General features: G+C 50.3%; 92 protein-coding genes, 1 riboswitch and 1 other annotated feature (2 of these 94 cut by a window edge). Of the genes, 68 read left to right on the top strand and 24 right to left on the bottom strand.

What is annotated here, in order from left to right; translation table 11 throughout:
• The 4 genes from ACFVU8_RS25615 to ACFVU8_RS25600 all read left to right on the top strand — a co-directional run.
• Nucleotides 1-41, top strand: partial view of a manganese-dependent inorganic pyrophosphatase gene (locus ACFVU8_RS25615; RefSeq protein WP_175373866.1) — the 3' end only. Its footprint begins 892 nt before the window's first position; only the last 41 of its 933 coding nucleotides appear in the window; its start codon lies off the left edge, out of view; it ends in the stop codon at nucleotides 39-41.
• Nucleotides 42-190: 149 nt separating this feature from the next.
• Complete coding sequence (locus ACFVU8_RS25610; protein WP_379467301.1) at nucleotides 191-628, top strand: RrF2 family transcriptional regulator; 438 nt, start codon at nucleotides 191-193, stop codon at nucleotides 626-628.
• 160 nt (nucleotides 629-788) lie between these two features.
• Nucleotides 789-1,442, top strand: a complete 654-nt coding sequence (locus tag ACFVU8_RS25605; RefSeq protein ID WP_379467300.1) for a nitroreductase family protein — start codon at nucleotides 789-791, stop codon at nucleotides 1,440-1,442.
• 265 nt (nucleotides 1,443-1,707) lie between these two features.
• On the top strand, nucleotides 1,708-2,817 hold the full coding sequence (locus tag ACFVU8_RS25600) for a Glu/Leu/Phe/Val family dehydrogenase (RefSeq protein WP_387431089.1): 1,110 nt from the start codon (nucleotides 1,708-1,710) through the stop codon (nucleotides 2,815-2,817).
• 757 nt (nucleotides 2,818-3,574) lie between these two features.
• On the opposite strand, the gene ACFVU8_RS25595 is transcribed toward ACFVU8_RS25600, so the two are convergent.
• A complete protein-coding gene (locus ACFVU8_RS25595; RefSeq protein WP_387431087.1) occupies nucleotides 3,575-5,182 on the bottom strand; it encodes an S-layer homology domain-containing protein in 1,608 nt (535 codons plus the stop codon).
• A 165-nt stretch (nucleotides 5,183-5,347) separates the two neighbouring features.
• On the bottom strand, nucleotides 5,348-6,055 hold the full coding sequence (locus tag ACFVU8_RS25590) for a peptidylprolyl isomerase (RefSeq protein WP_387431196.1): 708 nt from the start codon (nucleotides 6,053-6,055) through the stop codon (nucleotides 5,348-5,350).
• A 210-nt stretch (nucleotides 6,056-6,265) separates the two neighbouring features.
• Here ACFVU8_RS25590 and ACFVU8_RS25585 point away from each other — a divergent pair, with 210 nt between their 5' ends.
• Nucleotides 6,266-7,489, top strand: coding sequence for an MFS transporter (locus ACFVU8_RS25585; RefSeq protein WP_379467297.1), 1,224 nt, complete (start codon nucleotides 6,266-6,268; stop codon nucleotides 7,487-7,489).
• A gap of 94 nt (nucleotides 7,490-7,583) precedes the next feature.
• Here ACFVU8_RS25585 and ACFVU8_RS25580 read toward each other — a convergent pair whose 3' ends face one another.
• Nucleotides 7,584-8,198 carry a hypothetical protein gene (locus ACFVU8_RS25580; RefSeq protein ID WP_387431085.1) on the bottom strand — a complete coding sequence of 205 codons (615 nt, stop codon included), beginning with the start codon at nucleotides 8,196-8,198 and terminating at the stop codon, nucleotides 7,584-7,586.
• A 260-nt stretch (nucleotides 8,199-8,458) separates the two neighbouring features.
• Between ACFVU8_RS25580 and ACFVU8_RS25575 the strand changes: the two genes are divergently transcribed.
• Complete coding sequence (locus tag ACFVU8_RS25575; protein WP_387431084.1) at nucleotides 8,459-10,354, top strand: ATP-binding protein; 1,896 nt, start codon at nucleotides 8,459-8,461, stop codon at nucleotides 10,352-10,354.
• Nucleotides 10,355-10,450: 96 nt separating this feature from the next.
• A complete protein-coding gene (locus ACFVU8_RS25570) occupies nucleotides 10,451-12,379 on the top strand; it encodes an ATP-binding protein (protein WP_387431082.1) in 1,929 nt (642 codons plus the stop codon).
• A gap of 16 nt (nucleotides 12,380-12,395) precedes the next feature.
• Here the strand turns inward: ACFVU8_RS25570 and ACFVU8_RS25565 are convergent, their stop codons facing one another.
• Together ACFVU8_RS25565 and ACFVU8_RS25560 are read right to left on the bottom strand one after the other, a co-directional pair.
• Nucleotides 12,396-12,638: an NHLP leader peptide family RiPP precursor gene (locus ACFVU8_RS25565; RefSeq protein ID WP_175374044.1), complete on the bottom strand. Its 243-nt coding sequence runs from the start codon at nucleotides 12,636-12,638 to the stop codon at nucleotides 12,396-12,398.
• 67 nt (nucleotides 12,639-12,705) lie between these two features.
• Nucleotides 12,706-13,650, bottom strand: coding sequence for a hypothetical protein (locus ACFVU8_RS25560; RefSeq protein ID WP_387431080.1), 945 nt, complete (start codon nucleotides 13,648-13,650; stop codon nucleotides 12,706-12,708).
• Between the two features lie 112 nt (nucleotides 13,651-13,762).
• On the opposite strand from ACFVU8_RS25560, the gene ACFVU8_RS25555 reads away from it, so the two are divergent.
• Complete coding sequence (locus ACFVU8_RS25555) at nucleotides 13,763-14,101, top strand: hypothetical protein (RefSeq protein WP_387431078.1); 339 nt, start codon at nucleotides 13,763-13,765, stop codon at nucleotides 14,099-14,101.
• Nucleotides 14,094-15,170 carry a Gfo/Idh/MocA family protein gene (locus ACFVU8_RS25550; RefSeq protein WP_387431076.1) on the top strand — a complete coding sequence of 359 codons (1,077 nt, stop codon included), beginning with the start codon at nucleotides 14,094-14,096 and terminating at the stop codon, nucleotides 15,168-15,170. Before ACFVU8_RS25555 ends, ACFVU8_RS25550 begins: the two co-directional genes overlap by 8 nt.
• A 368-nt stretch (nucleotides 15,171-15,538) precedes the next feature.
• Here the strand turns inward: ACFVU8_RS25550 and ACFVU8_RS25545 are convergent, their stop codons facing one another.
• Complete coding sequence (locus ACFVU8_RS25545) at nucleotides 15,539-17,467, bottom strand: beta-N-acetylhexosaminidase (RefSeq protein ID WP_387431074.1); 1,929 nt, start codon at nucleotides 17,465-17,467, stop codon at nucleotides 15,539-15,541.
• 81 nt (nucleotides 17,468-17,548) lie between these two features.
• Here ACFVU8_RS25545 and ACFVU8_RS25540 point away from each other — a divergent pair, with 81 nt between their 5' ends.
• From ACFVU8_RS25540 to ACFVU8_RS25440, 21 genes are all read left to right on the top strand, one after another.
• Nucleotides 17,549-18,406, top strand: a complete 858-nt coding sequence (locus ACFVU8_RS25540) for a helix-turn-helix domain-containing protein (protein WP_379467289.1) — start codon at nucleotides 17,549-17,551, stop codon at nucleotides 18,404-18,406.
• Between the two features lie 632 nt (nucleotides 18,407-19,038).
• Nucleotides 19,039-20,685, top strand: coding sequence for a sensor histidine kinase (locus ACFVU8_RS25535; protein ID WP_379467288.1), 1,647 nt, complete (start codon nucleotides 19,039-19,041; stop codon nucleotides 20,683-20,685).
• Between the two features lie 23 nt (nucleotides 20,686-20,708).
• Nucleotides 20,709-21,344: a response regulator gene (locus ACFVU8_RS25530; protein WP_379467287.1), complete on the top strand. Its 636-nt coding sequence runs from the start codon at nucleotides 20,709-20,711 to the stop codon at nucleotides 21,342-21,344.
• A 301-nt stretch (nucleotides 21,345-21,645) separates the two neighbouring features.
• Complete coding sequence (locus ACFVU8_RS25525; RefSeq protein WP_379467286.1) at nucleotides 21,646-22,386, top strand: YveK family protein; 741 nt, start codon at nucleotides 21,646-21,648, stop codon at nucleotides 22,384-22,386.
• Entirely contained in the window at nucleotides 22,370-23,011 is a 642-nt protein-coding gene (locus ACFVU8_RS25520) for a CpsD/CapB family tyrosine-protein kinase (protein ID WP_379467285.1), read from the top strand. Before ACFVU8_RS25525 ends, ACFVU8_RS25520 begins: the two co-directional genes overlap by 17 nt.
• 42 nt (nucleotides 23,012-23,053) lie before the next feature.
• Nucleotides 23,054-23,944 carry a UTP--glucose-1-phosphate uridylyltransferase GalU gene (gene galU, locus ACFVU8_RS25515; protein WP_066377222.1) on the top strand — a complete coding sequence of 297 codons (891 nt, stop codon included), beginning with the start codon at nucleotides 23,054-23,056 and terminating at the stop codon, nucleotides 23,942-23,944.
• A 57-nt stretch (nucleotides 23,945-24,001) separates the two neighbouring features.
• Complete coding sequence (locus ACFVU8_RS25510; protein ID WP_066377223.1) at nucleotides 24,002-24,694, top strand: sugar transferase; 693 nt, start codon at nucleotides 24,002-24,004, stop codon at nucleotides 24,692-24,694.
• A 25-nt stretch (nucleotides 24,695-24,719) separates the two neighbouring features.
• Nucleotides 24,720-25,655, top strand: coding sequence for a glycosyltransferase (locus ACFVU8_RS25505; RefSeq protein ID WP_379467284.1), 936 nt, complete (start codon nucleotides 24,720-24,722; stop codon nucleotides 25,653-25,655).
• Between the two features lie 10 nt (nucleotides 25,656-25,665).
• Complete coding sequence (locus ACFVU8_RS25500; RefSeq protein ID WP_387431071.1) at nucleotides 25,666-26,979, top strand: O-antigen ligase family protein; 1,314 nt, start codon at nucleotides 25,666-25,668, stop codon at nucleotides 26,977-26,979.
• A gap of 28 nt (nucleotides 26,980-27,007) precedes the next feature.
• A complete protein-coding gene (locus ACFVU8_RS25495; protein ID WP_387431070.1) occupies nucleotides 27,008-27,787 on the top strand; it encodes a WecB/TagA/CpsF family glycosyltransferase in 780 nt (259 codons plus the stop codon).
• Nucleotides 27,784-29,277, top strand: a complete 1,494-nt coding sequence (locus ACFVU8_RS25490; protein WP_387431067.1) for an O-antigen ligase family protein — start codon at nucleotides 27,784-27,786, stop codon at nucleotides 29,275-29,277. Before ACFVU8_RS25495 ends, ACFVU8_RS25490 begins: the two co-directional genes overlap by 4 nt.
• A complete protein-coding gene (locus ACFVU8_RS25485) occupies nucleotides 29,243-30,628 on the top strand; it encodes a lipopolysaccharide biosynthesis protein (protein ID WP_379467280.1) in 1,386 nt (461 codons plus the stop codon). The genes ACFVU8_RS25490 and ACFVU8_RS25485 overlap by 35 nt, the downstream gene beginning before the upstream one ends.
• A gap of 38 nt (nucleotides 30,629-30,666) precedes the next feature.
• Nucleotides 30,667-31,569 (top strand): glycosyltransferase family 2 protein, encoded by a 903-nt coding sequence (locus ACFVU8_RS25480; protein ID WP_379467279.1) that lies wholly within the window; start codon nucleotides 30,667-30,669, stop codon nucleotides 31,567-31,569.
• Nucleotides 31,556-32,749, top strand: a complete 1,194-nt coding sequence (locus ACFVU8_RS25475; protein ID WP_379467278.1) for a glycosyltransferase family 4 protein — start codon at nucleotides 31,556-31,558, stop codon at nucleotides 32,747-32,749. Before ACFVU8_RS25480 ends, ACFVU8_RS25475 begins: the two co-directional genes overlap by 14 nt.
• Entirely contained in the window at nucleotides 32,743-33,888 is a 1,146-nt protein-coding gene (locus ACFVU8_RS25470; protein ID WP_379467277.1) for a glycosyltransferase family 4 protein, read from the top strand. The genes ACFVU8_RS25475 and ACFVU8_RS25470 overlap by 7 nt, the downstream gene beginning before the upstream one ends.
• A gap of 111 nt (nucleotides 33,889-33,999) precedes the next feature.
• Complete coding sequence (locus ACFVU8_RS25465; protein WP_066377246.1) at nucleotides 34,000-35,100, top strand: glycosyltransferase; 1,101 nt, start codon at nucleotides 34,000-34,002, stop codon at nucleotides 35,098-35,100.
• 4 nt (nucleotides 35,101-35,104) lie between these two features.
• Nucleotides 35,105-36,445 carry a UDP-glucose dehydrogenase family protein gene (locus ACFVU8_RS25460; protein WP_387431065.1) on the top strand — a complete coding sequence of 447 codons (1,341 nt, stop codon included), beginning with the start codon at nucleotides 35,105-35,107 and terminating at the stop codon, nucleotides 36,443-36,445.
• 1,395 nt (nucleotides 36,446-37,840) lie between these two features.
• Nucleotides 37,841-39,214 (top strand): sugar phosphate nucleotidyltransferase, encoded by a 1,374-nt coding sequence (locus ACFVU8_RS25455; protein ID WP_379467274.1) that lies wholly within the window; start codon nucleotides 37,841-37,843, stop codon nucleotides 39,212-39,214.
• A gap of 167 nt (nucleotides 39,215-39,381) precedes the next feature.
• A riboswitch (cyclic di-GMP riboswitch) is annotated at nucleotides 39,382-39,462 on the top strand.
• 10 nt (nucleotides 39,463-39,472) lie between these two features.
• Nucleotides 39,473-41,080 carry a glycosyl hydrolase gene (locus tag ACFVU8_RS25450; protein ID WP_387431063.1) on the top strand — a complete coding sequence of 536 codons (1,608 nt, stop codon included), beginning with the start codon at nucleotides 39,473-39,475 and terminating at the stop codon, nucleotides 41,078-41,080.
• A 202-nt stretch (nucleotides 41,081-41,282) separates the two neighbouring features.
• Entirely contained in the window at nucleotides 41,283-42,791 is a 1,509-nt protein-coding gene (locus ACFVU8_RS25445; RefSeq protein ID WP_387431060.1) for a glycosyl hydrolase, read from the top strand.
• A gap of 183 nt (nucleotides 42,792-42,974) precedes the next feature.
• A complete protein-coding gene (locus ACFVU8_RS25440; protein ID WP_387431193.1) occupies nucleotides 42,975-45,521 on the top strand; it encodes a discoidin domain-containing protein in 2,547 nt (848 codons plus the stop codon).
• 623 nt (nucleotides 45,522-46,144) lie between these two features.
• Here ACFVU8_RS25440 and ACFVU8_RS25435 read toward each other — a convergent pair.
• Nucleotides 46,145-47,383, bottom strand: a complete 1,239-nt coding sequence (locus ACFVU8_RS25435; protein ID WP_387431058.1) for a GNAT family N-acetyltransferase — start codon at nucleotides 47,381-47,383, stop codon at nucleotides 46,145-46,147.
• 194 nt (nucleotides 47,384-47,577) lie between these two features.
• Between ACFVU8_RS25435 and ACFVU8_RS25430 the strand changes: the two genes are divergently transcribed.
• The 6 genes from ACFVU8_RS25430 to ACFVU8_RS25405 all read left to right on the top strand — a co-directional run bounded on the left by ACFVU8_RS25430 (nucleotide 47,578) and on the right by ACFVU8_RS25405 (nucleotide 57,747).
• On the top strand, nucleotides 47,578-49,050 hold the full coding sequence (locus ACFVU8_RS25430) for a potassium/proton antiporter (protein ID WP_379467408.1): 1,473 nt from the start codon (nucleotides 47,578-47,580) through the stop codon (nucleotides 49,048-49,050).
• Between the two features lie 245 nt (nucleotides 49,051-49,295).
• Nucleotides 49,296-49,751, top strand: coding sequence for a Dps family protein (locus ACFVU8_RS25425; protein ID WP_387431056.1), 456 nt, complete (start codon nucleotides 49,296-49,298; stop codon nucleotides 49,749-49,751).
• 235 nt (nucleotides 49,752-49,986) lie between these two features.
• Entirely contained in the window at nucleotides 49,987-53,076 is a 3,090-nt protein-coding gene (locus tag ACFVU8_RS25420; protein ID WP_387431054.1) for a histidine kinase, read from the top strand.
• Nucleotides 53,054-54,193, top strand: a complete 1,140-nt coding sequence (locus ACFVU8_RS25415) for a response regulator (protein WP_387431052.1) — start codon at nucleotides 53,054-53,056, stop codon at nucleotides 54,191-54,193. Before ACFVU8_RS25420 ends, ACFVU8_RS25415 begins: the two co-directional genes overlap by 23 nt.
• 130 nt (nucleotides 54,194-54,323) lie before the next feature.
• Nucleotides 54,324-56,792 (top strand): EAL domain-containing protein, encoded by a 2,469-nt coding sequence (locus ACFVU8_RS25410; RefSeq protein ID WP_387431050.1) that lies wholly within the window; start codon nucleotides 54,324-54,326, stop codon nucleotides 56,790-56,792.
• Between the two features lie 40 nt (nucleotides 56,793-56,832).
• On the top strand, nucleotides 56,833-57,747 hold the full coding sequence (locus tag ACFVU8_RS25405) for a methyl-accepting chemotaxis protein (RefSeq protein WP_387431048.1): 915 nt from the start codon (nucleotides 56,833-56,835) through the stop codon (nucleotides 57,745-57,747).
• A gap of 52 nt (nucleotides 57,748-57,799) precedes the next feature.
• Here the strand turns inward: ACFVU8_RS25405 and ACFVU8_RS25400 are convergent, their stop codons facing one another.
• A complete protein-coding gene (locus ACFVU8_RS25400; RefSeq protein WP_387431190.1) occupies nucleotides 57,800-58,456 on the bottom strand; it encodes an AIM24 family protein in 657 nt (218 codons plus the stop codon).
• 101 nt (nucleotides 58,457-58,557) lie between these two features.
• The gene (locus ACFVU8_RS25395) at nucleotides 58,558-59,025 is read right to left on the bottom strand and encodes a hypothetical protein (RefSeq protein WP_387431047.1); all 468 of its coding nucleotides are present in this window, start codon (nucleotides 59,023-59,025) and stop codon (nucleotides 58,558-58,560) included.
• 199 nt (nucleotides 59,026-59,224) lie between these two features.
• Here ACFVU8_RS25395 and ACFVU8_RS25390 point away from each other — a divergent pair, with 199 nt between their 5' ends.
• From ACFVU8_RS25390 to nikC, 8 genes are all read left to right on the top strand, one after another.
• The gene (locus tag ACFVU8_RS25390; protein ID WP_387431188.1) at nucleotides 59,225-59,908 is read left to right on the top strand and encodes a M50 family metallopeptidase; all 684 of its coding nucleotides are present in this window, start codon (nucleotides 59,225-59,227) and stop codon (nucleotides 59,906-59,908) included.
• 192 nt (nucleotides 59,909-60,100) lie between these two features.
• Nucleotides 60,101-60,793, top strand: a complete 693-nt coding sequence (locus ACFVU8_RS25385; RefSeq protein WP_387431046.1) for a hypothetical protein — start codon at nucleotides 60,101-60,103, stop codon at nucleotides 60,791-60,793.
• Nucleotides 60,794-61,012: 219 nt separating this feature from the next.
• A complete protein-coding gene (locus ACFVU8_RS25380) occupies nucleotides 61,013-61,978 on the top strand; it encodes a helix-turn-helix transcriptional regulator (RefSeq protein WP_379467263.1) in 966 nt (321 codons plus the stop codon).
• Between the two features lie 249 nt (nucleotides 61,979-62,227).
• Nucleotides 62,228-63,217 (top strand): ABC transporter ATP-binding protein, encoded by a 990-nt coding sequence (locus ACFVU8_RS25375; protein ID WP_379467262.1) that lies wholly within the window; start codon nucleotides 62,228-62,230, stop codon nucleotides 63,215-63,217.
• A complete protein-coding gene (locus ACFVU8_RS25370; protein WP_387431043.1) occupies nucleotides 63,214-64,206 on the top strand; it encodes an ABC transporter ATP-binding protein in 993 nt (330 codons plus the stop codon). The genes ACFVU8_RS25375 and ACFVU8_RS25370 overlap by 4 nt, the downstream gene beginning before the upstream one ends.
• A 104-nt stretch (nucleotides 64,207-64,310) precedes the next feature.
• Nucleotides 64,311-65,978 (top strand): ABC transporter substrate-binding protein, encoded by a 1,668-nt coding sequence (locus ACFVU8_RS25365; protein ID WP_387431041.1) that lies wholly within the window; start codon nucleotides 64,311-64,313, stop codon nucleotides 65,976-65,978.
• Nucleotides 65,979-66,047: 69 nt separating this feature from the next.
• Entirely contained in the window at nucleotides 66,048-67,052 is a 1,005-nt protein-coding gene (locus tag ACFVU8_RS25360) for an ABC transporter permease (protein ID WP_379467260.1), read from the top strand.
• Nucleotides 67,053-67,062: 10 nt separating this feature from the next.
• Nucleotides 67,063-67,959, top strand: coding sequence for a nickel transporter permease (nikC, locus tag ACFVU8_RS25355; RefSeq protein ID WP_175373911.1), 897 nt, complete (start codon nucleotides 67,063-67,065; stop codon nucleotides 67,957-67,959).
• Nucleotides 67,960-68,053: 94 nt separating this feature from the next.
• Here the strand turns inward: nikC and ACFVU8_RS25350 are convergent, their stop codons facing one another.
• The 5 genes from ACFVU8_RS25350 to ACFVU8_RS25330 all read right to left on the bottom strand — a co-directional run bounded on the left by ACFVU8_RS25350 (nucleotide 68,054) and on the right by ACFVU8_RS25330 (nucleotide 72,614).
• Nucleotides 68,054-68,821 (bottom strand): polysaccharide deacetylase family protein, encoded by a 768-nt coding sequence (locus ACFVU8_RS25350; RefSeq protein ID WP_387431040.1) that lies wholly within the window; start codon nucleotides 68,819-68,821, stop codon nucleotides 68,054-68,056.
• A gap of 99 nt (nucleotides 68,822-68,920) precedes the next feature.
• Complete coding sequence (locus ACFVU8_RS25345) at nucleotides 68,921-70,408, bottom strand: oligosaccharide flippase family protein (RefSeq protein WP_387431039.1); 1,488 nt, start codon at nucleotides 70,406-70,408, stop codon at nucleotides 68,921-68,923.
• Between the two features lie 78 nt (nucleotides 70,409-70,486).
• On the bottom strand, nucleotides 70,487-71,614 hold the full coding sequence (locus tag ACFVU8_RS25340) for an amidase domain-containing protein (RefSeq protein WP_387431037.1): 1,128 nt from the start codon (nucleotides 71,612-71,614) through the stop codon (nucleotides 70,487-70,489).
• On the bottom strand, nucleotides 71,611-72,234 hold the full coding sequence (locus tag ACFVU8_RS25335; RefSeq protein WP_387431034.1) for a class F sortase: 624 nt from the start codon (nucleotides 72,232-72,234) through the stop codon (nucleotides 71,611-71,613). The genes ACFVU8_RS25340 and ACFVU8_RS25335 overlap by 4 nt, the downstream gene beginning before the upstream one ends.
• A gap of 65 nt (nucleotides 72,235-72,299) precedes the next feature.
• Nucleotides 72,300-72,614, bottom strand: coding sequence for a hypothetical protein (locus tag ACFVU8_RS25330; RefSeq protein WP_379467255.1), 315 nt, complete (start codon nucleotides 72,612-72,614; stop codon nucleotides 72,300-72,302).
• A 212-nt stretch (nucleotides 72,615-72,826) separates the two neighbouring features.
• On the opposite strand from ACFVU8_RS25330, the gene ACFVU8_RS25325 reads away from it, so the two are divergent.
• From ACFVU8_RS25325 to ACFVU8_RS25315, 3 genes are all read left to right on the top strand, one after another.
• Nucleotides 72,827-74,236, top strand: a complete 1,410-nt coding sequence (locus ACFVU8_RS25325; protein ID WP_175373915.1) for a deoxyguanosinetriphosphate triphosphohydrolase family protein — start codon at nucleotides 72,827-72,829, stop codon at nucleotides 74,234-74,236.
• A 36-nt stretch (nucleotides 74,237-74,272) separates the two neighbouring features.
• Entirely contained in the window at nucleotides 74,273-75,247 is a 975-nt protein-coding gene (locus ACFVU8_RS25320) for an MsnO8 family LLM class oxidoreductase (RefSeq protein ID WP_387431033.1), read from the top strand.
• Nucleotides 75,248-75,370: 123 nt separating this feature from the next.
• A complete protein-coding gene (locus ACFVU8_RS25315) occupies nucleotides 75,371-77,158 on the top strand; it encodes a methyl-accepting chemotaxis protein (protein ID WP_387431031.1) in 1,788 nt (595 codons plus the stop codon).
• Nucleotides 77,159-77,233: 75 nt separating this feature from the next.
• Here ACFVU8_RS25315 and ACFVU8_RS25310 read toward each other — a convergent pair whose 3' ends face one another.
• Nucleotides 77,234-78,190 (bottom strand): D-2-hydroxyacid dehydrogenase, encoded by a 957-nt coding sequence (locus ACFVU8_RS25310; protein WP_387431029.1) that lies wholly within the window; start codon nucleotides 78,188-78,190, stop codon nucleotides 77,234-77,236.
• An 84-nt stretch (nucleotides 78,191-78,274) separates the two neighbouring features.
• On the opposite strand from ACFVU8_RS25310, the gene thpR reads away from it, so the two are divergent.
• From thpR to ACFVU8_RS25295, 3 genes are all read left to right on the top strand, one after another.
• Nucleotides 78,275-78,880 (top strand): RNA 2',3'-cyclic phosphodiesterase, encoded by a 606-nt coding sequence (thpR, locus tag ACFVU8_RS25305; RefSeq protein ID WP_387431028.1) that lies wholly within the window; start codon nucleotides 78,275-78,277, stop codon nucleotides 78,878-78,880.
• An 82-nt stretch (nucleotides 78,881-78,962) separates the two neighbouring features.
• Nucleotides 78,963-79,880 carry a cell wall hydrolase gene (locus tag ACFVU8_RS25300; RefSeq protein WP_379467250.1) on the top strand — a complete coding sequence of 306 codons (918 nt, stop codon included), beginning with the start codon at nucleotides 78,963-78,965 and terminating at the stop codon, nucleotides 79,878-79,880.
• Between the two features lie 74 nt (nucleotides 79,881-79,954).
• Entirely contained in the window at nucleotides 79,955-80,638 is a 684-nt protein-coding gene (locus ACFVU8_RS25295; RefSeq protein WP_379467249.1) for a metal-dependent hydrolase, read from the top strand.
• 122 nt (nucleotides 80,639-80,760) lie between these two features.
• Here ACFVU8_RS25295 and ACFVU8_RS25290 read toward each other — a convergent pair whose 3' ends face one another.
• Nucleotides 80,761-81,948 (bottom strand): MGDG synthase family glycosyltransferase, encoded by a 1,188-nt coding sequence (locus tag ACFVU8_RS25290; protein ID WP_379467248.1) that lies wholly within the window; start codon nucleotides 81,946-81,948, stop codon nucleotides 80,761-80,763.
• A gap of 272 nt (nucleotides 81,949-82,220) precedes the next feature.
• On the opposite strand from ACFVU8_RS25290, the gene ACFVU8_RS25285 reads away from it, so the two are divergent.
• The 5 genes from ACFVU8_RS25285 to ACFVU8_RS25265 all read left to right on the top strand — a co-directional run bounded on the left by ACFVU8_RS25285 (nucleotide 82,221) and on the right by ACFVU8_RS25265 (nucleotide 92,285).
• A complete protein-coding gene (locus ACFVU8_RS25285) occupies nucleotides 82,221-82,796 on the top strand; it encodes a TetR/AcrR family transcriptional regulator (RefSeq protein ID WP_387431026.1) in 576 nt (191 codons plus the stop codon).
• Between the two features lie 264 nt (nucleotides 82,797-83,060).
• Nucleotides 83,061-85,415 carry a YhgE/Pip family protein gene (locus tag ACFVU8_RS25280; protein ID WP_379467247.1) on the top strand — a complete coding sequence of 785 codons (2,355 nt, stop codon included), beginning with the start codon at nucleotides 83,061-83,063 and terminating at the stop codon, nucleotides 85,413-85,415.
• 374 nt (nucleotides 85,416-85,789) lie between these two features.
• On the top strand, nucleotides 85,790-90,385 hold the full coding sequence (gene gltB / locus ACFVU8_RS25275) for a glutamate synthase large subunit (RefSeq protein WP_379467246.1): 4,596 nt from the start codon (nucleotides 85,790-85,792) through the stop codon (nucleotides 90,383-90,385).
• Between the two features lie 195 nt (nucleotides 90,386-90,580).
• On the top strand, nucleotides 90,581-91,504 hold the full coding sequence (locus tag ACFVU8_RS25270; RefSeq protein ID WP_387431024.1) for an ABC transporter ATP-binding protein: 924 nt from the start codon (nucleotides 90,581-90,583) through the stop codon (nucleotides 91,502-91,504).
• Complete coding sequence (locus ACFVU8_RS25265; RefSeq protein WP_379467244.1) at nucleotides 91,497-92,285, top strand: ABC transporter permease; 789 nt, start codon at nucleotides 91,497-91,499, stop codon at nucleotides 92,283-92,285. Before ACFVU8_RS25270 ends, ACFVU8_RS25265 begins: the two co-directional genes overlap by 8 nt.
• 10 nt (nucleotides 92,286-92,295) lie before the next feature.
• On the opposite strand, the gene ACFVU8_RS25260 is transcribed toward ACFVU8_RS25265, so the two are convergent.
• Nucleotides 92,296-92,742 (bottom strand): bactofilin family protein, encoded by a 447-nt coding sequence (locus ACFVU8_RS25260; protein WP_387431021.1) that lies wholly within the window; start codon nucleotides 92,740-92,742, stop codon nucleotides 92,296-92,298.
• 39 nt (nucleotides 92,743-92,781) lie between these two features.
• The gene (locus tag ACFVU8_RS25255) at nucleotides 92,782-94,083 is read right to left on the bottom strand and encodes a M23 family metallopeptidase (RefSeq protein WP_387431019.1); all 1,302 of its coding nucleotides are present in this window, start codon (nucleotides 94,081-94,083) and stop codon (nucleotides 92,782-92,784) included.
• A gap of 199 nt (nucleotides 94,084-94,282) precedes the next feature.
• On the opposite strand from ACFVU8_RS25255, the gene cls reads away from it, so the two are divergent.
• Both cls and ACFVU8_RS25245 read left to right on the top strand, forming a co-directional pair.
• Nucleotides 94,283-95,713 carry a cardiolipin synthase gene (gene cls, locus ACFVU8_RS25250; protein ID WP_387431017.1) on the top strand — a complete coding sequence of 477 codons (1,431 nt, stop codon included), beginning with the start codon at nucleotides 94,283-94,285 and terminating at the stop codon, nucleotides 95,711-95,713.
• Between the two features lie 162 nt (nucleotides 95,714-95,875).
• A complete protein-coding gene (locus ACFVU8_RS25245; protein ID WP_379467240.1) occupies nucleotides 95,876-96,778 on the top strand; it encodes a YitT family protein in 903 nt (300 codons plus the stop codon).
• Nucleotides 96,779-96,982: 204 nt separating this feature from the next.
• Here ACFVU8_RS25245 and ACFVU8_RS25240 read toward each other — a convergent pair whose 3' ends face one another.
• The 4 genes from ACFVU8_RS25240 to ku form a co-directional block, all read right to left on the bottom strand.
• Nucleotides 96,983-99,331, bottom strand: coding sequence for an S-layer homology domain-containing protein (locus ACFVU8_RS25240; protein ID WP_387431014.1), 2,349 nt, complete (start codon nucleotides 99,329-99,331; stop codon nucleotides 96,983-96,985).
• 193 nt (nucleotides 99,332-99,524) lie between these two features.
• A complete protein-coding gene (gene ligD / locus ACFVU8_RS25235) occupies nucleotides 99,525-100,409 on the bottom strand; it encodes a non-homologous end-joining DNA ligase (protein ID WP_387431012.1) in 885 nt (294 codons plus the stop codon).
• Nucleotides 100,410-100,421: 12 nt separating this feature from the next.
• Nucleotides 100,422-101,378 (bottom strand): ATP-dependent DNA ligase, encoded by a 957-nt coding sequence (locus ACFVU8_RS25230; protein WP_387431009.1) that lies wholly within the window; start codon nucleotides 101,376-101,378, stop codon nucleotides 100,422-100,424.
• 11 nt (nucleotides 101,379-101,389) lie between these two features.
• Nucleotides 101,390-102,460, bottom strand: coding sequence for a non-homologous end joining protein Ku (ku, locus tag ACFVU8_RS25225; protein ID WP_387431007.1), 1,071 nt, complete (start codon nucleotides 102,458-102,460; stop codon nucleotides 101,390-101,392).
• Nucleotides 102,461-102,663: 203 nt separating this feature from the next.
• Here ku and ACFVU8_RS25220 point away from each other — a divergent pair, with 203 nt between their 5' ends.
• From ACFVU8_RS25220 to ACFVU8_RS25190, 7 genes are all read left to right on the top strand, one after another.
• Entirely contained in the window at nucleotides 102,664-102,852 is a 189-nt protein-coding gene (locus ACFVU8_RS25220; protein ID WP_387431005.1) for a hypothetical protein, read from the top strand.
• A 33-nt stretch (nucleotides 102,853-102,885) separates the two neighbouring features.
• Nucleotides 102,886-103,068 carry an H-type small acid-soluble spore protein gene (locus ACFVU8_RS25215; protein ID WP_066377425.1) on the top strand — a complete coding sequence of 61 codons (183 nt, stop codon included), beginning with the start codon at nucleotides 102,886-102,888 and terminating at the stop codon, nucleotides 103,066-103,068.
• 436 nt (nucleotides 103,069-103,504) lie between these two features.
• Nucleotides 103,505-104,002 carry a tRNA (adenosine(37)-N6)-threonylcarbamoyltransferase complex ATPase subunit type 1 TsaE gene (gene tsaE / locus ACFVU8_RS25210; RefSeq protein ID WP_379467233.1) on the top strand — a complete coding sequence of 166 codons (498 nt, stop codon included), beginning with the start codon at nucleotides 103,505-103,507 and terminating at the stop codon, nucleotides 104,000-104,002.
• Nucleotides 103,992-104,864, top strand: coding sequence for a tRNA (adenosine(37)-N6)-threonylcarbamoyltransferase complex dimerization subunit type 1 TsaB (gene tsaB / locus ACFVU8_RS25205; protein ID WP_387431003.1), 873 nt, complete (start codon nucleotides 103,992-103,994; stop codon nucleotides 104,862-104,864). The genes tsaE and tsaB overlap by 11 nt, the downstream gene beginning before the upstream one ends.
• The gene (rimI, locus tag ACFVU8_RS25200) at nucleotides 104,861-105,385 is read left to right on the top strand and encodes a ribosomal protein S18-alanine N-acetyltransferase (protein ID WP_066377428.1); all 525 of its coding nucleotides are present in this window, start codon (nucleotides 104,861-104,863) and stop codon (nucleotides 105,383-105,385) included. The genes tsaB and rimI overlap by 4 nt, the downstream gene beginning before the upstream one ends.
• Nucleotides 105,382-106,431, top strand: a complete 1,050-nt coding sequence (gene tsaD / locus ACFVU8_RS25195; RefSeq protein ID WP_387431002.1) for a tRNA (adenosine(37)-N6)-threonylcarbamoyltransferase complex transferase subunit TsaD — start codon at nucleotides 105,382-105,384, stop codon at nucleotides 106,429-106,431. Before rimI ends, tsaD begins: the two co-directional genes overlap by 4 nt.
• Nucleotides 106,432-106,849: 418 nt before the next feature.
• Nucleotides 106,850-107,137, top strand: a binding site (T-box leader).
• Nucleotides 107,138-107,889: 752 nt separating this feature from the next.
• Nucleotides 107,890-109,434 carry a 2-isopropylmalate synthase gene (locus ACFVU8_RS25190; RefSeq protein ID WP_379467230.1) on the top strand — a complete coding sequence of 515 codons (1,545 nt, stop codon included), beginning with the start codon at nucleotides 107,890-107,892 and terminating at the stop codon, nucleotides 109,432-109,434.
• Between the two features lie 559 nt (nucleotides 109,435-109,993).
• On the opposite strand, the gene abc-f is transcribed toward ACFVU8_RS25190, so the two are convergent.
• Complete coding sequence (abc-f, locus tag ACFVU8_RS25185; protein ID WP_387431000.1) at nucleotides 109,994-111,952, bottom strand: ribosomal protection-like ABC-F family protein; 1,959 nt, start codon at nucleotides 111,950-111,952, stop codon at nucleotides 109,994-109,996.
• A gap of 277 nt (nucleotides 111,953-112,229) precedes the next feature.
• Here abc-f and ACFVU8_RS25180 point away from each other — a divergent pair, with 277 nt between their 5' ends.
• The 4 genes from ACFVU8_RS25180 (at nucleotide 112,230) to tatC (ending at nucleotide 114,769) form a co-directional block, all read left to right on the top strand.
• On the top strand, nucleotides 112,230-112,880 hold the full coding sequence (locus tag ACFVU8_RS25180) for a 5-formyltetrahydrofolate cyclo-ligase (RefSeq protein ID WP_387430998.1): 651 nt from the start codon (nucleotides 112,230-112,232) through the stop codon (nucleotides 112,878-112,880).
• 86 nt (nucleotides 112,881-112,966) lie between these two features.
• The gene (locus tag ACFVU8_RS25175) at nucleotides 112,967-113,452 is read left to right on the top strand and encodes a MogA/MoaB family molybdenum cofactor biosynthesis protein (RefSeq protein ID WP_020429419.1); all 486 of its coding nucleotides are present in this window, start codon (nucleotides 112,967-112,969) and stop codon (nucleotides 113,450-113,452) included.
• Nucleotides 113,453-113,591: 139 nt separating this feature from the next.
• On the top strand, nucleotides 113,592-113,837 hold the full coding sequence (gene tatA / locus ACFVU8_RS25170) for a twin-arginine translocase TatA/TatE family subunit (protein ID WP_175373943.1): 246 nt from the start codon (nucleotides 113,592-113,594) through the stop codon (nucleotides 113,835-113,837).
• A gap of 161 nt (nucleotides 113,838-113,998) precedes the next feature.
• On the top strand, nucleotides 113,999-114,769 hold the full coding sequence (gene tatC, locus ACFVU8_RS25165) for a twin-arginine translocase subunit TatC (protein WP_379467227.1): 771 nt from the start codon (nucleotides 113,999-114,001) through the stop codon (nucleotides 114,767-114,769).
• On the opposite strand, the gene ACFVU8_RS25160 is transcribed toward tatC, so the two are convergent.
• Nucleotides 114,750-115,343, bottom strand: the end of a protein-coding gene (locus tag ACFVU8_RS25160) for an MDR family MFS transporter (RefSeq protein WP_387430996.1). Its footprint extends 666 nt past the window's final position; the window shows 594 of its 1,260 coding nt (coding positions 667-1,260); the start codon falls outside the window, past its right edge — the gene reads right to left on this strand; its stop codon occupies nucleotides 114,750-114,752. The genes tatC and ACFVU8_RS25160 overlap by 20 nt on opposite strands.

Genomic DNA, 115,343 nt, shown 5'->3' with positions numbered 1-115,343 from the left:
AAATCGTACCTGTGCTGACAGAGGCGATTGCCAAGCTGTAGGAAGCTTTAGCCATACAAGAACAATGTGCATGGATATAGAGCTCTGCCGTACCCTTTTGGGTAGCGGCAGAGCTTTTATTTTGCCAAAATAGTGATTGAAGCCTATACTTAGAGCATAAATAGAGATCACATCAGAAAGAGGGGCCATCATGACAAAGACGAGAAATACAGGATCTCTGCAGTACAAGTCGTTCGGATTGGCGCTACAGGCCATGGTTATTCTCGCCCGCAAAGCTACGACCTGCTCCAGTTGTGAAATGGCGGAGCTATTAGATTCGGAAGCTACCGCGTTAAGACGCATTCTAGCCAGTCTGGTCCGCGATCAATTGCTTGTGACAAGAGAAGGCCGGGACGGCGGATATATATTGAACAAGGCTCCGGAAGATATTACGCTGGCAGAGATTTACCGGGCATTAGAAGTAGGCGAATCACGCAATAAGGCTGTGAGTGAAACCATATGCGACTCTAAATTCGGCAACCGAATGAAGGAGGCATGCGATGATATTCTGGATGAAATGGACCAGAGTGTAGTGTCTGTGCTGGAGCAACATACACTTGCAGATTTGACAGCCAGAACCGTTTGTTGACAAAGTTGTTTTTTCTGAATTATACTGTGCATATAAAATTACAGTTAAATCTGATGACATAGATTCAAGCGCAGCAGGGGAAGACACAGGGATAAATTTTTTTTGCAACTAACTGTGCATTTAAACACACAGAAATAGGATAGGAAGAGGAGGCGTTATTATGACAACAGAATTAAAGGTAGAGCAGGAATTTAAGAAGGTGATTTCCGAGCGGCGCTCCGTGCGTAAATACGACCCATCCTGGAAAATTTCCAAGGAGGAAATCGAGGAGCTTCTCAATGAGGCCATTTTGGCCCCTTCATCCTCCAATCTTCAGCCATGGCGCTTCATCGTGATTAACGACCAGTCGTTGCAAGAAAAATTGCTGCCGATCGCCTATAATCAACAGCAGACTGTGGACGCATCGGCTATAATCGCTGTTTTGGGCGATACCGAGGCTTATCGCAATGTGCATACAATCTATGATAAGGCGCAGGCTGAGGGATTCATCACGCCAGAGATCAAGGAAACGATGGTCAACAACACCTGGAATAATTATTCCAGCTTCAGTCCGGAACGGCGCAGAAATATCGCCCTAATCGACGGCGGTCTGATCTCCATGCAGCTTATGCTGGCAGCAAAAGCTAAAGGCTATGACACTGTTCCTATGGGTGGCTATGATCCTGTTGCTTTCCGTGAACTGTTCCAGATTCCGGAGCGTTATGTTCCCGTAATGCTGATCGCGCTAGGTAAAGCCGCTGCTGAAGGACGGCCAACCACAAGATTGCCGCTCGAACAAGTGACATTTTGGAATGAATTCCAAGGGGAGAAATAATTCTGCTTGTGTAATCATAAATAATAGCCGACCGGTGAAAGCCGGCCGGCTTTTTTGAGTTTTTTAATTTGACTACGGCTCGGTGAAAGGCAGTCATGTTTTTTCATTCGGAAAATCCTATGATCCTGACAATACAGGGTTTGGTCCCATCACCACTATTGGGTATGATCGCCGTGTTGTATCACATTGACATTTTTCTCCGCTTATACTAGCTTTGTTAGGGTAGCTTGGAACAACTAGATCAAGAGACAGGAGACTTGAAGACATGGAATGGTTTGCAGCAATGGAACGGGATGACTACGAGGAGTTGTTATTCTGTCAAGATAGGGCATCAGGCCTGAAAGCGATAATTGCGATTCATGATACTACCCTGGGGCCAGCACTAGGGGGTACACGGATGTGGACGTATGCTTCTGAAGAGGAAGCCGTCATAGACGCCCTTCGCCTTGCCAAAGGGATGACCTACAAGAATGCCGTATCTGGATTGAATCTGGGCGGAGGTAAGACTGTAATTATCGGCGATCCGAAAAAAGATAAAAGTGAAGCCATGTTCCGCGCTTTCGGGCGATACATACAAGGATTGAACGGCCGTTACATCACGGCTGAGGATGTAGGTACAACGGAAGAAGACATGAACATCATCTATCAGGAGACGGATTATGTCACCGGTACCTCTCCAACCTTCGGTTCCTCGGGCAACCCTTCGCCTGCCACAGCATTTGGCGTTTATCAGGGAATGAAGGCAGCAGCCAAGGCGGCTTTCGGTAAGGATTCACTGGATGGCAAGACGATTGCCGTTCAAGGTGTTGGCAATGTCGCTTTCAATCTGTGCAAGCATCTGCATGAGGAAGGCGCTCAGTTGATCGTGACGGATATCAACAAGGAGGCAGTCAGACGTGCTGTTGAAGCTTACGGTGCGAAGGCGGTTGATCCTGATGAGATTATCGGTGTAGCGTGTGATATTTATGCACCGTGCGCACTGGGGGCAACTCTGAATGACGAGACCCTGCCACTGATCAAGGCCAGCGTTATTGCTGGTGCGGCGAATAATCAGTTGAAGGAAGCGCGGCATGGTGAGGCTCTGCATGAGATGGGCATTGTGTATGCACCGGATTATGTGATCAATGCTGGCGGTGTAATTAACATTGCTGATGAATTGAACGGGTATAACCGGGAACGTGCCTATCAGCAGGTTGCGAAGATCTATGATAACATCACCAAAGTGCTGGAGATTTCGCGCAACCACGGAATTCCGACTTACGCCGCAGCCGACCGGCTTGCAGAGGAGCGGATAGCGTCTCTCAAAAATACCCGCAGCACATTCCTGCAGAACGGGCATCACACCCTCAGCAGAAGAAATCTGTCGGTAAGGTAATCATGGTCTTGTAGATAATCGAATGACCGTTTTAAAGCAGAGGGGTATCTCAAAAGCCATGACATGGCTGCTGGGATACCCTTTATGTTTGGAGCGGGGATCGACGTGAGAGCTTAGAATGGATGCTGTGCGAAGGAGCGTCGTTATTCCAATTGCTAACGAATCCAGATTTTATTTATTTTCTCTGTGTCCACCACAAAATCACGGATTGCTTCGTGTTGCCGCCAAGTAACGGACCCCAGAGGCCTTATTGTCTATCTATTCAATCTTTCAGGAAGATAACGGACTCCAGAGACCCTATGGGCAGAAATCCTGTCCAAGATCCGCTACTTGGGAGGAAATAACGTCACCTGAGTCCGCTAGCTGCTTAAAAAGAAGCTTTATGCGGAAATAACGACGATAAGGTCCGTTAGCTCCTATATGGGAGCTCCCCAACCGCGAGCACTCCAATGTTAGGTCACAACCGCGAGCACTCCAATGGTAGGCCTCATCCGCGAGCACTCAATGTTAGGTCACAACCGCGAGCACTCAATGCTAGGTCACATCCGCGAGCATTCCAATGTTAGGTCTCATCCGCGAGCACTCAATGTTAGCTCCATACGATATCTTGAACCGATTGGGTCGGTTGTGTTGATGAAGTTGTTTTGTGGAGAAACTTTCAATCCAAAAATCAGGCTTTAACAGTGGTTGGAAGACCTCCCGATCCGTGGCGGCACAATCCAGTCATATCCCTAACTGTCCTCTGAATTCCACATCTTTAGAAAGCATAACCATAATATTTCTCGGCATTCCTAAGGCTCGTCCAAATATCTGGACTTTCTCCGCCAATGTACCAATAGGCGACACCAGCTAATTTTTTATTAGCAACAACGTTGTATTTTGCAATTAAAGACCGCCCGTCTTCCAACCAAATTGTGTGTTTAATAGCATTTTTCGTGTAGCTAGCAACATATTGACCCAAGGTATCATTCCACACCGGTCGCATGGAATAGGTGCTGATCCGCTGGTTCTGTTCAGGAAACGTTATATATTGTGATGAGGACACTGTTCCATTTGGCAGGAGCGTCCAGTCCCGATTATAGAATGGCATAGCTAAGATGACCTTTTTACTGGAGACGACCTTCAGAAGAGTATCTATTGCATTTGAAATATAGAGAAGCGAAGCATTAGAGCCAGGATAGAGACTGCTTTCGTAATGCTCATCGTACCCCATGATGACAACATAATCGGCTTGTTTGCCAAGCGCAGCATAATCGAATGCCGCAGTCCAATCAGTTCCAAGATCTGGTGATACATCTATAGACAGTGTAGCCCCCACGGCATGCAGCTTCACCGCCAATAATGTAATGAAATCAGTGAAAGACCGCCGATCAGCACCATCTACATTTTCAAAATCAATATTAAGCCCATCAAGGCCATATTTACTCACCATAGCTACTAATTGCGTAATGGCTGTATTTCTGGAAGTAGTGCTGGATAACAGTTGATGCGTAGCTTCTTGATCGGATCGATTGCCGGCCATTGCCCAAATCTTTTTATGGTTACCCTTTGCCCATGAAATCAGTGAGGTTTCCGTTAAATCTGATACGACGCCATCCTTCCCTACAAAATACCAACGCGGTGACAAGGTGTTCACATCGGATTTCAAGATATCACGCTCATATTCTGCGGTGGATCCATACTGCCAACCGATAACGATTTCTTCATTTGGTGCATGCTCAAGTGCAGCAGCCCAGTTTTTATTTTGCAACACCCGATACATCAGTACAGCGGCTTCCTGCCGGGTTATGGCTTCCGTAGGCCGGAAATATCCGGTTTCATCGCCTTTCATTAATCCTAGCTTACTAACGGCAGCAACAGAACCGCCAGCCCAAGCAGCGATATGATTACTATCCTTGTAGGTTGTCAGATTAGTAAAATTTCCACTCGCTTGTTTCAAGGCTCTTGCCATCCAGACAGCAGCCTCTTGTCTTGTCACGGCTTGTTTAGGAGCAAAAGTAGTCGGTGAGGTTCCAGTTGCCAAGTTCAACTGCACAGCGGTTTGAATAGAGCCGTAATACCATGCGTTTTTCGCTACATCTCTAAAGGATGTTACTGGACTGGCTACGGGATCAAGCTTTAGCAAACGTTCCAGTATCGTTATAAATTCGGCTCTAGTAATAGACTCTGTTGGTGAAAAACTCGTTAATGAGGTTCCTGTAATAATCTTTTTATTATATAAATCGATAATTTCGTCTTTAGCATAGCTGGTGCTTATATCTTCAAAAGGCGGCAGTTTATCCGCCAACATAGGCTGACTCCAGGAGCTTATTGCGTAAATGATAACGATGGCTGCAAATATGAATCTACTGAATATGCTCTTCACGAGATTCCTCCTATTGATATCAATTATAAAATTGTATCAAAGATTGAATCGTTATTCATTGATGAGATATTGGTAGATTACATGCCTCATAACTTAAGAAACCCGGCAGCGCTCACGGTAATCTCACCGCTAACGTTCTGCCGGGTTTTTGTTGATTTAATGGTGCTACTGTACTTTTTGTGGTTCCGGATACGTGACGCCAAGGGTATCGACAGTTACCTTCTTCATGACCGGTGGATGTTCTGGCCGATCAGAGCTGTCGCGGGGCAAATTCACGATGGCGTCTACTACTTCAAGACCTTCTGTGACCTTGCCGAATGCAGCGTAGCTTCCATCAAGATGTGGAGCATCAGCTGTCATGATGAAGAACTGGGAGCCTGCGGAATTGGGATCTTGCGATCTGGCCATCGACAGGACACCTTCCGTATGTAGCAGGTTGTTGTTGAACCCATTGCCGGAGAATTCGCCAGCGATGCTGTAACCCGGTCCACCCATGCCGGTGCCGTCAGGGTCGCCACCTTGAATCATAAAGCCTGGAATGACCCGGTGGAAGATGGTTCCGTCATAAAAGCCCTTTTGGATCAGGGAGATAAAATTGTTGACGGTGTTAGGAGCAACCTCAGGGTACAGCTCGGCCTTGATGATTCCGCCATCAGCCATTTCGATGGTTACTACAGGATGGCTTGCAGTGTCAGAGGGAAGCCCGCTGCCCTCGGCATTGTTCTGCGGTGTGCTGGTTTCCTGTGGTGCTGCCGTTTCCTGTGCGGTATTGCTGGATTGATTCCCCGTCTGATTGCCTGCAGCGCTACTGCTATTATTGGCTGCTGGCTTCGCACCACAACCGGACACTACAATCAGCAGCAAGGATAGCATTACCAGAAGGATGGCAGGATTCTTTCTTGTCAACTTCACCTTTTTATTCGCTCCTTTAGCTTGAAAAATCATTGTCTTAGCCTATAATAACCTCTTTGTCCCGCTGCATGCAAAAAAATGCTTGTCCCGTACTGGGGATTGGCACCTGTTGCAAAGAGGTTTACAATAGTAGGATGCTTCCAAGGAAAACGCTGAAAGGACGTGTACTTGATGAACTTTTCGTGGAAGCGGAACCTGATCGTGCTTTGGGTAGGAGTTTTCTTTTGCAGTACGGCATATTCGATCTCGATTCCGTTCCTCTCTATTTTTCTCTCCGATGAGCTTGGGGTAACGAACCATTTGGAGATCTGGTCCGGTATCAGTTTCGGCATTACATTTCTGGCCAGTGCTCTGATCGCACCGTACTGGGGTTCTTTGGCTGACAAATACGGTCGCAAGCCGATGCTGATTCGTTCAGGATTCAGCCTGGCCGCGCTGTATCTGATTAATTATTTTGTGCATGATCCATACGTTTTTCTGCTTGTGCGTATTCTCCAGGGGCTGCTGGCGGGATTCATTCCTGCGGCGATTGCCATGGTAGCGACCAATACGCCTGAAGAGCGGACTGGTTATGCCCTTAGCATTATGTCTACGGCAGGGGCAACCGGAAGTATCATTGGGCCGCTGATCGGTGGTGTGGTGAGCTATTATTCCGGGAACCGGAGCGCGTTCCTGTTCTCTGCAGTGATGGTTTTGGTCTCAGCACTGACCGCCACCTTTTTTGCCCATGAGCAGAGCATTGACCGCTCTGCCCCGAGATCCCATGTGCGGGATGATATCAGGGAAGCGGCGAGCAACCGGGTATTCATCACCCTTCTTATTTTGGGAGGAATCAGTACGTTCTCCGTGATGATTCTGGAACCGCTCATCCCGATCTATCTGCTCAGTATGGGTGTAGCTAAGAGTCATGCCTCTCTCAGCTCCGGAATTGTCTTCTCCGCAGTCGGCATTGCTACCGTGTTGATGGCGCCGCAGTGGGGGCGCATTGGTAGCCGCAAGGGCTTCGGAGTCATTTTGTTCATCGGCTTGATCGGCGGGGGGATCGGCAACATCCTGCAGTTTTTCGTCTCGGGTTATGTGGAATTTGCCCTGTTGCGCTTTGCCTATGGCTTGTTCTACGCCGGAGTCCTGCCATCCATTAACGCCATGATTGTACAGGTGACCGAGTCGTCCTTCCGTGGCCGGGCGTTCGGACTGAACCAATCTGCTTCCCAGCTTGCGACAATGGCAGGCCCGATTGTTGGCGGCCTGTTGGGTGGACTTATTCCAATCCGCTGGGTATTTGTTATTAACGGGCTGATGCTGCTGGGCGCAGCGCTGCTGGTGAAATCGCGCAGACTGGAGGCTAGGCTATCGGAGGTTCGTCATCCAGGCACTTCCGCTTCATCGCAATAATTGGCTGAAGCACCCTGGATTAGGTTGCTTACCCTATAAACGCCGCCAAGACGGTTAGTCTGGCGGCGTTTAACTTTCATGGAGATTCTGATGGTTAGTCTTCTTCTCCCTGTGAACCATTCAATACATCGATGCCCGGCATGGCATCGATTGGGGGAGAGACAGGGTCGACGGGTGTTCCCGCTTCCAGATCATCTGCATCCGGGATGTCCTCCAGCGGTTCCTCTTCGTCGTAGTCGATCTCTGCTGAAGTTTCGTTCTCATCTGCAAAATCAATAGTTGTGCCGGTCAGGCCCGCTGCGTCGGCCGCCAACACAGCGTCGGATTCAAGTAGATCATCCCGTTTTGGTGCGGGAGAGGCTAGAATCGGACGCTCCCGTCTTTCTTGTTGGTGAAGGCCCCGTTCCGGAACGTTCAGACCAATATCTGCGGCCAAATATTCATCCCCGACCAATACTGGATCTGATCCTTCATCGATAACCCCGTCAAAATCTACAGGGATGGCTCCGACAGGCCTGTGGATGGCAAGCGCTGATTCCAGCGGGACCCGGTCTTTAGGGGTAGGGTCTTCGCTGCTGCCCCGCGTGGTTATTGTTCCAACGGGACGAATAACATCTGTAGGAATCTCCTCTTCAGGCGAGGTATCGCGGCTTGAACGATATCGTTCGTAAGCGAAATCGGCTTCTGTCTTATTGAATTCATTGCCCATGCATCTCAGCTCCCTAAATATGGTGTAAAATACCAATGTATATTCTTTACCCTTCTATGCGGGTGCGAATCGTCTGACAGGTGGACAGGCCCCATCCATAATATATTCATTCCGGCCCGGCATTAACCAGATTAGGGGTGAAATCGTCTAATTTCGAGGTTATTTGCAGATAGAGGGAGGGATAGCTCGAAGGCTGTCGAAATTAAGAAGCGTACATACTATACATACAACTATCGACTTACTGAGGTGCCGAGATGAAGTTGCCACTACAAAAAACAGCGGCGGTAGTTCTTGTGCTATTACTACTGACGGCCATCGTTCCTATAGGGGTAGCCTTGGAATGGGGCGGACCATCAGGCAGAGCATTGCCCGGTTGGGAACTGAAATGGGAGAATACAACTGCACCCGATGCCATGAAAGCGGCGGCATCCAGGGGTGATGAATGGATAGAAGTAATCGAACAAACACCAATGCCAGCGGCCCCGGAGGGAGCCCATGCAGCATGGTTGCGGGTGACAGTCCCGCGGCTGACAGAGAATTCAGCACTGCTAATTGATAAAGTATTCGGAGAGGATATTAAGGCCTTCCTGAATAATAAGCTTGTGTATGATTTGCAAGGAAAGAACAGTTTCAGCGGGAATAAAATTCTGATTCCTCTAAGTGAAGAAACTTCCGGAGGGCAGCTATATTTGTGGAGTAGCGGAGGCGGCAGCAAAGGACCCGGCATTGAGGGCCGCATTCTGGTGGGGAATTATGGGAAACTGCTGGATTACTATATCAAACAGGACTTTATGGATATTGTCATTGGTACGGCGCTTATTTTTATGGCGTCCATCTTGATCGTGTGTTCCCTGTTTCTCAAGAAGGAGCCGTTCTCCAGTGCTTTATTGCTGATGCTGATTATTTTATCATGCGGAATTTTGGTCGTGGTGTACTCACCGCTCCTGCCACTTGTATTAAGAAGTCAGGGCCGGCTGACAGAGCTGCTGTTTGATCTGGCATTGTTTACGTTGCTTCCGACTTTTACTCTTTACTTTGAGCGGATATTCGACAGCAGTAAGAACAGGTTTATTGTTCCCTTTCGGAAATTCCAGATAGGCTATTCCTTATTCAGTCTGTCGCTCTGGATATTGAATGCGGCCGCATCTTATCGCTTGGACGATATATATCGGTTCATGACGGTCAGTGTTGTCGGGATCTTGATGATGATCCAGTTTGTCTTTTTACTAACCCTGGCGGCTATCTATGCCTATCGCGGCAATTCGGATGCCATTATTTTCACTGCAGGCTTTGCCGTCTTTGCGCTACTGTCGTTGACAGAGTTATCTCTATTCTTTGCCACCAATGAGAGGTATCACTTCTACTGGTGGAAATGGGGTCTGGTAGTATTCATCATCTCACTGATTGTGATCCTGGGCAGAGGGTTCGCCAGAAACCATGAGCAAGTGGTGGAATATTCACGTGAGCTCGAGATGTTCAATAACGATCTTCAGCGTTCTGAGAAAATGGAGATTATCAGCGAATTGGCTGCATCGGTGGCACATGAAGTTCGCAACCCGCTACAGGTGACTAGAGGTTTTCTACAGATTCTAGGGGAACGTTCCGGTAAGAAGGAAAAGGAATATCTGCAAATGGCGGTGGCAGAGCTGGACCGTGCCTCGCTAATTATTACGGACTTCCTCACCTTCGCAAAGCCAGGTATGGAGACGGTAGTCCAGCTTGATGTTTCCGCAGAGCTCAGACATGTGTCGGGTATTCTGCTTCCGCTGGCCCACATGCAGGGAGGGGAAATTGAGCTGAAGTTGCAGCCTTGTCTCTATGTGCTCGGCAGTTCCTCCAAATTCAAGCAGGCTTTTATCAACATCATCAAGAACAGCATCGAAGCTTTGCGCGAAGAGGGGATGATCGTCATCACCTCATGGAGATCAGGGGATCAGATTCTGATTAGTGTGAAGGACAATGGAGAAGGTATGAAGGTCAGTGAGCTGTCTCGCCTGGGCGAGCCGTACTATTCAAACAAGACCAAAGGGACGGGACTTGGGCTTATGGTAACGTTCCGTATCGTTGAGGCGATGCAGGGCACTTTGGAGTTCCAGAGCAAGAAGGGCGAGGGCACAGAGGTGATTATCAAATTTCCGGCGGTCGACCCGGAATAGATTTTATTCCGTATTTAAAGGATTGGGCGGCCGCTTGCGCGAAATAGAAGGTAAGAACATAAATGAGTCTCTCAATATTCCCCGCGAGGTGCTTGAATGCGAGTCTTTGTGAAAAGTCTTCATATAACAGCGGCACTTTGCCTTCTTCTGATGATCAGTAGCTCACTGCTGGCATCTGCGGCGAATTCCGGAACAACGTATGAGCTGACCAAGTGGCAGATGGAATGGGAAAGTCGTCCGCAAGCTCCGGTCCCGGGGACAGAAATGCCTTCGGGAATCACGGACGGGCAAGCCTGGACAACCGTGGATGGTAGTCAGGGCCGTATGGATCTGCCCCCAGGTATTTCTGCTGCCTGGAGCCGTATGATTATCCCAGAATTACATTTCACCTCTCCTTCGCTGTACATTAAGACTCTGTATGCGTTGCATGTCAAAGTGTTCGTGGATAACCGGCTAATTTTTGAAGGGGACCGCTCGTTTATCAAGGATAACTATTCTCTGCTTCTACCGCTAGGTAGCGGGGACAGCGGGAAAATGTTATATATATGGACGGAAACACTGCAGGACCGAATCGGTATCAAGGATAAAGTGGTCATTGGCGAGCACAGCGAATTGATCAACTCTTATGTCAAGAGCGGGCTGATGGATGTTATTTTGGGCAGCGCCTTTATTTTTGTAGCTTTAGTTTTGTTTGTATGTGTGTTTTATCTGAACCAGGCATATTTCTCCAGTATCGTGGCCCTGGCCATCGTTATCTTCTCCACAGGTGTGCTATCCATTACCTATTCTCCGTTTATCTATACCTTTTACAGCTATCTTGGCAATGTAAGTATCGTCATGCTGGATATAGCGCTCCTATCATTGCTCCCTTCCTTGACCTTCCTGTTCGAGAGAATCTTCGGAAGCGGCAAGTATGCGGTAATTCGGCGGTTTCGCAAGTTCCAGGTCGCCTACTCTCTATTCTGCCTAGCCTGGCTAGTGATTAACGGATTATCCGGGAATCGCTTTGTGGAGTTCTATTATTTTATTTCCACGGATATTGTGGGACTTATCCTCATCGTTCAGTTCATCCTGCTTATTGCCTGTGTCATCATTTATTCGGTCAAGGGCAATAAGGAAGCTATTATTTTTGCCATCGGCTTCGGTACAGCTGCGCTTACCGGGGTAGTGGAGCTGATTTGGTACTATGTCCGCAAGGGAGACTATGACTTAGTTTATTGGAAATGGGCGTTAGTCGTATTCATCATGTCTCTCATTGTTATTTTAGGTCGCCGCTTGATGCTGAACCACCAGATGGTAATCAAGTATTCGCGGGAGCTTGAATTGTTCAACAATGAACTGCAGCGGTCAGAGAAACTAGAGATCATCAGTGAACTGGCGGCTTCTGTGGCACATGAGGTGCGCAACCCACTTCAGGTAACAAGAGGATTTCTGCAGCTTCTTGGCGGGAAATCACATGGGGCAGAGAAGAAATATTTGAACATGGCCATCAGTGAGCTGGACCGGGCCTCTAATATCATTACGGACTTCCTGACCTTTGCCAAGCCGGAATTCGAACAGATCAGTGTACTGAATATGAACGAGGAATTTCATCATATCGAGAGTATTATGCTGCCGCTATGCCATTTGAGTAATGGGAAGATGGATCTGAATGTAAAAGGTGAGCTGTGGGTCAAGGGGAATTCCTCTAAATTCAAGCAGGCTTTTATCAATATTATCAAGAACAGCATCGAGGCCATGGGGGAGGACGGTCATATTGAGATCATGGCATACGGTGAAGGCAACAAGGTACACATTCGTATAAGAGATAACGGAGAAGGGATGGAGCCTGAGGTGCTGAACCGGCTGGGGGAGCCGTATTTCTCCAATAAGACGAAGGGGACCGGGCTTGGGCTGATGGTGACCTTCCGTATTATTGAGGCCATGCAGGGGGAAATTGTGTTCTCCAGCAAAAAAGGAGCAGGAACCGAATCCATTACGACACTGCCGCTGGCAGAACGTCCGGATGCTTCCCGCTCCTTATGAAGTTGATCTTGGTGTATTACCAGGAACCCAGTGGTTTAACGTCGGTTTTCAAGGCGCCGGAAGCCGGACTTGGAGGAATGACAAGATAGAATTCATTGGAGTCTTCCTCGACTGCCTTTAATGTAACGCTGTCGGGAATGATGATGCCCAGAGCTTCTTGGATGGCTGACTTCGGATCGCTGAGCAGTCTTTGTTTGAAACTCGGATCTTCCCATGCCTTTTGAATCACTTGATTTCTAAGAATCGCTTCTGACAAAATAATCACCCTCCCAAAATGGTTATATTTTCCTCATTAGTATAGCATAAGGCCTATTCTGATTCTATTACTATTTATGCATATCTGTCATATTTTTGGAGAGCCAGTAAGAGAGTCCTCCGCTCTGCAAAAGACGTTTTTCCTCCTCGATTGAAGCAGAAATATGCGTTAAATTTTCAGATAACAACTGATGAAAAGTATACAAATGAGGGGCGTTTAGAGCATGTTCTGAAAGTCCGTCGTTGGTGGCTCTTGCAATGTCAGCGAAGTGTTCTATTCCCCCTGTCGTAAAAATGAAGTCCCTAATCTCCCCGAGGGTAAGTTCGCTTTGCGCCTCTGGCCGATGGCTATTCGCGAGGGAGAGCAACGTGTTGTAGCTGCCCGATTTCCAATCTTCTTCCCAATCTTCGTAGTCATCCAGCATCTGCAAGGTGAGCAACACATCATCCATCATCGCCTCGGCAGAGGGCACGGCTTCTTCATGGCCGGTCAGAAGCAAGACGGCGGTGCTACTGAGCTTAAGTGGGCTTGCTTTATGGGAGATTTTCACCCGGTTATTGTTGAAGTAATCGCCTGTGTGTTCATTGCTGACACTGTCGGCCCATTCGGTAATATAGCGACTGAAGAACGACCAGAAGGGGGAATCTGAAGGGAACAGCTGCCGGTAAATCTTGAGGAATTCGACATAGAATAAATTAGCCAGTGGCAAATGTGAATGAGCGAAGGATTCGTGACTGTCCATTAGATCATCCTGAATAAAGAAGTAGAGCATGAGGAACACATTGCCCCGTGACATCTGACGGGTGACCTCAGCCGGCAGGCCGTATCCGTCCCGCAGCCAGAATGGGAGCAGATAACAGATATAGTTCTTGTGACTCCCAGCCGTAAATACGTTAAAATGGTCAAGGTAGGACATGCCCTGACCTTGCAGTGGCTCTGGAAATGCAGAGATGGTACGCCTGCTATCTTCAAACACCAAGCGAAGCTCTTCCTCATAAGCATAAAGCCAGTCCATAGGTACATCTCCTGTCATAAATTTAAATATTATGTAATAAAATGGGACGTTTGTCCTGATTATAGCGTTCTGCTGTGACGATTTCAATCTTAATTTAGGGAGACATAGGACCATGGAATGGTATACTTTCGGGCAAATGCTAATGGCCATCCGGATCGGCCAGAAAGCCGTGACGCCAGATGGACGAACTCTACGGCGTTCCTCTGCAGGATTGTTCTGGAAGGGTGGACGCCAGGAGGGTAAAATTGTAGAGATTAGGGACTATCTTTTCACCGATCTCTGGAGAATTGAGGAAGATGAAGAGAGTGGAGAAGAGGCCGGGAAGCGCGAAGCAGTGGAGCGTAAGGGAAGGGAAATGCTTGAAAATCAATACGAAGAGCTGCGCTGGGAATATCTGATTGAGCGGCGTGGTGGAGCGGACACTACAGGAAGAGGTGGAGAACATGGATAAGGTTGTATTTGGATTGGTTGGCGGCGGCTGGCGGGCCGAGTTTTTCTTGCGGATTGCGAAAGCGCTACCGGAACATTTCTCGGTTGGCGCGATGTACGTGCGGAATCCGGACAAGGCTGAAGACTTGAGCAGAGCTTGGGGCGTGACTGTATATACGGATTTGGAGCAGTTCATCGCGGCGGGAGGTTACTCCTTTGCGGTAGTTTCCCTGAGCCGGGAGGTCAGTCCGTCATTTATAGCAAAACTTGCTGCAGCACAGATTCCTGTGTTGACGGAAACACCGCCAGCCTCAGATTTGGAAGGACTGATCTCACTTTGGGAGACAGTAGGCGGGGCTGCGGCCAAAATCCAGGTTGCTGAGCAATATCTGTTCCAGCCGATGCATGCCGCCAGAATTGCACTGACCCGATCCGGCCGGCTGGGAGAGATCAGTCAAGCTCAGATCTCGGCGGCACATGGCTACCATGGGATCAGCCTGATGCGGCAGTTACTCGGTATCGATTTTCAGAATGTGACCATCAGCGGTCGGGAATTCCTGTCCCCGATTATCAACGGACCGCAACGTAGTGGCCCGCCGGCAGCCGAAGAGACGGTGGAAGCGGATCAGAAGATTGCTTTCTTCGATTTCGGGGACAAGCTGGGACTGTTCGATTTCACGGGTGAGCAATATTTCTCCTGGATCCGCAGCAACCGGATTCTTGTCCGGGGTGACCGCGGGGAGATTGTCAATCATGACGTCGCTTGGCTAGAGAGCTTTGACAATCCGGTGTACACAAACTTGCGCCGCATGGATGCCGGACATGGCGGAAACCTGGAAGGCTTCTATCTTAAAGGAATTATCGCGGACGGAGAATGGCTATACCGCAATCCCTTTATTCCGGCCCGCCTGACGGATGATGAAATCGCAATTGCGGAGAGTCTGGCCCGGATGGCCCACTATGTGCGGGGCGGCCCGTCCTTCTACAGCCTGGCCGAAGGCAGCCAGGATCATTATTTGTCCCTGCTGCTGGATCAGGCTGTCGCCACAGGCACAGCTGTGACTTCAGAGACTCAGCCTTGGGCCTTGTAAGGCTGAGTTACGATCTCACTGCCGCGCTGTGGCAGTGAGGCGGACCTGCTGCAAGCGATCTGCTGCAAGTTGAAGCAGATGGCACGGTGCAGCAGGAAGAAAGCGTATCAGCGCAGCAAGATATAGCGGTCACAAGCGCATCTGCGCAGCAATATATAGCGGTCACAAGCGTATCAGCGCAGCAAGATATGGTGGTATAAAAGCGTAGCTGCGCAGCAAGATAAGCGATACACAAGCGCAGCTGCGCAGCAAGATAGCTTTGCAGCTGCACAAGCAGGCCAGCCTCCGAACGCGGGAGGCTGGCCTGCTGTGTTGTATGTCTGTGCCGATGCATCAGGCACAGCTTGTGGCGTGCGGCACGGGCACGGTTATACGCGTGCCGGCTCCGCAAGGTCTGCGGCCAGCGCTGCGTACTGGCCGCGCAGGCGGACCAGCTTGGCGGTGCTTAGCGCCAAGCCGCCCGGCCGGTTGCGCTCCGTCCAGAGCAACCGGTACTCGTGGAGCAGCAGATCCAGATCATGGATCTGCGCGGCGAGCAGGCCGCGGTCCACTTGATCCCGGCCCGCTGCCAGTTGGAGCTTCAGTCTGCCAAGCTGCACCGCATGGCTTATGAAGTGCACCCCACTGCGCAGTTCCCGCAGCACGAGTTCTGCATCCTCGCACTGTAGAGCTAGCCCTTCGATCCGTTCAGCGATATTTCTAGCGTAGTTTTCCAGTTTGTCGAAATGTTCTGCGGTCAACTTCCCGATAATCCGTAGATTATCCAGGTCGCTGCGCAGCAGCATGGACAACTCGGAGTCGTTGCCGTGATAGGTGGCTTCTAGTGTATAGTAGTTGCCGAGATCTAGCAGCAGCTGCCCGATGTTTGAAGAATGGTCCGCAAAAAGGAATTGATTCAGATATTCTGGAACATTGACCTCCAGATTATCGTTAACACTCCAGGCAAGTGCAGCACCGTAGACAAATCCGGCATAGCTGACCGGAAGCTGCTGCCAATGTCCATGGTCGCCCCAATCTGTAATGAGGTAGCCGATGGCACCATTGGTTTTGCCGTGAACAGCAGCACTGCGTAAGTTGGCCAGCATGTTGTCAGTACGTCCGGTCAGGGAGTTCCAGGAGCTGGTTCCGGGACAGACATAGAATGGAATGCCTGCCTCGCGGAATTTCAGTGTGTCCGCTTCAAATGGATGCTCGGCACTATAGCCCCATTCCATCGCGATGATATTCTTGGGGAGCTGAGGGATTAACTCGGGATGCTGGATAATAATATCGCCCCAGAACTGCATGGTTTTACCGCGGGCTTCCACCAGTTCTTGAATCTTTTGCAGAAAGGACAGGTACAGTGAGCCCTTGCCTTGCTCCTCTGCCAGCGCCTTACTTTTGCCAAGCCCAAGCTCGTAGGTTTCGTCGCAGCCTACATTGAATTTGGAAGAGCTGAAGTAGGGCAATAGATCATCGTACATTTTCTCCAGCAGCTTAAGTACCTCAGGGTCTTCCGTATCAAAGGTGCCGGGATGCATAGGCAGTCCATCTGGATAAAATTCGCTGTAGTACATGCTTTCCGGTAGTGAGAAGCCTTCCGGGATCTCAGCCAGGTGATTGAATTCCGGCCGGGTCAGCCAACCCTCCATATGTCCGAAGCTGTTCTGATTAGGCACTAGCTCGATGTAGCGCTCCTTGCAGTAGGCATCCAGCTGAAGGATTTCTTCACCGCTGATTGGAGTTTCCAGTTCCCACACCTGAGGGAAAGACTCGTAGGCAAAAGGTGCGCCTTCTATATATAGCTGCAATTCATTGAGCTTTAGATCCGCCATTAGATCCACGATTTTGAACAGGGTGCCGAGTTTCGGAACTTTGTTCCGGCTAATATCAATCATCAGGCCCCGTGCGCCGAAGTCTGGTTCATCCCGGATCGTAAGGAATGGGAAGCTTCTTCCGGTCTGCTTCAGAATCTGCTTCAGTGTTGCTACTGCCAAGAAAGCTCCCTGCGGAGAGCTGTAAGTCACGTTGACACCAGTCACGCCGGAATGAATCTCATACGCCTGTGGAGGTAGAGCGGAATCTTGATTGAATACGAAGGCCGGTTGAACCGTTGACCGGGTACCAATGGACAAGGCTAACTCAAAGTTCAAGGTTTGCGTAATGAACTGCTGAAGTCTGCGTGCAGCCGGCAAGATCCCGGTTGGTGTAGAACTGGCAATAACAATTCGGCCGTTGGCCGGGATAACATAGGCACCTTCGGCCACGTCCAATGACTTGGGATGGGGAAGAAGCTGTAAGGAGACAAATTCAGGCATAGCATAGCCACCTCTTATTCATGTAGAATATGATCATCTTCCCTTTAACGATAACACCAGAAAACCAAGGAAGGAATGCATATGATGCCCAAGCTCATGGATTATACGATCAGCCCTTATCCGATTGTCATCATAGATCCCAAGGTGGATGCCTCCCGGTTGAAACTGAAGCCTATTCGAGTCGGGCAGGTGGGTCATTTGCCGGGAAGAACACTATTTCGATCAGAAGTTGTGTTCGAGCAGTGGGCGATTGTGTATATCGTCTCCGGCAGCGGTACTTATATGGAGAATGGCGGCAAGATGCAGCAGGTACGCGAAGGCAGCCTGTTCTTCTTTAGGCCGGGATTTACCTACAACTTTGGCCCCGCTCCGGGCGGGAGCTGGGATGAATACTATATCAACTTTAGCGGAACGCGTATTGCTGAATGGCTGGAGTCAGGTCTTATTGCTGGGGGCATCGTATTTCAGGCGGAGGGTGTCAAGGGACTGCAGGAGGTTTTCGAAGCTGTACTCGGCCAGATGGAAGGGGGCGCTCCGGAAGATGCCGACCGGGCAGCGTTGTGTCTCGAACGAATGCTTTTGGAGTGTTCATTTATAATAGAAGAAAAAAATCGGCCATCTCAGGTTGATCCCATGCCTCAGATCAGGGAGGACCTAAATTTTTGTGTCTATGGCACGATGGACTTGCACCAGATTGCCGCGAAGCACCACATCTCCATGTCCACCTTGCGCCGCCTGGTTCGCCGCAGTAGCGGGTATCCCTTGCAGGAATATATTCACCGGTTGAAGATGGCTGAAGCGAAGCATTTGCTGCTCAATACCTCACTTCAGGTGAAGGAAATTTCGGGACTGCTGCATTACAGTGATCCTTTTTATTTTTCCCGGTTGTTTAAGAAGTATATGGGCATTTCACCACTGTTATGTCGCAATAACATATGATTAAACGACATTAAATCCGCTTATTCCCCTTTACTTTGTCGTAATTTGCAGTTTCTTGTTGACTTTTTTTATAGAACAATGATACTGTTTAGTTTATATAAGTGAGTTCACTTTAGTGCTTACGTACTATTAGCGGAGATGAAGGTCATGAGGGAATTTTACTGCATCCGTTGTCACAATCTCCATAGTGTAGACACCAGAGCATCATCACTGCGCATCCTGACCACGGGGTATCATATTGTGGAGGGACAACGTTATCAGATTTGTATATGTGAATCCTCGAATTTGTATGATGCTGTTGCCAAGCAATCGGAATAACCGTCGGATACCAAGAGGTTTTCTTGGGGAATTATTGAAAATAAACTTAAAACAGCCTGTCCGAAAATCGGATAGGCTGTTTGTGATGAAGATCTGACATATATCTCACATTGAATTCGCTTTCTTTTCGATATTTGGATACAAATAGCTTATCCACCAGAAAAAAAGGGCGTTTTCGCGTTATTTATTTGTAATGTAAACGCTCACAACAATGCCGTCAACTTGTTATTGTGATTTTTCTCATGTATGATGCTTTTATCAAAGCACAAATATAGCTGGCATTTTCCACAAAACTGGGGAACAGGGTGGTGGGAATGAATATTAAATCAACTGCGGAAGACAAAATGATTGCCTTTTACCGATGCTTTTCATTGTCCCTTACGTCATTAATGTTTCTTTTTAAACCGGCGGGACCTTCCGTATTATACAAATCCCTTATCATCATTCTGTTATTTATTTTGGCTCAAGGCTTCGTTATGGGTTACCGAAGGCTTCGAAGCAGACCGCGCATCCTAATGATGGCTGTGAGCACAGAGATGGCACTGATTATTCTGCTTACTTTACTTACCGGGGGCTATGACAGCCCATTTAGGCTTTATGTACTTAATCCCGTCCTCATTGCTGCAGGATCATTGTCCTTGTACTTTGGTTGGAGCCTGCTTCTTAGTTATATCGGCATAGTTATTGCTTTTTGTTACCTTTTTCTCAATTCTGCGAATAAGTCTTTCGCCGCAGCTGTTCTTGAGAATGGGAACTTGTTTCTAGCACTAGTACTTACTCTTATCGTAATGCAGATGGTGGCCAGAATCAAACGTCAGCGGGAGGAAGCCAACGCTAGGACCAAAGAAACGCTCGAACAGATCAAATCGCTATACCATATCGTTGAAACATCCAGCCAGCATGATTTCATGAATATTGGCCAAGTGATTACGGACTATGTGGTGAAGCTTACGAAGCTGGATAAGGCGTTGTTCTGGTTCGCCAAAAAAAGCGGGGAGCCTGCACCGGAGAGCCGGCAGACCGGATGGCATCAGGAAGATGAGCTATTTCTCTTCTCCGAACTAGAGAAGCATGAACATGAGTGGCGACTACAACGCGATCCCGTATTCAAGAGTCTGCCCGGACTCGGTGATTTTCTGCTGATGCCTGTCCGTATGAGTACCCGGTTTGTAGGCATGATTGGCGTGAAGCTGGAATACGCGGAGGGTCTGGAAGGGCGAAGATGGTACATTCAGCAGTTGATGTTCCTGTCGGAGCTGAGTGCGATCATTATGGAGCGCCATGAGCTGGGTGTTATCGAGAACCGGCTGATCATCACGAATGAGCAGAATCGGATTGCCGACGAAATGCATGACAGTGTGTCGCAAAGCCTATTCGGCATCGTCTACGCAACGCATTCTCTGAAGCAAACCTGGAGGAAGCTGCCTGATTATCAGCTCGAGGAGCAGATAGACCTGATTCATGAATCAGCCACCAAGGTTGCCAAGGAGCTGCGAATTACCATCTACAGTCTCAGTTCCAAGAAAAGCGGTGGGCCTACTTGGCTGGGTATGGTTCGTTCGCACCTAAAAAGCTTATCCAGGTTGAATGATGTGGAGATTGAACTTAAAATAACGGGGGACGACTTCAGTCTTCCTTACCCTTACCATAAGGCGTTGTTCCGAATTATCTCGGAAGCTACAGGCAATGCCATCCGCCATGGGGCGGCGAGTCGAGTGGAAGTTGAACTGTCTCTGAAGCCCAAGTGGATCAGATTGTCCATTTCTGATGATGGGACCGGATTTGATGCAGCTCTGCTACACACCGAATCTGAAGAAAGCACTGGCGGACTCGGTATGAAGAATATGCAGTATCTCACCCAGTCGTTGGGCGGCGATTTTCAATTATCAAGCAGTAGGAATGCAGGTACCAAAATATTGATCCTGATACCTGTCGGCACGGCGGAACTGAAAAATGCATAAATTTTAGGCAGGAGGTCGTTTGAGTGAAAATCGTCATTGTAGATGATCACCCGTTGGTGAGAAGAGGATTGGCAGCGGTCATTTCGATGCAGCCTAATGTGCAGTTTGCAGGCGAGGCTACAAATGGCCAGGAAGCGTTGTTTGTGATTGAGGAGACGCAGCCGGATCTTGTGCTGATTGATCTGAAGCTGGCCGATGAGTCGGGACTGGATGTAATCAAGGCGGCACGTACACGCGGGATATCCAGCAAATTTATTTTATTAACTTCGTCTGCTAGTAGGGAAGACTTCCTTAAGGCGGAGGAGGTGCTCGTCGACGGGTATGTGCTTAAGGAGGCACTACCTGAGGAATTGCTGTTCGCCATCCAGTTGGTACACAAGGGGAGGAAATATTATGACCCCGGACTGATGGAGGACAAGATGCGGATGACGGGCAGCAGCCCGACCGACGAGCTGACGCCGAAGGAGAAGGAAGTGCTGATCGAGCTTGGGCAGGGGGCCTGCAACCGGGAGATTGCCTCAAGACTCTTTATCAGTGAATTTACGGTGAAGAAGCACGTCAGCCAAATCCTGGCGAAGCTGCAGGTTGCCGACCGTACACAGGCGGCGCTGTATGCCAATGCGGTTGGACTGACGAAATTCGAAATGTCATATGATTAAGGCGACCCGCCTTAGGCGGGATCGCCAGAAGAACACGGACTATTGTCCGTGTTCTTTTTTTTATGCCTACACAGCTTAGCACCTTAACCTGAACAATTTCTGAACACTACTTGATGTTATCGATATGGCACTAAAGTATACCGTACCCCCCTCTAAAGGCGTATGCCCCCTTATCCCAAAGTGAAAAGGAAAGTAAAGATATGGCCCATGTGGGGACATGATGTGATCGGTAGAATAAAAGTAAGATAACTGAAAATTTCATGGATGCTTTCAAAGCATTTTATGCGGAAGGAGGGTTACTGTGGAAAAGACGATTCTGGACTATATTCACTTGATCAAGAAAAGGCTATGGCTGATTACGGTATTTGTACTGATCTCCTGTGCTACAACCCTCTACGTCAGCAAAAACTTCGTTGTACCCGTCTACTCCGCCTCCGGACAGTTGCTTGTTAACAACATTGCAAATGTGCCCGCAGGTAGCAACCTCAACGAGTTGAACTTCAGCCTCAATCTCATCGAGAGCTACAAGGAGATCCTTAAATCTCCAACGATCTTGAAGGAGGTTGTAGCTGAGCATCCTGAGTTCGGCCTGACGCAAGAGAAGCTGAGAAAGAAGCTGGACATCAAGTCTTCGGACAAAAGCCAGGTGATTAACCTCAGTGTGGAGGATGAGAACTACACCAAAGCAGCCGGCATTGTAAATGCCGTGTCGCAGACCTTCATCCGCAGCCTGCCGTCACTGATGAAGCTGGACAATGTGACGCTTCTAACACCGGCTGATCCGGCCAACAAGCCAGTTGCAGCAAATGCAGGTATCCTGATGAATATTGTCATCAGCTTTGTCGTTTCACTCATGGCGGCGCTCGGCATTATTCTCCTGATGGAGACGTTGAACAGCACGCTCCGCTCGGAGAAGGAAGCAGAGATCGAGATTGGTCTTCCGGTCATCGCCAGCATCCCGGCCATTCGCAAGCGCGATCTGAGCAAGGGTGCAGGTCTCAATGAGAGAGTAGGGGAGGGCACCTATGCTGCCGCTAAATAGCAGTTTGATTACAGATTTTAATCCTTCTTCACATATTTCGGAATCGTTCCGTTCGCTACGTACCTATATCCGGCAGCTTGGCTTGCTGCACAAAGACGGTGGCCAAGTGCTGCTCTTTACTTCAGCAGAGAGGGGCGAAGGCAAGACAACGATTTTGTCGAATCTGGCGGTGTCCTTTGTGCAGGATGGCAAGAAAGTGGCAGTGGTCGACTGTAATCTGCGAAATCCGGGACTTCACACTGTATTCGGGGTCGACGGCGGCGAAGGGCTGGCAGCTTATCTTGACGGGCTGAAAGAAGCGGATGAGATTCCTGTTCAGGGGAAGCTCGACAATCTTACCGTGATTCCGGCAGGGCACGCCGTAGTTAGTCCGCCGGATCTACTGGGCAGTGATAAGATGGCCGCCTTGCTGAAGGCACTCAAAGACAGTCATGATCTCATCCTGGTTGATTCGCCTCCAGCCGTTGCTTACAGTGATGCCCGAATTCTGGCACCTCAGGCGGACGGAGTGATCCTTGTCGCTAAATACGGGAGAACCAAGCGTGACTCATTGCGCAAGGTGAAAGTGCTGCTGGAGCAGACCGGCTCCAAGATTCTTGGTATTACTATGAACCAGAGTAAATAACGATACATTCAGGCTATCGAAACTTTTAGGAGGTAGAGTGCGATGAAAAAGGTGAAAAAAGTAATTATCCCTGCAGCAGGTCTGGGTACGCGCTTTCTTCCTGCCACAAAGGCCATGCCTAAGGAGATGCTTCCCATTATCAACAAGCCCACGATTCAGTACATCGTGGAGGAAGCTATTGCCTCCGGCATTGAGGACATCATCATTGTTACCGGTAAAGGGAAGAGAGCCATTGAAGATCATTTTGACAACGCATTTGAACTGGAGTCCCGCCTGCTTGAAGACGGTAAGCTGGAGCTGCTAAAGGAGGTTCAGCGTTCTTCCAAGGTGGAGATTCATTACATTCGCCAGAAGGAACCGAAGGGTCTCGGTCATGCCGTTTGGTGTGCCAGACGTTTCATTGGTGATGAGCCCTTTGGCGTTATGCTTGGCGACGATATTGTCACTGGAAGAACTCCATGCTTGAAGCAACTGATTGATCAGTATGAAGAGACGCAGAATTCGGTAATCGGCGTGCAGGAAATTCCGGAAGAATTAACGAGCCGCTACGGGATTATTGAGCCTGATTTCCAGGATGGACAGCTGTATCGGGTGAACAACTTTGTAGAGAAGCCGCCGCTGGGCACAGCCCCTTCTAACCTGGCGATCATGGGTCGTTACGTATTTACACCGAAGATTTTTAAATACCTGGATCTGCAGGAAACGGGTGCGGGTGGCGAGATTCAATTGACGGATGCCATTCAGAAGCTGAACCAGAGTGAGCGAGTGTACGCGTATAACTTCGACGGTACAAGGTATGATGTTGGCGAACGGCTCGGGTATATCTTGACTACCTTGGAATTCGCGCTGCAAAACGAGGATTTGCGTTACCCCGTGATGGATGCTATGGCGGAATGGCTAAGCAAAGCCGGACAAACTACCCTGACAGGATAAGCTTAAACCCGCCGGAATGATCCGGTAAGCTAACAAAATTTGTGAACATGAGGAGAGTTGAGCATGCAAAAACTGCCGGAAGACTATGAGTACGTCCTGCCGAAACTTTACATGCTGCATGCCAAGGAGGAGGCGAAAGATTCCGATTCCTATCTGGTAATGAAACGGATGATCGATGTCTTCTGTTCTGCCCTTGGCCTTCTCGTCTTGCTGCCGCTGTTCCTGGTAGTGGCTGCTATGATCAAGCTGGAAGATCCCAAGGGGAAAGTATTCTTCCGGCAGAACCGTGTAGGCAAGCACGAAAAGCAGTTTCCGATGTACAAATTCAGATCCATGGTATCTAATGCCGAGGAGCTGAAGGAACAACTGCTGGCCTATAACGAAGTAAGCGGAGCGATGTTCAAGATCAAGAACGATCCGCGGATCACACGGACAGGAAGATTCCTGCGCAAGACGAGCATCGATGAACTGCCGCAGCTTTGGAACGTGCTGCTGGGCCATATGAGTCTGGTAGGTCCGCGTCCGCCGCTACCGGAAGAAGTAGCACAGTACACAGAATATGACAAACAGCGCCTTACCGTCACACCGGGCTGCACGGGTTACTGGCAAGTCAATGCCCGTAACAGTGTCGGTTTCGACGAGATGGTGCAGCTCGACTTGACTTATATTCATATCCGCAGCACGATGCTGGATTTGAAAATTATCTTGAAGACCGGCCTCATGCTTCTGGGGTCCAAAGACGCTTATTAATCTTGTGGAAATTAGGTGAATGCCGATGCGTGAACACGGAGTCGCTCCCAAGATTTCCATCATCATTTGCACATATAACCGGGCAGCTCTACTGATCAAGACCCTCCATTCTCTGGTACCGCTGGAGAATTTGGAGCAAGCAGAGATCATCGTGGTGGATAACCGCTCGAAGGATGATACGGCGTCCCTGGTCAGGACGTTTATCGAAGATTACAGGACAGAGATGGATATTCGCTACATTTTCGAACCTATGCAAGGATTGTCGGCTGCCCGAAATACAGGGATACTGGCCTCCAAATCCTCGCTAATTGCTTTTCTGGACGATGATGCGATACCTTGCCGGACCTGGATTACAACCATTGTATCCACCTTTGAGGAACGGCCGGAAGTGATGGCTATGGGAGGTAAAATTGCCCCGATCTTCGAGACAGGCCGGCCGGAATGGCTGATCAAGCCATTCGAGCTGCCTTACACCATTGTCGATCTTGGCAACAGGGTTAAGGAGTATCCGGGTCGTCTGCATCCCTGCGGAGCCAATATGGCGATGCGCAAGCCAGTCTTTGATATCAGCCTGTTTCCACTGGATCTGGGCCGGAAGGGGGAATCCCTTTTGTCTGGCGAAGAGACCTGGTTGTTCGGGCAAATCAAGCGTCAAGGGCATGCGATCCTGTACCATCCGGACATGGCAGTGGATCATTTTGTTCCGAAGAGCCGTCTGTCCGAGGACTGGATTCTGAAACGGTATTACAGCCAGGGCATTTCCAATGCCATGAAAAGCGAAAGCTTGAAGGACCGGGTGGTCCTGCTGGGAACAACAGCTGCGAAAGTGCTGTACATCATGGCGGATTCGGTGCTTTCCCGGAGCCGGGGAAAACGGCTTTTGAACAAGTGCAGACTGGAAAGCATCCGGGGAACCCTGCACATGATCTGGAACCGGAAGAGAGAATCCGCAGCGGGGTGAGGGGAAGGACATGACTAATTTTGGATGGAGCTTCAAAGCAGGCGCTGTTCCGTATGGGGTGCTCTATCTCATCTCCGCCCTGCTTCTGGGAACAGCGGTGATCTACCAGCCGTTGCTTGCAGCCGCTGTCGTACTACTGATTATTCTGCTGGGAATCTCGATCGCGCGTCCGGAATGGATCAGCTATTTTGTTCTGCTGACGACAGCAATCTCCGTCAACTTTCTGTATGAGGGCAGCCTCTTCGGGATAGAGATTCTATCGCTCTACAAGCTGGCTATTCTGGCCCTGCTGGTGCCGTGTATCCTGGTAAATGGTCTGCGGTTCAAGCTGAGTCAGCCCTTATGGGCCTTACTCGTGCTGGTGTTCATCACCTTCGGGTTCTCGATCTGGCTACCACAGATGACTTCATCCATCGCTGTTAAGGCGTTTATCGGTCTGTCGCTTCCCTTTGTATTTCTCCTGATCAACTGGAAAAAAGAAGTCGCTGAGCAGCAGATTCGTATCATTTGCCTGCTGCCGCTGGTCAGCTTACTGGCTGGAGCACTGCTGCAAGCTGCACATCTCCATTCTTTCTTTGATGTTGAATTCACAGGGGCGGTGCGGGTGCAGGGGGCTAACATCCCTTCGCATCTGGCGATGCTGGCTTTTCTGGGAGTCGCCATCCCGTTCATTGAGATTAAGCGCTACCCTCAGCGCGCCAAGTTCTTTTACACCCTGCTCGGTCTGAATTTCTTCATTCTGATTGGAACAGGAACACGGGGGCCGATTCTAGCCCTGGGCCTTATGGTCCTCTACTACTTCTACGATATTCTGAAGCAATATCTGAAAGGGAAGACCCTGTACCTGATTCCGCTGCTCTGCTCGTTTCTCCTGATCTTTGCCGCGGTATATATGCAGCTCGACAACCTCAAGAAGCGTTCTTTTGAACGGACGACGGAAACGGGAGTGGATCTGTCAGGGCGGACGGAGGCCTGGGCGTATTTTCTGAACAAGGCGGAGGATTCCCCTTGGGCAGGAAGAGGCCTGGGAGCAGTAACAGTGGCGAATGACGGCTCTTTATACAAAGGCTTTGTCGTTCCTCATAACGAGTACATCCGGTTTTATTTTGATAGCGGGTATATTGGCGCCAGCCTGTTGATGCTCTCCTTATTGGCTGTATTTCTTCTGGTTTACAGAGCTTTGGCACCGCCGGTCAAACCGTATTATGTGTTTTTTATTGCAGCGTTTCTGATCTATTCGTTCTCCGACAACACGCTGTCGACGGTCCAATTTATTATCCCGTTCTGTTGGTACCTGAACTGCCTGTATCGATCTTCACGGTAGGCCGATCCCCACAAAAAGAAGTGATACGATGAATCAAGTAAATATGTTCGATGTCAAATTTGATAACTATGATTTCATGGATTTGCTCGATTACATTGACAAGACAATCCGGGAACGGAGCCAATCCTACATCCTGACCTGCAATGTCGATCATGTGATCAAGCTGCGCAAGGACAAGGAATTTCAGAATGTGTACTCAGAGGCGGGTGCGGTGGTGGCAGACGGAATGCCGCTCATCTGGGCTTCGAAAATGCTCGGCAAGCCGCTCAAGCAGAAGGTATCCGGCGCGGATCTGTTCAATCGGCTGGGCAATGCCTTTGAGCAGCGGAAATACCGGCTGTTCCTGCTTGGCTCAGCTGAAGGGGTGCCGGAGAAAGCGATCCTTAACCTGAAGGCGGCATATCCCGGAATGAATATCGTCGGTTCTTACTCTCCCTCCTATGGCTTTGAGCATAACGAGGAAGAGAACGAGCGAATTGTGAGAATGTTGACTGAGAGCCGGCCGGACATTGTGTTCGTCGGGGTAGGCGCACCCAAGCAGGAAAAATGGATCTATCGCCATTACACCTCTTATCAGGCACCGATCTCAATAGGTGTGGGTGCAACCTTCGATTTCCTCTCCGGTTCGGTGAAGCGGGCCCCCGACTTTATGCAGCGAACCGGTCTTGAATGGTTCTGGCGTCTGAGTCAGGAGCCGAGGCGATTGTGGAAAAGATATCTGGTCGATGACGCGCAGTTTTTGGTCCTGCTCCTTAAGGAGTTGCGGAAGCGGGATAAAGCGAAGGGAGGCAGGGGGAGACAATCATGATGAGCCGGAATGAGAACAGCCTGACCCTGCCTTCACTGGCAACCTTAAAGACGGCAGGGAACACTTGGGCACTGGCAGCTATCTGCCTAGTGCTTCCGCTAGCCATTGGCTTTGCCAGCGCTAAGCTAAGTCCCGCCAACAGTTTACAGGGGGCGATTCTGGCGGGTGTATTATTCCCGGCCTTCCTCCTGGCACTGTTGAAGCCGCGTCTGCTGTTAGCCTACACGCTGCTGATCTGGGCCATTGCCCCGGAGCTGCGGCGGATCTCCGACTGGTCGGAGGGCGTGTACCATTCCGTATCCATGCTCAGTCTGGCACCTCTGCTGACCGGGGCGACCTTGGCTATTCCAGTGCTGCGGGAGATTCATAAGATCAAGAAGCCTTCTGCCCGCATCATTCTTCTGTTCGGAACTGCACTTATCTACGGTGCCCTGATTGGGCTGGCGAAGAACGGTATGAGCTCCGTCTATGATCTGGCTAACTATTTGGTCCCGCTGATGCTGATTCCGTACTTTGCGGTCATGCGTTTCACGGCCAAGGACATCGACCGGCTGCTTTACGACTACGCGAATATAGCTGTCCTGGTCTCGATTTACGGGATCGTGCAATATTTGGTTGTTCCGCCATGGGATGCCTTCTGGATGAACCACGCAGAGATGATCTCGATTGGTTTTCCGGTCCCGCTGGAAATTCGGGTCTTCTCCACGTTGAACTCTCCCGGTCCGGCCGCAGCTTTTCTTGTCTTCGCGCTGGTGCCGATGATTCTGGAGAAGCGCTGGCAGGGAACACTCCGCTGGGTCGGCGTTATGCTCGTTGTAGTCTGCCTGCTGACGACTTTGGTCCGCGCAGCCTGGCTGGTTCTGCTGGTCATGCTACTTGTCTACATTGCGTCTTCCCCCTCCAAGGGGAAGTGGAAGACATTGCTCCAGCTCATATTCGTCGCCGCAGTGCTTTTCTGGATTGTTCCGAAGCTGCCAGGTGCCGAAGGGCTGGTGGCGAGAATGGAGACCCTGGGCTCCGTTCAGGAAGACCACTCTTATAACGAACGCCTTGATCTGTGGCAGCGGATGGTGCCGATGGTCGCTTCCAATCCGGTAGGGCAGGGAATCGGCAGCGTCGGCCAAGGGACGAAGATTGGCAATGGTGGCGAGCTTGGGGAGTACGGCAACATGGACAACGGCTTCATTGCCTTGTTGCTGACCTTTGGTGCCTTGGGCGGACTGTTTTTCTTCTGGGCACTGGGAGCGGTGCTGAAGCAGATTGTGACCAGAGTGACCAGCAGGGATAGCCTGCAGCCGTATGCCCGGTTGTCCCTGGCGGCCTGGATGGGAGCAATCGCCTCGCTGATGTCCGATAACGGGTTCCCGGGACTCAAGGGATACCTGATCTGGATGCTGATTGGCCTTGGTCTCAGCGGCAAAGAGATTATAGAGAGCAGAAAGAAGGGAGCACCACATGCAGCAATTGAACGCAAAATCACTTCCGGCTAGCTCGATATGGTCCTCCCTCCGGCAGTTCACCAAGAGCAATGATAATAGCTCGGCTGCAGTGAAAACCATGTTCGTTAGTGTACTGATCCTGGTACTGAACATGCTGACGGGCGTACTGACCGCCCGCTATCTTGGTCCATCAGGTCGCGGTGAGCAGACAGCGATGGTGAACTGGTCGCAATTCCTGGCGTTCAGCATGAGCTTCGGCATTCCGTCGGCGCTGATCTATAACGCCAAGAAGAACCCGGAGGATGCCGGCATCCTGTACCGGATGTCGCTGCTGATCGGTCTTTGCTTCGGCGCAGCCGCTACGGTGGTTGGTGTTGTGGTGTTGCCCTACTGGCTGAAATCCTTCAGTCCGGAAGTCGTCCGTTTCGCACAGTGGTCGATGCTTCTGTGTCCACTGATTGTGATCTCACAGGTCAACAATGCCGCGTTCCAATTCAGAGGCGATTACAAGCGATTTAACTGGATGCGGTATCTGGTTCCACTGCTCACCCTGGTGATGATCGGGATTCTGATATTTACGAAAACCATCAGTCCCTTTACTACAGCAATGGCTTATCTGCTGCCGGCTGTACCGATCTACATCTATATTACAATCTCGCTGCTTCGTGCCTACAAGGTGAAGATGAGAGATGCCTACCTGAACTTCAAGCGATTGTTCACCTATGGGATGGGCTCTTATGGTAATGACCTGCTGGGGCAGTTCTCGTACTATATTGACCAAATTATCATTGCAGGTCTGCTGCGGCCTGCGGATCTCGGACTGTATGCGGTGGCGGTCAGCCTGTCGAGAATGGTTAATTTCTTCTCGACCTCGATTACGATTGTGCTGTTCCCCAAAGCATCCGAGCTGCCCAAGGATGAGGCGATCGCACTGACGTTCAGGGCCTTTCGTATCAGTACAACGTTCACCCTGTTAGGATCGTTGTTCCTGATGGTTGTAGCACCGTTCGTGATTCCTTTGTTGTACGGTAAGGATTTCAATACGGCACTGACCGTGTTCCGCTTGCTGCTGCTGGAAGTTACGATCAGCGGAGGCACACTGATCCTCGCGCAGGCGTTCATGGCGCTTGGCAAACCGAAATTCGTATCCATTCTTCAAGGCGTAGGTTTGGCACTGGTAATTCCACTGCTGTTTATCCTGGTACCGCGGTTCGGATTGTTCGGTGCCGGTGCGGCGATGCTCTCGTCGGCTGTTCTGCGGTTTGGTTTTATCATTCTGAATATTCGCTACAGCCTGAAGGTCAAGATTCCGCGGCTGCTGATTAACGCGCAGGATATCCGCTGGATGAAGACGACGATGAATTCCTACATTCGCAAGAAACCTGCGGATGCCCAAGGTTAAGGGCAAGAGAACTTAAGTAATAGAAGGAGGAACCCCTCATGGATTCAGTGACAAGCGTGCTTGGCAGTCCGGGTAGTTATCCGATCTCGGCTGTCATTATCGCTCAGGACGACGAAACTCGCATTTCCAAGGCCATTCTGTCCTGCAGACTTTTTGCCGACGAGGTTGTAGTCATCGACGGAGGCAGCAAAGACGGAACGGTAGGGCTCGCCGAGAGCTTGAATTGCCGGGTGTTCGTTAATCCATGGCCCGGATACGCGAAGCAAAGGGAATTCGGAGTGGAACGCGCCGTCCATGATTGGGTCTTTCTTATTGATACCGATGAAGTGGTCAGCGACGAACTGGCTGCCGATATTCTTGAACGCAAGCCCGGGCTGTCCGATCCCGGCGTGGCCTATTCGTTATACCGGATCGGAGATTTCCTGGGCCGATGGCTGGATCGTGGAGAGCGTCTGGTGCGGCTGTACAATCGCACCCAATATGGCATCCGCAACAGTCTGGTCCATGAAATGCCGGATGTGTCAGAGAAGGATACCGTCCGCTTGCAAGGAACCTTGTGGCATCAGGGCTTCCGCAGCATTAATGACCATGTGGCCCGGTTCAACAAGTATACCGACCTTGAGGCGCAAAGCGCCCATGACAGCGGCAAGCCGTTTCGGATCAGCCATCTACTGCTGAGACCCCCGGCGCGTTTTCTGCAGAAGTATTTTATACATGGATTGTTCAGGAAGGGGATGGCGGGTTTCGCCGTATCCGTATTTTGGGTGATGTATGAATTCATGGTTGCCTTCAAGCACTACGAGTTAAAAAGCGCAAAAAAGCTGGCGAAGCACAATGAGCTGGCACACAATCAAACACTGGCTGAGGTCCAGGCGCAAATTCAGGCCCAGACCCAGGCGGAGAAGGATAAGAAGGGGGAGAGAAGTTATGCCGTACAATGACGGATTGAACATTATGACAACAGGCCTTAGCTGGCCGTCATTACAGCCGGGTGGACTTAATACGTATTTCAAATCCATCTGTGAGCAGCTCTCCTCACGCAACCGGGTGCATGCCCTGATATGCAGTCAGGAAACGCCGCAGGTTCAGGGCCAGCTCATTATTCACAACGCCGGTGATCCCAAGGAATCCATATGGAAACGCAGAGATGCATTCCAACGTAAAGCGGCGGAGCTGATGGGAAGTGGCAGCGGAAGAGTGGATGTGCTGTACTCTCATTTTGCACCCTATGGTCTTGGTCCGGCGATTGAGGCCAAAAAACGCGGCATTCCGGTAATCATGACCTTTCACGGTCCGTGGAATGAAGAGATGAAGATCGAAGGCCGGGGCATCAAGCACCGGGTCAAAACGACGCTCGCCAAATCCATTGAACGCAAAGCCTATAAGCTCGCAGATAAATTCATCGTACTCAGCGAGACCTTCCGTGACATTCTGCATGAACTGCACGGGGTTCCGCTTCATAAGATCATCGTCATTCCCGGAGCCGCTAATGTGGATCGATTCCATCCGGCGACCAACAAGCTGGCGATCCGCCGGGCGCTGAATCTGCCGGAGGGTGCCACGACGGTGCTTACCGTGCGCAGGCTGGTGAACCGGATGGGGCTGCTGCAGCTGCTGGATGCCTGGAAGCAGGTCTCGGAGCGCTTCCCGAATGCGATTCTGCTAATCGGCGGCAAGGGACCGCTGCGCGGAGAGCTGGAGGAGAAAATAGCCGACTATGGACTGAACAATAAGGTTCGTCTGCTTGGCTATATTCCTGACCAGGATCTGGCTGGCTATTATCAGGCTGCTGATATGTTCGTGGTGCCTTCACAGGCACTGGAGGGCTTCGGTCTGATTACAGTCGAGGCACTAGCCACTGGACTTCCGGTTATGGCGACTCCGATCGGTGGCAACCGGGAGATCCTGCAGGGCTTCCGGCCAGAGCTGCTGTTCAAGAGCCCGTCCAGCGAGCATATAGCGGACGGCATTATCCACATGCTTGGCAACCGCAAGCTACTCCCGAGCCGGGAAGAATGCCGGGAACATGCCCTGGAGAAATATACTTGGGAGCATGTGGCGGATGACGTTGAATCCGTCTTCCATCAAGCGCTCGAAAAGGATGTGGCAGCAGGATGCTAAAAGTTGCTTACATCGATCATACCGCCAAGTGGAGCGGCGGGGAAGTCGCGCTGTTCAACATCCTTACGAATATTGGCGGACAAATTGAGCCGCTAGTTATTTTAGCCGAAGAGGGAACCTTGGCCGACCGATTGCGGGAAAAGGGTATCGACGTGCGGGTTATCCCGCTCGATGAGAGCATCCGTAGCCGGGGCCGCAATGCAGTGAATCTGGGTGCTCCAGCAGCTGCGTTAGGCCTGCTGACTTATGGCCGCAAGCTGGCACCGATCCTGAAGCAGGAGAAGGTGGACTGCGTGCATACCAACTCGCTGAAGTCGGCATTGTACGGAGCAATCGCTGCTAAGAAAGCGAAAATCCCGTTGATCTGGCATATCCGTGACCATATTGGTGTTCCGTATTTGAAGCCAATTGTTGCTAAAGCCATCCGGCTATTGTCACGTTTGCTCCCGAACGGCGTCATCGCGAATTCCCACTCCACGCTCAGCGCTTTGGAGCTGCCGAAGTCGAAGAAGACGCTGGTGGTCTACTCAGCCTTTGCCAAAGCCATCGGCAGCGGGATTGGAATCGGCCGCAAGGATCGTAAGGACTTTAACGTTCTGCTGGTAGGTCGGCTGGCACACTGGAAGGGCCAGCATATTGTACTGGAAGCTGCGAAGACGTTCAAACACGACGAGCGGGTGAAGTTCTGGCTGGCAGGTGATGCGTTATTCGGTGAAGCAGAATACAAGAATGAGCTGATCACGACCATCGAGCGCGAGAAGCTGTCCAATGTGAGCCTGCTAGGTCATGTGGAGGATATTCAGGGCCTCATGGCCAAAGCGGATTTATTGATTCACACCTCGGTGACCCCTGAGCCATTCGGCCAGGTGATTGTCGAAGGCATGGCAGCGGGCCTGCCGGTTATTGCCTCCAATGAAGGCGGTCCGGTGGAGATCGTAGTTCCAGGTCAGACTGGGTTGTTGATTCAGCCCGGAGATCCGGTTGTTCTGGCCGAGGCCATTACCTGGATGCTGAATCATCCGGAAGAAAGACGCGTGATGGCGGAACACGGCATGAAGCGTGTGAAGGAGCATTTTGTGATCGAGAACACGGTGAAGGATATTGTAGATTACTACAAAGGTCTAGTCGCAGGCACCTGACACCCCTGATCAATCTTCGGCTTTGACCGGAGCGAACCCATGAAGCTGACAATTTGACGATGAAATGACTTTCTGATCATGATGCTCCATAAAACTTTGAGGATGATTCACATGAAAATTGCGATAGCGCACGATTACCTGATTCAGATGGGGGGAGCGGAACGCGTGGTGGAGGTGTTCCACCAGATGTATCCGCAAGCTCCGATATACACCACGGTTTTTAATGGAAGCCGTCTGACCGATAACCTCAAAGATGCCGACATCCGAGCTTCCTGGCTGCAGAAAATCCCGGGCGTGAAAAGCAATTTCAAAAATGTGCTGCCGCTGTATCCGATGGCTGTCCGCGATCTGGATTTCAGCGAATTCGATATCGTTGTAAGCTCCAGCAGTGCTTTTATGAAAAGCATTGAGGTGCCAAAAGCGACATTCCACCTGTGCTACTGCCACACGCCTATGCGGTTCGCCTGGGATTACGATACTTACATGGAGCGGGAGTCCAATTCCAATCTGTTCAAAAAGCTGCTGAAGGTGTACATGGAACAGCTTAAGAGCTGGGATCAGCGGACCTCCAAAAATGTAAACCAGTTCGTCGCCAATTCCTCTGTCGTGAAGACGCGGATTCAGAACTATTATCACCGCGATGCGGATGTGATTTTTCCACCGATTAATACGTCCCGCTTCTCAAGCTCGGACTCTATCGGAGATTATTACCTGATCGTCTCCCGGCTGGTCTCCTACAAGCGGATTGATCTGGCGGTGGAAGCCTTCAACCGGAACGGACTGAAGCTGTATATCGTTGGCGACGGGCCGGACCGCAAGCGTCTGGAAGGCATGGCGAAGGACAATGTGTCCTTCCTGGGCCGGCTGGCCGATGACGAGGTTACCGGGCTGATGTCACAGTGCCGCGCGTTTGTTTTTCCAGGGGAAGAAGATTTCGGAATCACGCCGCTGGAAGCGAATGCTGCAGGACGTCCGGTTATCGCCTATCAGGCAGGGGGCGCGCTGGACACAATTGTCCCTTATGTCAACGGTGTGTTCTTCCGCCATCAAGAGGTTGAGGATCTGCTGGAAGCCATAGGCGAGGTGGAGGCTCATGCCTGGAACATCGACGGGATTATCGGTCATGCCCAGAAATTCGACGAGCAGGCGTTTATGACCCGGTTTAAGCAGTATGTGGAACAGGCATATGTGAATTTTCTAAAAGGAGGATGATTGTATGAAGCTGGCAGTAATCGGCACCGGTTATGTAGGCCTCGTGTCTGGCGTTTGTTTTGCGCTCAATGGAAATCAAGTCATCTGCGTGGATAAGGATGCGGAGAAAATAGCAAAGCTGAACCAACTGGAATCCCCTATCTACGAGCCGGGCATCGAAGCGCTGATCGAGATGAACACTCAGGAGGGCAGACTGTCCTTCTCCGCAGATCTCCGGGATTCGGTGCGCCGCTCCGATATTGTCATCCTTGCTGTAGGAACACCTTCGTTACCAGGTGGAGAGGCCGACCTTCGTTATATTGAAGGGGCTGCCGCAGAAATTGGTCAGGCGATGGAAGGCTATAAAATCATCATGACCAAATCGACTGTACCGGTGGGGACGAATGAGAAAATCCGCCAGATCATCTCTACACATACGCGGCATCCATTCGATGTTGTATCTGCACCTGAATTTCTGCGCGAAGGTTCAGCGATCCAGGATACCCTGCATCCGGACCGGATCATTGTCGGCCTGGATAATCCTGTGCTGGAGCCGCTCATGCGCGAGCTTCACCAGGGCTTTACGGACAACATTTTCGTGACGGATATCCGCAGTGCGGAAATGATCAAATATGCATCCAACGCTTTTCTGGCGACGAAAATCTCCTTTATTAATGAGATCGCTAATATTTGCGAAAAGGTGGGCGCCGACGTCACTGAAGTGGCGCAAGGCATGGGTATGGACCGCCGTATCGGCTCCTCCTTCCTGCAAGCGGGTATCGGCTATGGCGGCTCCTGCTTCCCTAAGGATACCAATGCCCTGATTCAAATCGCCGGCAACGTCGATTATGAATTCAAGCTGCTAGAATCCGTTGTTGAAGTCAACAAAGGGCAGCGTTTCATGATCATCTCCAAGCTGCATGAATCACTCGGCAGCTTGCGCGGGGCCGTCATCGGCGTGTGGGGTCTTGCCTTTAAGCCTAACACCGATGATGTCCGCGAGGCTCCGGCGCGTGAAATTGTAGAAGCACTGGTAGCCGAGGGGGCTACTGTGAAGCTGTATGACCCGATTGCCGCCGACAACTTCCGGCAGCAATACGACCATCCGCAGCTCCGCTGGTGCGGACTGCCGGAGGAAGCTGCCGCAGGCAGCGATGCGATCTGCCTCCTGACAGACTGGAGCGTGTTCAAGGATATCGATCTGCACGGGCTAGCGGAAAGCATGCGCCGCCAGGTCCTGATCGATGGCCGCAACGTCTACTCCAAGGAGCAAATCGAAGGCACCGGCCTGGAGTACCATTCCGTGGGCCGTCCACAGATGGGCGGCTTGAGCGGCTACTCGCCAAGCGTAGCCGGCGCGGTATAAAACTGAGGCTGCGCCAGTTTGGCCGGTTTGGTAAGGCAGGGGACTGCACTAGCTATGCTAGTGCAGTCCTAGAGTCGATGTGGCTGACGCATAGGGGGAACTCTAGTGGGCGCTCGTATCGGCAGATGCAGGGTAACACTGGTGAGGCTCATACTAGCTGAATTACAGGAGAACCGATAGTGGCTGCTCGTATTAGCTGAAGTAGGAGAACCGGTAGTGGGAGCTCGTATTAGCTGATATAGGAGAACCGCTAGTGGGAGCTCGAATTAGCTGATATAGGAGTAACCACTGGTGGAGAGCTCATACTAGCTAACATAGTGAGAACTTTCCTGTGCACCTGTGCTCGCCAGTCCAGCCAACAGAACTGACTCCGTGGCCCTACGGGACAGTTACTTTCGCCCCAAACTGACCAGAAAAAGAGTGACGGAAGTACAGGCAATTTCTAATTAGAATTCCCGAAGTGTAATTAACGGCATTTTTGTACTCTAAATATTCTGTAGCTAAGGTTTAGAGGTAATTAAGGGCAATTTTGTATCTTAATTATTCCATAATGCCCCTTTTAGAGTGGTTTTTTAAAAAATAAGGTACAATAATGCGCTTAATTCTCTTATTTACCTATTTTTGAGAAATATAAGATACAAAAATGCACTTATTTGGGAGAACCTTTTTTCACGGTTAAGAAGACGGAGAAAGGGAGGGGGCAGGTAGAGTTGTGCTCTAAAGCCCTAACTTCACCAAAATCACACCTGCTCTTTTGTTTGAATTTTAATAGTGAGAGTAACTGATCAGCATGATCCACTTTTGTTAATATCAACAATCCACCCGACGAGAGTTGGCCTGAAACTTTGTTTGAATAGAGCTAGCCAGAACGTCCAAATGACAACTGGTCTGATAACGTTAGTAAGTACGACCAAATGACAACTGGTCTGATAACGTTAGTAAGTACGACCAAATGACAACTGGTCCGAATAAAGATAGCAAGTACGTCCCAACGACACTTTGTTCGATTAGAGAAAGTACGTCCAAATGACAAGTTGTCCGAATAGCGCCAGCAAGTGGTTCCAAAAGACACTTGATCCGAATAGCGCCAGCAAGAACATCCGAGTTATCACTATCTACCTATCTATTTATTTTACCCGCCAATACGTTTATCCTAACACTTCTTGTGAACTTTCTCTGTTTATTCGCTTATGAAATATAGATGACAGGAAAGGAAGGACTAGGCCGATCTTGGCGTTAAGGGATTCATCATGCAGACTCGCCATAAGTGATTAATGTGCTGGAGTCTGTTTTACCGGGATTACTTTATAGAGGCCCAATTGGCCCTTCTATATCGCATATACAGCAAGCATGGGATTGGTTTCGGTTTACCATACGAATGAGGAGGGTTCACTTATGAAACTGGTACTTTTATCAGGCGGTTCAGGTAAGAGGCTCTGGCCATTGTCTAATGATTCACGTTCGAAGCAATTTCTGAAGGTACTGGAAAGCCCGCAGGGTGAGCCGGAATCCATGGTGCAGCGGGTGTGGAGACAGCTCGAAGAGACTGGACTCGCAGATTCATCTTATCTGGCTACAGGCCGTGGGCAGGTAGAAATGATCCAGAGCCAATTGGGAGGCCATGTGCCGATTATTGTTGAGCCTGAGCGCCGCGATACCTTCCCGGCTATTGCGCTGACGGCGGCTTATTTATATACAGTAGCTGGCGTATCGCCTGCTGAGACGGTGGCTATTTTGCCAGTGGACCCTTATGTTGAGGCTTCTTTCTTTGAAACTGTAGCCCAGCTTGAACAAACGATAGAGGAGAGCGGCGCAAATTTGGCGCTCATGGGTGTGGTGCCTGAGCATGCTTCGGAGAAATACGGGTATATCATCCCGACCTCCGATGAGCCTGCGGTGAGCGGCTTTATGCAGGTAAGCCATTTCCAGGAGAAGCCGGATCGCGTTCAGGCCGAGGAGCTAATCAGCCGCAATGCGCTGTGGAACTGTGGTGTGTTTGCTTTCCGTCTCGGGTATCTGCTGGATATTCTGCAACGCAAGGGGCTGCCTCTCAACTATGAGGAACTGCAGAAGCAGTATAAGCTACTGTCTTCTATTAGCTTTGACTACGAAGTGGTAGAAAAGGAAGAGCGAATTGTTGTTCAGCCGTATGACGGCTTCTGGAAGGACCTCGGCACGTGGAATACATTGACGGAAGAGATGAGCAGTAATCATGTTGGCAAAGGCGTTGTCACAGCTGATTCGGAAGGCACCTGCCTCGTGAATGAACTGGATATTCCTATAACAGTCATTGGGGCGAAAGATCTAATTATCGCTGCCAGTCCTGACGGTATTCTCGTAACCCATAAGGCGGAAAGCCCACGGATCAAGGAGGTGCTGAAGTCGTTTGATCAGCGCCCGATGTACGAGGAGCGTCGCTGGGGCCATTATCGTGTCATTGATTATGTGAAATATGAAGAGGGCAATGAGGTGCTGACCAAACGGATTTGCATCTCACAGGGCAAGAATATCAGCTACCAGTTGCACCGCAAACGCAGTGAGATCTGGACCATTATCAGTGGGGAAGCCAGCATTGTGCTGAATGAGAAAATGCACAACGTGAAGGCTGGCGATGTGGTCCGTATTCCGGAGGGCACCAAGCATGCCATCCTGGCTTTGACGGATGTGGAGTTTATTGAAGTGCAGACAGGCTCTGAACTGGTGGAGGAAGATAATATCCGTATCACCCTGAATTGGGAAGATATTGGGCTGCATCAGTTTATCTCCTAGGACCGGATTCCAATGTCAGGAAATTTAATAGAACAAACTATCTATTTAACCAAATGCGAAACTTACAAAACAGGTATAAAGACTCAAAAATGATATTTTTTTCATAAATGCACTAAAAAATAATTAAATAGCGTCGATATTTACGGTAAGAGGAATAAACCCTCTAATTCGACAAAAGGCAAACCTATCGAAAGGTAGGGACGCAAAGCCACAGGGCCTTTCGCAAGAATGGCAGCCTGGCTACCGAAAGGGAGATGTATGTTGAAAGCTTACCGTAAGTATCGTTTGTTGCGCGCCCTCCTGTCCCTTGTTCTGTTTCTGACAGCCCTTCCCCTTGGAATGGGAATCGTCCCGTCTGCGGCAGGAGCTGCAAGCTCCGGTACTCCGGTTAATCCCGCTGCCTCGCCTGAAGCTGTAAAGTTGCTTAATTATATGTACTCTTTATCTGGAAAAGGAATTATTGCAGGGCAGCATGACTACCTGGAGAGTCCCGACGAGTTCAATCTTAAGCTGCAAGACACCAGCGGTAAATATGCCGCACTGCACGGTTACGAGATGGGGGCCATCAGTGGCCAGAATGAGAGTCAGGTTGCCTGGTATCGCCAGAATGTAGTGAACAGCGCCATCAACTGGCACAAAAGCGGCGGAGTAGTCGCCATGACCTTCCATGCCAACCTGCCGGGAACCAGCTATGATTGGTCCAATGTCTCCAGAAGTCTCAGCCAAGAGGAGTTTAACAAGTACGTTACTCCAGGGACAGTACAGTACAACAACCTGATTGCCGAACTGGATAAGGTGGCTGTACCTTTGAAAAGCCTGCGTGATGCAGGGGTGCCCGTATTATGGCGGCCGTATCACGAAATGAACGGAGACTGGTTCTGGTGGGGAAAGAAAAATAATTTCGCCGCACTTTGGAATATTATGTATGACCGTTTTGTTAACGTTCATAAATTAAATAATCTGCTGTGGGTATGGAGTCCGAATGCCCCGAATGCTTGGGCTGATCCGTATGCCCTGACCTATCCGGGGGCGGATAAAGTAGACATTCTCGCCGCGGATATATATGAGAACGATTATAAACAAAGCCATTATGACAGTCTGCTGGCGCTGGCAGCCGGGAAGCCGATCGGTATCGGAGAGAACGGGGAAATGCCAGACGTAGCCAAGCTGAGAGAGACCCAGAGCAAATGGACCTTTATGATGACCTGGGGAAAAATGCTGTACGATAATAACCACACTGATAATATTAAAGGTTTTATGAACAACAGCTACACGATAACCAGAGACAAGTTTGCGGCTGGAGCGTTGCCAGCACCTACGCCTACGCCACCACCGGCACCTCCAACACCAACTGTTACGCCATCGAACACACCGAAACCTCCTGCTCCAGCTAACCCTACAGGGAATGCTGGAACGGGGGGGACGCATAAGTCGGCTAATGGGTTAACGGGAGAATACTTCAATAATATGCAGCTTTCCGGTGCACCAGTTCTTACCCGGGATGATGCAGTAATTGATAATAATTGGCGGCAGGGTTCACCAGATACAGCCCTGCTCGGTGTTGATAATTTCTCTATCCGCTGGACAGGGAAGATCAAACCGCTGTATAGCGAAGATTACCAGATCTACACCGAATCCGATGATGGCATTCGGGTATGGATCAACGGGCAAGCGGTCATTGACAGCTGGAATAATCAGAGCGGAGCTGAGCATCAGGGCAACATCGCCTTGAACGCCGGGCAGCTGTACGATATTAAAGTGGAGTATTACGAGAATCTGGGCGATGCTCGGGTTCGCCTGATGTGGGGGAGTCCTAGTCAGGTGAAAGAAACGGTTCCGGCTAGCGCATTGTTCATAGGCGCGTGAGGAACTGAGAATTACGTTATCTAGACATTACGCGTTTAAAGGGTAACAGCAATGAGGATTATTTTCAGCCGATCGGTAGCCCTGCTCTTTGGCAGGGCTACTGAACTATAGGCCTCCGGGAGAAGAGAGCGGGTTGACCTGGATGAAGGTCAGCTTAGTTACGACCGGACTGATATCCCGGCTACCGAAAGGAAGATGACACATGAAGCCATCCCGTAATTTTCGGCTGCTTACGACCTTGTTTCCGGTTCTTCTGTTTCTGTCTCTCCTGCCCTCCTGGGGCGATGTTCCCGATTCGGGTGCCTCTCCCGAGGACAAAGCGGCGATAGCCCCGGTCAATCCTTCGGCTTCGCCGGAGGCACGCCGATTGCTACAATATTTGACAGATCTTAGCGGTCAGGGAATCATCTCCGGGCAACATGATTATCTGGAAAGTCCTGATGAATTCAACAATAAATTAAAGTCAGCCAGCGGGAAATATGCTCTGCTGCATGGCTATGAACTTGGGGCCTTGAACCATCAGTCCGCTAAGACAATTGCTATGCAGCGCCAGGCTGTGGTGAACAGCGCCATCAAGTGGTATGAAGGGGGCGGAATTGTCGCTATGACCTTTCATCAGAACTTGCCGGGAACTTCCCCGGTATGGTCCAATGTTTCCATGAAGCTGAGCCAGGAGCAATTTAATGCCTACGTTACCCCAGGTACTCCACAATACAATAGTCTGATTGCAGAACTAGACGATATCGCTGGGTATCTGGGCGAATTGAGGGACGCAGGGGTACCGGTCCTTTGGCGGCCTTATCACGAGATGAACGGAGACTGGTTCTGGTGGGGGAACAAAAGCAATTTTGCCGCCCTCTGGAATCTGGTTTATGACCGCTTTACCCATATCCACAAGCTGAATAATCTATTATGGGTATGGAATCCGAACGCGCCGGGACCAACCGCGGGCCCTTACCGTGATTATTATCCAGGCCCCGGGACCGTCGATGTGCTGGCGGCCGATATTTATAATAATGATTATCAGCAAGCCTACTACGACGACCTGCTGAAGCTGGCTGGAAGCAAGCCGATCGGTATCGGCGAAAGCGGTGAGCTGCCGGACCCGAAGATACTGTCCAAGACCCAAAGCCGCTGGGTATATATGATGACCTGGGGGAAGATGCTGACCGGGAACAACAGTGCCGGACGGATTCAAAGCTTTATGGGCAGTCCGTATACGATATCAAGAGATGATTATATACGCACAGTAGGCATAGCCTCGTTATCTGAGAAGCTCACTGCCGCAAATGGTCTGACCGGAGCATATTTTAACAATGCAGAGCTGATGGGAAAGCCGGTGCTGCTTCGCCAAGACAGCGTGATTGATTTTAATTGGCATGGAGGCTCTCCGGCGGCAGGTATTGGCGCCGATACCTTTTCTGTGCGTTGGAAAGGGAAGATCAAACCACCATCCAGTGGAGACTACACCTTCTCGGTGTCCGCAGATGATGGGGTCAGACTCTGGGTTGGCGGCAAGCTGATCATTGACAGCTGGGAGAACCGGAGCGGAATGGATCGGACCGGCAGCATGAAGCTGCGCAAAGATAGTTTATATGATATTAAGGTGGAGTATTATGAAAATCGTGGAGATGCCAGCATCTCTCTGAAGTGGGCAGGACCGCACCTGAAAGAAGCCGTTGTACCGCAGAATGTATTGTTCTTACCATAATGGAAGCAGAGCTTTCAGGGCACATCACCTAAAGAAAGCGAGGACAAGGGAATGAGCGTAACGAGATCAACCCGCAAACCTTTACTTGCCATACTAAAATTTATTGCCTTGACGGTCTTATTTCTATTGTCTGTCTCTGTGTTTGGAAAGGACGGCACGCGTAGCGGTGAGGTGGAGGTCGATATGTCGAAGCTTACCGCCGCCAATGATACTGGTCCTGTAATTCCCCATGGCACCTTAATTTGGAGGTTGGGTCAGCATGACGGTTCGGCGCGTGAATTCGCCGTCAGTGGTTCATCCGGTGCCAAAGCGGAGTTCCAGGTAGCTTCTTCCGGAGTGAGGGCGACGTCGCTGAAGAGCATTCCCTCCGGTCTGGACGGGACGACAGAGCCCGAACTGAGTATCGACTACCAACTGGACAAGATCCCGGTGAACGGGGTCTTGTTTCGCGTTAGTATCCTGGATGCCTACAAAGCCGTACCGCAGATGAGTGTCTTTTCCAATCGACAGCTGTCGGGCATTATCCAGATTGCCGGTGTCGCAGGAGCAGAAGACCAATACAATTTCCGCAAAACCTATGAGCTGTACATTCCGAAGGAACAGCTACAGGTCGGGAGCAATGAACTGAAGCTTCAGGTGACCCGCGGTCTGTATTCTTCTAGTGCAGAGGATAAGTTCAACTGGTGGACATGGGATGACCTTAGTCTGGAATCACTGAATGAGCCGATTAAGGAACCGATTCATGGCAGCTACACGCTTACCGGAACGATGGTGAACAACAAGCAGTTTTATTTTGACGAAGGTGCGGTTGCGCATCTGCCTTATGTTATGAAGTGGCTGGGAGTGGCCTATAGCGGTAACATCATGCGTGCCAGCTGCGCCAGCGACGTGGGCCGGTCCTGCTCCAACATGGAGGAGTATTATAAGGTGCTGAAGGATTACAATATGCAGGCAGTTGCGCTCTATTTATACACCGGCGACATCAAGCTGAAGGACGATGGTTCTCTATCTGATGAAGCGGCCAAGAAATTGACCGATTATTTCCGCCAGTACAGCCCGTATTTTCAATACTATGAAGTCGATAACGAGCCGGGGCTGTTCAACCGTTCCAAGGCGGTTAACCTGGCTGTGGCTCATTGGCTGAATACTAAAGGGAAAGAGATTGCGCCGTACCTGAAGACGGTAGCTCCGGGCTGGGCGTATTGGCCGGAATACCAGCAGAATTCCTGCGGTAACCAGAAGGGGGGAGTACGTGAGTGCGGAGACCCGGATGGGTGGGAACGGGATCCCAAGCAGCGGCTGGAGCTGGAACAAGTAACGGATCTGACAAATGGACATTCCTATGGGGATTCTTATATTTTCAGCAACGGAGGAAGCTTCACGGAAAATTTGAAGACCTTTGGCGGAGCTGCGGACGGTCTGGCCAAAAAAATGCTGACCACCGAATTTGGTACCTCGGATAGTCATGTGGACGCCTACCAATATGGTGCGACCGAGCGGACGGCTGCCGTATTCGACCGGATAATGCGGGCGCATATCGGTTATGCGGATATGTTCATCCAGCACGCTGCATTTTTCAAGGATTTCAGCCTGTTCAAATACGGATTTAATCTGGAAGAGCATGACCCCGCCAAGACGGAGATTTACTATACGAAAAATAATGAGGATTCCCGGGTCAGCATTATGCGCCGTTTGAGTCTGGCCTATGCTACACAAGGGGCTCCGCTGACCTATGAGGTTACGAATAAAGCAGCCCTGGATGATAAACTCGTCTACGTCCGTGCTGTAGATACCTCCACGCTGGACCCGCTTGCCGGTAGTGGCGCGACCTCGAACAAGGTGCTGGTGAATCTCGTGAATTTCGAGAATACGGTGCAGACGGTGTCCGTGAATGTGACTATGCCGAAGGCCGTAATCTATGAGGGAGAGCGGTTCGGCAACGGGAATACCTATGAAGAAGCACGGAGTTATGTAACGGGGAAAAAAGCATCTCCTGTACTGACCTTTAAGGAGACGCTGGCGCCTGGGGAGGGTGTGCAATATATTTTGCAGCCTTCAGCTGAGATGAAACCGTCAGCGCCACAGAAGCTGAAGGCCGTTGCCCTCAAAGGCCCAGCCGTCCAGCTGAACTGGCTGGAAGCGCCGGGTGCAAGTTATGAAGTGCTACGGGGCGAAGGTTCTGGCGGTGCGCTGCAAGTCATCGCTTCCGGTGTGCCGAGCACGCAGTATACGGATATTAAATTACGTGAGGGCACCCTCTATACTTATAGGGTACGTGTCACTGGCTCCACAGTAATGTCGGAACCTGTACAGATCACAGCTACTGGACTGGTACCGCTGGACCGTAGCGGATGGCAGGCCTCCTCCAACGCAAGCGGCGGGACCTCTAATCCGCGAAGCGCTTTTGACGGTGATCGCCGGACCCGCTGGGATACCGGCAAACACCAAGTCTCGGGAGAGTATTATCAGGTGGATTTGGGTGAGGCCCACAGGATTGAAAGACTGGATCTTGATAACACCCTTTCCCCTTATGATTACCCTAGAGGTTATGAAGTCTATGTCTCGGAAGATGGAGCGGACTGGAGCAGGATTGCTTCAGGCAAAGGCAGAACAGAAGCAACGACCATTACCTTTACTCCGACCCAGGCACGCTATGTGAAGATCTTGCAGACAGGCAGCGGTGGAAACTACTGGTCGATTCACGAGCTGCAAATTTACTCGAGAGATTAAAGCAACGTGAAATTATTCTATTTAGTACGAACTTAACAGTCTAACATCATGGATAGGGAGAAACTCTTGGTATACAAAGGTGTAACTTGAGGCATCACGTTCGAGAATAAGAGGGGTTTTGGGCTTTGATAACAGGAAAATATACCTTTAATTATTTTCTTACACCTTATTTGTGAAAAATAAAGGGAATTTCTCCAGTTAAAAAGCCTCTTATCACCGTTATTGCATAGTTACAGAGGATTTAACGGGAGTTTTTCCAGTTATTTTAAAAAAAAGAAGAGGATTTAATCAAAATAACAGGAATAATTCCCGTTATTCCCATGCCCTATGGAGTAAAGTCGGGCTTTTCCGTGCAATTGTCACCTGAAAGAAAGGAATTCTTGTAAATCAAGGTCTCTTTTTATACCTTAGGACAAAAGAGCGTGTTATCTAGATGTCGATGTCTATTTTCGAAATGACGTTGTGTTTTTAAATGCGTTTTAAATATCATTATAATAAAACAAATAAGCCTCCATCCGCAGATTGCGGATCGGAGGCTTGTTCGTTTTTGGTATCACGCCCGTGCTGTATTTAGCACGCTGAGTTGAATGAAGGGACAACGTGGCCTGTGGCCTTGTCTCTGGTTAAATAAAGTTCAAACCTTCCATATAAGGTAGGGGCAGCGTAGCGTCCCCTTCCGGAGTTCCAGCCGGGAGAAGCGGGCTGGCGGGATCGAAGAGCAATGAGATCAGCCCGCGGTCATCTGTTGCGGCGGAGAGGCCGATGTTCCGGCTTGTCCGGAACGCCTCGGTCTGCCGCAGCAAGGCTCCACGGTCAGCGATGCAGACCGTGCCGCTGTTCGCGCCGCCCGTCATAGCGGCGCGGGCATCGCGCAGCAGCGACAGCAGGCTGCGCTCCTGCCATGGCACGGGCACCTGCAGTTTGCTGGTGCCCGTGCACAGGGCGGCCTTGGCCAGTAGCGCAGCTACCGCTTCCGGCCGCCCGGCCCATTCCAGCGCCGTCCCTTGGTTCGGCGCGTCACTCTCTGCCGCCGTCAGCGCAGCCCCGGCGCCATCCCCCGCCGCCAGCAGCGCAGCCCCGGCGCGATCTCCCGCCGCCGTCAGCGCAGCCCTGGCGCGATCTCCCGCCGCCAGCAGCGCAGCCCCGGCGCGATCTCCCGCCGCCGGTAGCGCAGCCCCGGCGCGATCTCCCGCCGCCGGCTCCACCGCAACGGCGACAAAGCCCTCGATGCTGCCGTCCCGCTCGGCGACGAGGGTGCGCTGGGGCAAGCCCAGCACACCCGCATACGCCGCGGCCCCCAGCAGCACACCCAGCTCGGCCGGACTGTGGACATGTCCGGCCTGCCGGGACAGGAGCAGCCGGTTGACCGCGGGCAGGTCGCCCGGCTGCATCGGCCGCAGCGTCCAAGCGTCCCCGGACGCAGCGGCAAGGGCCTGTGCCGAGTCCTGCGTAAGCTCGGCATGCACGGCTGCTCCGAAGGGTACGCAGCCCGCACGTTCATACAGGGAGCGGTCGCCGGACACGAAGATCAGCGACGCTCCGGCTCTGGCCGCATGGGCCTGGCACAGCTTGAGCAGCTGGCCGGCCAAGCCGACTCCCCGATAAGCCGGGGCAGTGCACACCGCCCCGATGGAGAAGACCTCCAAAAGCATTTCCTCAGCCTGAATGACAGAGGGGACAAGCCCCATGAACGCCGCCAGTGTCCCGTCACTGGTAAAAGCACCATAAGAATGGCTGATTCCCGGCTGGAAGATCGCCGGGAATAACTGCTTCATGGAGAGATCACCGTCTTTTCGAAAAATGGCATCTGCCAGTGCCGCGGCTTGATCCAGCTCGTTGTTTCTGATTAATCTTAGTTGCATTTATAGTCTGCCCCCTGGTATGGAATGAAGTAATCGGTGCAATTTAATAATTAAAGTATAAGGACAGTGAGATTTAATATCCAGTCTTGTCCATACTACCAAGTGTCTCAAGTAGACGGATATGCGGGTAATAATGGAAGGATACAGCCGCAGCCGTGCGGCCTGCCTAATACAGGAGGGGTGTGAAGATCTCGATGAGTCATCTGGCGGATCAAGTTATTATGTTGCTGGCGGCGCTGCTATTGATTGGGGTGCTGTCTACCAAGTTCTCCACACGCTTTGGCATGCCAGCGCTTGTGCTTTTTATTGCTGCTGGAATGGTCCTGAGCCATTTCATTTATTTTAACAATGCATCACTGACACAGATTGCCGGTATTTTTGCCCTAGTTGTCATACTATTCGAGGGCGGCATGCAGACGAGTCTAAAGGATATCCGGCCTGTGATCTGGCCTGCCTTGTCGTTATCTACAATTGGTGTGCTGGTGACTACTGGCGTAGTTGGCGTATTTGCCAGACTTGTCCTTAATGTTCCCTGGACGGAAAGCCTGCTGTTCGGGGCCATCGTAGGTTCCACGGATGCAGCCGCTGTTTTTTCGGTACTTGGCGGGAAAAACATCGACAAGCGCCTTACCTCTACGCTGGAAGCAGAGTCAGGCAGCAATGATCCTATGGCCGTATTTCTGACGGTGACACTGATTGAATGGATTCAGCATCCGAATGCGGCGTGGTGGAGTCTGATATTTTCTTTTATATGGGAAATGGGGCTGGGCCTGCTGCTGGGAATTCTGCTCGGCAAGCTGGCTGTCTATCTCATTAATCGGATTAATCTGGAATCCTCCGGACTCTATCCGGTGCTGGCCATTGGCTTTGCCGTGCTTACCTATGGCGTAGCGGCGTTGACGCATAGCAGTGGTTTGCTGGCTGTTTATGTCATGGGCCTTACTTTAGGCAACTCTGATCTGGTGTATCACCGGACCATTATGAATTTCAATCACGGGTTTGCCTGGATGATGCAGATTGCCATGTTTATTCTGCTGGGGCTGCTCGTTTTCCCGGAGGAGCTGTCGTCTATCGCCTGGCAGGGTATTCTGCTGTCCGTCATTCTGATGGTCGTCGCGAGGCCCATTGGGGTCTTCCTGAGCCTGATGTTCGCCAAGTTTTCCCTGAGGGAAAAGACGCTGATTTCCTGGGCAGGTCTCCGCGGGGCTGTCCCTATCGTGCTCGCCACCTATCCGCTGCTGGCTGGCCTTGATCATGGCCGTTTGTTCTTTAATGTCGTCTTTTTCGTTGTGCTGACCTCAGCAGTTATACAGGGGACGACGATTTCTCCACTGGCTTCAAGGTTGAAGCTGATCGGGCAGGACGATAACACACAGCCTTCGCTTATGGAACTGGTGGCTTTAGGAAGAACGGATTGCGAGTTCAATCACATCGGGATCGACTCACTGATGCCTATTGCCGGCAAGCAGATCGCCGATATGGGACTGCCGGAGGATATTCTGTTTACGGCGATTATTCGTGACAAGAACATCGTGACCCCGCATGGCAACACGACGATCCAACCCGGTGATACGGTATATGTGCTCAGTCCGAAGGCCAAGCGGGAGGAGATGCGGGCTCTTTTCCGGTGTGGTCCGAGAAAGGCAGCAAGGGAGCATACGGTATAGCTTGGACTGCTGTCCCCGGCTTTCATCCACGATGAGGGGATCAATCGGTGGAGTGCCAATTTGCTTTGAAAATGGAAGAATTTTTCTTTAGTGTGACGCAAATAATATGCGATGAATAAGTGGTTATGCTACGTTTGGTACTAGCTAGGAGAATAGATTGCAAAAGCATTAAAGATGTGTTAAATTAAATATAGATTTAGAACGAGTCTAAATATAATAATTAACTTTAGGAGGTTTTACTAATAATGAGCACACAATTGAAGAATCAAACGGAACTGCAAGCTGCGTTGAACCGCCAGACCGCCAACTGGACCCTGCTTGGTGTGAAGCTGCATCATTATCATTGGTATGTGAGCGGACCGCATTTCTTCACTCTGCATGAGAAGTTTGAGGAGTTCTACAATGAGGCAGCCGGATATGTGGATGAATTGGCGGAACGCTTATTAGCCATTGGTGGACAACCTGCCTCGACGATGAAGCAATATCTGTCCCTCTCCGGATTGGATGAAGCACGAGGCGGAGAGAATGCCCATGATATGGTAGCAGAGCTGGTTAAGGACTTTGCTTCCATCGCCGAAGAGACCAAGGAAGCGATTAGTGCTGCGGAAGAACTTGGCGACCAGCCTACAGCGGACCTGCTTATTGGTATCAGAAGCAGTGTAGAGAAGCATGCATGGATGCTGAACGCTTATCTTGGCTAAGACTGTTGCTGTAATTCCTATGTGAACAAGTAAGCGCCCTGCGGAGGTTTATGCGCATGGGCGCCTTTTTGTTGTGTACAAGTAAGTAAAGAACCTATTCTGAATAGCGCTTCGAGAGCGTTGGCAGTATATTATGGCGCAGTCTGTTAATGAACAGGCTCTTTATTTGTGTTACGATACTTTCATAAGTACGCAAACATACGATAAATATATTTTACTAGATGGGGTTAGCCTATTGAGTCGTGCAAAATATAGATGGTTTATAGTGGGTGTTGTTGCGTTGTTTTTTGGGTTGATTATTTTATCTTGTCTCCAGCCCACAGATCAGCTGGTGGCCCGAAAGGGCGTATTGGATTTGCGGTCAGGGAAAGGTCTGAACAGTGCAAGTACTGCCCTGTTGGGAGAGTGGATGTTCTACCCTGGACAGCTCTTAACCGGAGCAGAGAAAGAGACGACAGACTCTAATATGCACTTCATTCAGGTACCTGGAAACTGGAGGAAAGCCGTCGACCCTATTTTTCATAAGAAAGCACTGGGATATGGCACGTACCGGCTGCAGGTACTGCTGGAAGATGGCGAGAATGAGATTGGTTTTCGGGTTCCGCTTATCCGTGCATCCCATCGTTTGTTCATAGATGGACGGGAGATTGGCTCGCAGGGAATTGTTTCTTCAGAGATAAAAGGCTACAAGTCCGGTGTCAAACCTTACATAACACATACTGAATTTAAAGGTGGCATTCTGGATTTGTACGTCCAGGTGGCTAACTATGATTTTTCATTCAGTGGGGGAATTATTCTGCCCTTTCAGATGGGGACGCTAGATTCCTTGTATAAGGGAGAGCAGCGAGACGCCGCTTTGGAATTCGGTATAGTCGTTATCTTTGGTTTTCTAAGTTTTTTCTTCGGATTTATGCACTTTCAAGCCCCGCGGAATGGATGGATCTATATTTCTCTGTTTTTCCTGAGTCTAATATTCCCAATCGTGTTCCAAGGGACGAGATGGATATTTACGATCTGGCCGGGAATTTCATTCCGCATGATATTGATACTCTATTGGCTGTCTATCTTTAGCATCACCTTCTGGATGTTTATGTTCGTGTACAGTCAGGAAAGCATGCGGACAAGCCAGTGGGTTAAACGTGGGATTATTATCTTTAATGTCCTGTTTATTGGTCTGATGCTGGGGCTTCCGCTATCGGTGTTAACCCGGCTTATTCCGGTGCTAATTTTGGAAACGATAGCCGTTTTTGGTTATGTTCTATTTATCCTTTTGCGCGGAATGAAGAATGAAGATCGATATAGTATGTATAAATTCTTGTCGTTTTTTCTATTTGCTGCGCATTGTTTTTCCAACATGCTGGTGCAGATTGGTGTTAATCATATTGGTGTCTGGTATTTCCTGCAGATTCTCCTGTTCACAAGCTTTTTCATTCTGATGTTTATGCATCAATTTCTGCTGGCCTATCGCAAGCTAAAGGTGCTGACCTCCGGGATCAAGCGGGTGGAACGGTTAAAGAATGAATTCACTGCGAGTGTATCAGAACAGATGATGATACCGCTGAATGCGGTCATCAGTATCGCCGATGCCAGATTGCATTCCGATGAACGGCTGACCCCGGAACAACGGGCGGATTTGCAGCTTGTAACATCAGTTGGGTGGACGATGCGGCGGCTGGTTGACGATCTACTGGATTTCTCCCGCCTGCAGGAGCAGGAGATCAGACTACATCTTCGTCCAGTGGATTTGTACGCAGTGATGGATGAGGTTATGGAACGCACCCGCTACATGATCTATAACGATTCAATTACGATGAACAATCGTATTGAGAAGACGATGTCTCCGCTGATTGCCGATGAACAGCGGCTGTATCAGATTTTGACGGGATTTCTTCAGCAGGGAATCAAGCTTATTATGGAGGGTTCCATTACCGTTGATGGGACTTCCCGCGAGGAATTTACCGAAATGCGTATACATCTGCACGGCAAAGGCATCACCTCTGTAGAACAATCCTTGGTTAGGGAGATATGGAGCCAGGCGGCGGATGCTAATTTCATGCAGAGTAATGACGGCCTCGGTCTGTTTCTGATTAAAAGACTTGTTGACTTACATAAGGGGACGTCAAGGATTGTTACAGAATTTGACCAGGAGATCACGTTCATCGTCACGTTCCCGTTGGTGGGGAGGAATGAGGTTGATATGTTAATCACTGGCCTGCCTACGCTTCAATCTAAGGACGACGCCGTTATGATGGACAGTCCTTGGGACGTTCATAAGAAGGATCGGGATAGCGAGATGGATTTCTCTGAAGGCAGCATTTTTGTGATCGATGATGATGTGCTGAATTTGAGACTTGTACGTGCTATCCTTGCACAGGATCAACACCGGATTACCGTAATAAGAGACCCCGAGCAGTTGAGGGCCCGGTTCCACGAGTTGTCCAAGGCAGATTTAGTAATCGTTAACCGTACTTTACCGGGCACCTCGGGATCTATGATCTGTCGTGCCATTCGTGAGCAATACACATTGTTCGAACTACCGATTCTCCTGTTGACTTCGCCGGGGCATGCGGACCAAGCAATAGAAGCGGGCCTGGCCGGAGCTAACGATTTTTTGAAAAAACCGCTTGAGGCCTCCGAGCTGCGTGTCCGTGTCCGCACTCTTGTACAGATGAAACGCTCGGTGACTGAACGGATCCGGATGGAGCTGGGTTTCCTGCAGGCGCAGATCAAGCCGCATTTTCTGTTTAACACCCTAAACTCTATCGCTGCGCTGAGCAAGCGCAGACCGGAGCAGATGAATCAGCTGCTGGCCGAATTAGGACATTATTTGCGGGAAAGTTTCCGGTTTGACAGTTCTCAGCCGCTGACGCCCTTTGAGCGTGAATTGAAGCTTGTTCAATCTTATCTTCATATTGAGAAGGTCCGCTTTGAGGATTGGCTAAATTTCGAGATCGAGCTGTTCACATCCACCCAATTCCGGATTCCGCCGCTGACGATTCAGCCGCTTGTGGAGAACGCAGTGCGGCATGGGATCATGCGCCGGTCTAAGGGAGGGACCCTTTGGATTGTAGTCAGTCGTGACATCGAGTACATTTGGATCTCCATCAAGGATGATGGGATAGGAATGACCCCGGAAACGGTAGCTAGTTTGCTTGATACAGCCTCCAGAGAAGGGGGCATAGGCATCCGCAATATTGATCGCAGGCTCAAGCAGCTATTCGGATATGGACTTCTCATCCATAGCGAGCTTGATAAGGGAACAGAAATTCAAATCCGACTTCCGGTCGAAAAGGTGGGTATCCATGAGAGCCATATTGATAGATGATGAACCCCTTGCTCTGACACATCTGGCGGAGGAGCTGCAGCGTTTAAGTGAAATTGAGATTATCGGAACGTTCAGAAGCCCGAAGCAGGCCTTGAAACATATTCTCCAGGAACAGCCGGAGGTTGTTTTTCTGGATATCGAGATGCCCGAGATGAGCGGAATTGATCTAGCCGAGCATATTTTGCAGCACCTTCCCCATACGCACATTGTTTTTGTCACGGTCTTTGATGAATATGCAGTGAAAGCATTCGAGCTGAATTCTTTGGATTATCTCCTGAAGCCGCTCCAGACTGAACGGTTGGCCAAGACGATTTCGCGGCTGGCCGCGACCGCAACCGGTACAGCTCCTGTAACCGACCCGGTATTTAAAATTCATTGCTTCGGTCCCTTGAAGTTTGAACGGGCCGGTCAGCCTCCGGCAGCCGTACGCTGGAAAACCTTCAGGGCTCAGGAACTGTTCTGCTTTTTGCTTCAAAACAGGGGCAAACCTGTCCGTAAGGAAGTGTTACTGGAACGGTTGTGGCCGGGTGTCGATTGGAAGCGTGGTGTAACGCAGCTCTACACAGCCATTTACCAGATTCGCAAGCAACTGCAGGCCGAGCATATCAATATTCAGATATCCAATCTAGAGGAAGGATACATGCTGGAACTGAATGGCGCCGTGGTGGATATTGAGATTTGGGAAAAGCAGATGGCTATGGCGCCAGCTCTGAATGAATCTACATTGCCTGCTCATTTACAGATTGCCTCGCTGTATAAGGGAGACTACTTTGGCGATTATGCTTATGAATGGGCCGAGATGGAGCAGACAAGACTGCGTGTCCTCTGGGTAAGGCATATTCGTCAGCTAGCAGGTTATTATATGGACGCACAGCAGCATGAGGAAGCAGTGTCCCTGTATCTTAAAGTCCAACGGGTGCTGCCGAATGAAGAGAGCATTTACTTCGAATTGATGCATCTATACAACTTCATTGGGGAGCGGCGTTCGGTTGAATACCAGTACGGACTGCTGGCCGGGATGCTGCGCAGGGATATGGATATGGTGCCGCATCCGAAGGTGCAGCGGTGGTTTGAGGCGTGGAAACGGGAAGGGCCGGGAGATGCTGACACGGAATAGTGTATGCATTAGGTTTTAGACCCACTTGTTTGGCAAGCGGGTCTATTTGGCATGGGAATACAATTTCAGAAATCTTTCAAGTCGATCCCTTATAATGTTGATAATTATTAAGAAAACAAGAGGCCTAACGATGAATCATATTCACAGTTCACACGATTACATGCTGGTGACCATTTCTTATCTGATTGCGGTTGCCGCTTCATTCAACGTCTTGGATTTGGCGGAGGGGATTAACAACACCAAGGGAAGAAGGCGCTGGCTATGGCACTTTTTTGGCTCCATTGTCATGGGGATGGGGATTTGGTCCATGCATTTTGTTGGAATGATGTCCATGACCCTGCCGTTTCCTGTCTATTATGACCTGTCGGTTGTACTTCTCTCGGTAGCAGTGGGAGTTGTAGCATCCTTCGTGGCTTTGTTAATTCTGGGGAGGAAAAAGCTGTCTATGGGCCAATTGCTCGGGGGAGCCTCGTTATTCGCATTCGGGATTTCAGCCATGCATTACATCGGCATGTATGCCATGCAAGTCAATATCTCGTATAACATCGGCTATGTGGCGTTGTCTATATTGGTTGCGTTTGTGGCATCCATTACTGCGTTATGGCTTTCCCTTTATTTTGTCCAGCAGGGTAGACGGAGTAGTTTTATAAAGAAGTTCGGCAGTGCTTTGATCATGGGGGCAGCAATTGCTGGTATGCATTATACCGGGATGCTGGCAGCCCATTTTGAGACAGAGGCATCTGCGGATCGAATGCTATCGCCCCTCAGTCAGATCCTGGACCAGACAAAATTAGGTTATATCATTGCTGCCGGCACTTTGTTTACGCTGGGCTTGTCGCTGATCGGATTGTACATCTCCAGGCTCTTTTCCAAACAGGCGCTAGAGAAGCAGGAGAATGAAAAGTGGTACAGGTCGCTCTATGAACACAATCAGGACGGCATTGTCTCCATCGATCTGCACCGAAAGATTATTGGTATCAATCCTGCAGCTGCGCGGATAACCGGCGTCCGGGAGAAGGAATTCAGGCACAGGCCTGCATCATCGCTCCTGACTTTGGTCGTCGAAGAAGAACAGGAGCGTATCCGGGAGCTCTTCCTGCGAACGATTGATGGTGAAGCTGTGCGTTACGAGACTGTACTGAGGCATGGTAGTCATGACAGAATCCATGTCAGTGTCGTACTGGCGCCTGTCATTGTAGATGAGCAGGTAGTGGGGAGCTACATTATCCTGCGCGATATTACTGAAGAGAAGCGGGCTGAGGAGAAACATCTTTATCTCGCATTTCATGATGAATTGACGGGTCTGCCTAACCGGCGCAAGTTCAATCAGACCATATCGGAAATGATAGAAGTCCGAAGTCAGGATCAGAAGCCCTTCGCCGTGATGGTTATGGATATCGACCGGTTCAAGATAATCAATGATTCACTGGGGCATATCTATGGGGATCTTTTCTTACAGGAAGTCAGCAGCCGGATTCTGCGAATTGTAAATAGTGATCAGGCGATGCTGGCGCGCATGGGAGGAGACGAGTTCGCAGTATTGTTTTATCCAGATACGGACGTGGAGAACTCCGCAGTTTTGGCGGATAAGATTATTCAGGAGATTGGACAACCGTACTACCTGAAGGATAATGAATTTTACGTCACGGCTAGCATTGGGATCGCGCTCTTCCCGGAGCATGGTCAAGATGCCGTACAGCTGTTGAAGAATGCTGATACGGCGATGTATGAAGTCAAAAAGAATGGGAAAAACGGCCATCAATTTTATTCCGTGGAGTTGTACGCTGTTCTCCAGGAACGAATGGAGCTCGAAGCCGATCTGAGAAAAGCGCTGGAGCGCAAGGAACTTGTACTGTACTACCAGCCGCAGATTCGGACAGGTGATATCAATATGGTCGGCGTTGAGGCATTGGTGAGGTGGAATCATCCCGTACGCGGATTATTGTCGCCCGATGTATTCATTTCGCTGGCAGAAGAGACAGGGCTGATTATGGAGCTGGGGAATCAGGTGCTGTATGAAGCCTGCCGCCAAATGCATGAATGGCACCAAGCTGGAGGGCCCGTTGTTCCGGTAGCGGTAAACCTGTCCTCCCAGCAGTTTCATCAGCCCAATTTGGTAGAACAGATCAAGCAAATACTGTCAGAGACAGGGCTTTCCCCGCAATATCTGGAACTTGAGATTACGGAGAGCATGATGATGGATGCGAAGCTATCCTTTGATATTCTGAATCAGTTGACCGAACATGGCATTCGGATCAGCCTGGATGATTTTGGAACAGGCTACAGTTCATTTAGCTACCTTAAAATGTTCCCGATTCATAAGGTGAAGATCGACCGTTCCTTCATTCAGGATTTGGCCGTGAATTCAAATGACAAAGCGATTGTCTCCACGATCATTACGATGGCAAAGCAGCTAAATATGGACGTTATTGCGGAAGGAATTGAGACCAGAGCACAACTGGACATCCTGGCCGAACAGGATTGCAATGAAGTTCAGGGGTATTTTTACAGCCGTCCTTTATCCGCTATCGATGTGGAGCAGCAGTTTTTTGTCCCGAGCCGGGCAGGGTCTGAATTAATGGAGCAGCGCAGAGGCTAACAAATCATTCGGATTTGAGGTATGGAGGAAGAGATTGAAAATGAGCATTGAACATCTGAAGGATTCAATCAAGGAAGAAAATGTAATCAGGGCATTGGAGCTTAATTTGGCGATAATCCGGTTCGATTTGCAGCGCCGGGTGACGTATGTAAATGAAATCTTCGCCAAGACCATGGGATATACACCAGTGGAAATGCAAGGAATGCTGCACCGGGAATTGTGCTTTTCCGAATTCAGTGACAGTCCTGCTTATGAACAATTCTGGGATAGCATCATTGGGGGCACAAGCTTCCAAGATAAGATTGAACGTAGAGATGCCAAAGGTCATCCTATTTGGCTGGAGGCTACGTACATGCCAATCTATGATGATGCTGGCGAACACATGCTGGGAGTATGCAAGATTGCGACTAATATTACGAACCGTCAAAATCATATCTCCACTGTTGTGGAAGAGCTGAAGCAGATGTCCAGCAGCCTGAATACTCGGGCCGAGCAGGGAATTGAGCGTAGCCAGGAACTGCTGGATAGTATCTCTGTTATTGCTGGCGTATCCTCCAATAATACAGCAACACTGGCAGGGTTACAGGAACAAGCACATTCCATACAGAGAGTGGTGCAGACGATTCGTGACATCGCCTCCCAGACCCAGTTGCTGTCACTGAATGCCGCTATTGAAGCTGCACATGCCGGAGAATATGGCCGGGGCTTCGATGTAGTCGCCAAGGAAGTGAGGAAACTGTCGAATATGGCCCATGAGTCCATCATTGAGATCAGAGACAGTGTTGAGGGAATTGCGCGGGAAATAACGAAGATCTCCAAAGGGACGACGGAGGTGCAGCATTACGTGAGTCTGAGCCAGCAGCAGATTGAAGTTGCCATGAATGAGTTCAGTAACATTCTGTCCTCTGCGCAGCAGTTGGATTCCAAGGCGGGTGATGTGACCCATATCGTCTAAGAGCTCATGGCCGGCTCTGCACAATTGCATATGAATAGCCCCAACTTCCTGACTACTTAATGAAGACACCGCCGAATGGCAAGGCTTCCCGCAAGAAACGCTTAAGAATCCCGTCATCGTTGTTGTCACGTTCAAAACGCCGGTTTTGGACTCCAGCCTGAAATAGCACGGGTCCATGACCCGTCATTTTCCAGTGATAGCTCATATGCTGGCTGGCGAGATGATTACCGTAGACGGTAAGCTCCAGCTTGGCGTTTTCAGGATAAGCAATAATGCTGCCGGCGTCTACATACAGAGGGTCATAAGGGTGCAGCTCAGCTTCACATACTGTGCCTTCCGTTAGAATGCCGATGCTTCCTATGCCAGAGAATTTGATTTTAACGATGTCGCGCGTGATAAACATATTCTTCATGCTGAGCACACGTGTCTGCATAGTTATGCCTTCGCTGTAATAGAAGAGGTGTCTGAAATCGTAGAGCAGATCATTATTACCTTCCAGTTCGAGCGTCTTAACCCGGTAGCCTGGGGGCAGTGCCGCTACGAAGCGGCAGGGGCCGGTCATATCGGAACGGATCAACTTGCGCTTGCGATAGATCCCTTTCACATCCATTAGCCGGTCCGCACGGCCTGACGAGGGCCCTTGATAAGCTATGATCTGCTGTGGATGCAGCACATGTACCGTTTCATTCTCACCGACGGAGAAGGACAGGGCTTGTCCGCTGGTGTTGTTGCCTTCATCCTGAACATCAATATTCAACGGGTCTTCCCCCTTGCTTCTGAGTCATTATTCACATACTCTTCATTTCTGCTTTACCTGAGGCGGTCATTTCTTCTGGAACGGCTCCGCATCCCTAGGCGAACCATCCGAATTAGCAGGAAATAGCCCAGGATCAGGCACAGTCCTGTAATGATAGTAACCTTAATTCGGTTAAAGTTGTTGTCGCGTGCCTGGCGGTCATCCCTTAACTCATTGACCATTTGGCTTAGCTGACGGTTCTGCTCCTGGAGGGCGGCATTCTGTGATACGGTTGCCCCCAGTTGATCCTTGGCTTCGCCGAGTTCGTTCTTGGTTCGTTCGAGCTCTTCCACCGTCTGACGGTAGCTTTCCTGCAGCTTATTGACCTCTCCGGGAAGCTCGGAGAACTTCTGGAATCCATTATATAGATCGCTGAAATAATTAGCCTGTGCTGAAGGAGCCGGAAGAGAGATGAGAATTCCGAGCAGCAGCAGAGCTGAGCATAACAGTCTAAATCTTTGGGATGTTATCTTTTTTCTCATTATTGCATCACCACCTGAATAGGCTTATTCTTCTTTTATTTTACCATAGCATTACAGTGTTCGACAGTTTACAGCAGGGAGCGGCAGGCGTTTTAAACGATAATACGTACAGAGAAGACAAGCGTTTCCTGGCTGAGCATCCTTCATTGAGAACAGCAGGGGTTTATCGTATACTGTGGACGGGAAGAGGAGGTGCATGATGAATAAATGGGTGAAAACACTGCTAATCTTGGCCGGATCGGCATTCTTGACACGGTTCATTCCGTTCTCGTCTCTGTTCCGTAACCTGGACACGATGATTCACGAATTCGGCCATGCGCTGGTCACGCTGCTCTTATCGGGCAAGGTGCTACGCATTGAGTTGTATGCCGATCATAGTGGAGTAACCTATTCTGCAATCCAGGCGGGAGGACGGGCGATTGGAGTGGCATTGGCGGGGTACCCGCTGGCGTCTTTGTTTGCGCTGCTGCTGTTCTTTCTCTATGGAAAAGGAAAGATACGCTTCGGTCTGGGCTTGACCACCGGTATAGCGATAATTATGCTGCTGCTGTACGTCCGGAGCAGCTTCGGAATGGTGTGGCTGGGCGGATTTATCGCCTTGAACATCGTTATGCTATTCTTCTGGGACAGAGTCAGCAAGTATTACTATCTGCTGCTGGCGTTCCTTACTCTGGAGGAGTCCGTGACGGGGACTCTTTATCTGGTAACCGCTTCGGTGACTTCACCGTCCCGCGCTGGTGATGCTGGCAATCTGGCAAGGCTAACGGGAGTTCCGTCGCTTTTCTGGGCGGCGCTGTTCTTTCTGTTCTCCCTGCTGTGCGCGAAGTGGGCCTTGGAATTTTTCTTTAAAGCCCAGCGGATGCGTACAGGCAGAAAAGGTTAGCGGTAGGGATGGATATTTTTCTACATATATCGACATTTGAATTTTCACTTTTAAGGGGCAACCTGGTCTATTTGACGGAGTTGGCTCTTTTTTTGTCGATTTTATAACCCCGAACATATATTCCATGACAAGGAGTTGTCCGCCATTATTGGTACATTAATAGAAGAACCAAAAAAAGAAAGAGGTGGAAATATGCAAGCAAGTATTCAGCCGATATTTACTTGGAGTCAAGAACATATTTTTGCAGGTGGGACCCATAATATTGTTTTGCTGGTGGAATGGAGAGGTATTGTAAAAGTAGATCAACTTCGTAAACGAAGCCATAAAATAGCCGCACGTGACATCGAACTGCGAATATGGCTTGAACCCCACCTGAACCTCACCGCATGCCATGGCTGCAGGGCAGAAGCAGGAGAAGGACGTTCACTGCTGCTAAACCTGGGAAATATTCTTTGCGGACAGCACAAGTATCTGGCGCTGGAATTTTCAACCATCTCTATGCCAGCCGGTAAACATGATGCCTTATGGGTGCAGTGGCTTTACAAACAGCCGCCAGGAGGGCGAATACGCGAACTGCCCTTGCAGAAATTAAGCCTGGAATATAGCCGTCATACAGCTGTTGCCAGAGACACCGTCTGCTTTCATGTAGAGAAGCACCTGGAATTGTTGAAAATCCCTATCATGCTTGACGAAATCGCGCTACTAAAGGACAAGGGGCAGTACATCGAGGCTGCAGAGCGCCTTCGCCGTCATGCTGATAATTTGCTGCTATTGTCCGCAAGATCCGGTGATTTGTCTCTGCTGAGGGAAGCGGAAGCGTTGTACAAACAGAGTGACAGAGAGCTGCAGGCGAAGGAAAAAGCGGCCGGTACTGAACATAGATAATGCATATTTGCGAAAAATACTTTATACATAAATAGCTTTATTTTTCATATTTTCAAGAACAAGAAACCGGGAATGTGATATATAATTGCGGTAAAATAGTAAAATAGTTCTATTATATTTTCCTAATCTCGGTTATTGCTTCCTTGGTTTCTAGATGTATATGACTAATTAACTTAAAAATAATGGGTCTATTTTACCATGAATCAAGGAGAACTGAATATGACAGACCGATTAATCCGGCTGATGCGCATTATTACGCTGGTTCAGGCCAAACCGGGTATTCTGGCCCGGGAACTAGCCGAGCGATGCGGCAACAGTGAAAGGACGATTTACCGGGATATGGATGCCCTTAGTGCTATGCATATTCCGATCACCCATTTGGGTCATGGGAAAGGTTATGCCTTTATCGGGAATTTTGCGTTGTACCCCTTGGACTGGTCAGATGAAGAAGCGATGGCATTTGCCCAGCTTCGCAACCTAATGGATGACATTAAACCGTTATTGCCTTCGGGCTTTGAGAGTGCCTATGAGAAGGTAATGGCGGCTGAATATAAGCATAGAGCTGACAAAGAAGAGAAGATGGAGATCGTGGGAAGAGAGGCGGGCACCGCCTGGATGGAAAGAGGTAGCATGCAACCGGAACATCCTGCATTTTTGATCGAGGTGTTCGTCGCCATGTTGAAGCAGAAAAGCATCCAAGTCGATTATAGCGAGAATTCGCATGAAGAGAAGGGGATCGCTATTGATCCCTATTATCTTATACCGCTGGAGAATAGATTTTATTTAATCGGTTATTGTCACCGCTTCGGTGTAATGCGTACTTTTCATACGAATGGACTCTCTAATGTTAAACCCCTCAAGTACGGATTCTCCAAAGATAATTTTGATCTGCAGGCTTTTATGAAACATAAATGGGAGCTGGATAAGGATAGTCTGCAGGTCGAATTTAAAATTAAGTTCTCTGAATGGTCCATGGAGCGGATCAGGAAAGAGGGGATGTTGATGAAGCCGGCCAGGATGGATCGTGAGAATCGTTTTTTCCAGTTTAAAGTGTCTGTGGATCAGGAAATCACATTCGTACGCTGGATCCTCGAATTTGGAGAAGAAGCTGAACTTGTGGAGCCATCATATTACCGTGAAGTCATGCGGCATCAATTAGAGAAAGGACTGTCGCTGTATAAATAGCGCAGTCTTTTTTTTGCACAAAATGTATTCTGACTAACCTTATAAGGTAATTTTATATAACAAATTTTTCTTGTATACCTTGGATTTATATAGTAATGTTATACATTAATTAGATATAATTACTTCTTAAGGCCTTATTCTCCCACGATATGTTAACTACAGGTTACTTAAACTTCCCAATTCTCCGTTATTTTGTTCACCCTTATTTGACCTTTGTTCAATTTTTAAACAGAAGAGAGGTATCATTCTTTGTCTGAACCCATTTTAAAAATTGAGAATTTGCATACCCATTTTTTTACTGATCGCGGAGAAATTCCGGCTGTTGATGGTGTTGATCTTTACATTAATCCTGGCGAGGTGCTGGGTGTAGTTGGAGAATCCGGCTGTGGCAAAAGCGTAACCTCGCTGTCCGTGCTGAGGCTGGTTCCCAGTCCCCCTGGCCGGATTGTAGAAGGCCGGATCTTTCTGAAAGGCCAGGATCTTGTAACGCTCAAGGAAAAGGAGATGCGCAAGATTCGCGGAGATGCGGTTTCGATGATCTTTCAGGAGCCGATGACCTCGCTTAATCCACTGTTTACCGTCGGGCAGCAAATCATTGAGACTGTGCGCCTGCACCGGGGTATGTCCAAAAGACAAGCACGGGATCACGCCGTGGATATGCTGCGCAAAGTCGGTATTCCAAGACCGGAGTCCATTATTGATGAATACCCCCATCAATTGTCGGGCGGTATGCGCCAAAGAGTCATGATCGCAATGTCAATCTCCTGCAATCCGGAGCTGCTGATTGCTGATGAGCCTACCACCGCGCTTGATGTGACGATCCAGGCCCAGATTCTGGACTTGATCCGCAGGCTGAATGAAGAGCAGGGAACGGCTGTCATGATGATCACCCATGATTTGGGTGTAGTTGCGGAGATGTGCCATCGTGTGGCCGTTATGTATGCAGGCAAAGTAGTAGAGGAGGGCAGTGTGCATGATATCTTTAAACACCCACTGCATCCCTATACACGTGGCTTGATTCAATCCGTACCGAGAATGGACGAGACCCGTGAGCGTCTGTACTCCATTCCGGGCAATGTGCCTGTACTTAGCACAGAAATGCAGGGCTGCCGGTTCGCACCGCGATGTGCGGAGGCCATGGAGATATGTCATGAATCGCTTCCGCAGCTCACTCTACAGGAAGAACAGCACAGCTGCCGCTGTTGGCTGCATGAAAGAAGTCAGGAGGATGCGGTATGAGCGGAAATCTGCTGGAGGTCAAAGGACTGAAGAAATACTATCCGGTGCAAAAAGGATTTCTTAATTCTACAGCGGGGTTCGTGAAGGCGGTCGATGATATTTCTTTTGCGATCCGAAGAGGAGAGACCTTCGGGCTCGTGGGGGAAAGTGGCTGCGGCAAATCGACTGCAGGCCGGTCGCTGCTGCGGTTAATGGAGCCGACGGCGGGGGAGGTTCTTTTTGAAGGCCGGGACATTACAAAGCTCTCTGCTGGAGGACTGCGCAAGCAGCGCCGTGAGATGCAGATGGTGTTCCAAGACCCGTTCTCGTCACTTGATCCCCGGCACACCGTAGAGCGGATTCTAGAGGAGCCCATGATAGTGCACCGTACCGGCAATGCCAGGGAACGCCGGGCCGCCGTGGACAAGCTCGCTGATGTGGTGGGACTGGCGAAAAGTCAATTGCAACGGTATCCACATCAGTTCTCTGGCGGGCAACGACAGCGGATTGGTATTGCCCGGGCGCTTGCCCTTCAGCCCAAGCTGATTGTGGCCGATGAGCCGGTCTCTGCGCTGGATGTATCCATACAGTCTCAGGTCATTAATCTCATGCAGGATTTACAGCACGAATTTGGATTGACATATCTTTTTATTGCCCATGACCTTAGTGTCGTCAAGCATATCTGCGACCGGGTTGCCGTTATGTATCTGGGTAGAATCATTGAAATCACGGACAAACACTCGTTATACGCCCACCCTCAGCACCCCTACACCAAGGCTTTGTTATCTGCTGTTCCCGAACCTGATCCTGATATCCGCAAGCAGCGAATCATTCTCCAGGGCGAGGTGCCAAGCCCGGCTAATGCGCCGGTTGGCTGCTCTTTTCATACCCGTTGTCCACAGGCGATGGAGGTATGCCGCAAGGAAAGACCACCGCTGCTGGAGACGGACTCTGCCCATTTCACCGCTTGTCACTTGTATGACGGAACAATCCACTCACAGCTCGCTTAATCCGACAGCTTAGAAAGCATAGATACCGGTTTATGGCTGTGCTTTGGCACAGCTCTATATAAACACTTTAATACTTTCAATAGCAGAAGGGAGTTTTCGATGAGATGAAGAAATGGGGTAGTCTTGTACTGGTTTTAACGCTTAGTCTGGCGTTCACGCTGAGCGGCTGCGGAGGCAGCAACAATGCGGGTAAGGACGGCAATACTGGAGGCAACGCAGCAGCAACCAATGCTCCGGTTGAGGCCACGGACAAGCCCAAAGAGGTTCAGGATACGTTAGTTCTGGGACGAGGTGGAGATTCTGCTTCGCTCGATCCGGCGATTGTCACTGATGGCGAGTCCCTGAAGATCTCCCATCAAGTATTCGACTCTTTGCTGGAATATAAGCCGGGTACTTCCGAAGTTCAGGCTTCCCTCGCTGACAGCTGGGAAGTGACTCAGGGCGGCTTGACCTATACATTCAAGCTTCACCCTGGGGTGAAGTTCCATGACGGCACCGATCTTAACGCCGAGGCTGTCGTGTTTAACTTCGAACGCTGGAATGATCCGAAGAGTGAGTTCAAATTCGAGGGTGACTCGTTCGATTATTATGATTCCATGTTCGGTCCAGACGGCAGCCGTGTCATTAAAGAAGTTAAGGCAGTGGATGAAGGTACGGTACAAATTATTTTGAACCAGCCGCAGGCGCCTTTCCTGCAGAACATCGCGATGACCTCCTTTGGGATTGCCAGCCCTACAGCGATCAAGGAGAAGAAGGCGAACTTCAAGAATGAGCCGGTCGGTACGGGGCCGTTTGTTTTCAAGGAATGGAAACGAAATGATTCCATCACCCTGGAGAAGAATGCCGCCTACTGGAAATCGGGATTGCCGAAGCTGAACAAAGTCATCGTGCGTTCCATACCGGACAATTCGGCCCGGTTCACGGCCTTGCAGAACGGCGAGATTGATCTGATGGAAGACTTAAGTCCAGATGATCTGTCTACGCTGGAGAGCAACAGTAATCTGCAAAAAATTGAGCGTCCGCCGTTTAACGTTTCTTATCTAGGCTTTAACTTCAAGAAGAAGCCGTTTGACAATGTAAAAGTTAGACAAGCGTTGAATCATGCGGTGAACAAACAAGCCATTATTGATGCTTTCTTCTCTGGCCAGGCCAAGCCGGCCGTTAATCCAATGCCGCCTTCACTGTGGGGCTACAATGACAGCGTGAAGGATTATGAATTTGATCTGGACAAAGCCAAGTCACTGCTTGCAGAAGCAGGGTATCCGAATGGACTGCCCGACCCTGTAACCTTGTACGCTATGCCTGTACCTCGTCCTTATATGCCTGATGGCAAGAAGGTGGCAGAGGCCATTCAGGCGGATTGGGAGAAGATCGGTGTGAAAACGGTGATTGAATCACCAGAATGGGCTACGTATCTGGATGATACCAAGGCGGGCGAGAAAGACGATATCTATATGCTTGGCTGGACCGGAGACAACGGCGATCCGGATAATTTTATCTACACTCTGCTCGACAAAGATGCCATTCCAAGCAATAACCGGACCTTCTATGTCAATGAAGAACTGCATACCCTGCTAGTTGGCGCTCAGAAGGAAACAGATCAGGGCAAGCGCTCCGATTTATATAAGAAGGCACAGGAAATAATCAAAGCTGATGCTCCGTGGGTTCCATTGGTGCACACGACGCCGCTTCTGGCCGGCAAAGCTAATCTGAAGGGATTTGTACCGGGTCCGACAGGCACGGAATATTACAGCGAAGTGTACTTCGAATAGCTGTGTTAAGCTGTGCATGGTTTTAACCGTCGTTAGAGTACCATTACACCTTTGGAAGGTGAGCCGACTTTGAATGCCTACCTATTAAAAAGAGTCATGGTTTTAATTCCTGTATTGATTGGCATGACGATTATTGTATTCTCTATTATTCATGCTATTCCCGGTGATCCGGCCGAGACGATTCTCGGTCAAAAGGCTACGGAACAGTCCAAGCAGGCGCTGCGTGATCAACTCGGTCTCGATAAGCCCTGGTTTCAGCAGTATTTGAATTACATGGGAGATTTGGTGAAGGGAGATTTCGGTACCTCGATCCGCACAAAAATGCCGATTGCGAAGGAGATTCTGCCCTATCTGGCCGCAACGCTGGAATTAACGGTAGCCAGTATGCTGTTTGCTACCCTGGTGGGTGTGAATGCGGGGATCCTTAGTGCCTGGCGACAGAACTCGTGGTTTGATTATAGCGCCATGATTATTGCGCTCATCGGGGTCTCCATGCCCATCTTCTGGCTAGGACTCATGGAACAATTAATATTCGCCCTGAAACTCCAATGGCTTCCTTCGATTGGGCGGATGGACCAGCGTAATCCGGTGGATAGCATCACCAATCTCTATGTCATCGATACGATCCTGGCAGGACGCTGGGACCAGCTATGGACAGTCATCAAGCATTTGATTCTGCCAAGTATGGCACTCGGAACGATTCCGATGGCAATTATTGCCCGGATGACCCGTTCCAGCATGCTTGAGGTTATGAATTCCGATTATATCCGCACAGCCAAGGCGAAAGGCATGTCGCAGTTTCTGGTCGTGTACAAGCATGCACTGAAGAATGCACTTATTCCTGTGCTGACCGTAATCGGCTTGCAGACAGGCGCACTGCTGGGCGGTGCGGTGCTCACCGAGACCATTTTTGCCTGGCCGGGTGTAGGGCGCTACATCTTTGAAGCCATCAGTTCACGCGACTATCCTGTCATCCAGACGGGGATTCTGGTGATTGCTTTTATTTTCGTAATCATTAATCTGCTGGTCGATCTGCTATACGCCGTTATTGATCCGCGCATTAATTACAAGTGAGGGTGAATCTATGTCACAGCCAACAATCCATGCAACGTCTCCCAGTAATGTTCCCGCTAAGGAGGCATCCGGCCCCTGGCGCGATGCGTGGCGGGCCTTCCGTAAGAACAAGACGGCGATGCTGGGACTGGGGATCATCCTATTCTTCGTAATGATTGCGCTCTTGGCGCCGTGGATTGCACCCTATGACTACAAGGAGCAGGAACTGGTGAACCGTCTGAAGCCACCTTCGGCCCAGCATTGGCTTGGTACCGACGATCTCGGCCGGGATCTGTTCAGCCGATTGATCTATGGAGCGCGGATTTCCTTATGGGTTGGTTTTTTTTCCGTCATCGGCTCTATGATTGCCGGAACCATCCTGGGAGTGCTCGCAGGTTTTTACGGGAAATGGATCGATATGTTGATTTCCCGTATGTTTGATATTCTGCTGGCGTTTCCGAGCATTCTGCTCGCTATTGCCATTGTGGCGATTCTGGGCCCTTCCTTGCAAAATGCGTTATATGCCATCGCCATCGTCAACATTCCAACCTATGGGAGATTGGTGAGAGCCAAAGTGCTCAGTCTGAGAACGGAAGAGTATATCACCGCAGCTCGGGCGATAGGCATGAAGGATAGCCGCATTCTGATCACCCATATCTTGCCAAATAGTCTAACACCGATTATCGTGCAGGGTACCCTAGGTATCGCACATGCGATTATTGAAGCCGCCGCACTTGGCTTTCTGGGTCTAGGTGCCCAACCACCTGATCCGGAGTGGGGGAAGATACTTTCCGACTCTCGGCAGTTTATTCAGAAAGCGCCGTGGACAGTCATTTTTCCGGGTCTGTCCATTATGCTGACTGTGCTGGGCTTCAACCTTATAGGTGACGGCCTGCGTGATGTGCTGGACCCCAGAATGAAAAAATAAACCATGAAGCAAGCCCTTTCGGTGCGCATTACCGAAAGGGCTATTTTATACTTCAAATTGAGCTTCCTATATAATAGAAGATTTTTATTATCTATCAGGGGTTTCGTCCGACCTGCTGCTTGCCTGCCCGCTGTGTGTCGGAGAGCTTGATTAGTTCCGAGACGGTGACGAACCGGTACCCCTGCTTTTTCAACTCTGGCAGAATGATCTTCAGTGCCTGTCTTGTTTGCGATTTTCCATGTACATGGTCGTGAAAAAGCACAATATCGCCGTTATGGGCATTCCGAATCACCTTGTTCGAGATGGCATAGACCCCCGGTCTGTTCCAGTCACGGGTATCCTGATGCCAGGACCAGAGGATGGGCTTCAGCCCCATTTGATTGGACACATTAATCAGAGTCTCATCGTACATTCCTCCAGGCGGACGGAACAGGTTGCTTCGCTTGCCCGAGACCTTGATAATTTCTTTCTCCGTTAGATCCAGTTCCTCGTGCACTTGCTTTTCGGAGATAGGCCGCTTGAAATACACGTGATTATAAGTATGGTTAGCCAGTTCATGACCCTCGGCAACCACCCGCCGGGCGATATCGGGATAAGCAGCAATCCGTTTTCCAATTGCAAAAAATGTACTCTTGGCATTGTACTGCTGCAGCAAATCCAGAATTAGCTCGGTTTCCGCTGGATCCGGACCGTCATCGAAGGTGAGGGCAATCACCTTTTGACTGGTATGTACCTCCCAGATCATGTCGCCCCGTTTCTCAAAATAGTAGCGGTTCTTGACTATCGGGCTGGCCAGTGTATATGGCGTACAGCAGAGCAGCAGGGCTAATGCAGCCGAAATGACCCTATACGCTCTTTTCATGGATGCCCCCCCTTTTTTCTTAGGTTCAGTTATATAGAATGCACCTTTGGCAGGAGGAAATATGCAGAGGGAGGGCGAGATGGGAAAAACTGTGCTGGATCAGGATCTTCTGAACTTGCCGCCGTAAAAACAGCGCAGATAAAAATATAAACTCGTAACGAGAAAGAATAAGATGCTCTCCAGCATAAAGATCCATAGTTCGGAAAATAGACCTTGTAACAGCTGCCGACATCGTGAAGCCCCCGCCACAGCCAGGAGTAGAATTCCGATGTCACAGAGCATCAAAAGCAGGATCCCGTGAAGCTTCCGCTTATGAATATGTAGAGCTTTCAGGTTCCAGAGTGAAGACACCAGCTCCATGGATATAATGGCTATTGCCGCTCCGGCATACCCAAAACCGGGAATGCCTACGAGCATATATTGCGCAAAAGTGGAGCAGGCCAGTCCTGAAAGCAGACCCCAGAAGGGAGCCTTCTTGACATCTTGTGCCCAGAGAATGCTGGTGGTCAGTTCGCGGAAGCCTACCAGAAGCGGGATAGAGGCCAGGTATTTGATCGGTGCAGTCGCTGCCGTCGTATTAAAGATGAGGATGGAAAGAATGTCAGCATGAACAAACAGAAACAGCCCGGAGGCGATTCCCCACAACCAGGAAATCTTCAAGGCCAGGTTTGCCAGATGATTGAATTTTTCCAAAGTGCCCTGCTGCCATTCAGCTGCGATACGGACCGATAGCGTATGGCTGAGTGCGCCTGTTACGAGCGTAGGGGCATAAACGACAATAGCGGCCATCCCGTAAATAACGCCGTACATGGCGGTTGCTTCGGAAGTGCTGTGGCCTGCTGCGAGCAGACGGCTGGGAACTAGCAAAGCGTCAATAAATTCCGAAGCCGGGATGAACATACGCGTCATGGAGATGACGAGCGAAGTTTTAAAGAATATCGTAACTGGCAATACTTTGGAGCGGCCCTGCGGGCGCGGCGAATGGGTGTCCAATGAAAGGTATATGGTTAACAGGGAAAAAGAGATAAATGCACCAAGAAAGGTGCCGTATAACCCTCCTCCCACAGCCTGATTCATGCCGAGCGGCAGGAGCTGTGCTGTGATTAGCACCATGCAGGTTACGCGAACAGCTTGCTCAGTGACTTCTGATAAAGCAATGATGCCAATACGTCCCAGTCCCTGCAAATAACCTCGCAGTAATCCGAGCAATGGAGCAGCAAACAGGGCAGGGGCCAGGCTGTGCAGCGCATGCTCCAGACCGGGATTACCAAGCAAAGTGGAGAGGGATGGTGAGTACCGGAAAACGACCAGACTAGCGGCTCCGCCTCCAAACATCAGAAGCACAGCAACAATCTTTAGAAACTGCCAGCCCTGTGCGGGTTTTCTGGCGGTTTCCAGAGCGAGCGCGGTGGGCAGCCCTCCGGCCAGCATCAATATAAAGCCGTAGAAGGAGTAGGCAATCTGATACAGCCCGATTCCTTCCGCGCCAGCAATTCTGGTGAGGATGATTCGTCCCGCCAGCCCGAACAGCTTGACCGCAACCATGGCGGCTGCCCGGATGGCAGATTGCTTGAATAGATGGGGCACAGCGCTACCTCCAGCGTAACGTATTCAATGTCGTGATCTTTAATTGTATGACATTGAAATGGCGTTATGCTGACAAGCTTAATCTCTGATATGGATCAACTCATATTTGGTGTACTTGTCCCATCCAAGGTCGAAAGGAACGCGGTAACGGTCTGCCGTATGAGAGTTGACCAGTGGATACCCGTATTCATCAAAGCCTGTGATAACTGAAAAATGATCCGTATCATTATGCTGCAGAATATAGCCGATCAGATCACCGGCCTGCAGCTGGGAGATGGCGCCATGAGCATGTTTTCTGGAAGGGGCTACTACTTCCTTATAGGTACCCTTGGCGACCATGGTGCCATAGCCGGAGCGTAGCAGGAAGTTGCGGAAGGCATCAGTCTGCACCCAAGTTTGAGTCCCCCCGGTCTGATAGAAGTATCGCCAGCCCGACTTCATCGGCAATCCTCCACCTTCCTCAGGATCACCAACCGCCTGAGAGGCAAAGTTAGTGCAATCGCCGCCTTTACCTGTATAGTCGAGATATTTGCGGTTATACCGATGATGATTGCCGGCCCCCCATGCGGTTCCTGCATATTTATCCGCATAAGCTACGGCACGAGAACGATTATAGCGACTTTTACCCGATGCGGCAGACGCAGGTTTTACAGAAGGGGCCAACCCGTCTGGACTGTCGGCAATCGTATCTGGATTCTCGTCCAGCGGGTCCAAATACCATTCGCGGGCGATTTTCCAGCTCCCATTGATTTTCTTCAGAGTCATAAAATGACGTGTGCCGATGCCAAAGGACTGTGGCGGAATCACTTCATTTAAATACACATAACTGAGCTTGAGTGATTGCACCAGGGACACCTTGGCCGTATCTCCGTTTACATTCCGGCGTATGATTCGAATGCTGCTATTGGCTTTGATGAGTTTGACAGACCTTTTCGCGGCCCATGCATTAACGTAAGCGGTTCGTTTGCTCTCGATATGGTAGGCATTTTTGCTTAATGTCTGTTGAATCAGATAAACGTCCTTTAACCGTTCCGTTTGCTGGTCGATCAGCGTCTGTGCGCGATCTGCGAAGATTTGCTTTAATGCGGCATCTACCTCTTGATTTTCTTTGCTTTCCTCTGCATTTACCATAGCAGCGGGCAAAGAAAAGGAGGTCAGAAGAATAAGGATGAGGGACAGGATACTGGTTTTTTTAAGCACAATCATAACTCACCTTTCTGCTTCGTGAAAACGACCAGCCTTTTCTCATGTTCTTTTTTCTTTCTGCTATATTTCCCTGTACAGGTGATAAGGGTTAACCGGTGTTCTGCGGTATCCCCGAATATTCGTTCTAATGGGGCCTGTTCGGTTGGGTAAATCTCAACAGATTCGACTGTGTAAGTAAGCCTGTGTGTGTTGTTTGAGACAATAATGCTATCGCCTGGCTTTAATTTTTTTAATTTAAAAAAAACGGCAGGACCGGTATAGCTGTCCACATGTCCGTCCAATACCACATTGCCCTTTGATCCCGGAAGGACGCCTGGATAAGAAATCCCAACCAGATCGGTTGATTCTGGCACGCCCATTTGCCCGCTTGGTAAAACAGACACCGGTTCAATTTCTGCAGCGACTTCTATAACGGGAATGGAAAGCCGGGTCGGCATAAACGGTTTTTCAGGTAGTGGAGGAGCGGAATGGACCGGTATGGGTTCTTTGGTTGGTTCAACTGTAATGTCATTTGCGGTTGTATTCGTCTGTGATTTTGTATGAAGATTATCTTTAGGTGTAGGTGCGGGCGTTGTTGCTGCGCAACCACAGCCATAGAAGGCGATACTGGTGAGTAGCAAGACAAGGATCCAATTTTTCATAATTATAAGAGAAAGAGGGAGTTATCCTCCCCCTTTCGTCCTCCTTACTCCGTTTGTTCGCTCGCGCCGCCGAAGCCTGTTTTCGGCAATTTAGTGGCTTTGGTGCTAATGCCTTTTGTTTTGATGCTCTTAGCTTTCAAGCTCTTGGCTTTTAAAGTTTTGTGTCCCAAGCTTTTGGCTTTTAGGCTCTTCGCATGTGTTCCTTTGGCATGAGCTTTATGGTGTGCCTTAGCTTTGTGTTTAGTTTGAGCATGTGCTTTCTTCTCATGTTTCGTAGGCTCAACCGGAGCCGCACTAGCAGCTGATACGGCGGACATCAACAAGCAGGCAGAAATGGCGGCAACAGCTAATTTCTTCATAAATGTATTTCCTCCTCAAAATGTGTTTTTCCCCTGCACAGTAATATCTCCAGACCGCATAGTAATTAGATTGATAAATTGTTTCCAGTTGTTAATTACTAACCTGCTCGCTTTTTGTTACTTTCTTTTGTTTGGCTTATATAGGTGAAAGTTCGGGGTAATATGTTCTATAATAAATTACTAAATAAAGATTTCAGGATAGGGTGGGGAACATGACACTGATTGACAAAAGAGAACACCGGCAGTATCCGGAGATTACACGCCTGGAGACGTCGCGTGCTGCTTATGAACGAGATTATTCCCGCCTGATTCACTCGCCGACGTTTCGAAGGCTTCAGGGGAAATCCCAGGTCTTCGGCGCAGGCACTGGTGATTACTACCGCACACGCTTGACTCATTCGCTGGAAGTCGCCCAGATCGCCCGCGAGGCCGCTAAAAGCCTGCTGCGATCCTATCCGGAAGTGGAGACCGGACAGGCTGACAATCCTGGTCTGGTGATTGATCCGGAGGTGGTGGAGTGTGCGGCTATTGCTCATGATTTCGGCCATCCGCCCTTTGGACATAAAGGAGAAGAGGTCCTGGACAGCATTTTGCAGCAGTTGATTGAGAATAAAACGAATGAAGCAGCCCGCCTGGCAGGTGCTGATCCTGCAGAGAAGCTGTTTATCCAGGATGAGATGAAGCAGCGCTACGAGCATTTTGAAGGGAATGCTCATAATTTCCGTCTGATTATGTTCCTGGAGAAGCGGGAGAACATTGACGGTTTAAACTTGTCCGATGCTGTACTGCTGGGCATTAATAAATATCCTTTTCCAGGTACAGTGTTGAAGAAAGGCTTGTATTTGCATGAATGGGAATACATCTCTGAAATCCGCAGCGATTGGGGAATTCCTGCCGGTAAGAAAACACTGGAGGCCCAGCTCATGGATCTCTGTGACGACATAGCCTACTCAGCACATGATCTTGAGGATGGTATTAAGGCTGGTAAGATCGAAGTACATGAACACTTCATGCATGATGACTATATCCAGCGTCTGATTGTCGAGAAGATCACTACGCTGGAGGATTTCTTCTGGCAGGGCTGGGAGACCGAGAGCATTCGGGCTAAGGTGGAGGAGGTTCTCAGTGCATTCCTTCGTGTCTGGAAGGAGAAGCTGCCGACCTGTGAAAATGATTATTCCAGAACCCGCCGGGAAGTGAAGGCCTACTGGGTCAGCACCTTTGTGGCCAGTCTTGGCGTGATCACGGATGGGGACTGGAAGAAGGTTACCTTCATTAAAGAGGGGCAGGAGGATACGGATATGCTGCGTACAGTCAGTGTCCTGAAAAGCTTCGCATGGGTCACCATGATTCGCGATTTACGGGTACAGCGGCTTCAGAAAAGAAGTGAATGGATTCTTCGTCGGCTCTGGGGAGCCTTCCTGGACCCGGATACCTCTAAAGCCATTATTCCGTCCGACTGGCTGCAGCGCTTTGAGAAGGACCAGCGGCAGGCAAAGCCGATCTGGACCTGGGAGCATATGGTTATTGATTATATCGCTGGCATGACAGATGCCTTCGCTGAGAAAATATACAATGAACTGTACGGTCTTAAGGTTGGTTCAATTTACGATCTCGATTAGGGTGACGGTACATCACATTTGAAAGGAGAGGCAGTTATGGAACCACTGCGGCTGGGCGTGCTGGATTTGGCTCCGCGTTTGTCTGGGATTAGCGCGGAAACAGCATTGCGAGAGGCGTTGCTGCTGGCTCAGTCAGCAGAAGCCTGGGGCTATCATCGCTATTGGGTAGCGGAGCATCATGATATTCAGGGATTGGCCTGTCCATCGCCTGAAGTGCTGCTGGGGCATATTGGCGCATTGACCTCCCGGATTCAGCTTGGCTCCGGCGCGCTGCTCCTGCCCCATTACAGCCCGCTGAAGGTCGTGGAATCGTTCCACCTGTTATCAGCGCTGTGCCCGGGCAGAATCGAGCTTGGTCTCGGTCGGGCGCCGGGTGGGCCGCCGCATGCATCGATGGCGCTGAGCGGCAATTTCCTGAAAGCAGTAGCTGAGCTGCCCGAGACGATCAGGGCGGTGATGGAATTGCTTCAGGACGGCTACGCTTATGAGGGGCAGCCCGTTACCGCCCGGCCGCTGCCAGCCGTGCCGCCTGTGCCATGGTTACTCGGCACAGGCGTGCGCAGCGCGGAATATGCTGCCCGGTTTGGGACGGGCTATGTTTTTGGCAGCTACATGAGCGACAAAGAAGCTGAGCCGGTTCTGAAACAGTACCGGCGTAATTTTGAGCCTTCGCTGCTGATGCCGGAGCCGCGTAGCATGGTTGCGGTGGCTGTGATATGTGCAAGTAGCGCGGAGGAAGCTGCGCTGCTGGCTGAAGAGAGCAGATGGCCAGATCATGTAGAGCAGGGTGAGAGAGGCGCTGGCACTGGCACTGGCACTGGCGAAGATAAATCGGGACCGCCATTGCTATGCGGTACACCGCAGCAGCTTAAGGAGAATCTGGAGCAGATGGCCCATCGGTGTGGCACTGGTGAGCTGCTGATTTTTACACCACTCAAGGACTATGAGAAGCGGCGGGCTTCTTATCGCCTGCTTGCAGAAAGTGTACTATCCCCGGGCAAAACCATATAAATTAATGCACGCCACTTGCCGAAAATATAGGAAGGGGCGTTTTTTTTCGTCATTTTTGAAATGAAAAGAAAGATTTGTAAACTCAATGTAAAATGTTGAAAAAAGATGAGGGGGCTCAAGGATATGGACAAAGCTTCAGGATTCAAGAATAAAAGTAAAAACCCGGCTTCCCGCTTGCCGGCAGGCAGACTCAAGAAAATCATATCCAACGGCAAACGAAGCATCAGCTTTAAATTCACCTCGGCTTATGTGGCTTTGGCACTGCTAGTGGTGATCAGTGGGGTACTCTCTCTTTTTCAAATGAACCGGATGCAGTCAAACAGCAGTGAAATCATTAGAGGGCTGATCCCCGAATTGAACGAGATTCACAGCATCAATTATTATACGGAGCATATTATGTCGCTTACTTTGCAGCATATCCAAAGCTCTGACAAGACAGAGATGAGCAAGCTGGAGGAGGAACGCGACGCTTATATCCGTAATGTAGCTACTGCCATGAAGAGCTATCAGAGCAAGCTTCAAGGTGAGGAGCAGACCAAACGCTTCGAGTCCCTGCGCAGCAAATGGACGGAATACATGATGATGAATGACCAGGTACTGAAACTAAGTCAGGGGAACGATGACCAGTTAGCGCTGGAAGTGTCCCGGAAGGGTATCTCTGCTTTTAATAACATGCAGGAGGACATGGAAGCCCTTGTGAAACACAGCGTGGAAGAAGGCAACAGCAAGGATAAGATTTCGGCAAACATTTTCCAAGGCTCCGTTATCGTGACGGTCATAACCATGCTGCTTGTGCTTGTAGTGATCGGGATCATCAATCTGGTCATCAACCGGGCGATGATTGTTCCTCTGAAGAAAGTGACGGTCCATTTGAAACGAATTGCTACCGGAGATTTGCAGGCCGAGGACACTCTGATTGGCAACGAGGATGAAATCGGCGTGCTGGCGAATACCGTGAATGAAATGAATCATGCGTTGTTGGATATTGTTAAAAGAATCCGTAGTGTATCCCAGATCATTGGTGATCAGAGTGAAACGCTGGTTCGTTCCATCACCGAGACTAAAGAGGGCGGCATGCAGATTGCCGTTACGATGGAGGAACTTGCAACGGCTTCCGGAAGTCAGGCTGAGGCCGCAGTGGATGCGTCCAAAGCGATTGAGAATCTGAACAAGCTGATTGAAGATTTTACGGGAAAAAGTCATGAACTGGGACTATATTCACTGGAAGTACTACATAAAGGCGAACGAGGCAAAGTTCTGATGGACAGCTCTGTTACATATATGAAGCAGATCACAGAGGCAGTATTGCAGTCTATGGCTACCCTGGAACAACTCAATAAGAAAAATGAGGGGATTTTTCGGCTTGTGGGTTCGATCCGTGGTATCGCCGAGCAGACCCATCTGCTGGCCATTAATGCAGCCATTGAAGCAGCAAGAGCTGGTGAGAGTGGACGCGGCTTTGCAGTGGTTGCGACAGAGGTGCGTAAGCTGTCTGAGGATGTACAGCGGACGGTAACGGAGATTACCGGCATTACGAAAGGGATTCAGCATGACTCCAAGGAAGTAGTGAGATATTTGCAGGACGGGGTAGTGAAGACCGAGGAAGGCAATGTGCAGATTGTGGAGACCGGGGCTGCGTTGTCAGACATTAATCAATCGGTTCAGGTGATGGTTGAAACAATGGAAGAGGTAGGAAACGATTTGAGACAGATGAAACAGTCCAGTGAGACGATGAATGAATTTAGCCAGCATATTTCGGCACTGTCACAGGAATCGGCCGCTTCGGTGGAAGAGACTTCGGCTTCAGCCCAGCAGCAGGTAAGCGCCACAAGCGAGGTCGCTGCCGGTGTTGAATATCTCAAATCCTTGTCCAGTGAGTTGAAGGAGTCTGTCTCCAGATTTCAAGTGTAATTAGCATTAAAAAAGCCTCCGCACCCTTTACGAGATTTGTAAGGAGTAGTGCGGAGGCTTATTGAGCATGCAGACCTAGTATTGTTGACTATAGTCAACTTTATTGAGAGACGGGGAACCTGTAGCAATATAGGATTTCAGATTCTCGGTAATAATATCAACAATGCGGTCGGTATAGCGATCCGTATTGCCGGCAGAATGCGGTGTAATGATCACCTGCTCCATTCCCCACAGCGGATGATCCTGCGGCAGCGGTTCGGTCTCGAATACATCCAGGCCGGCACCGCGGATATGACCCGATTGCAGGGCTTCAATCAGATCGCCGGTATGTGTGGTGCCTCCGCGGCCGATATTGATATAATAGGAACCTTCCTTGAACACCGAGAAGACGGCAGCGTTGAATAAATGATGTGTATCGTCTGTAAGCGGCAATGTGTTGATCACAAAATCGCCTTGGCTAACCGCATCCTGCCATTGGCTGATCTGGAAGACCTCATCAAACTCCGCTGCCGGCTTGCCTGTACGGCTGACACCGATGGTCTTCATACGGAAAGCTTTAGCGATTCGCGCCGTTTCGCCCCCGATGGCTCCGGTGCCGAAGATGACAGCTGTCTTGCCGGACAATTCGGTTTCATTTCCATAGGAATGCCACTCACGCTTGCTCTGGTTAAGCACAGCCTTGTGCAGGTTTCGGGTGAAGCTCAAGATGAAGCCGAAGATCACGGCTGCGATAGGTTCGGCATGTACGCCACTAGCTGTGGTTAGAAGGACACCACGTTCCTGCAGGCGTTGTAGCGGCATTTTATCGATGCCGGCAGACCAGCTTTGTACCCAGCGCAGCTGCGATTCTCCGTCAAGCAGAGCCGCTCCGATTCCCTTAGCCCAGCCAATAACGATTTCGGCGCTCGCGAGCTGCTGAAGATCTGGTTCCTTGGCGCTTCCCAATTCAAGTGTATAGCCCGGGGCGGCCTCTCTGATTTTTGCCTGCTGGCTCGGTGTCAGGGGTTGAAGACATACAATGGATTTAGTCATGTTGGTTCCCTCCCGTTATGCTCTATGGTTGAACGAATAGATATGTTTAAGGATAACAAATCTACCACGAAAGGTGAAATGACCATGAAGAATGAAAAAGAAAGCCACGACAAAGAGCGCCTGTTCGTTGCAGTTCCTGTGCCCCCGGCGATTCGCGAATCTCTTGGGAGTCTGTGTCAGTCGCTTGCTACAGAAGTGTCATTTGCTAAATGGACACACCCCGAAGATTATCATATTACGTTGCAATTTCTGGGAGATACAGCAAAGCAGGACATCCCGGGTTTGATTGCAGCTCTTAAAAAAGTTGCCGCCGCAGGGACCCCGTTTGAACTTTCTCTGGAGGGCTTTGATACTTTTGGCCTTCCGGCTTCACCACGTGTATTATGGGCCGGCCTCAGCGGTGAATTGGAGAAACTTGATGCTCTGCAGAGCGCGGTAACTAACGCTACAGTACCTTTAGGCTTTGTAGCAGAGGACAGATCTTATAAGCCGCATTTGACGCTAGCCCGGAAATATCGCGGTGACATCCCTTATAAGGCCGAATTTGTCGAATTTTCGGAGGTTTTACGGCAAAAACGGGAACATTTGTCCTCTATTCGACACTGGACGGTAGATAGCCTTGTGTTGTATGCTACCAGAATGTGTGCCATTCCTATGTATGAAAATGTTGAAAACATGACATTCATCTAAAAAATTCGACAAAGGACAGTTTTCAAATCTTCCATTTTCGGTTACATAGAATAGGAATGTGCCGTGATATAGGAGGAGAATTATGGTTATTTATAAACAAAACCGCTATATTGCGCTGCTTATTGGCGTGATACTGGTGAGTTTCTCAGCGATAAACTTGCTGCATCCCGAACCAACGACAGAAGGGAAGTTAACTAAAGTCCAGGGTAAACTGAGTGCGCCCCCAGTGACCTCGGCGCTGGAGCTGGCACCAAAGACAACAGCTTCTAATCATACGAGGATACAGATACAAAGTACGATACATCCGGTGATCAGCAGTGCTGTGATACAACCCAAGCCGGACTGGAGCCTTCAGCAGAAGGCTGAGTGGTTGAGCCGCCAAACCATTGCCGCCGCAGACACGGTTAAACCTGCTGTGGTCAAGGGAGCCGCCGTCAAAACAAAGGCTGCAGCTATACCAGTCACACCAGCGGTACAACAGACGCTGCAAAAAACGGCAACGGCATCAAAGGGGAGTCAGACCGAAGCAAAGAAGGTCGCGGCAACTCAGCAACATCCCCCCATCATATTGTACTTCTCCCGGACGGAGCTACTAAGCCAGGAACAGAAAGATAAAGCAACCTGGCGCTACGCAGTTTCCGGAGAAGACCTGCTTCTGCTGCAGAAAATTGTCATGGCAGAGGCGGAAGGCGAACCGTACAAGGGCAAAGTGGCAGTTGCCAACGTTGTTCTGAATCGGCTACGGTCAGCCAATTTCCCCGACACGATGCATAAAGTAATCTATCAGAAGCGACAGTTCAGTCCAGTGGCGAACGGTCGTCTTAATCGCGTGAAGCCTAATGAGGATTGTATCAAGGCTGTTAACGCCGCACTATCGGGAATCAAGGAGGTTACAGACGACACCTATTTCTTTTTGTCGCTAAAACTTGCGCAGGATTTGACGGTACATCATACCCAGAAGTATGCCAAAACAATCGGCAATCATACTTTTTATAAATAATTTGATTTTTTGGGGAACCTCAGCTCATTATAGGGTAAGTATTCTATTATGAACCTGGAGGTAGAACTGTTGTCATGAAAATCACTTATTATGGACATTCAGCCTTGCTGGTAGAGTCCGAAAGCTGCAAAGTCATCTTTGATCCCTTTCTGTCAGGGAATCCAAACTCCGGTATCTCTCCCGATGAAATTACGGTAGACGCGGTTTTACTTACCCATGCCCATTCCGACCATTTTGGCGATGCGCTCGCTATTGCTGCGCGTAATCAATGCCCTATCTTTGCTGTATATGAGCTGGCGGAGTATTGCCGTTCTAAGGGAGCAGAGGTTAGGCATATGAACATTGGCGGCAGCCATACGTACGGCGGGTTTACCGTCAAGTACACCCAGGCCATTCATTCTTCCTCGATCGCAGAGGGGGATTCATGGATATACGGAGGTGAAGCGGCAGGAATCCTGCTGACCACTGACGGCAAGACGCTGTTTCATTCCGGGGACACATCGCTTTTTGGCGATATGCGCCTGATTGGGGAGCGGAACGATATTGATCTGGCTGCACTGCCGATTGGGGACATGCTAACTATGGGACCTGACGATGCACTGCTAGCTGCACGTTGGCTGCGGGCAGATAAGGTTATTCCTCTTCATTACAATACGTTTCCTGCCATTGCCCAGGACGGCGACAATTTCTGCAATAGGCTGCGCCAAGAAGGGATCACAGGCTTTCCGCTTAAACCTGGAGAGAGTGTCGATATATAATTTCAGCTTCTGCACAACAATAAGAGGGTGCCGGCAGCCAATGGCTTGCCGGACACCCTCTTATTGTTTCGTTTCTATAATATGCAAGACAACCAAGTCGAGCAGGCAGTAGCTGCTTCCGCTCAAGGCGTCAGCAGAACAGCCTCCTCGCTTCGAGGCTGCGATCTGGATCCCCGGCTCTCAGACAGGCCGCTTGCAGGCTTGCCGAGCATCTCCAGGACCGTGGCCGCACAGTGGCGCGGCTGATGCCGGTCAGGAGCCAGCCGGCGCTTCCGCTGCTCCTCCAGCGAGCCTCTCTCCCGGATCATTCGGGTGAACCATTTGTCCACGACTGCGGCGTCCAGGACCTCCGCTAGCCCCAGCTCCACGAAGTATTGGCAGTTCTTTTCCTCCTGACCAGGAATCGCTTTGTAGAACAGCATTGGGATGCCTTTGGCCTGGCCTTCCGTACAGGTCATGCCGCCGGGCTTAGTGATCAGCAGGTCGGACGCGTCCATCAGCTTGTTGATCTCCTTGCTGTAGCCGATAATCTTGACATTGGGGTGACTAAGCAGCGGGTTGCTCTGCATTTTGGACACGAGCTTGTCATTGCTGCCCATACAAAAGATAAGCTGAATCTCGTTCATCTGTGAGGTGAGCGAGGTCATGACATCTTTGCCGAACATTAGACCCCAGCCGCCGCCCATAATTAGCACGGTGGGGATGTCAGCGAGGCCGAGTTCTTTGCGAAGCTGGGTCTTATTCGATCTTTCCCAGAACTTGGGATGCACCGGAATGCCAGTCACGGTCACATACTCGGCAGGAATGCCGCGGCCGGTAAGAATGGCCTTAACGCGGGCAGTGGACACCAGATAGCGGTCTACCTCGTCGTTCACCCAGCTTCCATGCGCGTCATAATCCGTAATCAACGTATACAGTGGCACATTAAGGCCCTGTCGCTTCAGGCGGGAGATGACGGCAGCCGGAATGGGGTGGGTACAGATAATCAGGTCAGGCTTGAGCTGCTCAATGACCTGTGCAGCGTGAGTATAAAAAATCCGGTGAAGGGCTAGTTTGGTCAACCGGTTCAGTGATTTGTTGTATTGGGTCTTATACATCATGCCGACCAGTTTGGGCTGGCTGCTGACGGTTCTTCGGTAAGCGGAAAGAATCCAAGGAGCGACCGTTGGGTTAAGAAATCTGCCCAGCTCGATTACCCGGCATTGCACATCCGGATTCAGCAGCTTTATTCCTTCGGCCAGAGCATAGGCTGCCCCTGTATGGCCTGTTCCAAAGCCTTCCGAAAACAGCAGTACTCTTTTCTTTCGCATAAGTTCACCTGCTACTTTCCTTCATGAGTAGAATTGCGGCAATCTATCTATACTATATACGTGGCAAATCCTCACTCTTCTCACATTATACAAATAAGACGTAAATAGAAAGTTAAAACACTGCAATAAAATAAAAAAATAAAATGTTTAGCCTCAAGGTATTGCAAATATATAGGCAAAGTGCTAAAGTAATAAATGACCGATTGACCGGATTAGTAAAGTGGTCAGAAGTTCAATGGTAACCATTATTTCTTGAGAAGGGATGTGTACGGGTGGCTGTGGTAGATCGAAGGCAGCAGGTGCTTCAGGCCGCGACCAAATCATTTTCATTATTCGGCTATAAAGCGACCACGATGGATCAGGTGGCCAAGATAGCTAATGTCGGCAAAGGAACCATCTACACCTTTTTTACGAACAAGGAACAGCTGTTTGATGAAATCCTGCGTGACATGATGACTGAGATGAAAATGATTGCCGAGCGGGAGATCAGGCGCGACAAGCCCTTCTATGATAACCTGCACCGCGTGCTGGATGCCTTGTTGGAATTTCGAAGTGAACACGAGCTATTCATCAAGCTTTCCCAGGAAAATCGCGAATTCGGAACGCCGCAGGCTCAAGAAGGACTCGATAAGATCGAGAGCGTAGTATTGGAATATATCGAACGGGAGGTGGAACTCGCAATTCGACAGGGTGAGATCAAGCCCTGCGACCCTAAAATTGTATCGGTGGTAATGTTCAGGCTGTACATTGTGCTGACTGCCGAGCTGAACAAAACGCACACGCCTTTGGACAAAGAGCAAATTAAGGACTACTTTCGTTTGTTTCTCGCTGAAGGGCTGGCACAGTAATGTTTAGAATCGGCGTAGGGATGGCGCTCCTCATATCTGCTTTCCCTATCATTTATTTCTTCATACCTTGTTTGGCCATAATTTATGCAAAAAGGTTTCCTGCTTCGTCGCAAGCACACCGAGATGGTGCTTTTTTTATGGCTTTGATTGACTGAATGGGGAAAACGGTCACTTGGTGTTACAGTAATATTTCATACGTACAGCATTAAAGAAACACAACAAACACATTTAAAAAGAGCATATGTTCAAAAGGAGAGAACCAGAATGAAATCATTATCCGTGTTTATCAAGGACCTTGGTGCGGCTCTTAGAAATCCTAAGTTGCTGATCCCGATCATAGTTGTCCTCTTCATTCCGGTGATGTATAGCGGATTGTTCCTGAAGGCATTCTGGGACCCGTACGGCAAAATGAATGAACTGCCGGTCGCCGTGGTGAACCAAGATAAGGGCGCCAATTATGAAGGAAAAGAATTGACAGCCGGCAGTGACATGATAGAAGTACTTAAGGAGACGGATGGCTTTCAGTGGAATTTTGTAAGTCGTGAAGAAGCTGACGCCGGTCTTAAGAGCAACAAGTACTACATGTCCATTATCGTACCTGAGGATTTCTCCGAAAAGGCAACAACGCTGCTGGATAAAGATCCGCAGCCGGCCAAAATTATTTTTGAACCGAATGAAGGCTACAACTTCCTGGCTGGACAAATCGGGGGAACGGCCGTGAAGGAAATCAAGGCGAAAGTATCTGCTAAGATCACCGAAGCTTATACTGAATCCGTCTTTGATAAAATCACTGAAATCTCCAGCGGTCTTGGCGACGCAGGAGAGGGCGCGGGCAAGATTGCCGACGGCGCAGGCAAGCTGGATGACGGTGCGCTGAAATTGAAAGAGAACCTGCTGGTGCTGACCGATGGCACAGGCAAATTGAAAGATGGCGTAGAGCCACTGACTAAAGGCGTTACTGATCTGAACACTGGTGCAGCTGCCCTGGAATCAGGCACCAGCACATTGGCTGGTGGATTGCAGCAGTTGTCTGCTGCACAGAAGCAGCTTCAAGACGGCTTGAACCAAAGCTCGTCCGGTAGCAAGCAGCTCAGCACTGGTCTCCAGCAGGCCGTTACGGGTACAACGAAGCTGCAAGAAGGAACAAAGGCCGCTGTAGACGGCACAAGCAAGCTGCAAGCAGGCGCACAATCCCTGGTTGACGGCAGCAGCAAGCTGCAGGCGGGATTGAACTCCTCTACAGAAGGCAGCGCGCAGTTGGAAGCCGGTCTGAAGGCTTCCGCAGAAGGCAGCGCCAAAGTCACTGAAGGTGCAAAAGCAGTATCTGACGGCCTGCAGCAGCTGGCTCAGTCGAATCCGCAGCTTGCGGAGAATCCGGCAGTGCAAAAGCTGCTCGCCGCGAGCAAAGCGGTCGCTGACGGCAACGCACAGCTTCAGCAAAGCCAGCAGCAGCTGGCACAGGGCGCAAGCGCCCTGCACAGCGGCCAAGAACAGCTTGCCCAAGGTGCGGCGCAGCTGAACGCGGGCTCACAGCAGCTTGCAGGCGGCGTAAGCCAACTGCATGACGGTGCCAAGCAGCTGAACGCAGGCAGCACACAGCTGCTGCAAGGACAGCAGAAGCTGGCGCAAGGCGCTTCTGCGCTGGCAGCGGGCGGCGATAAGCTGACCGCTGGTATGAAGCAGTTCGGCGAGAAGCTGAGTGAAGCAGCAGCCGGCGGCAGCAAGCTGGCCGATGGCGGCAAAGCGCTGGGCGCAGGTACTTCGAAGCTTCTGAACGGAGTTGGCGAGCTGGGCAACGGTATCAACGCTGTAGCAGATGGCTCCAAGAAGCTGGCGGACGGTGCCGGAGAACTGAAGAACGGGATGGCTGATCTGAAATCCGGTTCCAATGAACTGGCTACCAAACTCGATGATGCTGCCGAGAAGACAAGTGCTGTAAGCAAAACAGATGCTATGGTTCAAATGTTTGCTGAGCCTGTTGTTATCGAAGATCATGCAATCAACAAAGTACCTAACTACGGTACAGGTTTTGCACCATACTTCCTGTCGCTGGGCCTTTTCGTAGGGGCACTTATCTGCACGCTGGTTATTCCTACGCGTGAATCAGAGGTTGCAGAAGCAACCCGGTTCAACCGCTTTATCAGCCGTACACTGACATTCTCGATGATGAGTCTGCTTCAATCGTTGATGGCGGCTATGATTGTCCTGTATGGTCTGGGTCTGGAAGTACAGAGTGTACCTCTGTTCTATCTGTTCACTTTCATCACAAGTCTTGCCTACATGATGATCATCCAGGCGCTTGTAACCTGGCTTGCTAACCCGGGCCGCTTCATTGTCATTGTCATTTTGATCTTCCAATTGACAACAAGCGCCGGTACCTTCCCGCTGGAACTGATTCCAGACTGGATGCAGTTCTTTAACCCGATACTGCCAATGACATACAGTGTTGCTGGATTAAAGGCAGTGATCTCTACCGGAGATTACAGCGCAATGTGGGGCGATATGGGAAGACTTGCTATCTATGGCGTGGTCTTCATGATGCTTACCCTCGCTTACTTCATGACACGCAGTCAGGATAATGAAATGGCTTTGAAGAATGAAAAAGTATTAACTGTATAATCGGTAAGCTGTTTTGGTTTGGACTATACAACAAGAAGCGCTCCCATGTGGAGCGCTTCTTGCGCATTTAGAAGTGACATTTTTCGTTAAAAAAGACGCTAGGTTAGGAAAATTTATGAAACATTTTTCAGTGCAAAAAAAATAATGCAAAGAATATGTATTACTCTACATGGAAATGCAAATAAATCTTTGGTTAAGTAAAGCTGTACAGCAAAAACTATAGTTATCAACATCATAAAAAACTATAATTTGCCCAGCATAAACCCCGGTGATACACTAGTAAAACCAAATCACCGCGGAATAATTATTTAGATTTTAATATGTCAAATTTTCTCGAGATACCGCCCCACTTTATTATAGAAAGGTTGCGTAAGATGAGACACACTGAACTGCCCCGCAAACAGGGCCTGTATGATCCCCAGTTCGAAAAAGATGCTTGCGGCATGGGATTTGTTGCCCATATTAAAGGCGTACCGTCCCATGAAATCGTAAGTAATGCTCTGACCATGCTCATTAACATGGAGCATCGGGGAGGCCAGGGAAGCGAGCCGAACTCCGGTGACGGAGCCGGCATTATGCTGCAAATCCCGCATCGTTTCTTTGCCTTAGAAGCCAAGAAGCTTGGCTTTGAACTGCCTGAGCAAGGCCATTATGGCGTGGGTATGATCTTTCTGTCTCATAACGAGGAGATCAGAGCCCGCCATGAGGCTCTCTTGAGCGAGATTATTGCCGAAGAAGGCCAAGAGGTGCTCGGCTACCGCGACGTACCTACTTTTGACGAGATGCTGGGTAAGACGGCTAAAGCCGCCAAGCCTTATGTGCGTCAGGTCTTTATCGGCCGTTCCGCAGCGGTATCCGATGAGCTGGCCTTCGAGCGGAAACTATACGTCATCCGCAGACGGGCTGAGCTGGCTATCCGTTACAGCGGTGCAGAAGAGGGAGAATCCTTCTATCTGCCAAGCTTATCTTGTCGCAAAATCGTTTATAAAGGAATGTTGACCACAGAGCAGGTGGGACAATTCTATCTTGATCTGCAGGATGAGAATCTGGAATCGGCAATTGCGCTGCTTCACTCTCGTTTCAGTACCAATACGTTCCCGAGCTGGGAACGCGCTCACCCGTACCGCTTCATGATTCATAACGGTGAGATTAATACGCTGCGCGGAAATGTGAACTGGATGCATGCCCGCCAATCACTGTTCAAGAGTGATGTGTTCGGCGAATCCCTCGATAAGATCAAGCCAGTCATCAATCCGGATGGTTCCGATACTGGGATGTTCGATAACACATTTGAGTTCCTGTACCTGAGCGGCCGCTCGTTGCCGCAGGTAGCCATGATGATGGTACCTGAGCCTTGGAACAACCATGACACCATGGATGAGCAGAAGAAAGCATTCTATCAATACCATAGCACCCTGATGGAGCCTTGGGACGGACCGGCTGCAATGGGCTTCACTGACGGTGTGCAGATCGGTGCTATGCTCGACCGTAACGGATTGCGTCCTGCGCGTTACTACGTTACAAAAGACGATAAGATTATCCTGTCTTCTGAAGCCGGCGTACTGGATATCCCGGCAGAGAACGTGCTGTACAAGGATCGTCTGAAGCCAGGCCGCATGCTGCTCGTGGATACGAAGGAAGGCCGCATCATTTCCGATGAGGAAGTGAAGGCAGCCATCGTCTCTGAACGCCCTTATCGTGAATGGCTGGATGAGCATCTGATTAGCCTCGATGAGCTTCCGGATGCGCCGGAGCTTCCTAATCCGAAGCATGACAATGTACTCCAATTGCAGCAGTCGTTCGGTTATACATTCGAGGATCTGCGCAAGGTGCTTGAGCCAATGGCATCCACCGGCGCAGAAGCTGTTACCTCTATGGGTTACGATGCTCCGCTTGCGGTGCTGTCTGACCGACCACAGCGTCTGTACAATTACTTCAAGCAGATGTTTGCCCAAGTAACGAATCCGCCAATTGATGCAATTCGTGAAGAGCTGGTCACTTCCACGACGACTACGATCGGTCCTGAGCGCAACTTGCTGAAGCCGGAACCGGAAAGCTGTCGGCAAATCTCCTTGGAGACACCGATCTTGTCTAATGAAGACTTCGCCAAGGTTCGCCATGTTCGCCGTGCAGGCTTCAAGTCGATGACCATTCCGATTCTGTTCCCGGCTGAGCTGGGCGCCGAAGGCATGCGTATCGCGATTGACCGGCTGGCTGAGGCGGCAGACCGCGTTATCGCCAAGGGCCACAACATTCTGATTCTGTCCGACCGCGGTGTGGACCGTGAGAATGCAGCGATTCCGGCCCTGCTGGCCGTAGCAAGTCTGCATCACCATCTGATCCGCCAAGGCACCCGGACCAAGGTTAGCATCCTGCTGGAATCCGGCGAGCCGCGCGAAGTGCACCATTATGCACTGTTGCTCGGCTATGGCGTCAGTGCGGTGAACCCTTATCTGGCGTTCGAGAGTCTGGACGATATGATCAGCCAAGGCTTGCTGCGGGGTATCTCGCATGCTAAGGCCGTGAAGAACTATATCAAAGCTGCGACGAAGAGCGTAGTTAAAATACTATCCAAGATGGGGATTTCGACCATCCAATCTTACCGCGGCGCACAAATCTTTGAAGCTGTCGGTCTGAATTCCGATTTCGTGGATCGTTACTTCACCTGGACGCCTTCCCGCATCGGCGGTATTGGCCTTGAGGAAGTGGCCGCGGAAGCACTGGCTCATCATAACCGGGCCTTTACCGAGAAGGACGGGAATGACAAGGTGCTGGATTCCGGCGGCGACTACCAATGGCGCAGTGACGGGGAAGAGCATTTGTTCAACCCGCAGACCATTCACCTTCTCCAGCACTCTGTGCGCAGTGGTGACTATAAGATGTACAAGAAATATGCTGCGCTTGTTCAAGGCGAGAGTGAGAAGCACTTGACCCTCCGGTCTCTGCTGGAATTCAACTCCCCTTATGAGCCGGTTCCGCTGGAAGAGGTCGAATCCGTAGAATCAATCATGAAACGCTTTAAGACGGGTGCGATGTCCTTCGGTTCGATCAGTAAGGAAGCGCATGAGACTTTGGCTATCGCGATGAACCGCATTGGCGGCAAGAGCAACACCGGTGAGGGCGGTGAAGACCCGGCACGTTACATTCCTGACAGCAACGGCGATTCCCGCCGTAGTGCGATTAAGCAGGTCGCTTCAGGACGCTTCGGGGTTACCTCGAACTATCTGGTGAATGCCGATGAGATTCAGATCAAAATGGCGCAAGGCGCGAAGCCAGGTGAAGGCGGACAGCTTCCGGGGCGCAAGGTATATCCTTGGGTTGCCGAGGTCCGTGGCTCCACAGCAGGCGTAGGTTTGATCTCGCCGCCGCCTCACCATGACATTTACTCTATCGAGGATTTGGCGGAGCTGATCTACGATCTGAAGAATGCCAATCCACGTGCAAATATCAACGTGAAGCTGGTCTCCGAAGTGGGCGTAGGAACGATTGCGGCTGGAGTAGCCAAAGGCCGGGCCGATATCATTCTGGTCAGCGGTTATGATGGCGGTACAGGCGCTTCGCCGATGAACTCGATCCGTCATGCCGGTCTCCCATGGGAGCTTGGTCTTGCGGAAACGCATCAGACGCTGATTCTCAACAATCTCCGTGACCGTGTAGTGCTCGAGACTGACGGCAAAATGCTTAGCGGACGTGACCTTGCTGTAGCGGTACTGCTCGGAGCAGAAGAGTACGGCTTCTCGACAGCGCCACTGGTGGCTGTTGGTTGTATCATGATGCGTGTATGCCAAATGGATACCTGTCCGGTGGGTGTAGCTACCCAGAACCCTGATCTGCGTAAAAATTTCACAGGTGATCCACATCATGTGGTTAACTTCATGAATTTCGTAGCACAGGATCTGCGTGAAATCATGGCTGAGCTCGGCTTCCGTACCATTGAAGAGATGGTTGGGCGTACCGATTGTCTCGATGCTGTGAAGGCTTCTTACCACTGGAAGAAGAAGGGCGTTGACCTTAGCAGTCTGCTGCATACGCCAGAGCTTCCAGAAGGCAGCACGCGCTTCCGCAGCCAGTATCAGAACCATGGCCTGGATGAGACACTCGATGTCTCCAAGCTGCTTGAACTGGCAGCTCCGGCACTCGAGAATGGTACTGTAGTTGAAGCCTCCTTGCCGATTACGAACGTGAACCGTGCAGTAGGTACGATCCTGGGTAGTGAGCTGACCCGTAAATACGGAGCGGCGGGTCTGCCGGAAGATACGATTCGTCTTCACTTCTCCGGTTCTGCCGGTCAAAGTTTGGGAGCGTTCGTGCCGAAGGGGATCACGATTACTGTTGAAGGGGACTCCAATGACTATGTCGGTAAAGGATTGTCCGGTGGTAAGCTGATCATCAAGCCATCACCGCAAGCTACCTTTGCAGCTGAGGATAATATCATCATCGGAAATACGGCATTGTACGGAGCTACTAGCGGGGAAGCCTATATCAACGGAATCGCCGGTGAACGCTTCGCGGTCCGTAACTCCGGAGCGAATGTAGTGGTTGAAGGCGTAGGTGACCATGGTTGTGAATACATGACCGGCGGGCGTGTAGTTGTCCTGGGTGAGACTGGACGCAACTTCGCGGCTGGAATGTCGGGCGGTATCGCCTATGTCTACGATCCGGACAATAGCTTCATCCAGCGCTGCAACCTCGAAATGGTTCTGCTGGAACGGGTAGAAGAGCCTGAGGAAGCTGAGGAGCTGTTCAATCTGATCTCCCGTCACAATGAGCTGACAGGTAGTGCGATTGGCGCGCGGGTTCTTGAGCAATGGAATGACAATCTGCCGCAGTTTGTTCGTGTTATTCCTAAGGATTACAAACGGATGATGCAACAGATTCGCAAGGTGGAGCAGACCGGCTTGTCCGGGGAAGCTGCCTTGATGGCCGCTTTTGAAGCCAATATGCGTGAGCTTGCCCGTGTAGGCGGTTAAGCGGAACGCAGTTCACTGTAATGATGAATTAAAGAATAGAGGGATTTGGTCCTGCTCCGCAGTGCGGGAGGGGCCAAATCCCTTTTTTATGATATGATATAATATTACATTTTTAGGGAAAATAAGATATGTGGTACACTGGAATGGTTAATTAGAAAAGAAAAGGTATTTCTATACGAGAGAGGAAGTGAGACTATGCTGACGACAGAACTTGCCGAACCGGTTGCCAGGCTACAGGGTGTGACCAAAAAAATCGGCTCTAAGACGCTGGTAAGCGATCTGACACTGGATATCCCGGCAGGCCAAATCTTCGGTTTTCTGGGGCCGAATGGCGCTGGTAAAACGACTACGATTCGGATGATGGTAGGCTTAATCTCGATCAGCCGAGGGGATATTTTGATCTGCGGCCGAAGCATTAAAGATCATTTTGAAGAAGCGGTGTCCCATGTCGGTGCTATCGTTGAGAATCCGGAGATGTACAAATTCCTGACTGGATATCAGAATCTCCGCCAATACGCGAGAATGGTAAGCGGCGTAACGAAGCAGCGGATCGATGAGGTCATAAAGCTGGTAGGGCTTGATAACCGAATCCATGATAAGGTGAAAACCTATTCCCTGGGAATGCGGCAACGGCTGGGTGTGGCCCAGGCACTGCTGCATCGGCCGAAGCTGTTGATTTTGGACGAGCCGACTAATGGACTGGATCCTCAGGGCATTCGCGAGTTGCGGGATTACTTGCGCCGGTTATGTCAGCAGGAGGGGACGACGGTTTTCGTATCCAGCCATTTGCTCTCCGAGATGGAATTAATGTGTGATAGTGTAGCCATTATTCAAAATGGCCGGCTGGTGGATGTTAGACAGCTGAAGAACGTAGGCGATACAGTGGTAGCGGCGGCAGAAACCTTGTTCGAAGTGGATCAAGCGGAAACTGCGATGGCCTTGGTTGGCCGGGGGATTGTAAAGGATGGAGGCCTTGTGCTGGAAGTGACACGCGAGGAAATTCCGGCTTTGAATGAGCTGCTGGTCAAGGGTGGGGTTAAGGTGTACGGAATTAGGGCCTTGTCCCGTTCGCTGGAAGATCAATTCTTGGAAATGACCGGAGGTGAAGGCATTGGGTAAATTCACGGGACTCATACATAATGAGAATATCAAAATTTACAGCAGAGCGCGTACCTGGGTGATGCTGTTGATTCTGGCAGTTATGAGTGCACTGATGCCAGTGTTGTTCTACTTCTCAGCTAGTGACAAGAGTCATCTCATGGGGCTTTGGGAGACCTTCCAAATGACTGTGAGTGTGGCCTTTTTCCTGAATACAATATTTACAGTTGTTGTGGCCTCAGACTCCATAGCGGGCGAATTCTCCTGGGGGACCATCAAGCTGTTATTGATTCGCCCGTGGAGCCGTTCTAAAATACTGCTATCCAAATACATTTCCATGGTGTTATTCAGTCTGCTAAGTACAGTGGTGCTGATTGCGTTTGGTCTGGGCTCTGCATACCTGTTCTCTTCTCAAACGGGAGACGTTATGACTTCCCTGACGGGCTGGAGTCCTTCAGCCTATTCCTTTATGGATTTGTTGTTCCGTTATGTTGAGTTGTTCTTGACCGCGACGCTGGCCTTTATGGTATCCAGTGTATTCCGGGCCAGCGGCCTGGCTATCGGTCTATCGTTGTTTATTATATTTGCCAAAAATCTGATTGTGATCATCTTCAACCCAGACCGATATGAGTGGGCGAAGTATCTGCTGTTTACCCACATGGACCTGCGGGTATATCTGTCTTCGGATGTTGGTCCCGGAGGAGTCACACTAGGCTTCTCGATTGCCGTGCTGGCTGCGTATTATTTGCTGTTCCTGCTGATCTCCTGGATTGTGTTCCGCAAGCGGGATGTAGCGGCTTAGGCCCAAGCGATCATCCAGCTTCACGTGCATTCTGCGCTTTGGCAGCACGTGCGGCGGTCTTGTCCGGCTTTGCCTGCTGTTCTTGCCCGCCCGCTGATTCCGGGGCGGGCTGTTTCATGTCTACCGAACCGTTCAAGAGGCTGCCTTCCATAATGTTAAGCGTGGCGGCTGAAATATTGCCATGCAGCTGGCCACTGCCCGTCATGATGAGCCTGCGGTTCGCGGTGACATCACCGTATACTTTTCCGGCAATAATAACCTCCTCCGCAGTAATGCTGGAGCGAACAGTTCCCTGTTCGCCCACAGTGACTGTACCGCTGCACTCAATCTCTCCGCTGAAGGTCCCTTCAATCCGTAAATTGGTGTCGCAATGTACCTTTCCTTCCAGGGTGCCTCCGTGCCCGATCAATGAATCTGTAGACTTGATGGGTGTAGCTTTTCCTCGTTTGTTCCACATTTTATTTCCTCCCATTCCATATGGCCTGAATACACAGTTTTAAGGTTTTACATAGGTCAGCGGGTTCACCGGGCTGTTCTGTTTGACTACTTGAAAGTGAAGGTGGGGACCGGTGCTGCGACCGGTACTGCCTACCAGTCCGATTTTTTGTCCCTTGGCTACTTTCTCTCCAGGAGAGACGTTCATTCCGCTAAGATGCATATACCATGTTTCCAATCCGTTCGGGTGTTTGACGACAATATATTTACCTCTGGCGCTCTGCTGATCCACTGCGACAACTTCGCCAGAGAGGGCAGCAAAGACGGGATCTCCGGTTTTAGCCGCGATGTCGATCCCGGAATGGAAGGCAGATACACTTTTGAAAGGATCAGAGCGGTAGCCGAAATTCGAAGAGATGACTTTGGAGAGCGTCGGCCACGTTACCCCAGAATCCAGTTTTTGCTTCTGGGCCTCCACTTGTTTGGCTTGTTTCTGGGCTGCTTGGGTGCTGGCTTCTTTAGCCTGATGAATGGTATTGGAGATCCGGCCCAGCATTTCATCCAGGATACTGTGAATTTCCTCGAAATCATCCTTGGTATCCTCTATCAGCTGAAAAGGATCATTCTGGTGCACGGCGATATATTCACCGCCTACCTGTGGAGTTACCGTATCGCCAATGATGCCGCTCATGGCTCCGATCCGGAAACGGATAGCGGTGGAAGCGGGAGAGTTAGCAGGCTCCGGTACGAAAATTACAGAGGATGCTGTAGTAGTGGATGAATCCTCTTGACGAATGCCCGCTGTCTTACTGACCGAGTTGACAGTAGCCTTGGAGGCGGAGGTGAGTTCCACTGCAGCTGAGGCAGAGCTTCCTTTGCTCGCAATAGCAGCAGAGGAAGAATTCGCATTGGAAGCAACAGAATTATCGTTATTCATTCCAGAACGACTCCCTGAGGCTGCTGCGGACGGTGCACCAGCTGGCGTAGTTTTCTCTTTGTCCAGAAGAGACTGCAGTTGCTTCTCCAGTTCACTTACATTCTTTAACCGGTCCCTGATATTCTCAGCTTCCTCCGACAATTCCGAGACCTGACTGCGCAGGTGGATTAATGTCTGGTCTTTGTCCGCGACCTGCATTTCCATACGAAGATTATTCAAGGACAGCGCAGCAGCTTCTGCTTCCAGTTCGGCAATCGACTTCGATGCATGAAAATGCATGGAGGTGACCAGACTGGAGATAGATAGAGCGGCTGCAGCCGGCAGGGCCAACGCCATCGGCCTGGATAGCTGAAGCTGTCGGACCGGACGCCCGGCATCCCGGACAACGAGCAGTGTAATCCCGCTCTTATCTGGCTGACTTTTCATAGCGTCTCCTTCCTGCGGCTTTAGGCAGCCGCTCCTGTTTTGCTGCGGGCAGGCAGTGGATCGTTCCGCAGTTCTATCCGATTTGTCCTATTACTCTATGTATTCCATATCTTTCGGGAACATGACAATGGTTTGTTGAAAAAAAGAAGAGCTTTGGCCGCAGTGGCTGTGCTCTAATTACTGAGGGGGAGTCGGCTGTATGAAGGTACTTGCCATAATTCTAGTTCTCTTTATTGTTCAGCTGGCTGTAATTCTGCTGCTTGAATTTAGGCGCCCGCAGCGGGCAGTAGCCTGGATGTTCCTCACTTTTTGCTGCCCCCCGCTAGGGTTGCTTTTCTATTATGCGCTAGGGCGCGATTTTCGGAGAAAACGTTCATTGAGCCGGAAGTGCATTACCCGGCAGCCTGAAATACACGCTCATGTCTCCGGCAAAAGCCGTGTAGTCAAAAAGCTGGAGGAGTGCGGGAACCCGGAGTTCGCCCAGCAAAGAGAGCTGTTATCTCTGCTTTCTGGACTGTCCAAAAGCCCGATTACCGGCTGTAATACCACTCGGCTACTTTCCAGCACGGAAGAAGCTTACACCTCCATGCTGGAAGCGATGGAAGACGCCCGTGAGCATATTCATATGGAATTCTATATCTTTCGGGACGATGAGATTGGAGATCGGTTCCAGGATGTGATGATTCGCAAAGCCCGGCAAGGGGTTAAGGTACGCCTGTTGTGTGATGGGATGGGCAGTCATGCCCTAAGCCGCAGATATATCCAGACGCTGCGCAGAGCCGGTGTCGAGGTACATTTCTTTTTGCCGCCACTGCTCTCGCTGCTGGAAGGGCGTTTCAATTACCGCAATCACCGTAAACTCTTGATCATAGATGGATTAGTGGGGTTTACCGGCGGGATGAATGTGGGGGACGAGTATCTCGGCCGGGATCCCAAAATAGGCTACTGGCGCGACACACAGCTGCGTCTGGAGGGGGACGCCGTTTATTTTATACAATACGTCTTCTTAAAGGACTGGAAGCTGGCCTCCGGTGAAGGAGTAAGCCATCCCCGTCTGTTTCCGGTTCATGCCTGCGTGGGGGAAGAGGCAGTGAAGATTGTGCCGAGTGGACCGGATGGTCAAATGGATGCCTCGCAAGAGATGTATTTTGGAGCCCTGTGCGCTGCGAAGAGTCGGATTTGGATTTCCACGCCATACTTTATTCCTGATCCCGCCATTTGCCGGGCGCTGAAGAGTGCAGTGCTCAAAGGGGTTGATGTCAGGATTGTTATCCCGGCGAAGCCAGACAACTGGGTAGTTTATTATGCATCTTTGTCTTATTTGGAGAATCTGCAAGATGCAGGCGTGAAATTCTACCGCTATACCAAGGGGTTCATGCATGCCAAAATCATGGTAGCCGACGAATTGCTGGCTGCGGTGGGCAGCGTAAACCTTGATATGCGGAGCTTCTACTCCAATTTTGAGCTGACAGCAGTGCTGCTGGACCTTAAAGCTATATCAGCGGTTGCAGATGGATTTCAGCGGGATTTGAAGCACAGTGAGTTCATAAATCCGGAGCAATTTAGAGAGAGAGGCCGGCTTGTCAAGCTGGGCGAGGGTATTTGTCAGTTGTTATCACCACTTCTATGACAGGAAAAGTGACAAACAACAAAATTCTTGAACGTTTTTTACAGGAAGCATTCATTATGGAACGTTTATTTATGATATAATAAAGTGTACAAATCAGAAATGTAAGAGATGAACCTCATAACTTATGTTTCAAAATTATACTGTAATTGTAGGGGGAGTTCTATGAATGTGAGTCAAGAACTGTTTGCGAAAGAAGGCAGACCACAAAAGTCCGGAGCAATCAAAACGGCGAAGCTCGCGCAACGAGTTGTTATGCTGGCCATAGGGGCAGCGATGATGTCGGTTGCACTGGAGATATTCCTTGTCCCGAATCAGATGATTGACGGTGGTATTACAGGGATCTCGATCATGCTGTCGCATATCTTTGATATTCCCCTCGGTATTCTGTTGACGCTGCTTAACCTTCCATTTCTGTTGATCGGCTATAAGCAAATCGGTAAAACGTTCGCTTTGTCCACTTTATTTGCCGTAGTCCTGATGTCCATAGGAACCCAGTTGCTGCATCCTGTGAAACCTTTCACCTCGGATCCACTGCTGGCTGCCGTCTTTGGCGGTATCATTCTGGGCGTAGGCGTCGGGCTGGTTGTCCGTTATGGTGGATCGCTGGATGGTACGGAAATTGTGGCGATTCTGGTTGCCAAGAGACTACCGTTTTCTGTAGGCGAAGTTGTAATGTTCTTTAACTTGTTTATTCTATCGGGTGCAGGCTTTGTGTTCGGCTGGAATAATGCAATGTTCTCACTTATTGCCTATTATATAGCGTTCAAATTGATTGATATTACACTTGAAGGTTTGGATCAGTCGAAGTCGGTATGGATTATCAGCGAGAAATTCCGTGATATCGGAGAAGCGCTGACAGAGCGCCTTGGGCGTGGTGTTACTTATTTGGATGGAGAAGGCGGTTTCTCCGGCGAGAACAAGAAAGTGATCTTTGTTGTTATTACTCGTCTGGAAGAAGCTAAGCTGAAAGCCATTGTAGAGGATTGGGATTCTGACGCATTCGTTGCGATCGGTAATATCCATGATGTCAAGGGTGGACGCTTTAAGAAAAAATCCATCCATTAGCGAAGCTCGGGTGCGGGCTTTAACTCACTGAAAGAAGGTATATTTACGAACGATCGCTCAATAAATACGGCGGAACCATCTATATGTGCCGTATTCTTATATAGAATACCTTCTAGATTTTTTATTAAAGGCATGAGAAAAAGCGCAAGCTGAAAGGGATACTGCATCCTGGGGCTTGCGCTTTTTTGTGTTGTTATAGTGTTATTATGACGGTTGCACGGATCTCAGTGTGATTTGTTGTTCTTCGGAAAAGGACTTTTGGGTTCCAATGCCATCGGCATCTGCTCTAAAGCGAATAAGGTAATCCCCGGTAGACGGAACTCGTTTATTATGGAGTTCGAAGGCGATGTCCTGCGAAGGACCTGTTATGTTTTTAATAGTGAGGGTGTGCCCATCATTACTTAATTGATCCGAGGTTATATTTCTCCACCCGTTCACGAATATAAGATCATTTGTGTTGAATGTCAGACCTTCCATTGAAACTTCCAGGATTCCATTCGAATAAGCTTCTCCCGTAACATAGTCAAAGCGGATCAAGAATGGAAGAGATCCTGCTAAAAATGACTTGGAGGGTACGAACGCGGCTGGGTCAGGAAACCCATAATAAGTTGAAGGCAGTGTTGGTACGGCTGGACGAGCTCCTTTTTGCAAAGTAAATGTAAAGGCATGTTCAGCATCGAGTGGAGACTCTTTACCATCATCATTCGTGGAGGTAAGGATATAGCTGTATCCACTTGCATCCAGATCTCCGATATTGGCGGCAGGGAGTGATCCGTCTTCTTGGCTTAGGCCGAGAGTAACAGGAGCGCCTACATGGTCCTCTTCATCCACGATGCCGTTCTCGTTAAGATCCTCCCAGCGATAAGCCTTTACTACAGCGTCCGGTTCACTAACTGCGCCAGTCAAGCCTCTAATTTGATCCTGTTCACCCTTGTAGTTATCAATCACTTCAAATTGTGAGATATCGACCGTTGGCACATTTGATTTGATGATCTGATTCAATGTTTTGGTAGCAGTGGTTCCTGTCATCGTTCCCGTTTTGGCTATAGGCGTAACCTCAAGTGTGATATAGCTTCCAAGATCTTCATCGGTCAATTGATAATATTGATTGGTGGCTCCAGAGATAGCTGTCTTGTTAGCTTCCATGGATTCAGAACGATACCATTGATAATTCAAGGAATCAACCTCATCGTTCTCTACGTCAATATAGTCAAAATCAGCAAGGAGTCGATCTCCCACAGTAGGCTCATCTCGTGAAATAATCTGCAAATCCTGAATGGTCGGAGCTTCGTTTATGCCGGATAGATTTGATCCGCGATACTCCTCTTTCCTAAACGCATATGACGCATCTTCGCCTCCGAAATAAAGAACAGCATCTGGTCCCGTCACATCTGAGACAATTTTAAAGCTAAATAAATCAACGACCGATGCCTTGGCGTTCACATGACCTTCTGCCAAAGCCGCATTTAAGACGCGCACAAAATCTCTCATATCCTCATAGTTTTGATCTGCTGTGATCGTAGCTGTATTAACACCATCGCTAACTGTAAATGTTTTTGGCTGTTCCGTGAAGTTGCTATTGTAGATTCTTTTACTAAGTGCAAACGCAGACGATGTCTCGTAGACCGGAGTCGGCGTTGGAGTCGGTGTCGGCGTTGGAGTCGATGTCGGTGTCGGCGTTGGAGTCGGTGTTGGTGTTGGTGTTGGTGTTGGTATTGGTGTCGGCGTTGGTGTTGGCGCCGGTGTTGGAGTCGGAGTCGATGTTGGAGTTGGCGTCAGCGTCGGCTCAGGTGCCGCCGGCGTTGGCGAAGTCCAATTGCTGCTGTTAGTGCTTGTGGTAGTAGGTGTAGATTGTGGAACGACCACCCCTAATACCGGTTCCGGTGTTGCTGGCTGGCTCGGGTTCTCGGCATCCTGTTTAGATTTTTCGACCAGGAATTTAGAAGCCACTAGAGCAACTTCCTGACGAAGTGCGCTGCTCTTCGGCCGGAAGGAACCGTCAGGGTTACCTCTCATTAAGTTTAATTCCAGTGCAGCGGCGACGGAATCCTTAGCCCAAGCAGAGATGGAAGATGTGTCACTGAAGGTTAAGTCTTTGCCTTTTCCCGTGATGTCAACAGCTAAGGCATTCATAAAAATAACAGCCATTTGTTCACGGGTCAGCGTATTCGCTGCCCCAAATAGTTCCCCACCTATGCCTTTCACGAGTCCTGCCTTTACAGCAGCTTCCACAGCATTGAAAGCGTATGAATTATTTGGTACATCACTAAACGTAGCTAAGGCAGGTGGGGAAGTCAGATCAAGATTCAGCGTTTTCGCCAGAATAATGGCGAAGTCTTGTCTGGAAATCAAGCCAGCCGGGTTAAATTTGCTATCCGTTGTTCCATTTATAATCCCTTTGTCCACTAATTCTAAGATGGCATCTTTCGCGTAAGAATTAGAGATATCAGTAAACGATGCCGAAGCAAATGCGTGAGGTACTAAAGTACCAAGCAGCACAGTGGTAGATAACATAGCTATTGATTTCTTCTTTAACGATTGTTTCTTACTCATAGCCTTCTTTCCCCCTTAAAATTGCTACATGCGACAATTCCCTCGAAAAGTCGACAATATTTGCACGGCTAATTGTACAACTCGCTGCTGAACGTATTCTGGACAATCCCTAGTAGGAAACTTATTTTTGCCCTGAAAATGAAATGCAAAAAAGCCCCCATTTTTAAGGAGGGCTTCTTGATTTTTATGCTTTTTAGGAAAGCTGCCGTACAATGACTTCAACCGGCTGTGGGGGCACGCTGGCAATCAAGTCACCCGTCTGGGTAAGGCGTTCTTCAATGTTGAGCAGATGATAATCGGTAACAGAAACGTCTCGTTCAACTTCTTCCCAGGTCAGAGGTGTTGAGACGGTTGCGAGCGGACGAGCTCTGGGGGTATAGGGCGCTGATAGGGTTTTTCCGCTGTAATGTTGAAGATAGTCAAAATAAATCCGATCTCCACGATGCTTTTTCAGCCGTTCCAGTGTGAACAGCTCCGGGTGCTTTTCGGTCACAAAACGTCCGACAAAATGGCCTACCGTTCGAAGATCGTCAAAGGTCACGCCCGGGTTAATCGGAACGATAATCTGAACGCCGGTTGCCCCGGAAGTTTTGGGAACTGAGGTGAGGCCAAGGGATTTCAGCACCTTACCTACAATCGAAGCTGCTTCCATAATGCGCGGCTCCTCTTCGCGGGAAGGGTCCAAATCAATCATCCATTCACAGGGCAACGTGCTGCCCGCAAGGTGTAAGGACGGATGAAACTCCAGCGCTGCGAGATTGCCGAGCCAGAGCAGTTCAGGCAAGCCCTGCAAGGTAATATAAGTAATGTCGTCGTGGTTGAAGGTCCGGACGAATGGCGGGAGTGGCTCAGGCGCGTTCTTTTGATAAAAAGACATGCCGGTTACGCCATGCGGATAGCGGATAACGGTCAGCAGCCGGTCCCGGCAGTAACGGAGCAGATAGGGAGAGAGCGCGGCAAGCTTTTGCAGATACTGCTTCTTGGTGATGCCGACCTCAGGCCACAGCGGCTTGTCGGGATTAGTGATGATGATCTCCTGCCCGTCTACTGTGATGGAGCCTTTGACTGCAGTGGGCATGCTGGACCCTCCTTAGGCTTTATTTCCCCGCTGACTTAACAGGCAATCCTGTGGTGGAATATCCACCTGGGCCTGAATGACAGGCTGGCGGAGTGTTCCTGACGTATTCCACTCTAGAAAATGGATCTTGAAGCAAAGCTGCGGCATGATCCAGAAGGCAGTTTTGCTCCGCTGGGGCAGCGCGGCAAAAGGCATGGTTGGAGCTGCCGATTCATGGGCATACCGGGTAAGCTCCCGCCAATCCTGTACGGTCAGCTTGCCTGCACCAGCATGGCCAATATAATGCAGTTTGCTCTCATCGTCATACAGGCCGAGCAGCAGCGCGTTGACCATCCCGTCACGGAAGGTCACACCTCCGGCAACCGCAACAAGATCCTGAATGATTTTGCGCTTTTGCCAGCGCTTGTCCTTGCCACTCAAGGCGTAGGTACTGTCGATGTCCTTACAGACTATGCCCTCCAGCCCGCCCTTTTGGGCAGCACTGAACAGTTCTGCCGGATTGGTATAACTGGGAACACTCTGTACATGTGGATGAGGCAGCAGCATGTCAGCCAAAAGCTGCTGCCTCTTATGCAACGGCTGGTCGAGCAGCCACAAGCCATTGCAGTACAGGATGTCAAAGACCATATACATGATTGGCACCTGCCGTTTTACAGCTTGGATTGTGCCTTCTGTCCGCAGACTGTCCCGCCGCATGACCTCGTGAAAAGAAGGCTTGCCGCCGCTGAGGGCGATAATCTCGCCATCCAGAATGACTGAATTTGCTTTACAATAAGCAGCAGCATCCGCAAGCTCGGGATACTGGAGCGTGCGGCGGTTCCCACGCCTGTTAACCAGTTCGGTGCTATTCCCGTCATAATAGGACAGCATGCGAACGCCATCCCATTTGATTTGGGCAATCCACTGGTTACCCTGCGGAAGCTGATCGGCTAGTATGGGCTCGAAGGGGATCACAGGCTTCAGCTTCATCTGCCGGTCCTCTAAGAAATCGTTTCTTTAGACTTAGCGCTGCGGCGCTTAGTCTTAGTCGGTGCGATGACCGGGATGGGGCCGACCTTCGGAGCTCCGGCCGTTGCGGCTGTTGCAGAAGGAGAATTTTCAACAGATGGTGTGGCACCGGCTGGAGGCGTAGCCATAGGGGAAGTCCCGACGGATGAAGCAGCTCCGGCCAGAGGCGTAACCGCAGGTTCCGCCGCTGAGGTCTTTGCCGTTTTTCTTTTACCCGTACCGGCAGTCTTCGTTTTCTTGGTGCCGGACAAGGAGGGTCCAGGATCTGTAGGAACATGCTGAACAGCCTCGATACTGGCCTGGAGTGCGGCCATCAGGTCGATTACATTGCTCTCTTGCTTGGTAGGTGCAATATGAAACTCCTCACCCGCAATCTTGTGCGAGATGAGATCCTGCATTCGCTGGCGATAATCGTCCGTATATTTGGACGGGTCGAACGGCGTGGACAGCTGGGAGATCAGCAGCTTGGCCATTTCCAGTTCCTTGTCGTTCACGGCACCGGCACCCGGCAAATTGGGAACTTGAGAAGCCGGACGTACCTCGTCAGGGTAAAAAATCGTCTCAATAGCAATGCATTCCTCCAGCACCCGAATCGCTGCCAAGCTGCTCTTGGAGCGAATGGAGATTTTGGCGATGCCGATTTTGCCCGTCTGCCGCATAGCTTCCATCAATAGCCGGTAAGCGTTGCCTCCAGCCTGATCGGGAGAGAGGTAGTATGTTTTTTGAAAATAAATCGGGTCAATCTCCGTCAAATCGACGAAATCGAGAATGGTAATGTTCTTACTGCTTTCTTCGTTCAATTGCTCAAGCTCTTCCTTATCGAAGGTGACAAACTTACCTTTCTCATATTCGTAACCCTTGCCGATCTCCTCCCAGGCGACCTCCTTGTCGCAGACCGGGCATTTGCGCACATATGACAGCGGGCTGCCGCATTCTTTATGAATGTAACGCAGCGAGATGTCTTTATCCTCCGTAGCGGAGAACATTTTGACCGGAACATGTACAAGTCCGAAGCTGATGGCTCCTTTCCAAACGGTATGCATGATATCGCCTCCTGAACAATTATCTTGCTGCTTTTAATGTTATAAGAGCATAAGGGCATGGATTTGCTTTGGCTTAGTATTAGGCTGGATGCGTTTTTCTAGCCGGATGCATTTTTTGTGAACCATGGGAAAAAATAAGGTCAGGCAAGCGGCTGTAATTCAGCAATTAGCGTGCTGATATGACGTACGGCGGAGGGGAAAAGATGGGCAAATCTTGGAACGAGTGGAGCGACAGCTTGAGTGAGCAGGACATTCCTGCAGAGGTAGTCGACTGGAATGCCGTCACGTCGAACACGCCAGAGAATGAGGATAGCGCGGATGCGGACAAGTTGGATGCAGAGCAGACCATTGGCGAAGTCCCGCCGACCACGAAACAAAAGGATAAAGCGTAAATGATCCAATTTCACAAGGGAGGAGGACATGACATGGATGTACAACGGGCTAAGGATATTTATGCTTCGAAGGAAATGATTTCGGTTCATCTGGACGGCGAGCCGGTCTGGATTGAGCATGTGGATGCCGAGAACGGCATGGCTACCGTGCAGGTGGGGTCACGTCCGACCAATACGCATACCGTTGGCGTGGAACGACTGGAAGAGAAGCGTTAAGGAATTAGTTATACAAGGAACGTCGTAATAATGAGAGCGGGATAAAGAACTTTGTAATAAAGAACTTTGTAATAAAGAACTGCGTTGTAAAGAACTACATGGTGAAGAATTACGTGGTGAAGAACTACCCAGTAAAGAACAGTATCTTGCTGTCTAACGGCTTGATCTGCTCCAGGCCTTTTGCCCCTTTTGTGGGCAAGGGCCTTTTTGTAAATATATGAATTTATATGTTTTACGCTTTAAATTATCCTTATATTTCTCGCTGAAACGGATACCGTCCCTTAAAGGACGGCAAAGCCGTTTCTACTTACGAATCTCAAAAATGACACCGTTGTTGCGGTAAAACAATCATACCGATATAATTAATTGTATTGTACTTCGACAGATTTCTTGGGTAATCTGACGATTACGGACTTATTCAAAGGTGGTATTGAAGTTGGACAATAATGTCGAATCGGTGCTCAAATACCATTCCTGCAGCCTGGAGGATACAGAGAGGCTTGCTGCTGCTCTGGCGGCTGCATCGGTACCTGGTACCGTAATCGGACTGGACGGCGATCTGGGAGCTGGAAAGACCGCTTTTTCCCAACGCTTTGCCCGTCATCTGGGCGTAGAGGGCATCGTCAACAGCCCTACATTTACAATCATCAAGGAGTATGCGGGGCGTTTGCCGCTGTACCACATGGATGTATACCGGATTTCGGTTCAGGAAGCGGACGAGCTGGGTCTGGATGAATATTTCTACGGGCAGGGAGTTTGCCTCGTGGAGTGGAGCAGTATCATCGCCGAGCTGATGCCTCCGCGGCATTTGCATATATACATGGAGACGGTTGGCCCGGACGAACGTATCATCACGGTAACGGGAACCGGCGCGCCTTATGATGAATGGTGCCGGACTCTGGAACAGAACGGGGTTAAGAAGAATGACGAATGAAAATGTAAAGCCGCGCAAGCGGTTTTTGGCGCTTGATACATCGACGGCCACACTGGGGGTTGCCGTCACAGAAGGAGGTGCCGTGCTGCATGAGATTAACGCATCCGGCGAACGGAATCATTCCGTTCACCTGCTGCCGATTATTCAGCAGGCGCTGGCGGCATCGGGAACGGACCCTGCCAGCCTGGCTGGTATATCGGTTGGCATTGGGCCGGGTTCCTATACCGGAACGCGTATAGCCGTGACCGCTGCCAAGACACTGGCCTGGGCTTGGAAACTGCCCGTGGCCGGTGTGTCCAGCCTGCATGCCTTGGCATGGGGCGGCTGGAAGGCCGGTCTCGCCGGGGAGGCTGCGGCGAACCGGCAGGATAACGCCGGCAGCGATGCCGATGCCGGCGTTCCAGCGGAGTCCGGGGCCGGTACCTATGGCCCGGACTGGATCATCCCGCTGCTGGATGCCCGTCGCGGGCAAGCCTATACGGCGCTGTTCGCAGCTGCTGACAGCGGTGCGCCGGTTCGCCTGGAGCCGGACGCCATCCGCCTGATGGCGGATTGGGTGCAGCAACTCGGCGAACGGCTGGAAGAGGCTGCTGCGTCAGGCACCAAACCGCGCAGGCTCTGGTTTGTCGGCGAGACGGCGCTGCATGCCAGCGAAGAATCGCTGCGGCCGCTGCAAGGGGCCGCGGGCTTAGAGGCGGTGCCTTATGAATTGGAAGGACGCTGGGCAGGACTGCTCGGCGAAGCAAGACTGATGCAGGGAGAGAGCGACGACCTGCACAGCATCATACCTAACTATACCCAGCTTTCGGAAGCGGAAGCCAATCTGCGGTTAAGCAGAGAAGGGAGCATAAATAAACGATGACGGAAGCGGAGTCAGTAAGAGGGCAGGGAGACGGTCTTGTTTTTCGCCTGATGAAGGTGGAGGATATTCCCGATATTCTGGTTATCGAACGGGAAGCCTTCACTATGCCGTGGACGGAGGAAGCCTTCCGCAACGAGCTGACACACAATCATTTTGCCAAATATATGGTGATGGAGCTGGCCGGTCATATTATCGGTTATGCTGGAATGTGGGCAATCGTGGATGAGGCCCATGTGACGAACATCGCCCTGCTGGAGGCCTATAGGGGCCGCAAATGGGGAGAACGCCTGCTGGACGAGCTGATGAGAACGGCAGCTTTTTTAGGCATGCAGTCCATCACGCTTGAGGTCAGGGTAACCAATGAAATTGCCCAGAATTTGTACCGCAAAAAAGGCTTCCGCTCGGCGGGTACCCGTAAAGGTTATTACTCCGATAACCGTGAGGATGCGCTCATTATGTGGGCCGACTTGCCGGCTTACGAGGAGCGAAGCATTTTGGAAGGAAGCGTGGACCATAAATGAAGACTGAAACGGGTGCAATTCAGCCTGTGATTATATTGGCAATTGAGACAAGCTGTGATGAAACCTCAGTGGCTGTGGTTAAGGACGGCAATGAGGTGTTGTCCAACATCATCTCTAGCCAGATCGAGACGCACCGTGCCTTCGGCGGGGTAGTCCCTGAAGTTGCTTCGCGCAAACATGTGGAAGTAATGACGCTCGTCATTGAAGAGGCAATGTCGGCTGCTAACGTAACACCTGAGGACTTAACAGCCATCGCTGTAACGCAAGGCCCGGGTCTGGTGGGGGCGCTTCTGGTAGGTGTAGTAGCTGCCAAAAGCCTGACGCTTGCCTGGAACAAGCCGCTGATCGGCACACATCATATCGCTGGGCATATCTATGCCAACCGCCTCGTTGCTGAACTGCAGTATCCCTGCATGACACTGGTGGTTTCTGGCGGACATACTGAGCTGGTCCATATGGAGCAGGAAGGTCGCTTTAACATTATTGGCCGCACTCGTGATGATGCGGTGGGCGAAGCCTACGACAAAGTCGCACGTGCACTAGGGTTCCCGTATCCAGGGGGGCCTCATGTGGATCGTTTGGCTCGGGAAGCCGAAGAAGTCGTGCCGCTGCCTAGAGTGTGGCTGGAGCCGGATTCTTATGATTTCAGCTTCAGCGGATTGAAATCTGCTGTGCTGAATGTAGTCAACCAGAGCAAGATGAAAGGTCTGACACCGAATGTGGCCGGAATTGCTCGGGGCTTTCAGGAGTCGGTTGTAGAGGTGCTGGTCGAGAAAGCCGTTCGGGCTGTCCGGGCACACAGTGCCAAACAATTGCTGCTCTGTGGTGGTGTGGCTGCCAATAAAGGCTTGCGTGAAGCGCTGACGGCCCGCTGCGAGAAAGAAGGCATCGAGCTAATTGTGCCTCCGCCGGTTTATTGCACGGACAATGCGGCCATGATCGGTGCGGCTGCCTATGTAAAATGGAAACATGAGGGTGGCATTCCTCTCGATATGGTGGCTGACCCTGGATTTTCGCTGGAAAAATGGTCCGTTCCCGCCTATTGACTTCAGTTCCTTGTCTGGGTATAATCAGTTCAATTATAAATTGACGCAAACGCAATGAATGGAAGCAGTAAGGTAACTCCGGGTTAAGAGAGCTGCGGGATGGTGCAACGCAGTCGAAGGAGACCTGAACTCGTCCGGGAGCGGAGCGGTGGAACAAAGGAAACCCTAGAATAGGGATTGACTGGCAGTGCACGCCAGGCCTTTCATACATCGTTACGGTTAACCTCCGTGAGAGGGTGGTCAAACAAAGGAAAGGACAGCATGTCCGGTTGATTTGTTTGGCTGTTAAGCGGATATTCCAGTGTCGGTGCAGATCAGCCGGTATCAGGAGTATCAACAAGAGTGGTACCGCGAAGGTGAACAGCCTGTCGTCTCTTGAATGAGATGGCAGGCTTTTTTGTATGGTTTTTTCTAAAAAATATACGCTGTGAACGGGAGTAGTAAAAGAGGATGGTGTTCAGAGAGCTGCGGTAAGGTGCGACGCAGTCACCAGAATCTTTGAAGCTCGCCCGGGAGCGGAACGGCTGAACAACAGTAGGCCGTTACGGTTCGTCCCCGTTACCGGACCTTCCCGCAGGATGAGGACGAACTTCAGCGTCTTGCCGGGAAGAGGAGCTGGACGCATACAGCGAGCAGATGATGTTATACTGTTCGACTGTGCGTCAACAAGAGTGGTACCGCGGAGGGGAAACCCGCCGTCTCTTATAAGAGACGGCGGGTTTTTGCGTTCCTGCGGACCGGATGGAGCGTGGCTGCATCCGAATCCACAGGGCGCGAAGAGTGGAAGTTCCGCTGCATAAACAGCGGAATCCCTGCTGTCATCTAGCTGCCGGCAGCAGTGGGTGGGAATAAGCATAACCGCAAGTCGACGTGCGGCTGTGCGTAATGAACATAACGAATATACACAAAGAAGGATGTCCAGTGAGTCCAAAGCAAGTCCAAAGCAAGTTCGCACGCAGTGAGTAAACAGTGGGTACACAGTGCACAAAACGACTTCATAGTTGGATACGAAGTGAGTGCCAAGTAAGTTTGGTGAGTACACAGAGCGTTCACAGAGGGGTACGCTGAGGGTGTACAGAGTGGGGCGTAAGGGGAGATGGGGCTAATGATGGGCTAACGGACCCTAACGTCGTTATTTGCCCGTTTAGTCGCTTCTGGAACATGTAACGGACTCAGGGTACCCTATTTCCGCCCAAACCATGGATTTTACACAGGATTTCTACTCATAGCGTCTCTGGAGTCCGTTATTTTTTCTGGAACGGTCGATGGTCAGGAAATAACGTCTCTGTGGTCCGTTACCAGACAAAACAAGAAGCAATCCAAAACAAATCTAAACGAGCCAAAACAAACCCAAAACAAATCTAAAGCGAGCCGAAAACAAATCTAAAGCGAATCCAAAGAGAGCCCAAAGCAAAACAAATAAACCCAAATCTAACACATAAACAGGAGGGATTTACCATGATTATTCCAGTCAAGAAACGAATTCAGATTTTTGATACCACGCTGCGTGACGGCGAGCAAGCACCGGGTGCGAGCCTGACGCCGGAGCAAAAGATACTGTTGGCTTACAAGCTTGCAGAGTTGGGCGTAGATGTGATGGAACCGGGATTTCCCGTGTCCAGCCCTGGTGATTTTAACGCAGTGGAGACCATTTCGCGCAAGATACGGAACGTGGAAATTTGCGGATTTGCCCGCGCGGTCAAGGGTGACATTGATGCTGCTGTAAAAGCAACCCGTGATGCCGAGCGGCGGCGGATTCACTTGTTCATTTCCTCCTCGGACATTCATCTTCAGCATCAACTGCGGATGAGCAGACCCGAAGTGGTGGCAAAAGCCCGTGAGATGACGGCATACGCCCGTCAATTCACAGATGTTGTAGAGTTCACGGCGATGGACGCCGCTCGGACCAATATTGATGACCTGATTGAGATGGTGGAGGCTGTCATCGAGGAAGGCGCTACTATTATTAACTTGCCAGATACGGTTGGTTACGCGCTGCCACATGAATACGGTGAAATGTTCCGGCGGGTGCGGCTGGGGGCCAGAGGCGGAGATAAAGTCATCTACAGTGCCCACTGTCACAACGATCTGGGGCTTGCCGTGGCTAACAGCCTGGCGGCCATTGAGGGAGGCGCCACACAAATCGAGGTCACCGTTAACGGTGTCGGTGAGCGAACAGGCAACTGTGCATTAGAAGAACTGGTCATGGCGCTGGAGACCCGTGGCGACGTTTTGGGTGCAGAGACGGGCATTGCACTGGATCAGCTCTATGAGTCTTCACGACTGATCAGTAGCGCGATGCATTTTCCCATTGCTTACAATAAACCGGTCGTCGGCAGAAATGCATTTCAGCATGAGTCGGGTATTCACCAGGATGGCTTGCTGAAGGATCGCAGCACCTATGAGATCATGGACCCGGAACGCCTTGGTATTCCGCGCAGTATGATTATCCTGGGCAAACACTCCGGCCGACATGCACTGAAAGACAGAGCCGCAAAATACGGCATTGCACTGGAACCGGCGGAACTGGATGCCCTGTACGAGTCGTTCAAAGAAACAGCTGACCGGCAAAAGGTTGTCAGTGACGAGCAGCTTCTGCAGATGGTGAGCAGTACCACTGGACAGCAAGCCCAGGTCTATGAACTGGGTGAGGTACAGGTACTGGCGGGAAGCGCAGCACGGCGTGTAGCTGCTGTGACCGTGCGCCATTTACAGAGCGGCAGCGAGACCTCTCATACCAGCACAGGTGATGGTCCTCTCGGAGCGATTATTGCTGCGATTGGGCAAGGAATTGCGGAAGATATTGATTTTGCCGGGCTGGAACTGCACTCGCTGAGCAGCGGAGAGAATGCCCAGGCTGAGGCTGCTGTGATGGTGGAATGGGGCGGCGCCAAATTCAGGGGTACGGCAATTCACCAGGATATTGTAATGGCTGCCGGATTGGCCTACATTGCAGCCTGCAACGCGGCGCTGCTCTCCACACGGAGTGTAGAAGCGGAGTAGCCAAAAGATGTGCGCTGGCCAACCTGTTCGGCAGATCGCCGCTAGAAATCGGCTTTACGATTGCGCCGGCGGCCGTTTTATCCGCGATTCTCAGCTCCATAGTTCTTCAGGTTTCGGCGAAAGGGAAGGCATGGCCCCCACTTAGCTGTCTTATATTGACTATACCCGCTGTCTGAACTGGAGATGGCGGGTTCTTTTTTGCCATAAAATCACGGGAAATATTAAGGGGAATTGCCTTTGTCAAGGTGTGGACAACGTTATCCACATATTCCGGCCGAATTGTGTAAAAAGTGCGTAAAATCAGCAATACCAGCTCTTTTTTTAAGGGCTTTGATTAGATGGGGGGATGTGAGGTTATTCTGTGGAAATTGTGGATAATGTGGATAGTATAGTGGATAATATTTCCTTGACAACAGAAAGGGCGATTTAATCCATAAAAAAAGCCCCGAAGGGCTGTGTTTAACAAAGAGTTATGCACGAAAACTGGGGATAGAGTTGTGGATAAGTATATTTGAACAAATTGGGAACTGTAAAAATATTTTTTCGAAGCAGATTTACATTATTCGTCAGCAAGGATTTCCCATTCGCTAAAAAATTGACTCAATCGTTCCTTCTTGTCCTTCAATTCTTCTTCATGCTGCTGAAGCGCCAAATAATCCTGGTAGACTTCCGGTTTGGTCATCTCATTCTCTATAACAGCAATCTCTTCTTCCACTGTCGCGATGCTCTCTTCCAGTTCAGTGATCCGGCGCTGACGGTTACGTTCCTCCCGCTTGGCCTGTTTGTCTGCTTCAAAGGAAGAGGCCGTGCCTTTCTCGGCGGGAGGTGGCTCTTTGTCGATGTTTTTAGCAGCAGACTTGAGCGCAGCTTGTTCGGCGGCCTCCTTGGCGATGTCCTCTAGCTCCCGCTTTTTCTCAATATAGTCGTCGTAGTTACCGAGATACGGATCGATGCCGTCCGGGTGCAATTCCAGCACACGCTCTGCCATTTTATTGAGGAAATAACGGTCATGGGAAATGAACAGCAGTGTGCCTTCAAAATCAATCAGGGCTGATTCCAGTACTTCACGGCTGACGAGATCCAGATGGTTCGTCGGCTCATCCAGGATGAGCATGTTAGCGCCGCGCAGCATCAGCTTGGAGAGCGCCACCCGCGCTTTTTCCCCACCGCTCAGTGCAGAGACTTTCTTTAGAACATCTTCACCACTGAACAGGAAGTTGCCGAGGATCGTACGAATTCTGGCTTCCTCCAGCATCGGGTATTCGCTCCACAGCTCTTCCAGAACCGTATTTCGCGGATTTAGGCGTGTCTGTTCCTGATCATAGTACCCGATTTTAACCTTGGTGCCCCAGTTTACGGTTCCAGCAGAAGGCTCGCGTGTGTCCATCATGCATTGCAGCATCGTGGACTTGCCGATCCCGTTCGGTCCAATTAACGCGGCGGTCTCACCCCGGCGTAGTTCGAAAGAGGCATTGCGGAACAGAGGCGGCTGTCCTTCACCGAAGGCAACGGCGACATCACGCACCTGCAGCACTTCTTTGCCTGAGATGAAGTCTGGCTCAAAAGCGAAGTTGGCCTTTTTCAGGTCGCCCAGCGGTTTGTCGATCCGGTCCATCTTCTCCAGTGCCTTGCGACGGCTCTGTGCCCGTTTGGTTGTGGAGGCCCGGACGATGTTGCGCTGTACGAACTCCTCCATCTTGGCGATCTCGCCCTGTTGTTTCTCATACTGCTTGAGCCGTGCTTCATACTCGGCTGCTTTGATATCTACATAACGGCTATAATTGCCCGTATACCGCCGGGACTGGTGCCGTTCAATCTCTACAATCGTTGTCACCAGCCGGTCGAGGAAATACCGGTCATGGGAAACCACGAGAATGCCGCCGGAATATCCGCGCAGGTAATCCTCCAGCCAGGTCAAAGTCTCGATGTCTAAATGGTTGGTCGGCTCATCCAGCATGAGCAGGTCCGGGGCCTGAAGCAGAATCCGGGCTAATGCAAGCCGTGTCTTCTGCCCGCCGCTCAAGGTAGAGATGCGGGTATCCGGTGCGAAGTCGCCGAAGCCCATACCATGCAGGACGCTGCGAATCCGGGTATTCATCTCATAGCCGCCGTGGTCCTTGAACCAGTCGGACTGACGGGCATAACGCTCCAGCAGATCCTCGTACCGTTTGGGGTCTTCAGCGAGTGCGGGATCGGCGATTTGTTCCTCCAGCCGCCGAAGTTCAGATTCAGCTTCTATTAACGGAGCGAAGACCGCGAGCATTTCTTCTTCTATGGTCTTGTCCGATTGTAGTCCGCTGTTCTGGGCCAGATAGCCAATTGTTGTTTCTTTGGATTTATGAATTTGCCCGCTGTCAAAAGACAGTTCACCCGCCAGAATTTGCAGAAAAGTGGATTTCCCGGCTCCGTTAACGCCGACTAGGCCTACCCGCTCTTTTTCATTAACCTGAAGGTTGATACCGTCCAGCACGCTTTGTATTCCATATAATTTCGTAATTCCTGTTGCTTGAAGAAGCATAATGATGAAACCTCCACCCTTGCATATTACGCCTTGGCGCTGTCGCCTCAGCCGCTATAATCACGTATTCCCTTTAGTTTACATGAAAAGCGTTTCCGGTGCGAGAGCCTGCTGGAGGGAAGAAGACCGGAACGTTTCACGAACAGGGCCCGGGACACGGGGAACGCCCGTGCGCAAAACCATGTCTTCGGGCTATCTTGGCGAACCGGGGAGAAGAGTGGTAAACTAATCTTACAAACTAGGAGAAACGACGGACAGAAGAGGGAGGCGGCTGCTTATGACGGGCTTGCATGAAGAGCTCGCGCGAAGAAAGCGTGAGCTGCGGGTGCAGCAGGCTACCGCTCGGGACAGTCTGTCCCTGGGGCAGCGCAGCGAGTTGTCCGCGAAGGTCTGCCGCAAAGCTTGGGCGTGGAGTGAGTCTGAGACTCTGTCTTCAATTATGGCCTATGTATCCTTCCGTTCAGAACTAAACACCAGGCCGTTAATCACACGCGCTTGGGAAGCTGGGTGCGAGGTGCTACTGCCCCGGGTTGTTCCCGGCAGCGGAGCAATGACACTGCATATTGTCACTTCCTGGGAGGAGTTGTCCGTCGGTACGTATGGCATCATGGAGCCGACAGCGGCCGGAGAGAATGCGGGGACCATAGTCTCCCGCAAACTTCCGGCCGCAGTATTCGTACCGGGACTGGCATTTGATATCCGGGGCGGACGCCTCGGATATGGACGGGGTTACTATGACCGTCTCCGTGCATCTTGGGAGACTAGCGGTCTTTATGAAGGAGTGAGCCCCCCGCTTTGGATCGGGCTGGCCTACGACATGCAGATCGTAGAAGAAGTACCGATGGATGATCATGATGCTGTTATGGACATGCTGATTACGGAGCATGGCGTGCTGGATTGCCATAACGGAGAGTTTTTCAAGGGATAACCCCTGACAGCAAGAAGTGCAGAAGCTCTAGAAGCGCGCTGCGCTGCATAACGATACATAGCATATAAGAGAGGGAGGGCGAACCTATGGCGTGGAAAACAGCAATCCTGACGGCCAGCGATAAAGGGGCCAGGGGCGAACGGGAAGACACGAGCGCCCAGGTGATCCGGGAGCTGGTAGAGGAAGAACTTGGAGGGGAGATTGTTGAATATCGAATTGTCCCCGACGAGCAAGATGAGATTATTGCGGCTTTAATAGAATTGACTGATTACTTTCAGGCGGACCTGGTGCTTACTACCGGGGGGACAGATCTTGCCATCCGCGATGTAACGCCAGAAGCCACTCGGCGTGTTATTGAGCGGGAGGTGCCAGGGCTTTCCGAGGCGATGCGTAGCACGGTTATGCAGAAGAACCGTGCAGTGATGCTGTTTCGCGGCATTTGCGGGATCCGCGGGCGCACGCTGATTGTGAATCTGCCCGGCACGCCGAAGGGTGTTCACGAGAATCTGGCGGCCATCATGGACCAGCTTCCTGAGGCATTATTGATGGTGACTGGACAGTACCGCCAGTAACACTGTCTATCCGGGTCATTTTCTAGTCATGTCACCCTATCACTCGAAGAAAATCGATGGATGTGTGATATAAGTTATGGTATTATTAAATCGTCGTAAACGGTATCATGAACGGACAGAATGACAAGGAGGATAAACAATGTTAAGTGGAATTGGTACTCCGGGAATTATCTTGCTGGTGATACTGGCGCTGTTGCTCTTTGGTCCGAATAAGCTTCCCGAACTGGGCCGGGCGGTTGGACGAACCTTCCGCGAGTTCAAGGAAGGCGCACGTGATATCGTCGGTGATTCTGAGCCGGCCAAGAAGAGCGAAGCTCCACCAGCGCCGGAAGCCCCGCAGAATGCAGCGGCCAATGTTCCGCAGGACAGACGTCTACCGGAATAATAGAACAATTAAGGCGGGGGTTCTCTTAAGTCGACTAGTGACTATGGAGAGTGCCCTCTTTTTTTAAATTGGTATCAGAAAACCCCACAAAGTATGGTGACAGAGCAGCGAGCTCCCTGCTGTACTTTGTGGGGTTATTTTGTGTCATGGGTGGTGTCTGCATGTCTGTGAAGGGTGATGAGATGTCGTTGGTAGATCATCTCACCGAATTACGCAAACGGATTATTTATGTGCTGATTGTCTTTGTTCTGGGCTTGGTGGGCGGATTGTTCTGCGCTAAGCCGATCTACGAATATCTGATCCGTTCCGATCTGGCAAAAGGCTTCGTGCTGCACGCCTTCTCCTTCTGGGACGGGATTGGCATGTACATGAAGATTGCCATGGCCGTATCTCTGGCCATTTCCGTTCCTTTTATCATCTATCAGCTATGGGCATTCGTTAGCCCAGGGCTGCGTCAGGTGGAGCGGAACGCGGCGCTGCGTTATGTGCCGTACGTATTCATCCTTTTTATCCTCGGGGTATTATTCGCTTATTACATTGTGTTTCCAATGGCGCTTTCTTTTACGATCTCTATCACAAGAGATATGGGACTAGAAGAGACCTATGGCATTGCTCAATATTTTGACTTTATGTTCAGCTTGGTCCTGCCGATGGCACTGCTGTTTGAGCTTCCGCTGGTGGTTATGTTCCTGACTAAAATCAGAATTCTTAACCCGTTGCGCTTGCGCAAGCTGCGGCGTTATGCGTATTTCGTCCTGGTCTTTATCGGGATTGTGATTACTCCGCCGGATTTCATCTCTGACTTTCTGGTAGCGATTCCACTGCTGGTTCTGTATGAATTCAGCGTGTTTCTCTCTGCCTTTGTATACCGCAAGCAGCTTGCTGCGGATAAGGAGCTGGAGGATCGTTACGTTAAGCGACAGGAGGATTAATGGAAGTGCTTGCAGGGTAATGCTTTCCTGAAGCAGCATTGCGTAACAAGCGTGACTGAATTCTCTCCATGCTCAGGGTGAAAAGGGCAATCAGTACGAACAACGCGGTGCCGTTCCAGAGATCCAGGACTATACCGCCCAGAAGTGGTCCAAGCGCCCTGGAGACTTGAGGACCCATGCCATAGATGGCAAAGGCGTACCCTCGCTGATCGGCCGCAGCCATCTCGGCCACGGCTTTCTGCGCATGAGGTCCATGCAGCATCTCACCGACAGAGAAAATAAACTCTGCGGTTAGCAGCAGGACAAGCGTAGGGGCGAATCCGTAGCCCAGTGCGACCACAGCGAAGAGCAGGTAGGCGATGCTGAGCATGCGGCGTGCTGTGAAGCGTGACGTCACTTTGGCAACCCACAACTGGAGCAGGATGACCGTCACACCGTTGAAGGTCAGCATCGTGGCAAGTACGGCTTTATAGTTATCGAAATGCGTCTGGAGCTGGAAAGGTAATGTAGAGTCCACTTGGGCATATAGAAAGCCAACAGGCAGGTAGCAGAATGTCAGCCAGAGAATCATCCG

It is taken from the genome of Paenibacillus sp. NPDC058177 (genome assembly GCF_042883835.1).
Taxonomy (GTDB): Bacteria; Bacillota; Bacilli; order Paenibacillales; family Paenibacillaceae; genus Paenibacillus_AQ; species Paenibacillus_AQ agri.
This window is presented reverse-complemented; position numbering and strand designations above follow the sequence as displayed.

Bases quoted from the DNA above. Each gene is read 5' to 3' on its own strand.
- ACFVU8_RS25365 (WP_387431041.1), top strand. From the start codon at position 64,311: ATGAAGAAATGGGGTAGTCTTGTACTGGTTTTAACGCTTAGTCTGGCG.
- ACFVU8_RS25435 (WP_387431058.1), bottom strand. From the start codon at position 47,383: ATGCAACTAAGATTAATCAGAAACAACGAGCTGGATCAAGCCGCGGCA.
- ACFVU8_RS25340 (WP_387431037.1), bottom strand. From the start codon at position 71,614: ATGATTGTGCTTAAAAAAACCAGTATCCTGTCCCTCATCCTTATTCTT.
- ACFVU8_RS25455 (WP_379467274.1), top strand. From the start codon at position 37,841: ATGAAACTGGTACTTTTATCAGGCGGTTCAGGTAAGAGGCTCTGGCCA.
- ACFVU8_RS25440 (WP_387431193.1), top strand. From the start codon at position 42,975: ATGTCGAAGCTTACCGCCGCCAATGATACTGGTCCTGTAATTCCCCAT.
- ACFVU8_RS25255 (WP_387431019.1), bottom strand. From the start codon at position 94,083: ATGAAAAGTCAGCCAGATAAGAGCGGGATTACACTGCTCGTTGTCCGG.
- ACFVU8_RS25325 (WP_175373915.1), top strand. From the start codon at position 72,827: ATGACACTGATTGACAAAAGAGAACACCGGCAGTATCCGGAGATTACA.
- ACFVU8_RS25465 (WP_066377246.1), top strand. From the start codon at position 34,000: ATGAAAATTGCGATAGCGCACGATTACCTGATTCAGATGGGGGGAGCG.
- ACFVU8_RS25380 (WP_379467263.1), top strand. From the start codon at position 61,013: ATGACAGACCGATTAATCCGGCTGATGCGCATTATTACGCTGGTTCAG.
- ACFVU8_RS25180 (WP_387430998.1), top strand. From the start codon at position 112,230: ATGACGGGCTTGCATGAAGAGCTCGCGCGAAGAAAGCGTGAGCTGCGG.
- ligD (WP_387431012.1), bottom strand. From the start codon at position 100,409: ATGCCCACTGCAGTCAAAGGCTCCATCACAGTAGACGGGCAGGAGATC.
- ACFVU8_RS25520 (WP_379467285.1), top strand. From the start codon at position 22,370: ATGCTGCCGCTAAATAGCAGTTTGATTACAGATTTTAATCCTTCTTCA.
- ACFVU8_RS25485 (WP_379467280.1), top strand. From the start codon at position 29,243: ATGCAGCAATTGAACGCAAAATCACTTCCGGCTAGCTCGATATGGTCC.
- ACFVU8_RS25600 (WP_387431089.1), top strand. From the start codon at position 1,708: ATGGAATGGTTTGCAGCAATGGAACGGGATGACTACGAGGAGTTGTTA.
- ACFVU8_RS25495 (WP_387431070.1), top strand. From the start codon at position 27,008: ATGAATCAAGTAAATATGTTCGATGTCAAATTTGATAACTATGATTTC.
- ACFVU8_RS25280 (WP_379467247.1), top strand. From the start codon at position 83,061: ATGAAATCATTATCCGTGTTTATCAAGGACCTTGGTGCGGCTCTTAGA.
- ACFVU8_RS25445 (WP_387431060.1), top strand. From the start codon at position 41,283: ATGAAGCCATCCCGTAATTTTCGGCTGCTTACGACCTTGTTTCCGGTT.
- tsaB (WP_387431003.1), top strand. From the start codon at position 103,992: ATGACGAATGAAAATGTAAAGCCGCGCAAGCGGTTTTTGGCGCTTGAT.
- ACFVU8_RS25500 (WP_387431071.1), top strand. From the start codon at position 25,666: ATGACTAATTTTGGATGGAGCTTCAAAGCAGGCGCTGTTCCGTATGGG.
- ACFVU8_RS25610 (WP_379467301.1), top strand. From the start codon at position 191: ATGACAAAGACGAGAAATACAGGATCTCTGCAGTACAAGTCGTTCGGA.
- ACFVU8_RS25505 (WP_379467284.1), top strand. From the start codon at position 24,720: ATGCGTGAACACGGAGTCGCTCCCAAGATTTCCATCATCATTTGCACA.
- ACFVU8_RS25480 (WP_379467279.1), top strand. From the start codon at position 30,667: ATGGATTCAGTGACAAGCGTGCTTGGCAGTCCGGGTAGTTATCCGATC.
- ACFVU8_RS25260 (WP_387431021.1), bottom strand. From the start codon at position 92,742: ATGTGGAACAAACGAGGAAAAGCTACACCCATCAAGTCTACAGATTCA.
- ACFVU8_RS25175 (WP_020429419.1), top strand. From the start codon at position 112,967: ATGGCGTGGAAAACAGCAATCCTGACGGCCAGCGATAAAGGGGCCAGG.
- gltB (WP_379467246.1), top strand. From the start codon at position 85,790: ATGAGACACACTGAACTGCCCCGCAAACAGGGCCTGTATGATCCCCAG.
- tsaD (WP_387431002.1), top strand. From the start codon at position 105,382: ATGAAGACTGAAACGGGTGCAATTCAGCCTGTGATTATATTGGCAATT.
- ACFVU8_RS25385 (WP_387431046.1), top strand. From the start codon at position 60,101: ATGCAAGCAAGTATTCAGCCGATATTTACTTGGAGTCAAGAACATATT.
- ACFVU8_RS25460 (WP_387431065.1), top strand. From the start codon at position 35,105: ATGAAGCTGGCAGTAATCGGCACCGGTTATGTAGGCCTCGTGTCTGGC.
- ACFVU8_RS25570 (WP_387431082.1), top strand. From the start codon at position 10,451: ATGCGAGTCTTTGTGAAAAGTCTTCATATAACAGCGGCACTTTGCCTT.
- ACFVU8_RS25220 (WP_387431005.1), top strand. From the start codon at position 102,664: ATGGGCAAATCTTGGAACGAGTGGAGCGACAGCTTGAGTGAGCAGGAC.
- ACFVU8_RS25585 (WP_379467297.1), top strand. From the start codon at position 6,266: ATGAACTTTTCGTGGAAGCGGAACCTGATCGTGCTTTGGGTAGGAGTT.
- ACFVU8_RS25555 (WP_387431078.1), top strand. From the start codon at position 13,763: ATGGAATGGTATACTTTCGGGCAAATGCTAATGGCCATCCGGATCGGC.
- ACFVU8_RS25270 (WP_387431024.1), top strand. From the start codon at position 90,581: ATGCTGACGACAGAACTTGCCGAACCGGTTGCCAGGCTACAGGGTGTG.
- ACFVU8_RS25370 (WP_387431043.1), top strand. From the start codon at position 63,214: ATGAGCGGAAATCTGCTGGAGGTCAAAGGACTGAAGAAATACTATCCG.
- ku (WP_387431007.1), bottom strand. From the start codon at position 102,460: ATGCATACCGTTTGGAAAGGAGCCATCAGCTTCGGACTTGTACATGTT.
- ACFVU8_RS25310 (WP_387431029.1), bottom strand. From the start codon at position 78,190: ATGACTAAATCCATTGTATGTCTTCAACCCCTGACACCGAGCCAGCAG.
- ACFVU8_RS25470 (WP_379467277.1), top strand. From the start codon at position 32,743: ATGCTAAAAGTTGCTTACATCGATCATACCGCCAAGTGGAGCGGCGGG.
- ACFVU8_RS25590 (WP_387431196.1), bottom strand. From the start codon at position 6,055: ATGCTATCCTTGCTGCTGATTGTAGTGTCCGGTTGTGGTGCGAAGCCA.
- ACFVU8_RS25490 (WP_387431067.1), top strand. From the start codon at position 27,784: ATGATGAGCCGGAATGAGAACAGCCTGACCCTGCCTTCACTGGCAACC.
- ACFVU8_RS25475 (WP_379467278.1), top strand. From the start codon at position 31,556: ATGCCGTACAATGACGGATTGAACATTATGACAACAGGCCTTAGCTGG.
- ACFVU8_RS25415 (WP_387431052.1), top strand. From the start codon at position 53,054: ATGAGAGCCATATTGATAGATGATGAACCCCTTGCTCTGACACATCTG.
- ACFVU8_RS25545 (WP_387431074.1), bottom strand. From the start codon at position 17,467: ATGCCTGAATTTGTCTCCTTACAGCTTCTTCCCCATCCCAAGTCATTG.
- abc-f (WP_387431000.1), bottom strand. From the start codon at position 111,952: ATGCTTCTTCAAGCAACAGGAATTACGAAATTATATGGAATACAAAGC.
- ACFVU8_RS25550 (WP_387431076.1), top strand. From the start codon at position 14,094: ATGGATAAGGTTGTATTTGGATTGGTTGGCGGCGGCTGGCGGGCCGAG.
- ACFVU8_RS25430 (WP_379467408.1), top strand. From the start codon at position 47,578: ATGAGTCATCTGGCGGATCAAGTTATTATGTTGCTGGCGGCGCTGCTA.
- ACFVU8_RS25405 (WP_387431048.1), top strand. From the start codon at position 56,833: ATGAGCATTGAACATCTGAAGGATTCAATCAAGGAAGAAAATGTAATC.
- cls (WP_387431017.1), top strand. From the start codon at position 94,283: ATGAAGGTACTTGCCATAATTCTAGTTCTCTTTATTGTTCAGCTGGCT.
- ACFVU8_RS25230 (WP_387431009.1), bottom strand. From the start codon at position 101,378: ATGAAGCTGAAGCCTGTGATCCCCTTCGAGCCCATACTAGCCGATCAG.
- ACFVU8_RS25330 (WP_379467255.1), bottom strand. From the start codon at position 72,614: ATGAAGAAATTAGCTGTTGCCGCCATTTCTGCCTGCTTGTTGATGTCC.
- ACFVU8_RS25295 (WP_379467249.1), top strand. From the start codon at position 79,955: ATGAAAATCACTTATTATGGACATTCAGCCTTGCTGGTAGAGTCCGAA.
- nikC (WP_175373911.1), top strand. From the start codon at position 67,063: ATGTCACAGCCAACAATCCATGCAACGTCTCCCAGTAATGTTCCCGCT.
- ACFVU8_RS25290 (WP_379467248.1), bottom strand. From the start codon at position 81,948: ATGCGAAAGAAAAGAGTACTGCTGTTTTCGGAAGGCTTTGGAACAGGC.
- ACFVU8_RS25350 (WP_387431040.1), bottom strand. From the start codon at position 68,821: ATGAAAAGAGCGTATAGGGTCATTTCGGCTGCATTAGCCCTGCTGCTC.
- ACFVU8_RS25215 (WP_066377425.1), top strand. From the start codon at position 102,886: ATGGATGTACAACGGGCTAAGGATATTTATGCTTCGAAGGAAATGATT.
- ACFVU8_RS25315 (WP_387431031.1), top strand. From the start codon at position 75,371: ATGGACAAAGCTTCAGGATTCAAGAATAAAAGTAAAAACCCGGCTTCC.
- tatA (WP_175373943.1), top strand. From the start codon at position 113,592: ATGTTAAGTGGAATTGGTACTCCGGGAATTATCTTGCTGGTGATACTG.
- ACFVU8_RS25410 (WP_387431050.1), top strand. From the start codon at position 54,324: ATGAATCATATTCACAGTTCACACGATTACATGCTGGTGACCATTTCT.
- ACFVU8_RS25425 (WP_387431056.1), top strand. From the start codon at position 49,296: ATGAGCACACAATTGAAGAATCAAACGGAACTGCAAGCTGCGTTGAAC.
- ACFVU8_RS25395 (WP_387431047.1), bottom strand. From the start codon at position 59,025: ATGAGAAAAAAGATAACATCCCAAAGATTTAGACTGTTATGCTCAGCT.
- ACFVU8_RS25540 (WP_379467289.1), top strand. From the start codon at position 17,549: ATGATGCCCAAGCTCATGGATTATACGATCAGCCCTTATCCGATTGTC.
- galU (WP_066377222.1), top strand. From the start codon at position 23,054: ATGAAAAAGGTGAAAAAAGTAATTATCCCTGCAGCAGGTCTGGGTACG.
- ACFVU8_RS25535 (WP_379467288.1), top strand. From the start codon at position 19,039: ATGAATATTAAATCAACTGCGGAAGACAAAATGATTGCCTTTTACCGA.
- ACFVU8_RS25300 (WP_379467250.1), top strand. From the start codon at position 78,963: ATGGTTATTTATAAACAAAACCGCTATATTGCGCTGCTTATTGGCGTG.
- ACFVU8_RS25190 (WP_379467230.1), top strand. From the start codon at position 107,890: ATGATTATTCCAGTCAAGAAACGAATTCAGATTTTTGATACCACGCTG.
- ACFVU8_RS25450 (WP_387431063.1), top strand. From the start codon at position 39,473: ATGTTGAAAGCTTACCGTAAGTATCGTTTGTTGCGCGCCCTCCTGTCC.
- ACFVU8_RS25580 (WP_387431085.1), bottom strand. From the start codon at position 8,198: ATGGGCAATGAATTCAATAAGACAGAAGCCGATTTCGCTTACGAACGA.
- thpR (WP_387431028.1), top strand. From the start codon at position 78,275: ATGAAGAATGAAAAAGAAAGCCACGACAAAGAGCGCCTGTTCGTTGCA.
- ACFVU8_RS25320 (WP_387431033.1), top strand. From the start codon at position 74,273: ATGGAACCACTGCGGCTGGGCGTGCTGGATTTGGCTCCGCGTTTGTCT.
- ACFVU8_RS25390 (WP_387431188.1), top strand. From the start codon at position 59,225: ATGAATAAATGGGTGAAAACACTGCTAATCTTGGCCGGATCGGCATTC.
- ACFVU8_RS25560 (WP_387431080.1), bottom strand. From the start codon at position 13,650: ATGGACTGGCTTTATGCTTATGAGGAAGAGCTTCGCTTGGTGTTTGAA.
- ACFVU8_RS25245 (WP_379467240.1), top strand. From the start codon at position 95,876: ATGAATGTGAGTCAAGAACTGTTTGCGAAAGAAGGCAGACCACAAAAG.
- rimI (WP_066377428.1), top strand. From the start codon at position 104,861: ATGACGGAAGCGGAGTCAGTAAGAGGGCAGGGAGACGGTCTTGTTTTT.
- ACFVU8_RS25240 (WP_387431014.1), bottom strand. From the start codon at position 99,331: ATGAGTAAGAAACAATCGTTAAAGAAGAAATCAATAGCTATGTTATCT.
- ACFVU8_RS25605 (WP_379467300.1), top strand. From the start codon at position 789: ATGACAACAGAATTAAAGGTAGAGCAGGAATTTAAGAAGGTGATTTCC.
- tatC (WP_379467227.1), top strand. From the start codon at position 113,999: ATGTCTGTGAAGGGTGATGAGATGTCGTTGGTAGATCATCTCACCGAA.